Source organism: Roseinatronobacter sp. NSM (assembly GCF_052379845.1).
In the GTDB taxonomy this organism is placed as follows: domain Bacteria; phylum Pseudomonadota; class Alphaproteobacteria; order Rhodobacterales; family Rhodobacteraceae; genus Roseinatronobacter.
This window is the reverse complement of the sequence record NZ_JBQTCF010000012.1, coordinates 1-98,977: the sequence shown is the minus strand read 5'-3', so window position 1 is coordinate 98,977 and position 98,977 is coordinate 1. Positions and strand designations below refer to the sequence as shown.

Here is a 98,977-nt window from a genome sequence, read left to right as displayed (position 1 = left end):
GCGCTTCAAGCTGGCGGATCACGCGTTCATCGCCAATCCATTCGCGCATCTGGGGAAACTGGCCAAGCCAGTTATAGGTTTCGTCGCGCGCGGCGCTGATACGTTTGTGTTCTTCAGCCGTCATGCAGACCGTGATTTCAGGGGCCGCGAAGGTTTTGGAAGGATCAACTTTACTCATGCGTCGAACTCCCTTTTCGGGGTTTCAACAACACGGGCGCGTTGCATCATCTCAGCCAAGGCCAAGAATGCGGCACGCCCCGGTTCATCACAGTGCACTTCCACAGAAGCATGAAGCACGCCCATGGCATTAAACAACGCCTCTATCTCTTCAGGTTGCCCCGGAATAAGTAGAACAGCCTGCCCCATAGGGATATCGACTATAGGAACATCGATTTTCGATTTGCGCTTTTTCATGACTTAACCCCTTTTCCAAGCTTCATATCCAGAATTGCCGCCTTCAGGTGTTCCAGTTCCGGGGTGTCTGGCCCCGCGAACAGTTGCGCCAGCCGCGCCACGTTGCGCAGTCCGCCCTTCAGCTTGGCAATGTCGTGCAGAACATCGATCATGTCCGATCGATCAAAGGGCGTGCCCGTGACAACCGCGGCAACATCGGCGCGGCTGGCGTGCCGGATCACAACAGGCCGCATCATGCGGCTTTGCAGTTGCGGCATGGCTTCAATCGCGCGGGGCAGGTCCAGATCACCGCAGAACACCAGATGGAACTTGCCAAGATCAGCCGTTGCGCGCAGCCATTCGAACGCCGCGCCGGTCTGTCCTGTCTTGAAGTTCTTCTGGTTCAGGTATTGCGCTTCATCGACTATCAGAACCTTACCCGGTCCAATAAGACCGGCAAAGATCAGCCGCGCATCGGCTTGGGTGTTATAGGCTGGCACACGCCCCCAAAGGCTGGCCAGCACCTTGGCGAAGTTCCAGACCGTGCCTTCGCCCCGCGCCGCCGTGATGAACAGCGCATCATGCCCCAGCCGGTCGCAGAAGCGCGCGACCGCCGTGGTTTTTCCCGTGCCGGGACCGCCCGCAATCATGGTGAAGCCGGGGTCATCGGAAGCCGTCACCATGTCCAGTGACCGCGCAATGTCGCGCGCCGTCTCTGTTTCAGCCCAATCCCCAACCGCGCGGGGCGGGTCAGTGATCTTGGCAAGCCTGATATGTTGTGCCATTGTTGTCTGCGTTCACTGCAAGGGGCCTTGGCCCCGGTTGAATGGCATGGGGGACGTTGCACCGTCCCTCATGCCGACTTGCTCCGCCCCGACCGTTTGGCCCAAAGCGCTGCATCCATGTTCTTGTAAAATTCAGCCGGAACTGCCTGAATTTCCTCTGGTTTAGCCTTTGCCTTGTCGCGCAGGGGCATCTTGAACTCAGGGGCAAGAACCCCGTTGCCCTGCGGCGCGGCATTCGGCCTTGCGGCAATATTCGCATCCAGCTTGGCAAGAAGCTGATCTGTCTCATGATTTTCGAGATAGTTGTTTGCAGCCTCGGCCGCTTTCACGGCTTGCCCTGCGGCCTTGCGGTTGCGCGCCGCGTCCCGAATGCCGTCAACACTGCCATACTTGCCACGCGCGACAGGTTCGATCCCTTCGCAGATCAAGCGCCCGTCTTCGTCATAGGCAATCGCCGGGGCGTTGAAATCATGCGGATCACGCCCCAGAAGAATGCGCTTGTCCCTGCCATGGAAGCGCAACAGCGCCTCTTGCGTGCTATGCCCGCCATAGGTCCAGCCATTCACCGTGACGCGGCCCCAGCGGTCAACCGCAACCGGCTTCCAAACCAGACCGGCAAGATAAAGCTGGCGCGCGGTTGGTTGCCGCCGTGCCCGGTGCTGCATCTGGTCTTCAAAGACCTGATCATAAGACCGGCCCCGCGCCCCTTGCGCGCGCCGCCCCGCTTCTGTGTTGTGCCGCCTGATTTCGCGCTGGATCACGGCCATCGCCATCTCGATCGGCACGGGGCTAACAGATGTGTCAGGGCTTGCCCCCGGCTTGTGCCCCGCATGTGCGCCTTTGAATTCGGGCCGGTCATCGATGACCCGCGACAGGCTGGCAAAGGCACGTTCCGCGATCTTGGCTTGCGCGTTCGCAGGTAGCGCAAAGGTCAGATCGATCCCCATGATCTTGCAAATGCCCATGGGCTGGACCTTGCCCACGCCCTTCGCATTGCGGAACTTGTGCGGGTTGCCCCCGGCCACCAGATGACCGGCAAAGGCGCTGCCATTGTCGGTATAAAGCCGGTCGAAAATCCCGTAGGTTTCGCAGGTGCGCTTGATCAGGCGCACAGTGGCAACGGCATTCTCAGACGGGGCAAGTTCGAAATCCAGCACCTTGTTAGTCGCCACGTCCACAAGGGCCAGCATGGTCGGGCGCACCGTCTTGCCGTCTTCTGTGATCACCCAGAAGTCTTGTGTCCGACCGTCCAGCGAAACCCATTCCAGCGCTGAAATGCTGGTCTTGTCGCGCAGGGCTGGCAAGGCCAGCGCCTTGACCGCCGCGCGCTTGCCTTCGCGCGCTTCCAGCCGTTGCGCCTCTGGCAGCTCATTCCAGCGCCGCCAGATAGTCGGGTAGGCAGGCCAGTCCCAACCCTCAATTTCCGCCACTTGCGCCTTGCGCTCTGCCCGTTCCCGCCGCGCGGTCGCGGCTTCCATGAACAGCCGGTGCGCCGCGTCGTCATATTCGCCCTGATCAAGCCCCAGCCCGTCAAGCTGGCGTTGCAGATAGGCAAGGCGAACATCGGCGGGAAGGTCGGAAAGGCGAACGGAAACAGGTTTTCTGCCATCATCTTCGGACGTGTGCGTTGCAATCGATTGTCTTTGCAGCCAACCGGTTGCAGCGGTTCGGTTGTTCGGGATGCTCTTTATTCCAAGAAGGTCTGTCACGCGAACCAAGGTCATTTTTCAACCCCTGCCGCGTCGAGTATCCGTTGCACCAGTGCGCCTGCCTTAGGTCCACTCCAGCTACCCGAAAGAGCCTTGCTTGCGTTCTGGGGCGCTACGCCGTTTTTGAGGTACCATGCGTGCAGCGATGTCCCTTGCAGTATGAAGCGCGCCTTGACTTGGCGATTACGCTCATCTGTATTATCGTCTAACCTAGGCAAGGCAAATCCCTCCTGATGAGGGTATATTATACCCTAATAAGGGTATTTCAGGGGGTATCGCAGTGAAGGCGGTTTTTTCTGATCGGCTACGCCAATTGAAGGATGAACTCGCCGCAACAGCGCAAGAAATGGCTGATCAGTCAGGCATTCCAAAGCGCACCCTTGAGAAATATATGCTCAAGTCGGGTGCTGCATCGCCGGGTATCGAAGTGATTCAGACTATCTGCACAACCTTCGAGGTTTCGGCGGACTGGCTGCTTGGGTTGACAGACAAAACAACGCAGGCCGTTTCAGACATTGAGGCGACAGAGGTAGCCGCTCGCGTTGTGATCGAACACATGATTGCAGAGATCAATCACACTCAGAAATATGTTGAGAAATCTAGCGGGGGGAGCGTCTTCAAAGATGGCCTGTTATATGGCGGCAACCCTCATGAACTCGCCACTGACTATGCCTGTAGGGTCGTAAAGTTGAGGTCAGAAATCCTGCAAGGCAACATCGGGACCGAACTGAAAGTTGGTCAACCGAATGACGTTGGTAAAACGCTAAACCTCAATCCACGAAGTGTAGTGTCCACTGACAAAATCTGATCGTATTTCGTGCGCTATTTTGCGCACGATCTCAAAAACCCACCATTGATTTTATTGAATAATTTTCAGCGCCCCGCGCACTGATCAGGCGCTTTCGCCCGAAAACAGGACAAAAGGTATCAAACCCCGTGAAATGGCCCCTTCGCAACCCATTGAAAAACAACCACAAAAAAATCAGCCGGTATCAAACCTATTGAAAGCCGTCACTGGAATTGCCAATATGAACAGGGGGCGCACGGCCTGATGCCTTGCGCCCCCTTGGCCCGTGTTCATTGGTGTGAACCCTTTACGCTACGCTTCGGGCCAGTCAAAAAACCTTCGCAATCGTCACTGCGCGGGGTGAAATACCGTTACATCGCGCAGCACAACATCCAGCGCCTCGATGTGCCAGCTTTCGGTAACCATGCCCGTGGCCAGATCCAGCGTGTGGAACGCCCCGTTTGCCACCAGCCAGGCTGTGTTTTCCCCGTCGGCTGTGGTGGCAATGTCAAAGGCAATGGGGCCGTCAAATGTTGCCCCCGTCGCGCCGATCACGACATTGTCGCCATCATTGGGGGCGGTTTGGCGCAAAAGCGCGGCCCGCTGCGTGTCGATATTATACATCATCGTGCTGTCGGGCTGCCCGAAGGAATTGGAATAGGCCGTTGCGCCGACCATGGGCATGCCTTCCGTGCCGTCCGTAAAGGTCAGGCTGCCATCCACCATAACCGCCCCGCTGCCCAGATTGACACGGTGGTTGGTCGTGCCTGACATGAAGCGCAGTGCATCAGCGGCGGGGTTGATGTCAACAATGACAACATCGCCTTGTGCATGGTCCAGCGGCGTGTCCATCGTGACCAGCGCTTCCCATGCGCCGGTTTCGGGGGTCACGTTAACCACGTCAAACCCGTCGGTCACCGCAATGATCCGGCCGGTGGCCGGGCGAAAATCAATGCCCAGAATACGCCCGTCATAATCGATATCCTGCATTCCGGTAACTTGCGCGCTGTCCAGATCGATTGACACAAGTGTTCTGTCCCCTGCAAGGCCGATTGCTGTGCCTGCGGTGGCCCCGGTGGCCATAAAGGCCGCCATAAGGGCCGGTGCTGTAAGCTTGCGCATGAAATTCTCCATTTCCGGTTGGGTTGGTTGATGCAGTCGGAACGAGGCCAATCCCGCGAAAGTTTCAGCGCGCCCATCACAGCGCCGTGAAGATAAGTCTTCGAGTGCGGTTATTTGATCTGGATCATACATTCTTAAATAGATATATGATGTGTTGAGTATGTATATTGATGAAATTCGGGGGGGGATTCGATGATGGATCTGCAAAAACTGGCCACGAACCGACGCGGGTTCATGGGGCTTGCGGCGGGTGGTAGTGCAGCTTTCGCCATGGGGGCGGCGGGCAAACCGGCACAGGCGCAACGCACCAATGCGCGTATTCTGATCCTGGGGGCGGGCGCAGGGGGCACGGCGATTGCAAACCGTTTGTCAGAACGGCTGGACGGTGCGCAGATTACCATTCTGGACGGGCGCCCGCAGCATTGGTATCAACCGGGTTTCACACTGATCGCCTCGGGGCTGCGCAAGGCAGATTATGCTGTGTCGTCAACGCAGCAATGGCTGCCGCGTGGCATAACCTATGTGAATGAATATGCCGCCGAACTGGACCCGGACGCAAACCGCGTCACCACAACGGGTGGGCAGCGCATAGAGTATGATTACCTGATCGTTGCCACAGGGCTGGTGCTGGACTGGGACGCGATTGAAGGGTTTGACCTGAGCATGGCAGGCCCGCAAAACGGTATTGCCGCCCATTACGCCAGCCCCGAACATGCAGAACTTAGTTGGCAGGCGCTGGATAAATTCACCGATGAAGGCGGGGTTGGGCTGTTTGGCCGCCCGGCGACTGAAATGAAATGTGCAGGCGCCCCCCTTAAGCTGGTCATGCTGGCCGAGGATATTGCGACCACCAAGGGCAACCGCAGCAAATGTGAGTTCATTTACAACGCGCAGGCCACGAACCTGTTTGGTGTGCCCATTGTCGATCACCGTGTGCGGCAGATTTTCACGGATCGTGATATCGCCTATCGCTGGCAGCATGTTCTGAAGGCGATTGATCCGGGCACCAAGCAAGCAACCTATGCAACGCCCGACGGCGATGTGACGACAGCGTATGATTTCATCAACGTGATCCCCCCGCAACGCGCGCCGCAAGTCGTGCGCGAGTCCGGATTGTCTTGGGGCGACAAATGGACAGATCAGGGCTGGATCGAGGTTGACCCGCACAGTTTGCGCCACAGGCGCTACCCCAATGTGTTCGGTATTGGTGATATCAACGGTGTCCCAAAGGGCAAGACTGCGGCCAGTGTCAAGTGGCATCAGCCGGTTGTGGAAGATCATCTTGTCAGCGAATTGGCGGGCAGGGAGGGGACCAAGTTCTTCGACGGGTATACGTCATGTCCCATGATCACCCGGATCGGGCGCGCGATGTTGATCGAGTTCGATTACAACGACCGTCTTGTTCCGTCCTTTCCCGGCGTGATTGCCCCGCTGGAGGAGTTGTGGATCAGCTGGTTGATGAAGGAAGTTGCGCTGAAAGCCACGTATAATGCCATGCTGCGCGGTCGTGCCTGACCTTGCCCCCGGGGGCTGCCGCCCCCGGCCCCCCGCGAGTATTTTGGGCAAGATGAAACCGCCCGTATGAAAGGATGAAAATATGGAAGACCTCACCCTGATGACGTTATTGGCCGTGTTCGAGGAAATGTTCGGGCGCGGGGTGTTCTGGGCCATGGTCGTGGTCGCTGTGATTGTGACGCTGGGGTATATCTATGTCCTGGTGCGTGATCGCGCGATGTCGATGCGCAAATTCCTGTTGGCGCAAGTGTCCATGCCGTTGGGCGGGGTGGCTGCTGTCGCGTTTGTGTTGATGATGACGAATTCGGGGTTTCGTGACATTGGCGGGCCGGTAGACTGGATTGTGCTGTTGGGTGTTTTTGCAGCGGGGGCCGTGGGGTTCGCGATTCTGGTCTATGTGGTTCAGTCGTTGGTTCGGGGGAAGGAAGCTGACATCTGACGCCTTTGTGTGACGATCAAGACATGGCCTGCGGCATTGTTTGAATGTCTGCGGTGGCCAGCCAGCCCGCGCTCTTCCTCCCAAAGGCGCGGGCTTTGGCTTTTTGGGGCCTTCCAGAGGTTTTCGGCTTGGCACGGGCGCGGCGCGCGCGTATGGTCACGCGATGAACACCTTGACCCGCATGATTTGCTGCTGCATTTGCCGCTGAGTTCACGGCGGGCGGTCTTGTTTTCATTTCCCTGATCGACTGATCCCCGCCCGCGCGCCAGCATGGCCCGAGAGGAGAGGACATGACCAAGATACGGTTGCATAATACGCGCACCCGCAAGCGGGAAGATTTCACCCCGCTGGACGCTGAGAATGTCCGGATGTATGTCTGTGGCCCCACTGTCTATGACCGCGCGCATCTGGGCAATGCGCGCCCGGTGGTGGTGTTTGACGTGTTGTACCGGTTGCTGCGCCATGTTTATGGTGCGGATCATGTGACCTATGTGCGCAATTTCACCGATGTGGATGACAAGATCAACGCGCGCGCCGCACAGATGCAGGCCGAGGGCGACGCCCGCCCGCTGAATGCGATTGTGCAGGCGCTGAGCGATGAAACGATTGGCTGGTATCACGCCGATATGGACGCCTTGGGGGCACTGCGCCCGAACCATGAGCCGCGCGCGACACAGTATATCACGCAGATGATCGCGATGATCGAGGGGTTGATTGCCAAGGGCCATGCCTATGAGGTGTCGGGCCATGTGTTGTTTGATGTGCGGTCTTATCCCGATTACGGGCGGCTGTCGGGGCGGTCTGTCGATGACATGATTGCGGGCGCGCGGGTGGAAGTGGCGCCCTATAAGCGCGACCCGATGGATTTTGTGCTTTGGAAACCCTCCGATGCGGGGCTGCCTGGCTGGGACAGCCCATGGGGCTGGGGGCGTCCGGGGTGGCATATCGAATGCTCGGCCATGAGCCATGACTTGCTGGGGGCCAGTTTTGACATTCATGGGGGCGGGATCGATTTGCAATTCCCCCATCATGAGAATGAGATCGCGCAAAGCTGCTGCGCGCATCCCGATGCGGGGTTTGCGCGCTACTGGCTGCATAACGAGATGGTGCAAGTGGACGGCAAGAAGATGTCCAAGTCTTTGGGCAATTTCTTTACGGTGCGGGATTTGCTGGATCAGGGTTGGCCGGGCGAGGTGATCCGGTTTGTGATGCTGTCGACGCATTATCGCAGTCCGATGGATTGGACTGAACACAAAGCAAACGAGGCGACAGAAATACTTAAGCAGTGGCGTCGAGATACTGACGGCGTCAAGCTAGGTCGAATTCCAGAGGGGATGCTTAATGCTCTGAAAGGTGATCTCAACACGCCAAAGGTTATTGAAGAGTTGCACCGTTTACATCGCTTTGGAGCTTTTGGCGAGTTACTGGCATCAGCCAGATTGGTCGGGCTATTAACCGATGAAACGCGAAACTGGGACTGGGCCAAATTTGAGGAAGACTTTGGCTTCGTTTTTGTAAGTGGAGACGCAAAGTATGCTCATTTAACGCGAAAAGCTATGAGGGTTGCAGAGAAATGGCGCGAAATGCGTTTGGCCCGCGACTTCGAGGGAGCAGATACACTTCGAGCTGTGGCAACCGCAGCCGGTGTTGAATTACGCGCAAATAAAGATGGGGTTGTCGTGTCGATTGAGGGTTGGGTGGATCAGGAGAAGCTGGAGAAACTAGAATGAGCCATCCCCATCGTTTGAACATACCGCAGCGTAGCCCCCGGCCCGAGGGTGGGGGCGATTTCGCCCCCGCCCTGGGGGGCGGGTCGGGGGCGAAGCGGGATGCAGGCATCCCGCTGCAATCTGGTGAGGCGTTGCTTCCCGGTGACGTGATGCTTTCCAGTGAGCAGGAGGGACACCAATGACCCGCGAACGCCTCTATCTGTACGACACCACCTTGCGCGATGGCCAGCAGACGCAGGGGGTGCAATTCTCCACACCGGAGAAGCACCAGATCGCTGCCATGCTTGACCAACTCGGCATTGACTATATCGAGGGCGGCTGGCCGGGGGCGAACCCCACCGACAGCGAATTCTTCAACGCCAAACCGCAAACCAAGGCCGTCTTCACCGCTTTTGGCATGACCAAGCGCGCGGGCCGGTCGGCGGAAAATGATGATGTGCTGGCGGCCGTGCTGAATGCGGGCACGGATGCGGTGTGTCTTGTGGGCAAGTCGCATGATTTCCACGTTACCACGGCGCTGGGCATCAGCCTTGAGGAGAACGTTGAAAATATCCACGCCTCGATCGCGCATTGTGTGGCCATGGGGCGCGAGGCGCATTTTGACGCCGAACATTTCTTCGATGGCTACAAGGCCAATCCTGACTATGCGCTGCGCTGCCTGCATGCGGCCCATGACGCGGGCGCGCGCTGGGTGGTGCTGTGTGACACGAATGGCGGCACGCTGCCCTCCGAGATCAGCGCCATTACCCGCGCGGTCATTGACAGCGGCATTGCGGGCGCGCAGGTCGGCATTCATTGCCATGATGACACAGGGCAGGCCGTGGCCTGTTCGCTGGCGGCAGTGGATGCGGGCGCGCGCCAGATTCAAGGCACACTTAACGGGCTGGGGGAACGCTGCGGGAATGCGTCATTGACCACGCTTATTCCCACCTTGCTGTTGAAACCCGCCTATGCCGACCGGTTTGAAACAGGTGTGACGCCGGACGCGCTGCAGGGGCTGCTGCGGATTTCGCGCAAGCTGGATGATATTCTGAATCGCGTGCCGCAGCGCAGCCTGCCCTATGTGGGGGCGTCTGCCTTCGCGCATAAGGCGGGGTTGCATGCCAGCGCGATTTTGAAAAACCCCACAACCTATGAGCATATCGACCCCGCGCAGGTGGGCAATGCCCGCATTGTGCCCATGTCCAATCAGGCGGGGCAGTCGAACCTGCGGCTGCGGCTGGCCGATATGGGCGTGCAGGTCGACAAGGGGGATGCGCGGCTGGCGGCCATTCTGGACCAGATCAAGGAGCGCGAGGATCAGGGCTATGCCTATGACAGCGCACAGGCCAGTTTCGAATTGCTGGCGCGGCGCGCGCTGGGGCAGGTGCCCGATTTCTTCGAGGTCAAGCGCTACCGCGTCACTGTGGAGCGGCGCAAGAACAAATATAACCAGATTGTCACCTTGTCCGAGGCCGTGGTGGTCGTAAAAATCGGGGATGAAAAGAAGCTGTCCGTGTCGGAATCCATGGACAGTGCTGGCCATGATCGCGGGCCGGTCAATGCCCTGTCCAAGGCATTGGCCAAGGATCTTGGCCCCTATCAGGCCGCGATTGACGACATGAAGCTGGTGGATTTCAAAGTGCGCATCACCCAGGGCGGCACTGAGGCCGTGACCCGTGTGATCATCGACAGCGAAGACGGGCAGGGGCGGCGCTGGTCCACTGTGGGCGTATCCCCCAACATAGTGGATGCCAGCTTTGAGGCGCTGCTTGATGCTGTCATCTGGAAATTCCTGCGCGACGGGGTGGACCCATGCAAGACCTGACACCGGATGATGCCTTTCTGACGCTTTACAGCGATCTGGCACGCGAAGGGCCGGGGGCGGCTGCCGATCTGGGCTGGGCGCTGTCCGTGGCTGCAACCCCGGCGGATGCGCGCATTTGCGATGCGGGCTGCGGGTCGGGGGCGGACACTGTGACGCTGGCCAAGGAACGCGCCCGCGCGCAGATTGACGCAGTGGACCAGATTGCGCAATTCGTGGCGGCGGCGCAAAAACGCACGGCCCCTTTCGGGGATCGCGTGCAGGTGCGTCAGGGCGATATGGCGCAGTTGACCGGCCCCTATGATTTGATCTGGTGCGCGGGCGCGGTCTATTTTCTGGGAATCACCGAAGCGTTGCGCCTGTGGCGGGGTGCGCTGGCGCCGGGGGGCGCTGTGGCGTTTTCCGAACCCTGCCTGTTGTCGCGCCCGTCTGCGGCAGCGCGTGCGTTCTGGGCGGAATATCCGCAGATCACCGATGTTGCCGGCATTCGTGCGCGGGTGGCCGCTGCGGGCTACCGTGTGCTGGGCGAACAGATGCAGATTGGCGCTGCGTGGGAGGCGTATTACACCCCCATGTCCAAACGCATTGCCAGCCTGCGCCCCAATGCGACGGGGGTTCTGGCCAGCGCCTTGGACAAGGCCGAACTGGAAATTGCCCGCTGGAAGGCCGCGCCTTCGGAAATTGCCTATGCGCTGATGGTGGTGGCCCCGGTTGATGGATGATCTGTCCACACTGGTCCAACAAGGCGATCCCGACCGCTATGCCGCGACAATTGCCGCATCTGATGATGCGCGCGCGCGGTTGTGGCCGCTTTATGCGTTCAATCTGGAAGTCGCGCGCGCCCCATGGGTGACGCAGGAACCGCTGATTGCCGAAATGCGGCTGCAATTCTGGACCGATGTTCTGGATGACATTGCCGCGCGCAAGCCCGCGCGCGCCCATCATGTTGCCGCACCACTGGCGCAGGTCTGGCAGGACGCAGAATTGCCGGTTGCGTTGGGGCATGGCATTATCGCGGCGCGGCAATGGGACATCTACCGCGCGCCCTTTGCGGATGACGCGGCGTTTCGCGCATATCTTGATTCGACATCTGGCAATCTGATGTGGCTGGCAGCGCGGGCACTGGGCGCGTCGCCGCAGGCCGAAGCGCCGGTGCGCGACATGGCCTTCGCGTCCGGACTGGCAAACTGGCTGGTGGCAATTCCGCAGCTTCAGGCGGCAGGGCGCATTCCGCTTGTGGACGGGCGCGACAGTGCGGTGGCCGCGCTGGCACGCGATGGGCTGGCGCATCTGGCGCGGGCGCGGGCGAAACGCCATCTGGTGCCTGCGCGCGCGCTGCCTGCGCTGCTGACCGGCTGGCAGGCGGGCGTAATTTTGCGCCGTGCGGCACAAGCGCCGGGGCTGGTGGCACAGGACGGCTTGCGGCCTGCGGAATTCCGGCGGCGCGGCGCTTTGGTGCTGCGCGCCCTGTCGGGCCGCTGGTAGCGGGCGTGAATTTTGGGACGCCAAGCCCGCGATAGGCGCGAATGCGCGCCCGATTGCGCCTTGCCCAGCCTTGCCAAGGCCCCGCCCTGCCAGTAGGGTGCGCGCGAATTCCAACCTGCGGCATGTGCTGCGGGGCGGCCATTATGCCCGCGCGTCGGGTGCCACAGAAGTAAGGAGCTTTCATGTTCGTCACCCCTGCCTATGCGCAAGATGCCGGTGCTGCCGGTGGATTGATTTCGATCATCCCCTTTGTGCTGATCTTCGTGATCATGTATTTCCTGTTGATCCGCCCCCAGCAGAAAAAGATGAAAGAACACAGGTCCATGGTCGATGCACTGCGCCGGGGCGATCAGGTGGTCACCCAAGGCGGGTTGATCGGCAAGGTGACCAAGGTCAAGGAAGATGGCGAGCTGGAAGTTGAAATTGCCGAAGGCGTGAAGGTGCGTGTGGTCAAGCAGACCATTGCAACCGTCATGTCCAAGACCGAACCGGCCAGCAAGGACTGACGCCCGCTTCAAGCTGGTGCCAGGCGCGCTGCCCCTTATGTGCAGGGCCTGCCGACCGCTTTTGACAAGAAGACCATGTCAGGGCATTGAAATGTTCCATCCGAACACAAAGATGCCCTGAACAGCCACAGATACCACGGGGACCACGCGCCGATGTTGCAAATACCGATGTGGAAACGCATCCTGATCTGGTCGACCTGCGCGCTTGCGCTTCTGTTTGCCGCCCCAAACCTGTTTTACGAGCGTGTGGAGCGGCATAACGACGCTGTCGTGGCCCTTGACACGGGGCAGGGCAACGCCGCGCTGGAGGCCGACAGAAACGCATGGCCCGGTTTTCTGCCAAGTTTTCTGGTAAATCTGGGCCTTGATCTGCGCGGCGGGGCACATTTGCTGGCCGAAGTGCGCGTGTCCGATGTCTATGCCGACCGGATTGACGGGATGTGGCCTGCCGTGCGCGACAGGCTGGCATCCGAGCGCATGACCGTGGGCGCGGTGCGGCGCATGCCATCAGAGGATGCGGGCGAATTGCGCGTGCGGATTGGCAACCCTGATACGCTGGATCAGGCCGTTGCCTATGTCCGCGAACTGGCCCAACCCACGGAATCGCTTGCGGGGTTTGGCGCCGCGCGCGATCTGGATGTGCGCCGCGACGGCGAAGAAATTGTCGTGACCTTGTCCGAAGCGGAACGCGCGGCAACAGATGAACGCACCATGCGCCTGTCGCTGGAAATTATCCGCCGCCGCGTGGATGAAGCAGGGACCCGCGAACCCACCATCCAGCGCCAGGGGGCAGACCGCATCCTGATACAGGTTCCCGGTATTGGGTCTGCCGAGGAATTGAAAGCGCTGATCGGCACGACGGCGCGCCTGACCTTCCATTCAGTGGTGCGCGTTACATCCGACCCCGATGAAGTGCCGGGCCCGCGCAGTGTTATTTACCCGTCCATGGACGAACCAGGCGTCTATTATGTGGTGGACCAGACGCCTGTTGTCACGGGCGACCAATTGGTTGATGCCCAGCCCGGCATGGACCAGAACAACCGCCCTGCGGTGAATTTCCGCTTCAACCCCTCCGGGGGCCGGGCGTTTGGTCTGTATACGGCCGAAAATATCGGCAACCCGTTTGCGATTGTGCTTGATAGCGAAGTGGTCTCTGCGCCGGTCATCCAAAGCCATATTGCTGGCGGGTCCGGTATCATTACCGGGCGTTTCACTGTCGAAGACACCAGCCGCCTTGCGGTGCTGCTGCGGTCCGGGGCGTTGCCTGCTGAAATGGATTTTCTGGAAGAACGCACTGTCGGGCCGGAACTGGGGCAGGACAGCATTGATGCAGGCAAGATTGCCGCCATCGTTGCCATGGTCGCAGTGCTGGGGTTCATGATTGCCAGTTACGGGATTTTCGGGGTCATTGCCAATATCGCGCTGGTGCTGAATGTCGCGATGATTTTCGCGCTTTTGTCGCTGATTGGGGCCACGCTGACCTTGCCCGGCATTGCGGGCATTGTGCTGACCATCGGTATGGCGGTGGATGCGACCGTGCTGATTTTTGAGCGTATCCGCGAAGAAATGCGCACCGCCAAAGGGCCTGCGCGCGCCATCGAACTGGGCTATGAGAAAGCGCTGTCCGCCATTCTGGACGCCAATATTACCACGTTCATCACGGCGCTGATCCTGTTTGCAATGGGGTCCGGCCCCGTGCGCGGGTTTGCCGTGACATTGGGCTTGGGGATTTTGACATCCGTGTTTACCGCGCTGCTGGTCACCCGTCTGATGATGGTCATGTATTATGAACGCCGCCGCCCCAAAACCCTGGCCATCTGAAGGAACATATGCCCATGCGACTGAAACTTGTTCCACAAGATACCACGATTGATTTCTTCCGCTATTGGAAGGTTACCTTCGGCGCGTCCCTGATTGCGATGCTGATTTCCGTGATTGCGTTCTTTGCGATGGGCCTGAATTTCGGCATCGATTTTCGCGGCGGCACGTCCATCCGCACCGAAGCGCAGGCCCCCGTTGACATTGCGGCCTATCGGGGCGCAATCGCAGGGCTTGGCTTTGGCGATATTGCGATAACGGAAGTTTTTGACCCCGCTTTTGCCGCGGATCGCAATGTTGCAATGGTCCGCATTCAGGCACAGGAAGGGGTGGAAGCCATCACCCCCGAGCAGATCGGCGCGGTGCGCGACGCGTTGCAAGCCCTTGACCCGACGCTAAGTTTTGCGGCGGTGGATTCCGTTGGCCCGAAAGTGTCGGGCGAGTTGATCCAGTCCGCGGTGATTTCGGTCGTGCTGGCACTGGCGGCAGTGCTGTTCTATATCTGGCTGCGGTTTGAATGGCAGTTTTCGGTGGGGGCTGTGGCCGCACTGGTGCATGATGTGGTGCTGACGATCGGGGTGTTCAGCCTGCTGCAGATCCGGTTCGATCTGGCCATTATTGCGGCACTTCTGACGATTGTGGGCTATTCGTTGAATGATACGGTCGTTGTGTTTGACCGCGTGCGCGAAAACCTGATCAAGTTCAAGAAACGCCCGATCAAAGAGGTTCTGAACCTGTCGATCAATGACACATTGTCACGCACTGTCATGACCTCGGTAACCACATTACTGGCGCTGATTGCGTTGTTCGTGCTGGGCGGGGATGTCATTCGCGGGTTTGTGTTTGCCATGATCTGGGGCGTGATCGTGGGCACTTACTCGTCGGTTTTCGTTGCATCGGCCGTGTTGTTGCGGCTGGGGGTGAAACGCGACTGGTCCAAGAATGCAGGCGATTCCGCAGGCACACAATTCGGGGTCAAGGAGGGCTGACATGCGCCTGTCCGAGATAGATTTCGGGGCATCGCGCCCCATTGACGGATACGGCAAGACGTTCTTCCGTATTGGGGGGCAGGTTTGCACCGCACCTTTGCTGCTGGTGGCAGGGGATGTGCGGTCCTGGGGCGGGTATGGCGATCACGCACCCCTTCTGGAGCTAGCGGGCCGGGTGGATGTGCTTTTCATTGGCACAGGCGGCACCATCGCGCATATTCCCGCGCAACTGCGCGAGACGCTGGAGGCCGCAGGGCTGGGCGTGGAAAGCATGGATAGCCCGGCGGCCTGCCGCACCTATAACGTGTTGCTGTCCGAGCAGCGGCGCGTCGCAGTGGCGTTAATGCCGGTCGGATAGGCCGTATTGAGTATTTTTGGCAAGATGAAGGGCTGATGCAGCGCTTTGTCATAAAGGGGCGCAGATGGGTCTGACTGTCACCAACCTTGCCTGTGCGCGCGGCGGGTTTGCTTTGTTGGAGGGCGTTGGGTTTTCAGTATCGCCCGGGCAGGCGCTTGTATTGCGCGGTCCCAATGGCTGTGGCAAGACGACGTTGTTGCGCACTGTGGCAGGGTTGCAGCCCGCGTTGGCAGGCGCGGTGAGCTGTGCGCCTGAGTCGATTGCCTATGCGGCCCATGCCGACGGGTTGAAGACCACGCTGAGCGTGGCGGAAAACCTGTCCTTCTGGGCAGCGGTCTATGGAACACGGGGCATTGATGCGGCATTGGACCAGATGAACCTGCGGGCGCTGTCGGGGCGCGCGGCGCAAAACTTGTCAGCGGGGCAAAAACGCAGGCTGGGGCTGGCGCGACTTATCGTCACGGGGCGGCCCATCTGGGTGCTGGATGAACCCACTGTGTCGCTGGACGCTGTTTCGGTAGCGCTGTTTGGCGATGTGGTGCGTGCGCATCTGGCGGGGGGCGGGATGGCCTTGATGGCCACGCATATAGATCTGGGCCTGCCTGAGGCGGATATTCTGGACCTGACCCCGTTCAAGGCCAGCCTGTCCCAATCCGGCAGTGGACAGTTCGACGAGGCCTTCTTGTGATTGCGCTGCTGGTCAGGGATCTGCGGCTGGCGTTGCGGGCTGGCGGGGGCTTTGGGCTGGGGCTGGCGTTTTTCCTGATCATGGCGGTTCTGGTGCCCCTTGGGGTGGGGCCGGAGCCGGATATTCTGGCGCGTATTGCGCCGGGCATTCTGTGGGTGGGGGCGTTGCTGGCGTGTTTGCTGTCGCTGGACCGCATTTTTGCGCTGGATTATGAGGATGGATCGCTTGATCTGCTGGCGACTGCGCCGGTGCCGCTGGAAGGGGTGGTGTCCATCAAGGCGCTGGCGCATTGGCTGACAACGGGTTTGCCGCTGGTGCTGGTGTCGCCGGTGCTGGGCCTGTTGTTATATCTGCCGCCGCAAGCCTATGGGTGGCTGGTGCTGTCGCTGGCACTTGGCACACCAGCACTGTCGGTGATTGGTACATTCGGGGCGGCGCTGACGGTGGGCCTGAAACGGGGCGGGCTGTTGTTGTCGTTGCTGGTGTTGCCGCTGTATATTCCGACACTGGTTTTCGGGGCCGAGGTGGTGGCGCGCGGTGCCCAAGGGCTGGACGTGGCGACACCCGTTGCGCTGCTGGCGGGCATTACCGCGGGGGCTGTGGCATTATTGCCCTTTGCATCTGCCCTTGTGATCCGGATAAACCTTCGGTGAGCGACTGCGCGGCAGTCTTGAGGGCGACCCCAACTGAGGATAGGTGAGCGTTATGGCATCGCTTTGGGAATATGCAAACCCGCTGAAATTCATGCGCACCACAGACTGGCTGTTGCCGATTGTGGCGGTGGCAGCTGTGGTGACCACAGCGACAGGGTTGATATGGGGCTTCTTCTTCACACCGGATGATTTCCGGCAGGGGGCCACAGTCAAGATCGTGTTTATTCATGTTCCCGCAGCGATGATGGCCATCAATGCCTGGGTCATGATGCTGGTGGCGTCGCTGGTCTGGCTGATCCGGCGGCACCATGTCAGCGCATTGGCCGCAAGGGCGGCTGCACCCATCGGGCTGGTGATGACGCTGATCGGGTTGTTGACAGGCGCAGTCTGGGGGCAGCCAATGTGGGGGACATGGTGGGCATGGGACCCGCGCCTGACCTCTTTCCTGATCCTGTTTCTGTTTTATCTGGGCTATATTGCGCTGTGGTCAGCGATTGATGATCCCGACACAGGGGCGGACCTGACAGCGGTATTGTGTCTTGTGGGGTCGGTCTTTGCGGTTTTGTCGCGCTATGCGGCGCTGTTCTGGAATCAGGGCCTGCATCAGGGGGCGTCCTTGTCGGTGGCACCGGGCACGCGGATGGACTGGGCCTATAAGGCGCCGCTTTACATCAGCATGGTGGGGTTCGGGCTTATTTTTCTGGCGCTGGTTCTGGCGGGCACGCGCACGGAAATTCGCGCGCGCCGCATGAAGGCGCTTGTTGCACGCGAAAGGATGGTGTGATGCCCGATCTTGGACGCTATGCAGTTGAAGTGTCGCTGGCCTATCTGGCCTCTCTGGGGCTGATCGGGGGGCTGGCGCTGTGGTATTGGTTGCGTGGGCGCGCTGTGCGCCAGCAATTGAATGAGGTTGAAAACCGAAAGGCCGGAAATGGGTAAGTTCAGACCGCTGATGTTTCTGCCGCCGCTGCTGTTTGTGGCGCTGGCTGCGCTGTTCTGGTTTGGCAATATGCGCGATGATCGGGATACGTTGCCATCGGCACGCGAAGGGCAACAAGCGCCGGGCGTGATGCTGACGCAGCTGGGCGAATTGCCGTTGTTTGATGATGATACGCTGCGCGATGGCGATGTGAAGCTGGTGAATTACTGGGCGTCTTGGTGTGCACCGTGCCGCGCAGAACACCCGTTGCTGGAAGAACTGGCGCAAGAAGTGCCGGTTTACGGCATCAATTACCGCGATCAGGCTGATCGCGCGCTGGATTTTCTGGAGGAGTTGGGCAACCCGTTTGCAGCAAGCGGGCAGGATGCAACCGGGCGCATGGCGCTGGACTGGGGCCTTTATGGCGTGCCGGAAACTTATGTCGTGGCCGGTGATGGGACGATCATCTTGCGCTTTGCGGGGCCAATCACGCGCGATGTGGTCGCAAACCGCATACGCCCCGCAATGGAACGGGCCGCCGCGCGATGACCATAACCTATGGTCTGGAACCTGATTTGCGCGCAGAGGACTTCGCACAGGTTTTGCAGGCGTCCGGTCTGGCAGCGCGCCGCCCGTCGGATATGGCGCGTCTGGAAGCCATGTTGCGCGGTGCGCAGATCATTGTTACCGCCCGCGCTGACGGGCGGCTTGTGGGGGTGGCGCGGTCCATTACGGACTGGGCCTATTGCTTGTATTGCTCCGATCTGTGCGTGAATGATGCCTATCAAGGCAGGGGCATTGGCAAGGCGTTGTTAACCCATACAGCGCAGGCCGCACCTGTCGTCAAAACCTGCCTGTTATTGTCCGCGCCTGGTGCGGTAAGCTTTTATGCGGCTGCAGGCTTCCGGCGGCACGAGGGCGCGTTTGTCTTTGCGCAACGCGATTGATTATTCCCGCACGATAAAGGGAATGACCTCTCGGGTTGATCCTACGGTCAGCACCAGTTCCCAACGGCCAGGGCGCGTCATCTGACCGGAGCCTGACCAAGCGCCCGCGCTGTCCGTTCCCGTGTCCAGCATGATTTCTGCGCCCCCTGTCGGGCGCAACAGGGCGTGTGGGTCTTGGGTTTGTGCATGTTCCACTGTCACATCAACACGATATCCGCCATCAATGGCCACGGCTGTGCGGATCTGCGGTGTGATTTCCACGGAATGCAGCAACAGCGTCTGGTTTGCCCCGACAATGGGCAGCGGGTCGCGCACAAAGAAGGTGACCGAAGCCATCAGGATGATGAACCCCAGCACAAATGCCAGAAGGGACAGGGCAATGACGCGGGTGGACATGGTGGGCATCTCTTTTGTCGGGGATGATGATGTTGACTAATGCGCAGGCACGCTGGCGTCAACCGACAGGTCCGTGACAAAAAAGACCCCGGCCATCGCCGGGGTCTTTGGGGATTTGCTGTCGAAACAACGTGGTCAGGCAGATTTTGCCAGATCGCGCAGCACATAATGCAGCACGCCGCCATGTTCGACATATTCCTTTTCAATGCCCGTATCGATGCGGCATTTCAGGGTGATGACCTTTTCCGTGCCATCTTCATAGGTAATGGTGCAGGGCACTTCAGACAATGGTTTAAGATCACCTTCCAGCCCACTGATTGAAATGGTTTCAGTTCCGGTCAATCCAAGGGATTTGCGGTTGTCGCCACCCGTGAATTCAAACGGAATGACCCCCATACCCACAAGGTTGGACCTGTGGATACGTTCAAAGGATTGCGCGATCACGGCCTTGACGCCCAACAGGTTGGTGCCCTTGGCCGCCCAGTCACGGCTGGACCCTGCGCCATATTCCACACCGCCAATCACCACCAGTGGCGTGCCTTGTTCCTGATAGGCCATGGACGCGTCATAGATGGATGTCTGTTGCCCGTCCGGCCCGGTGGTGTAGCCCCCTTCGACGCCTTCCAGCATTTCGTTCTTGATGCGGATATTGGCGAAGGTGCCGCGCATCATGACTTCGTGGTTGCCACGGCGCGACCCGTAGGAGTTGAATTCACGCACGGGCACCTGACGGTCGGTCAGGTATTTGCCCGCCGGGGTTTCGGCCTTGAAACTGCCTGCCGGGCTGATGTGGTCGGTGGTGATCATGTCGCCCAGAACGGCCAGAATGCGCGCATCTTTCAGGTCGGAAATGGTGCCTGCCTCGGCACCCATGCCGCGGAAATAGGGCGGGTTCTGGATATAGGTCGAGGAGGCAGGCCAGTCATAGGTTTCGGAATCCGTGGTTTCCACCGCCTGCCATTTTTCGTCGCCTTTGAACACATCGGCATATTTCGACATGAACGCTTCGCGCGTCACAGTGCGTTCGACCAGTTCGGCAACTTCCTTCTGGGTGGGCCAGATGTCCTTCAGGTAGACATCCTTGCCATCAGGGGTTTGCGCGATCGGGTCTTTGGTGATGTCGATATTCATGTCACCGGCCAGCGCATAGGCCACGACCAAGGGCGGCGAGGCAAGGTAGTTCGCGCGCACATCCGGGCTGATGCGCCCTTCAAAGTTGCGGTTGCCCGACAGAACCGAGGTGGCAATCAGGTCGTTTTCGTTTATGGCTTTGGAGATTTCTTCCTGCAGCGGGCCGGAATTGCCGATACAGGTTGTGCAGCCATAGCCCACAAGGTTGAAGCCGATGGCGTCCAGATCCTCTTGCAGCTCGGCCGCTTCCAGATAGGCCGACACCACCTGCGACCCGGGCGCGAGCGAGGTTTTGACCCATGGCTTGCGGGTCAGACCCAGCGCGCGCGCCTTGCGCGCCACCAGACCGGCGCCGATCATGACATAGGGGTTCGATGTGTTGGTGCATGATGTGATGGACGCAATGACCACTGACCCGTCACGCAGGGTGTAATCCTCGCCGTCCACGGTGGCGGTTTTGCGCGGGTCTGCCGGTGCGATGGGGGCAGGGCCTTCGTCTGCCATTTCGGCAGCTTGCGCATTTGCCGCTGTGCCGCGATATTCGGACACAACATCAAGGAATTTCTGCGCAGCCTGATCCAGTGCCGTGTGGTCCTGCGGGCGCTTGGGGCCGGAAATTGCGGGAACAACTGTGCCCATGTCCAGTTCCAGCGTATCAGTATAGATGGGCGCGTAATCCGCCCCGCGCCAGAACCCGTTTTCTTTGGCATAGGCTTCGACCAGCGCCACGCGGTCTTTGTCGCGGCCGGTCTGTTCCAGATAGCGCAGCGTTTCCTGATCGATGGGGAAGAAGCCGCAGGTTGCGCCATATTCGGGGGCCATGTTGGCAATGGTTGCGCGGTCGGCCAGCGGCAGGTGGTCCAGCCCTTCGCCGTAGAATTCGACAAATTTGCCGACCACACCCTTGGCACGCAGCATCTGCACCACTTTTAGGACCAGATCGGTTGCGGTGGTGCCTTCGACCATGGCGCCCGTCAGTTTGAACCCCACCACTTCGGGGATCAGCATTGATACGGGCTGGCCCAGCATCGCGGCCTCAGCCTCGATCCCGCCAACACCCCAGCCCAGCACGGCCAGACCGTTGACCATGGTGGTGTGGCTGTCCGTGCCCACCAGCGTGTCAGGATAGGCCACAGTTTCGCCGTTCTGATCTTCGTCGGTCCAGACAGTCTGGGCCAGATATTCCAGATTGACCTGATGGCAAATCCCGGTGCCCGGTGGCACAACGCGGAAATTGTTGAACGCTTTTTGTCCCCATTTCAGGAATGTGTAGCGTTCGATATTGCGTTCATATTCGCGGTCCACATTCATCTGGAAGGCGCGCGGATTGCCGAATTCGTCAATCATCACCGAATGGTCGATGACCAGATCGACAGGGTTCAGCGGGTTGATTTTCTGCGCGTCACCGCCCAGTGCCTTGATGCCGTCGCGCATGGCGGCAAGGTCAACTACGGCGGGGACGCCAGTGAAGTCCTGCATCAGGACGCGGGCGGGGCGATAGGCAATTTCACGCGGGTTCTTGCCGCCATTCTTGCCCCAGTCAGAGAAGGCCTTGATGTCATCGAGGGAGACGGTTTTACCATCCTCGAATCGCAGCATGTTTTCCAGAACAACTTTCAGGCTGGCGGGCAGTTTCGAAAACGCGCCCAGACCTGCGGCTTCGGCTGCGGGAATGGAATAATAGGCAATGGATTTTCCGCCCAAACTTAGTGTTTTGCGCGCTTTCGCGCTGTCCTGTCCGACGATAATGGTCATAAGCTGGCCTCCCTTTAGGGGTTGAAGGGTCTTGCTGATATAGCATTTGCCCTAACATGGGCCTTCGTTCAAGTGGGAATGCGTGTTTTTGTATACCATTGTGCACAAAAAATATGGTTGAAATCGAGTGTTACCTTATGGTCATGCCTGCGCGCTCCTCTCAAAACCTTGATTGGCACGGCGTCACGGAACTGGTTAGATCACGCGTAACACGAACACCGGAAGGGAATAAAATGCGGTTGGCGTTGCGACCGAAAGATGTTGCTTTCGCACTGGTCGGTATGGCTTTTGGCCTTGGAACCACAGCGCAGGCGCAGACCAATCCCGTTGTCGTTGAATTATACACATCTCAAGGATGCGCGGCATGCCCGCCCGCTGATATCGTGCTGGAAGAACTTGCTGCGCGCGACGATGTTATCGCGCTTGGGCTGCATGTCGATTACTGGGATTACATCGGCTGGGCCGACAGCTTCGGCAAGGCCGCCTTCAGCGAGCGCCAGCAGACATATGCGCGCAACAATGGCCGTGCATCGGTCTATACCCCACAGATGATCATTGGTGGCCGGGACGAGGTGAAGGGCTCTGCCTCGATGCAGGTGATGGGACTTATACAGGACCAACTTGCGCGTGCGGGCGATGCCGCCCCGGTTTCGGTATCGCTGACACCTGCCGGACAGGGGCATCTGCGCGTCGAGGCGCGTTCGGACGTTCCCCTGAAGCCGCCGGTGGATATTCAGATTGTGCGCTATCTGGACACCGCCGAGGTGGATATCACCAGCGGCGAGAACGAGGGCCGCACAATTACCTATCATAACATCGTCACCACATGGGATGTGGTGGCGCAATGGGACGGGCTTGAACCTTTCGTGCAGGACTTCGCCCTGGACGATGCCACCCCGTTTGTGGTGCTGATTCAAGAACATGCGCAGGGCGCAATTCTTGCGGCGGCCCGCCAGCGCCAAGCCCAGCCCTAAGACGTGTCTGCCTGCAGGGGGGGCGGGGCCAGCCCGTGGCAGGGTGGTCGCAAATATAGTAGCCTAAATGGTGTAAAAGCGGGGCTGCACGCAATATCTGTGACCCCATATTGGGCCGAATCGCTTTTCATCAGGTGGCTTGGGCAATACTGTCGCGCGCAGTTTACAGGTCTGGAGTTTGGCACAGGTGCGCAGTATCGACCGATATCTTCTGGTGCAGTTGTTGACGGTCTTTGCCTTCTTCTCGCTGGTGCTGATTTCGGTCTATTGGGTGAACCGTGCCGCGCGGCTGTTTGATGCCATTGTGGGTGACGGCCAGAGTTTTTGGGTGTTTCTGGAACTTTCGGCATTGACCCTGCCCAATGTCATTCGCGTGGTCCTGCCGCTTTCGGCATTTGCGGCGGCGGTCTATGTGGCGATGCGCATGACACGCGACAATGAACTGGTGGTGTTGCAGGGAACGGGGCTGTCCTTTGCGCGGATGCTGGTGCCGGTGTCGGTTTTCGGGTTGGTGGTTGCGGTCATGCTGGCGTTTTTGATGCATGTTCTGATGCCATTGTCACGCATGCAACTGGCCGAACGGCAGGTCCAGATTGCCGAGAATATAACCGCGCGCCTGCTGCGTTCGGGCGAATTTCTGCAGCCCGCTGACGGGATCGTGGTTTTTTTGCGTGACATCACCCCCGAGGGAAAGCTTGTCGATGTGTTCTTGTCGGATGCGCGCACAGCGGGGACGCGGGTTGAATATAATGCCGCGTCAGCTTTGCTGGTGCCGGGCAAGCTGGGGCCTGCGCTGGTCATGCTGGACGGTGTTGCGCTGATCTATCGGGAGGGGCCGGACCGTCTGGGCACGCTGAGTTTTGATGAACTGACATTTGACGTTGGTGGCCTGATCGGGCCTGCGGGGCGCAGAACGGATGTGCGCGAACTGCCTACCAGAGTGCTGATTGCCCCGGATGCCACTAATCTGCAGGCGCTGGGCATTGCGATGGCGGAAGTCCGCTTTGAACTGGCCAGCCGGTTTGCCCAGCCGCTGCTGGCGGTCATGACATCGCTGATCGGGTTTGTAGCGATCTGTCTGGGGCAGTTTAGCCGTCTGGGGGCGTGGCGGCAGGTTGTGGGGGCTATCATTGTGCTGGCGCTGGTGCAGCTGGCCAGCAATGCTGCGTCGGGGTTTGCGTTGCGTAATGCGGCCCTTGCGTGGCTGGCCTTTGTTCCGGTGCTTTTGGGGACGGGGGTTGTGGCTGCCATGTTGTGGTGGGCCAGTCGCGCGCGGGGCAGGGGATGGACCGCGCGCGCGCCCTTGGGGGCGGTGACATGACGCTTGATCTGTATCTGATCCGGCGTTTGCTGGTGGCCTTCATGATGGTTCTGGGTGTGTTCGTGGGCATGTTGCTGTTGCTGGATATGGTCGAGCAGATGCGCCGGTTCAGCGGCCAGTCCGCAGGCATGGCGCAGATCCTGCGATTGTCGGCCCTCAATACCCCCGAAGCGCTGTATGAAATCGCGCCGCTTGTGCTGATGCTGTCGGCCATCTGGGTGGCGCTGGCATGGTCGCGCAGTTCGGAATTTGTGATTATCCGCGCGGCAGGGCGGTCCATTCCGCGGTTGATTGTTCTGCCTGCGCTGGCATTTTTCCTGTTCAGTGTCGTGTTCGTGGCGGTCATGAACCCGCTGGTTGCAAGCACCACGCGCGAATACAGCCGCGCACAGGCCCAGTTGCGGGGCGACACGGCCAGTGCAGTCATCATCAGCGGGCAGGATGTGTGGCTGCGTCAGGCCGATGCAAGCGGGCAAACCGTCATCTATTCGCCGCGTGCCGAAGATACCGGAACAGTGCTGCATGACGCGACATTTCTTATTTTTGATGCACAGGCCGGGTTGTCCTTGCGCCTGCGTGCGGGCCGGGCAGAATTGCAACCCGGTCTGTGGGCCTTGCATCAGGTGAAGCAATGGCGCCTGTCGGACATGAACCCGGAACAACAGGCCACCGAAATGGCCCATGTCACGGTGCCAACTGACCTGACGCCTGAACAGATCAGGGATAATTTCGCGCAGGTGCGCACTGTGCCGCTGATGCAACTGCCGGGCTTTATTGCCGCGTTGGAACGCGCGGGATTTGCGGCGCTGGAGCACCGGATGCGGTTGAACATGGAACTGGCGCTTCCGGTTCTGATGACGGGTATGATGCTGTTGGCCTTGGGGATGTGTATTCATCATGCCCGCGCGGGGGGCGCAGGAATTCGGGCCTTGATCACGATTCTGGCTGGATTCACCTTGTTCTTTCTGCGTAACTTTGCGCAGGTTTTGGGGGAAACCGGACAGGTGCCTGTCATGCTTGCGGCATGGGGGCCACCTGTCGCAACATTGCTGCTGGCAGTGGGACTGCTGCTGAATCTGGAGGAAGGTTGATGCCTTGGGCCTGTGCGCAACATCGCCAAAATTCGCGGGGTGTCGCGCTGTCGGGCTATGCGGTGGCAGTGGTGCTGGCGCTTGGGTTGGCGCTGGCCGCGCCCATGCCTGCGCGTGCACAGATCGCGCAGACCCAGCCTGAATTTGCAACACTGGTTGCCGACAGGCTGTATCTGGACGGCCCGAACCGGCTGATCGCGCAGGGCAATGTCGAAGCGCTGTCCGGCCAGACCCGCTTGCGGGCGTCGCGTGTCATCTATGACCGCCAGACCTTCGATTTGCAAATCGAAGGTCCGCTGACCCTGACCGAAGGTGACAGGGTGGTGGTGCTGGCCGAGGCTGCGCAAATGAATGACGGGCTGCGCCGTGGATTGGTGCGTTCGGCGCGCGTGGTGCTGGACCAGCAATTGCAGATCGCCGCCCATCAGGTCGAGCGGGTGGATGACCGCTTTACCCAGATGGAGTCTGTCATCGCATCAGCCTGTGAAATCTGCGCCCAGACCCAGACCCCGCTATGGGAAGTGCGCGCCACGCGCGTGGTGCATGACCAGCTTGAACAGCAAATCTATTTCGAGAATGCCCAGTTCCGCCTGTTCGGCCTGCCAGTGGCGTATCTGCCGCGCCTGCGGGTGCCTGATCCGGGGCTGGAACGGGCGACAGGGTGGCTTAGCCCGCAATATACGATTGATACAGGCCATGGTGTCGGGCTGCGCGCGCCTTATTTCATTGCCATCTCGCCCGACAAGGACCTGACGGTGACGCCGTTTCTGGCCACCAAGGAAACGCGCGCGCTGGAACTGCGCTACCGTCAGGCCTTCGCTACGGGCATGCTGGAACTTGGCGGTCTGGTCGCGCGCGATTCGATCAGGCGGGGAACCACCCGCGCGATGGGCTATACGCGCGGCGCATTTTCGGTTGGAAACGGGTTTGAACTGTCCTTCAACCTGATCAAAGTATCTGACAGGCCACTTCTGGAAGATTATGACCGCCCCGAAGCGCAGCTGACATCGGATATCACACTGGAACGTGTGCGCCGTGATGAACGCATCCGGGTGCAGGCGCTGCAATTCCGGTCCTTGCGTCTGGTGGACAATAACCGCGAATTGCCCAACCAGATCGGGCAGGCCATTTATGAACGCCGCTTTGACATGCCCGGGCTTGGGGGTGTTGGGGGGCTTCGGCTGGAAGCGCACGGTCATGCGCGGCGCAGGCCCCTGGCGGGCGACGTGAAATCCGTTGCGCGCTTCAGCGCCGATTTTGACTGGCGGCGCGATGCTGTTCTGCCCGGCGGGGTGCTGGGGGCGCTTGGTTTCAATCTGGGGCTGGACCATTTCGCCATCGCACCGGGGACCACTGGGTTTGCACGGTCGACCACGCGCCTTGTGCCCAATGCCATGGCGGAATTGCGCTGGCCGTTGGTGCGTGCTGATGCGGGCGGCGCGACCCATATTGTAGAACCTGTGGCGCAAGTTATCTGGGGGCGCGACCGTGTAGATACCCTTCCCAATGATATCAGCAGCATGCCCGAACTGGACGAAGGCAACCTGTTCAGCCACAGCCGGTTTGCCGCCCGCGACCAGCGGGAAATGGGGTTGCGGGCCAATCTGGGCCTAAGTTGGACGCGCCATGATCCGCGGGGTTGGTCCAGCACCTTTATTCTGGGGCGCGTCTGGCGCAAGGATGATCTGGCGCAGTTTTCGCCGCAATCCGCGCTTGCGGGGCGGCGGTCTGACTGGTTGCTTGTCAGTTCACTGGATACCGATCAGGGCCTGACGCTAAGCAACCGCGCGTTGTTCAATTCAGACCTGCGCCTGACACGCAACGCGCTGGAACTGGACTGGAGCACGGCGGAATATTCGATTTCCACCACCTATATGCATATTCGCGCCGATCCTGCGGAAAATCGCGCTGCAAAAGCGGCCGAATGGTCGCTGGACGGATCGCGCGCTCTGGATGAAAACTGGACTGCAAGTGTGAACTGGCGCTATGACATCGCGCGCAACCGGGCCGCGCGCCTTGGGGCGGGGCTAAGCTTCGAGAATGAATGCCTGCGCATGCAGATGGACGTTGAACGCCGCTTTGCCTCGGCCACGACGGCATCGGATACGACCAGCTTCGGGCTGAGCATTGATGTTCTGGGTGTGGGCGGGAACCCGTCACGGGCGCGGCGGGGGTGTTCGGGGTGACAGGGGGGGGGAAATGCGGCAGCGGCAGGAAACCTTGCAATTCGCCCCCCGATCATCGCGCGCCATGATCCGCACAGCGCATGGATGACAAAGCCGCGCATGTCATGTATGCCAACACCTGACTGACCATGAAATTTCAAGACCAACCGAACGGACCTGACCTGATGCGTTTTTTCACTTCTTCCATCGTTTCGCGGCTTGGCATTGTAATGATGCTGTGCATCGGCGGGGTGTTCTGGGCTGCAAGCAGCGCGCAGGCACAAGGCATGTTCGCCCCGGCGCGCAAGGTCAATGACCGCATCATCACCAATTACGATGTCACCCAGCGTATGGCGTTTCTGGACCTGCTGAATGCGGGCGCGGTTGATATGCGCCAAGAAGCCCTGACGCGCCTGACCGAAGAAGCGGTGCAACAAGATTACGCGCACCGGCGCGGCATTCGCGTAAATAGCGACGACGTGGCCGAAGGGATGGCGGAATTCGCCGCGCGCGTGGATTTAAGCGCCGAAGAGGTTGTGCAGATCATGCGCGAAAGCGGCATTGATCTGGAAACCTTCCGACAGTTCGTGACTGTTGGTCTGTTGTGGCGCAAAGTGATCGAGCAGGAATTCCCGGCCCTGGTTTCGGTGACCGACAGCGATGTAGCCCGCGCGCGCGATATCAGCGCCATTCGCGGCACCCCTCGCGTGCTGTTGTCCGAGATATTCCTGCCAAGCGACCCCGAATTTGCCGAGGCTGTGGGCCAGATCATGGAAATGATCGAAGCCGCCCGCACGCAAGAAGAATTTTCAGCCCTTGCGCGCGAATTCTCGCTTGCGGGCACGCGTGATCAGGGCGGGCGTCTGGACTGGATGCCGCTGGAAAACCTGCCGGGCAACATTGCCGCGCCAGTGTCCGTGGCCAGTGTGGGCGAAATTATCGGGCCATTGGACCTGAACGGGGCTTTTGCCTTTTTCCAGTTGCGCGCCACTGACAGCACCCGCGAAATTCCCGCCGATCAGATTCAGCTGACCTATAAACGCCTGTTGTTGCCCGGTGGCCGCACCGAGGCGAATATTGACCGCGTGGCGCGTATTCGCGCGAATGTGCGCAGTTGTGCGGAACTGGGCGGCTTTGCCACCGATCTGACGGATGCCGCTTTGAGTGAACACACTGAATTTCAGCGCGATATCGCGCAATCCGACGCGATTGAACTGGCGCGGCTGGACCGCAACGAAGTGTCGGCCAATACAGTCGAGGGTGGCAATCTGGTCGTTGTGATGCTGTGCGCGCGGGAATTGCAATTCGAAGGGCGCCTGACTGATGGCCAGCTGAACGATATTCTGTTTGACCAGCGGCTGGGCCGGATGGCCGATGTGAAATTGCAGGAACTTGTCGCTGATGCGGATGTTCAGGACTACTGACACTGCCCTGCAAGCAGCAATCCCCGAAAACATGGCGGGCAGGCGGCAAATGCGCAGCTTGCCAGCCATGTTTTTCCGCCCAACTTATTATTTGGCGATGGAACCGCCCGCGCGGGGACGGCAGGTGTTATTCACCGTCGTCAGACGATCGCGCGCCGCGTTCACGGTATGGGGTGGTGTTGTAATGCGCGCGGTAGCATTTCGAGAAATGTGACGGCGACGTGAAACCCGACGCCAGCGCAACGTTGATCACACTCATATCCGTTTGCATCAGCAAGTTGCGCGCGCGTTCCAGCCGCAATTCCGTGTAGTAGCGTTTCGGGCTGCGGTTCAGGTAGCGGCGGAACAGACGTTCAAGCTGGCGGGTGGACATGTCCACTTCCTGTGCCAGTTCGGCGGGGCTGATCGGGTCTTCGATATGGCTTTCCATAATCTCGATCACGCGGGCCAGCTTGGGGTGGCGCACGCCAATGCGCGCGGGAATGGACAGGCGCTGTGTGTCGCGGTTTGTGCGTATGGATGAATAGATCAGCTGGTCGGCCACGGAATTTGCGACAGCGCTGCCATGAGCATTTGCAAGAAGGGTCAGCATCATGTCCAGCGCCGCCATCCCCCCGGCAGATGTGACGCGCGTTCCATCAAGGACGAAAACCGATTTTGTCAGGTCAATTTCGGGGAAATCCTCAGCGAAGCTGGTATGGTTTTCCCAGTGAATTGTCGCGCGGCGGTTGTCCAGCAAACCTGCCTTGGCCAGCGCCCAGCCCCCTGTGCATATGCCCCCGATCACATTGCCATAGCGCGCCCGTTTGCGCAGCCATGCCAGAATGGCCGGGGTGGTTGCCCGATTCGCATCGACCCCGCCACAGACGATGACAGTTGCTTCCTTGTGCAGGTCTTCCATGCCGGAATGAACACTGACCTGTGTGCCGTTGGAACAGGTCACGGGGTGCCCGTTTTCGCTGATCAATTGCCAGGTATACAGTGTTTTTCCGGCAACCCTGTTGGCCAGCCGCAACGGTTCAATCGCCGCCGAGAAGGCGATAAGCGTGAACCTGTCCAGCAACAAAAAGGCGAAATGGCGCGGCATGGCCTGTGCCGCAGGGTCTGGTGCAGCGTGTGACTGGGGGACAGGTGGGGGGGGTCTTGTCGTGCTTGCCATCTGATATGCTGCGGGTTTTGTTGTTTGATGGTGGACACAATCAGCTTTCATTGCGTGTGACAAGCCCAATCGTGTTTGCATACCCGGCCCTGCCTTCGTATAGATGCACCTGCGGCGCGACCGCTAACACATCGGATCATGATAAACCGGAGGGTGCCATGACACATGGCTGGACGAAATCAACCTGGCGCAACAAACCCCGGATCCAGATGCCCGATTATCCCGATCAGACCATGCTGGCCACTGTTGAAGCGCAATTGTCGAAATACCCGCCGCTGGTGTTTGCGGGCGAAGTGCGTGCGCTGAAACGCAAGCTGGGGGCCGCCGCCAAAGGCGAGGCGTTCTTGCTGCAAGGGGGCGATTGCGCGGAAAGTTTTGCGGAATTCACGGCCGACAGCATCCGCGACACCTTCAAGGTGTTGCTGCAAATGGCGATTGTGCTGACCTATGGCGCGAAGGTGCCGGTGATCAAGGTTGGCCGCATGGCGGGCCAATTTGCCAAGCCCCGCTCGGCCCCTACGGAAATTGTGGGCGGCGTGGAACTGCCCAGCTATCGCGGCGACATCATCAACGGGTTTGAATTCACCGCCGACGCGCGCATTCCGGACCCGGGCCGTATGTTGCAAGCCTATACCCAAGCTGCAGCCAGCCTGAACCTGCTGCGCGCCTTTTCCAAGGGTGGCTATGCCGATATGCACCGTGTCCATAACTGGACGCTGGGATTCGCCAGCGGTGACAAGGCGGAACGCTACCGCGAAATGACCACCCGCATTTCTGATACGCTGGATTTCCTGACCGCTGCGGGCATCACATCCGAAACCAGCAAGGACCTGGCCGAGGTGGATTTCTTCACCAGCCATGAAGCGCTTTTGCTGGAATATGAAGAAGCGCTGTGCAGGATTGATTCGACATCCGGCATGCCTGTAGCAGGTTCCGGGCATCTGATCTGGATCGGGGACCGCACGCGCCAGCCCGATGGCGCGCATGTGGAATTCTGCACTGGAGTTCAGAACCCGATCGGGTTGAAATGCGGCCCGTCGCTGACCGCTGATGATTTGAAAGCGCTGGTTGCCAAGCTGAACCCCGAAAACGAACCCGGCCGTCTGACGCTGATTGCGCGGTTCGGGGCAGGGACTGTGGGCGACCATCTGCCCCGCCTGATCAAGGCGATTGAGGAAGAGGGGGCGAATGTGCTTTGGACCTGCGACCCGATGCATGGCAACACCATCAAATCATCAACAGGCTACAAAACACGCCCGTTTGATTCGGTGCTGCGCGAAGTGCGCGAATTCTTTTCGGTGCATAACGCCGAAGGCACCATTCCCGGCGGTGTGCATTTTGAAATGACAGGGTCGGACGTCACCGAATGCACAGGTGGGTTGCGCGCAGTCTCTGATGAGGATTTGTCGCAACGCTATCATACTGCCTGCGACCCGCGCCTGAATGCCAGCCAGTCGCTGGAACTGGCGTTTCTGGTGGCCGAGGAACTTGTGGGCCGGCGCGCGAAACTGGCGGCGGCAATATAAGCTGGGGCGGCGCGGCTACAGCCCGTGACGCTGTGCCTGAATAAATTTGGCGCCGAAGCAGATGCTTCGGCGCCATTTCAAATTTATTGGTATGGCCCGCAGGCGAAATTCGTCACTTTGAAATGCTGGCGATGTCGTCAAGCCCGCTTTCCGGCGCGTATCAGTCTGAATACAACGCGCGCACAAAGGGGGCGTAAGTGCCACAGCACGGGGCACATCTTTCAGAAATGACAGTAAGAAACCGAAGCCATGGTCATTGGTGTTCGTGGCAGGGCAGGCAGTTATGCCTTGCCACCGTTGATGACGCGCAGGAACGGGGTCTTTGTAGGGTGTTGCTGCGGCTCTGGCTCGGGCAGGGCCTGGGGGGCGGCCAGATCAAAACGGCGCGGGGTGCGTCCCACCTCGCCCTTCTGTCCGATCACGCCCAGAACGCGGGAAATGCGGCCTTTGCTGTCGCAGAGCGGCATAAGCGCCATCATGCCTTCAAGCTGTGGGCGCCCGAACCCTTCTTCCCCTTGCAGGGATAGTGTCACGCGCGCACCCCGGCTGACCTGTTCGCAGGCCAACATGATCTCCTGACGCGCCGTTCCCGAAAACAGGGTCGTCAGGGGCATGCCGCGCATATCCAGCCCTGTCAATTCCTCGACCCGGTGCCCGACAATGCGCAAGCGTGCCACGCGCGGCGTGACCAGTTCGGCCAGAAAAACATGCGCCAGAACATCCGACAGGGCGCGTGCGTCAACCAGCATGCGATCGGGCGCCAAGCCGGTTTTCGGCAACGAAGCCCAATAGGCACCCACGCGGTTAATCACTGAAAAACAGGTGTCGCGCGCATCTGCTGTGTCCAACAGGGGGGCGCTTGTTGATGTGAACGCGGATTCGGTCATGGTCATACCCTTTCAACTCGGCGGAAGTTCGTGCAGTGGCGCGGCATAAGGACCAGAGCTTCCGGCATTTTGCCGATTTCGGCTTCTGGCTTCATATTCTCTCAAGGTGTCTTAATAAGGCATGAATAGCGCATATTTTTCCTAAATTCTGCCACATTTTGCGCAAATGGTTAATGCGCGCGATTCCGGCGCAGGCGCTGCCGGCCGACATGGCATATGTTATGGGAAAAATCGCGATGTATTCTATGACAGGTTTCGCCAGCAAAACCACTGTGACCGAGTTGGATGGACTTGATCTGGTGCTGGAATGGGACATCCGCGCAGTGAATGCACGGGGGCTGGATATTCGGTTTCGCCTGCCAGAAAACATTGTTTTCATGGAGAAAAAGCTAAGGGAGCAGCTTGCCGCCACGGTGTCGCGCGGCACTGTGAATGTGACGCTGAAGGTGCAGTATCACGGTGGGGCCGCGCTGGGTATGATTGACCATGCAGTGCTTGATTCCGTTCTTGCAGGGCTTACCGCGGTGACCGCCAAGGCGCAGTCCATGGGCATTCAACTTGCCCCCCCATCCGCCCTTGAAGTGCTGAACTGGCGGTCGGTTTTGCCTAGTGGACAAGATTTTGCCGCAATTGATCCGGCGAATCTGGGCCAGATTGTGGCAGCGGATTTTGATCTTCTGTTGGAGGACTTCAACGCCATGCGACTCAGGGAAGGGGGGGAATTGGTGCGGCTTCTGGATGGGGTGCTCGACCGGATTGCCGCGTTGACCCTTGCCGCGCGCGACATATTGCCCGACCGCAGGCACCATGTCAGCGAAGTGATGCGCAAAGCGCTGGACCATCTGGCCGAAACCGCCCGCCCCGATACTGCGCGCGTTGAACAGGAACTGGCCCTGATTGCGATCAAGGCGGACGTCACCGAAGAAATTGACAGGCTTGCGGCACATTGTGCGGCTGCGCGCGCCTTGCTGCGCGGGGGGCCTGCTGTCGGGCGCAAGCTTGATTTTCTGACCCAGGAACTGAACCGCGAAGCCAACACCCTGTGTTCCAAATCCCAGCATCTTGGGCTAAGCAGGATTGGGCTTGATCTGAAAGCGGCAATCGATCAGATGCGCGAGCAAGTTCAAAACCTGGAGTAACCCCATGAAACGACGCGGCCTGCTGATCATCCTGTCCTCTCCGTCCGGGGCGGGAAAATCGACATTGGCCAAGCGCCTTATGGCGTGGGATCCGTCCATCCGTTTTTCAGTGTCCGCCACCACACGCGCGCCCCGTCCGGGCGAAGTGCACGGGCGTGAGTATTATTTCCGGACAAGGGAAGATTTTACCGCCATGATCGCGGCGGGCGAGATGCTGGAACATGCGGAAGTGTTCGGGAATTTCTATGGCTCGCCCAAAGGGCCAGTGGAACAGGCCATGGACGAAGGGCGCGACACCTTGTTCGACATTGACTGGCAAGGTGGCCAGCAGGTGCGCAATTCCACCCTTGGCAAGGATGTGATTTCAATTTTTGTTTTGCCCCCGTCCATTGCCGAACTGGAATCGCGCCTGCGTGGACGCGCGCAAGACAGTGATGATGTCATTGCGGGCCGCATGCAAAAGTCGCGCGATGAAATTAGTCACTGGGCGGAATATGACTATGTTCTGGTCAATGATGATCTGGAACAGACCCACACTGCGCTATGCGGCATCATTGAGGCAGAACGGCAGCGCCGGGAGCGCCAGCCCGGCCTGAATGAATTTGTGCGCAAGCTGAACACCGAGTTCGAAGCGCGCAAAGCCTGAAGCCTTGAACGTTCCATAGCGGCCGAATGCAGCGCGCGTTTACCTTTGGTTAGAGTCTGTGTCCTAGTCTTGTGCTGTAGGATCAGATATAGGCGTTGGGCAATGTTGGTAATTTCTATGCTTATGGCAGTGATCACCGGGGTATTCTCGGCGACAGTTGTTATTTTGCTGGGGTTCGGGCCCGTTTGGGCGTTGCTGGCCTATAGCGTGTCGGGCGCTGTTGGTCTGGTGCTGGCGTCTTGTGTGATTGCGGCAGCCCATACCGCACTGGTGCGCCCCACCACCTGACGCGCGTTGCGCAGGTTTGCGCGTAAAACACGCATAACCTTATGGTATTTGGGCCAGCTGTGGCCTTGTGCGGGCATCTGGTGGCGGCTGCGTTTGACCGTTTTTCCCTGGGCCAAATACCGTTTGCGGCTTGGAACTGGGCCTATCACAGGGCATGATAAAACAACGCAACGGTGTTTCGCTTTTGCTTCGGCGCTGATACACCCTGACCCGGTGCAGGCAGCAGGGGCCAGATGCAATGCAAAATGACATTTCCCATCAAAAAGCGGCCGCGCGCCTTCAGGCAACGGCAAACCGGAATGCGGCATTTCTGACGGCGCAGCGCGGCCCGGATGCGGATTTGGCCGCGCATAGTTTGCTGGACCTTCTGGCGGGGCAGTTCGGCGCCGGCCTGTCCGATGTGGTCTTGGCGGGATATATGCCAATGCGGTCCGAAATAGACCCGCTTCCGGCAATGGTGCAACATCGCGGCCCTGTCTGTGTTCCCGTCATCACCGGGGCGGGCCAGCCGCTTGAGTTTCACCGCTGGACGCCCGACACCCCGATGCGCGAAGGGCCGTTCAAGGCGCTGATCCCCGTCGCGCATGACCCGATAACCCCGCAAGCGCTGATTGTTCCCTTGCTGGCATTCGATCTGCACGGCTACCGTTTAGGCTATGGCGGCGGGTTTTATGACCGAAGTTTGGAAAAACTGCGCAAGCACGGGCCGGTTCTGGCGGTTGGGCTGGCATTTGACGCGCAACTTTGCGACCGGGTGCCTGTGAATGACACGGACCAGCAGCTTGATGCTGTTGTAACCGCGCGCGGCGTGGTCTGGTCGCGGTTGGGGTGACGCCGGGCCGTTGTCGCTGATCTGCTATTGGGCGCCGATTGCGCGCTGGAAATGCTGTTCATCCTCGTCCAGTTGTGCGGCGGGGACAGGGGACATGGGGAATTCCTCCTCGGCCAGCCCTTCGCGTGACAACAACACGGCAACAGGGCGCGCCGCAGGGATATGGGAACACACGATCATGACCGCCACCATGAAGGGCACGGCCAGAAACATGCCCGGTATGCCCCAGACCGCGCCCCAGAATGCCAGCGAAATAATGATTCCGAATGACGACAGGCGTAATGTCTTGCCCATCAACATGGGATCAATGACATTGCCAAGCAGGAACTGCGCCATTCCCACCAGCACGAAAATAAGAACCGCTGTCGACGGCTCGGTGACCTGAATATAGGCCACAAGCGTGACAATCAGCGTGGCGATAATGGACCCGACCGAGGGGATGAAGTTCAAAACGAAGGTCAGCAACCCCATGGCGGCTGCGAATTGCAGGTCAAACACCTTCATGACCATGAACACCACACCCCCTGTCACACTGCTGATCAGCGCCTTGACCAGAAGGTAATGGTTCACCCGCCGGATAATGGACCCGATGATGGCATTGACCCGCCGCGCCTGTGCCTTGTCCGACATCAGGTTTTCAAGCTTGGTGTCGAACCAGACCCGTTCTGCAAACATGAACCCCACAAACAGGATAATCAGCACTGATTGGCTCAGGATCGTGCCCGCCTGGCCCGCAGCCGACCGCAGATAGCCCGAAATCTCAATGCTGCGCATGGTTTGCAGCACAGATTGCTCCACATCCTCGCCCATCCAGGAAAACATCTGGGCAATGGCGGTTTGGGCGTCATCGGTGTAGGACAATGTTGTGGTCAGAACCGTGTTGATCTGCGAAATGACCAACCCCGCCAGCGTCAGCAACCCCGATGCAATCAGGAACACTGCCGCAACCGAGGCCAGCCAGTTCGTAATCCTGAAACTGCCCACGCGCAGCCGGGAGATGGAATTTATGGCATCCGATGTCAGCGAAAACAGGATAATCGCAATCGCCAGCGAAATCAGGATGAATTTTGCCTGCACCAACAGAAACAACACCACCGCAAAGGCGATGATTCCCATCAGCCATGTTTGCAGTCTGAACTTTTCGCCAAATGTCAGGCGATTGACTGTCGAATAACGTGATGTTTCGGGTTGGTCTGACATCTGGTCCTGAAGGGCTGGCGATAATTATGAGGCAGGCAAAGTATGGGCAGGATTGCGCGCTGGCACAACCCCGCGCGCGCGCCCACGTCACATGCAGGATTGGTTATTCGCCAGCGCGCAGGATATAGGCGGCAATCGCGTCCAGTTCGGTCTTGTCCAGATGCTGCAAATTGGCAACCACCGCCGCCATGGACCCGCCCACAACATCAAAAGACGGGGTGAAGCCGCTTTCCAGATAGGCGCTGATGTCAAAATGCGTCCAGTCAAAACCCGGACCCGCAATTGCGGGAATGCGCCCTTGGCCGGACGGGTTGGGCGCGCCCATAAGCCATTGGTCTGACTGCAACGCGCCAAGGCTGTTGCGCGGTGTGTGGCATTCGGCGCAATGGGCCAGCGCTTCCGCCAGATAGCGCCCCCGCGCCTCGGGTTCGGTCAGATCGCCGGTGACTGTCCAGCCGTCATCCAGATACAATGCCTTCCAAAGCCCCACACTGCGCCGGATAGTGAAGGGAAACCTCAGATCATGCGGGCGCGACGGGGTCGCATCGGCGGGCAGGGTGGTCATGAAGGTGTAAAGATCGGCCATATCCTGCGGATCGGCCTTGATATAGGCCGTATACGGAAAGGCAGGGTAATAATGATGCCCCTCGGGGGACACCCCGGCCATAACCGCATTCAGAAACTCATCGCGTGACCAGCTGCCTATGCCATGGGTGGGGTCGGTGCTGATATTGGGGGCGTAAAATATGCCGAAATCGGATTGAAACGCCTGCCCGCCGGCCAGCGCCATGGGGTCCGCATCCGGGTCCGTGCCCATATGGCAGGACGCGCAGCCCGCGGCCCTGAATACGGTTTCACCTGCCTGTGCGTCGCCTGACAACCCCAAAAGGCGTTCATCTGACAGCCGGGTGGGCGCACTGACCCACCATAGCGTCATGCCCGCCACCGCACCTATGGCCGCAGTTGCGCCCAGCAGCTTCAAAACGGGTTTGCGCCCGCGCGCCACGGGATTGGTGTTGGTCATATCAGCACACTTTTCTTGGGGGGCTCGCCGCTGACCCCCCCCCGCACTGGCATGGCCAGACGGGGGCAGGGGGCATGACACGTTTGCGCCGTCAGCCAGCTTCGGCGCGATAAGTCTGATGACAGGCCTGGCATGTCCCGCCAAGCGCCCCGACTGCCGGGCGCAAGGTATCCAGCCCGTCACCCGCAACCGCCTGCACGTTTTCGGCTGCCGTTTGCAGCGCTACAAATTTGCCAACGAAATCATCCAGATTTTCCCAGATCGCGGGCAGGGCGCGGGTGCCCTCCACGCTTTGGGCATCTGTGCCTTCTGGCCAAAGCCGGCTTTGGTCATGACGGGTGACATGAAACAGGTTGTCCGCAGCGGTCTGCGCAAGCGCCGCGTCATAGTCAACGCGGCCCTGTGCCATGCCGCCCAGCACTGCGAAATTATGCACAATCAGGTTGAACTGGCCCTGACGTTGGCCAATCTCGGGGTGATCCTGTGCCATTGCAGGCAGGGCCAGGGTGGTCAAAAACAGGCTTGCGCCAAAAACTATGCGTCGCATCAGAACTATCCCTTGGTTGATATTAAGTGTTTGATCCATCCTAAGCAGCGGATCACGAAGATCAACACACGGGCGCGTGATAGCACCGTCAGGTGAAGCGCACCTTGCCGATATAGGGCAGGTTGCGGTTTCGTTGAGCATAATCGATGCCATAGCCCACCACGAATTCATCGGGAATTTCAAACCCTGTCCAGCGGGCGCGAATGTCGACTTCGCGCCGCGATGGCTTGTCCAGCAGCGCGCAGACTTCCAGCCGCGCAGGGTTGCGCGCCAGCAGCATTTGCAACACATGGCTCAGCGTATAGCCTGTATCCACAATATCCTCGACGACCAGCACATCGCGCCCTTCGATCTTGCCGCTCAGGTCTTTCAGAATGCGCACCTCGCGCGATGACTGCGTGGAACTGCCATAGCTGGAGGCCTCCAGAAAATCGACCTCGACGGGCAGGTCAATCTCGCGCACCAGATCGGCAATAAACACGAATGACCCGCGCAGCAGCCCCACCACGACCAGCTTTTCCGTGCCCGCAAAGTCGCGGGTAATTTCGCCTGCCAGTTCCTCGACCCGCGCGGCGATTTGCTTGGCGCTGATCATCTGATCGATGACATAGGGGTTTTGCGTCATTTCGGCCTCTTGATTTTTCGGGCCGACTTTAGGACATGTGCACAACACAGAAAAGAGTGAACACATGCCCCAGCACCATGAACACCGTGATATGCCCTATACAGCCCAGCAGATTTTCGATCTGGTGGCCGATGTGGCGCGCTATCCGGAATTCCTGCCCTGGACCGCCGCCGCGCGCATCCGCTCGCGCAAACCCATCGACGGAGGCGAGGAGATGGAGGCCGATCTGGTCATTTCCTTCAAGGTGTTTCGGGAACGCTTCGGCAGCCGCGTAAAACTGTTTCCGCAAAAGGGCGAAATCGACACGGCCTATATTGACGGGCCGTTCAAATACATGCTGTCGCGCTGGCAGGTGCAGGACAATCCCGCAGGCGGGTGCGTGGTGGATTTCCATGTCGATTTCGAATTCCGCAATCCGGTGCTGCAAAAACTGATCGGCGTTGTGTTCGATCAGGCCATGCGCCGGATCGTGGGCGCGTTTGAAGCGCGCGCCAAGGCACTTTACGGCTGATCAGGCCGCGTCAGGGCGCGCAACATCAACGCCAGCGCATGCGCAACTGTCGCCTGGCGGACATTGGCGCGCCCCACGGCCCCGAACTCCATCGTTTCGACCCAAACGCTCCGCGCATCTGCCAGCCCGAAACACACACGCCCCTCGGGCTTGTGCTCTGACCCGCCAGGGCCTGCAATGCCCGTCACGGCCACAGCCAGCCCGGAATCTGAACGCGCCAACGCGCCCTGCGCCATTTCCGCCGCTACCTGTTGCGAAACTGCACCAAAAGCGTTCAATGTGGCCACCCGTACCCCCAGCATCTGTTCCTTGGCCGCGTTGGAATAGGTGATGAACCCGCGATCCACGACATCCGATGACCCCGCAATATCGGTCAATGCCGCAATGATCAGGCCGCCTGTGCAGCTTTCGGCGGTGGCAATTCTCACCTTGTGCGCGCGCGCGGCGCGCAAAACCTCCTGTGCGCCGCTCATGCCATAAACACCCCATGCGCCAGCGCAGCCAGCACCACGACCATCAGCGCCGCAAACGCCCCCGCGATCATGTCATCCAGCATCACGCCCAGCGGCGTATGCAGCCGGTCTGCCCATCCCACCGGGCCGGGTTTCAGAATGTCGAACGCCCGGAACGCCAGGACCGCCACCACCCAACCCGGCCACAAGGCGGTAATCGCCACCCCCTGCATCATTGCGCCCAAGGAAACCGGCCACAGCGCCAGCCACATGCCCGCCACTTCGTCAATGACAATTTCGGATGGGTCAGGATCAGTCATGCCGCGGGTTTCCTGAATGGTCACCCACCAGCCCAGCAAGAACACCAGCGCAGTCGCCAGCGCCAGCAACCAGAACCCGCCCACCACATGCAAGCCCCATGCGACAGGCAGCGCCGCCACTGTGCCCCATGTTCCCGGCGCTGGCCGCAACAGCCCCGCCCCGAAAAACGTTGCAATCACCCGTGTCATGCGCATGCAGCCCTCCTTTTCATCTTGCCTCAAATACTCTCAGGGGGTGAATGGGCCGCAGGCCCAGAGGGGGCAGAATGCCCCATCACTGCGCAATCAGGCACACTGTCGCCAGCGCTGCAATGCCTTCCTCGCGGCCTGTGAACCCCAATTTTTCCGATGTGGTTGCCTTCACGCTGATGCGCGCCACGTCAATATCCATGATGCCGGCCAGGGCGTGGCGCATGGTCTGGGCATGTGGACCAATTTTCGGGAATTCACAAATCAGTGTCACATCACAATTTCCAATCGCAAATCCGCGGGCGCGCGCCAGATCGACCGCATGGCGCAGGAAAATGTGACTGGCCGCGCCTTTCCATTGCGGGTCGCTTGGGGGGAAATGCTGGCCTATATCCCCTTCGCCCAAGGCCCCATAGATGGCATCTGTCAGCGCATGCATGCCCACATCTGCGTCGGAATGCCCCTCCAGCGTGCGATCATGATCCACCAGCACCCCGCACAGCCAGCAGCCCTTGCCCGCCCCGAAACGATGCACATCAAACCCGTTGCCAAGCCGAATATCCATGGCGCGTCTTGTCCTTTCCCGCAAAATCGCCTCTGCGCGGTCAAAATCCGCCGCGTAGGTCAGTTTGAAATTCTCCTCGCAGCCCAGTGTCAGGGTCACGTCAAGGCCCGCCGCGCGCGCAATTTCGACGTCATCGGCAGCATCGCCCGATTGCAGGCAATGCGCAGACATGATGGCGTCGAAATGGAACCCTTGCGGAGTTTGCGCGCGGTATAGCGCGGCCCGGCTGACGGCATCTTGCGCATGCCCCGCGCCTGCTCCGGTTCCCGTTCCATCGCCCGCGCGCCACAAGGCATCCACGACCGGCAGCGCGGCGGTTGCGGCCTTGGCCGTGTCCAGCGCGGCAATCACATCGTCGATTATGCGCGCTGTCACAAACGGGCGCGCGCCATCGTGGATCAGCACTTTGTCGGGCGGGTCGGGTGCCAGCGCATCCAGCGCCGCGCGCACCGAGGCCGCCCGCGTTGCCCCGCCCGCGATGATCTGCACATGCGTCAGGTCCAGACTGTCGGCGCGCGCGAAATCATCAGGGTTCAGCACCAGCACCAATTGCCGCAATCCCGCCTTGCGCAGCGCATCCAGCGTGTGGGCCAGCACCGGGCGGCCCGCCAACATGCGCCATTGCTTTGGCAGGCCGCTTCCTGCGCGGGTTCCCCGCCCTGCGGCGACAATGATTGCAGCGATGGTCAGCGTCATCTGGGGCCTTTCAGTTGTTGTCCAGCTATAGGCCGAAGCGGGGGGTGCTGACAATCCGCGCGATGATCTGTTGGTTGTGCTTAAATTATAGGCATATGCTGAAATTCGCGTCACGGGTTTGGGCAGTTCGTTTGCGCTGGCCCGCGCAATGGGTGTATGGCGGGGAAAGAACTTCAGGACAGGGCGCATGACGGCAACCAAGATTTCGCAGCAGATTCCGCTTCGGGGCAGCGCAAGGGATACAGTTATAACCCCGCCGGTGCTGTTGGCCCCTTTGGCGGGGATAACGGATTTGCCGTTTCGCCGCGTGGTGGCGCGGTTTGGTGCGGGGCTTGTCGTGTCTGAAATGGTGGCAAGTCAGGAAATGGTGCAGGCCAAGCAATCCATGCGCGCCCGCGCGCGCAGTGAACTGGGCTTGGGGGAAGCGCGCACTGCCGTGCAGATTGCGGGGCGCGACCCGCACTGGATGGCACAGGCCGCCCGCATGATCGAGGATGGCGGCGCCGAGGTGATCGACATCAATATGGGCTGTCCCGCCAAGAAGGTGGTGGGTGGCATGTCAGGGTCTGCCCTGATGCGCGAACCTGACCACGCCTTGCGCCTGATTGACGCGGTGGTGGGGGCGGTATCGGTTCCGGTGACGTTAAAAACCCGTCTGGGCTGGGATGATGATTGCCTGAATGCCGCGCAGTTGGTGCAACGCGCCGCCGCGTCGGGCGTGCGCATGGTCACAATCCACGGGCGCACGCGCTGCCAGTTCTACAAAGGGCAGGCAAACTGGCGCGCGATTGGCGATGTGGTGCGCGCCACGGATATTCCGGTCATTGCCAATGGCGATATCCTGTGCGCGGACACGGCGCGCAAGGCGCTGTCACAGTCTGGCGCAGCGGGGGTCATGGTCGGGCGTGGTGCGCAGGGGCGGCCCTGGGTGCTGGCGCAGATCGCCGCAGACCTGTTCGGGCAGAAGCAACCCGACATTCCCACCGGGCCTGCGCTGGTCGATCTGGTCGCGGCACATTATGAAGATATGCTGGCCTTCTATGGCACTGCGCTGGGCATGAAGGTCGCGCGCAAACATCTGGGCTGGTATAGCGACCATGTGCAGGGCTGCGCTGCGCTGCGCCGGGCTGTGCAGACATCACCTGACCCGGCCCATGTTTTGCGGCTGTTGCCCGATGCCCTATGCCCGGCGCCGCAATTGGGGCGCGCGGCATGACACCACCAGTCACAGGGGCAATCTGGTCGGCGCTTCCCTTGCCGGCACTGATGATCGGTGTGGTGCGCGGGCAGGAAACGATTGTGGACTGCAACCCGTCGGCGGAACAGTTCCTGGGCCTGTCGCGGCGCGGTGTGCTGGACCGCGCACTGGCGCAGCTTGTCCAGATGGATGCCCCGCTGGACAGTGCATTGGAACGGTGCCGTGTCAACCGCGCGCCCGTATTCGTCAATGATGTGCACCTGACCATTGGCACACGCGCACCGGTTCAATGCGCGTTGCAGCTTGCGCTGATCGGGGACAGGCCGGACCTGGTTCTGGTGCTCATCAACCCGCGCGAAATTGCCGGCAAGCTGGGGCAGGCCGAAGGTATACGCCAATCTGCGCGGTCTGTCATTGGCATGTCGCAAATGCTGGCGCATGAAATCAAGAACCCGCTGGCAGGCATTGCAGGGGCTGCGCAGCTTTTGTCCATGAACTTGCGCCCTGAAGACCGCGAACTGACGGATCTGATTGTCGAGGAGACCCAGCGGATCGTTAAACTTCTCAATCAGGTGGAACAGTTCGGCAACCAGCGCCCGCCGGATTGCGGACCGGTGAATATTCATGATGTTCTGGAACGCGCGCGCCGGTCGGCGGCTGTGGGGTTTGCCGCGCATATGCGCATTACCGACAGTTACGACCCGTCGCTTCCGCATGTTTGGGCGGACCCTGACCAGTTGTTGCAGGTGTTTCTGAACCTGCTGAAAAACGCAGCCCAAGCCCAGCCCAAAGGGGGGCGGATACGGATCAAGACCTATTTTGAACAATCGCTGCGCGTGCGCGGCGAGCAGGGGCAGGACGTGGCGCTTCCGATCCATATCGAAGTGATCGATGACGGGCCGGGCCTGCCTGAAGATATTGCCGATGACATTTTCGACCCCTTTGTGTCCGGGCGCGAGAATGGAACAGGTCTGGGGCTTGCGCTCGTGTCCAAGATCATATCGGCGCATACCGGCTGGATCAGCGTTGACAGCAAACCGGGCCGGACGGTCTTTCGTATTTCCCTGCCGCGCGCACCGCAAGCGCCGCAACAGCCAACCCAAACGGAGTATGCCTGATGGACGGAACAGTCCTTGTCGCTGATGATGACCGCACAATCCGAACTGTGTTGACACAGGCACTGACGCGTGCGGGCTGCAAGGTGCATGCCACCTCCAGCCTGACAACGCTGCTACGCTGGGTGGAAGAAGGGCGCGGTGATCTGGTCATCACTGATGTCATGATGCCAGATGGCAACGGGATAGAAATGATCCCGAAAATCAGTCAGGAACGCCCTGATCTGCCCGTTATCGTGATTTCTGCGCAAAACACCATCATGACGGCCATTCAGGCCAATGAAGTGGACGCGCATGATTATCTGCCCAAGCCTTTTGACCTGCCGGAATTGCTGAAGCGGGCAGGGGCGGCGATGAAAAACCGCAGGCTGATGTCCTCTACGGAAGTGGTCAACCGCCCTGCCTCGGCGCCGCCGCGCGGGGATGTGCTAAGCATGGAAGGCTTGCCCCTTGTGGGACGCACGCCGGTGATGCAGGAACTTTACCGCCTGATTGCGCGGGTCATCAATTCGGCCATGCCGGTTCTGATAACGGGGGAATCGGGCACCGGAAAATCCCTGATCGCGCGCACCTTGCATGACCTGTCAGACCGGCGCGGCCAGCCCTTCATCAGCGCCACATCCGAGGATTTCCGGTCCCCTGACGGGGCGCAAACGCTGCTGTCGCGGGTGCGCGGCGGAACGCTTTTGTTCGATGAACTGGGCAGCTATGACGACGAGGCGCAGTTGCGCGCCGCGCGGGTGCTGGACATGGTGCAAGATGACGGGCCGCGTATCATGGCCACGGCGCAATCCAACCTTGCCAAGGCGCTGGCCGAAGGCAAGCTGCGCGAAGACCTGTATTACCGCCTTGGTGGGGTGACGCTGAACGTGCCTGCCTTGCGTGAACGTATTGACGATCTGGACCCGCTGGCGCAGCATTTTCTGGGGCAGGCCGCCGAAGATGGTGCCATCCAGCGCAAATTGTCGCCTGATGCGCTGGAACTTGTGCGCGCCTATTCCTGGCCGGGCAATGTGCGGCAATTGCAAAATACCTTGCGGCGGCTGACATTGACGGGCGTTGAACCGGTAATTTCCCGCACGGAAATGGAAACCGCCCTGAAAAGCCAGCCAAGCGCGGCCGCGATTGGTGCGAATTTCAGCGGGGAAACCCTGTCCGAAGCGGTGGCGCGGCATTTGCGGCGCTATTTTGACCTGCATGGTCAGGACCTTCCGCCACCGGGCCTGCATGCCCGTATCCTGCGCGAAATCGAAACCCCGCTGATTGAAATCGCGCTGGATGCGACAGGGGGCAATCAGGCGCGTTGTGCCGACCTGCTGGGCATCAACCGCAACACCTTGCGCAAGAAAATTACCGAACTGGAAATCGAAGTGTCGCGCAGGCGCAAGCTGGCCTGACCCTTGTGTGGGGGCTGCGGATATGCCCCGCCAGTTTCTGCCCGTTTCGGTTGTTTGATGTAGAATTACCACAGTCGATGTGTCATTCTGGACGCAATTGCGTAAAGCTGACGATAGAGCTGTGCCTCTATCGGCAAAAGCGGTGGTGGTAGGGTGCCTTGTCAGAATTGGGTGTGACTCGAAAACTTGGGGTTGCGGGGCGGTTTTCGTCCGAATGGGACCAGCGCTTTTCAGCAGTTGCGACTGTTGCACTGATCTTGCTTGGCCCCGCCTTGGTGCTGCTGACGCTTCTGGGGCTTGGCCCGCTTAGCGAAGCGGTCGAATCGCGCGGGCTGTTCCTTATTCTGCTGGCCGATCTGGTGTATATCCTGATCGTGGCGGGGTTGGTGGCTGTGCGCGTGGCGCGGCTGGTGGCGGCGCGGCGGTCAGACTCTGCCGGGTCGAAGCTGCATTTGCGCCTGTCCACGCTGTTTGCCGCCATCGCATTGGTGCCGACAATTACAGTTGCCGTTTTCGCGGCGCTGACAGTGAATGTCGGGCTGGAAGGGTGGTTTTCCGACCGCGTGCAGCGCGTTGTCGGTGCATCCCTTGCCGCGGCGGAAGCGTATCAATTCGAACAGGAACGCGACCTGCGCGTAGATACGCGCGAATTGGCGGAATATCTGGATACCGCGCGGCGCTTGTTCCCGCTGCTGGATGAGGGGGATTTGCGCAATCTTCTGTCCGAAGGGCAGGCGGGCATCCAGCGCGGGTTGCGCGTGGCGTTTGTGGTTGATGGCATGGGCGAGTTGCGCTCGCGCGGTGAGCGGTCCTACCGGTTCAACTTTACCCCGCCGGACCCGGCTGCGATTGCGGCTGCGCGCGACGATATAGTTGTAATAAAAGATTGGCAAAACAATGAGTTCCGCGCCATAGCTGCGTTGAATAACTATGTTGACCGCTATGTGTATGTCGCCCGCGAAGTGGACGGGGAAATCCTGTCGCTGCTGGATGAAACCCGCGAAACAGTGGCGCTGTATCAGCAATTGGAACAGGAACGCGGGCGGCTGTTGTTCCAGTTCGCGGCGCTGTATCTGGGGTTTGCGCTTATTCTTATTCTGGCGGCGGTCTGGCTGGGCCTGTCATTTGCCGAACGCCTTGCGCGGCCTGTGGGCCGTCTGGCGGAAGCCGCGCAGCGCGTGGGCGCGGGCGATTTTGATGTGCAGGTCAAGCTGTCGCGCGGGGATGATGAAATCACCCTGCTGGGGCGGGTGTTCAACCAGATGACGCGGCAACTGAAGGGCCAGCACGAAGCGCTTGTCGAAAATAACCGCCAGATCGAAGCGCGGCGGCGGTTGTTTGATTCCGTGCTTGGGTCGGTGACCGCCGGGGTGATCGGGCTTGATGCGCAAGGGCGGCTGGATTTCATCAACAAGGCCGGTCAGACCCTGATCGAGGTAGATGCCGAGGGCGTGCATGATCTGGCCTTGTTCGATGTTGTGCCGGAATTCACCCCCTTGCTGGAGCGGTTGCAGGGCAGTCAGGTGGCCTTGGGGCGGGTTCAGGAAGAAGTGCGCCTGTCGCGGTCCGGGCGACTTGAAACCCTGCTGGTGCGTGTGGCGGAACGGCGGCGCAGTGACGGGCGGCTGGAAGGATATGTTGTCGCATTCGATGATGTCAGTGATCTGGTCAGCGCGCAGCGCATGGCGGCATGGGGCGATGTGGCGCGCCGTATCGCGCATGAAATCAAGAACCCGCTGACGCCCATTCAGTTGTCGGCAGAACGCATAGACCGCAAATTCGCGCGCAAACTGGTTCCGGAAGATGCCGAAAGCCTGTCACAGCTGACAGCCGTTATTGTGCGTCAAACCAATGACTTGCGGCGCATTGTTGATGAATTTTCGCGGTTTGCCCGCATGCCCGAACCCGACCGGCGCGCCCATGATATTGTTGCGATTATGCGTGATTGTGTGCTGTTGCAGGAAAGTGGCCAGCCCGATGTGCATTTCACCACCGATCTGCGTGACACACCGCTGGTGCTGGAACTTGACGATACGATGATAGCGCAGGCATTGACCAACCTGATCAAGAACGCAGGTGAGGCCACCCAGGCCAAGCGCGCCACACTGGGGCAAGACGCCTATGTGGCGCAAATCCGGGTTGCGCTGGCGGTTCAGGACGCGGCTGTGCAGATTACGATTGCCGATAACGGAATCGGCCTGCCCGAAGACCGCGCGCGCCTGTTTGAACCCTATGTGACCACCCGCGCCGAAGGCACCGGCCTTGGCCTGTCGATTGTGCGCAAAATCATCGAGGAACATGGCGGCACCTTGCGACTGGAGGATGCGCCCGTTTTTGATGGTTGTGACCATCGCGGGGCAATGGCCGTCATCACCTTGCCGCTTTTATGCGCGGCGGAACCGGAAATTAGAAATAATGACACAAAAAGCAGGGAAGTTGGGGCATGAGTGACATCCTGATTGTCGATGATGAACGCGATATCCGCGAATTGATTTCCGACATTCTGAAGGATGAAGGGTATTCAACGCGCCTTGCCGCGAATTCCGATCAGGCCATGGCGGAAGTCAACGCAAACGCGCCAGCGCTTATGATTCTGGACATCTGGCTGAAGGACAGCAAGATGGACGGGATCGATATTTTGATGAAGGTCAAACGATCAAATCCTGATATTCCCATTGTCATCATATCCGGCCATGGCAATGTTGAAGTTGCGGTCGCTGCCATCAAGCAAGGGGCCTATGATTTTATTGAAAAGCCGTTCAATATTGACAAGCTGATGGTTGTGATCAACCGCGCGATGGAAGCGTCGCGCCTGCGGCGGGAAAATCAGGATCTGCGCCGCCGTGACACGCATTCATCAGAACTGATTGGCGAAAGCCATGCGTTCCGCAGCCTGTGCGCGCAGTTGGAAAAGGTGACCAGTTCCAACGCCCGCATCATGTTTACCGGACCTGCGGGCAGCGGCAAGGAAGCGGCGGCGCGTTTTGTCCATGAAAATTCCGACAGGGCGTCGGGGCCGTTTGTGTGCGTGTCCTCTGCCGCGATGGAACCGGAACGCATGGAAGAAGTGTTGTTTGGCCGCGAAAGCGGCGAACGCGGGGTCGAACCGGGGTTGCTGGAACAGGCCCATGGGGGCGTGGTGTTCTTCGATGAAGTGGCCGATATGCCGCTGGGCACGCAATCCAAAATCCTGCGCGTGCTGGTTGACCAGCAATTCACCCGTGTGGGCGGGGCCGACAAGGTGCGCGTGGATATGCGTGTCATGAGTGCGACCACCCGCGACCTGTCTGCCCTGATCCGCGAAGGGCAGTTCCGCCAGGAACTGCTGGACCGGCTTAGCGTGGTTCCCGTGCGCGTGCCGGGGCTGGAAGAACGCCGCGAGGATATACCCCTTCTGGCAAGCTATTTCATTGACTTGCTGCACAAATCCCAGGGATTGCCGCGCCGCGCACTGGAGGATGCGGCGCAGGCCCATTTGCAGACCATGCGCTGGCCCGGCAATATCCGGCAGTTGCGCAATGTCATTGAACGCGCGCTGATCCTTGGGGACGGGGCTGCGCCCATCGGGTTGGGGGATCTGCAAAATGACACCCGCGCCAGCACCGCGCAGCCCGATGACACCGCCAAGGTTATCTTGTCGGGTGCCCTGACCGCGTTGCCCTTGCGCGATGCGCGTGAATTGTTCGAACGCGAATACCTGTTGTCGCAAATTCACCGTTTCGGGGGCAATATCAGCAGAACGGCGAATTTTGTTGGAATGGAGCGTTCGGCCTTGCACCGCAAGCTGAAATCACTGGGGGTCAGCACTGCCAAGAACGCGCAATAAAGCGGGTAGCCGTCGCGGGCGACATTGCCTTGCATGTGCCTTGCAACGCTGCCAGAAGATGGGCCTTGCGGTTAATTTCGTTGACCCGACCGACAAAGGAGCGTGCGCGCCATGAAAGTGATTGTTTGTGGGGCCGGGCAGGTAGGCTGGCAGATTGCCCGCCATCTGTCGCGTGAAAACAACGATGTCACCATCGTGGACAACAACCCCGCGCTTGTCCAGCGCGCCACCGACACGCTGGATGTGCAAGGCGTGCTGGGCTTCGCCAGCCACCCCGAAGTGTTGGACAAGGCAGGCGCAAGCGATGCCGATATGGTCATTGCCGCAACCTATTCCGATGAGGTGAACATGGTCACCTGTCAGGTGGCCCATTCGGTGTTCGGTGTCACCCGCAAAATTGCGCGGCTGCGCCAGCAAACCTATCTGGACCGCCAGTATTCGGGGCTGTTCCGGCGGGAACATATGCCCATTGACGTGATTATCAGCCCTGAACGCGAAGTGTCGTTGGCGGCGCTGAAACGCGTAGCCTATCCTGGTGCGTTTGATGTGCATGAATATTTTGACGGCAAGGCGCTGTTGATGGGGATGACCCTGCACGCGGAGTGTTCGGTGCTGAACACACCCCTGCGCCAGCTATCCGAACTGTTCCCGACCTTGCGCGTCATGGTGGCGGGTGTGCGCCGGGGCAAGCGGTTATTCGCGCCCGAACCCGAAGATCAGTTGTTCGAGGGGGACCAGATTTATGTTCTGACCGATGCGCGCGATGTGGGCCGCTGTTTCGAGGTGTTTGGCAAAACCCAAGCCCGTCAGGAACGTGTGCTGGTGATTGGCGGGGGCAATGTGGGCTTAAGTGTGGCCAGCATGCTGGAAGCGCAGCCCGAACGCGTGCGCGTCAAGATCATTGAACGCGACAGGGGACGGGCGGAAATTGCCGCCGACAAGCTGGAACGCTCGATCGTGTTGCATGGTGACGGGCTGGATGCGGAACTGCTGAACGAGGCGGGCATTTCCAAAACGGATGCCGTTCTGGTGCTGACTGATGATGACAAGACAAACCTGCTTGCTGCGGTGCGCGCGCAGTCGCTGGGCGGCAAAATGTCGATTGCGCTGATCAATGATCCCAGTCTGGTGCCGCTGGCCGATGCGCTGGGGGTTGATGCCTATATCAACCCGCGCGCCCTGACGGTCAGTTCCATCTTGCGCCATGTCCGGCACGGGCGGGTGCGGTCCATCTATATGGTTGGCGACCGCGAGGCAGAGGTCATCGAGGCGCAGGTTCTGGGCACATCGCAACTGGCCGACCGCGCCGTGCGTGACATTCCCTTCCCCGAAGGCGCGCTGGTGATCGGCATTTTGCGCAAGGGGGAATTCCTGAGACCCACCGGCAGCATGATCCTGCGCGAAGCGGATCTTGTGGTGATTTTCGCCTTGTCGGAAGATGTGCCCAAGGTGGATGAATTGTTGCAGGTTGCTGTCGAATTCTTCTGATGGCATTTTGAGGATGTGATATCTAAATCAATGGCTTGACATGGTTTGTTGATGTGGTCTGGAGCGTATCAAGGGGGCAGGAATGACGCATGGTTCGCGTGGAACCCTGATTTTGCTGGTCCTTGTGGCCGTGACGGCGCTTGCGATGATTGTGCCCGCGGCGGTAGGGTTCACCCTGCGCGAACATGAAAGCGCGCGCGCCTTCTTGTATTCCGCAATCTTGCTGGCCAGCTTCACGGCGCTGATCTATGTGGCCAATAAATCGCGCAAACCGCGCGAAAGATGGGTGTCGCACCCGTTTTTCGTGTTGTCTGCAGCATATGTCATCTTGCCGCTGTTGATGGCCATCCCCCTGACCGAAGCCGTGCCCGGTTTGCGTTTTGCCGATGCCTGGTTTGAAATGCTGTCGGGGTTTACCACCACCGGGGCCAGTGTGCTGGACGGGGCGGTGCCGCGAAGTGTGCATCTGTGGCGGGCCATTACTGGCTGGCTGGGGGGGCTGTTCGTTCTGGTCTATGTCATCGCCATTCTGGCCCCCATGAATATGGGCGGCTTCGAGGTGTTGGCCGTGCGCAATGAGCGGCGCATGGCGGGGCCTGCGTTAAGCAGGCACATATCCACGGAATATGACACTGGCGCTGCCCCGGATGCCACGCTGGCGCGGTTGCGGTTGCAAATCGGGTTGATTGCGCCGCTTTATGCGGGGCTGACGCTGTTGGTATGGGTGTTGCTGTCCATGGCGGGAAACCCGCCGTTGGTTGCGTTGATACTGGCCATGTCGGTGCTGTCCACATCGGGCATTGTGCCGGGGGCGGGCTGGGAAGTGGCACCGCTTACCCCCCTAAGCGAGGGGGTCTTGCTGGTATTTCTGGTGCTGGGACTAAGCCGCACATTCTGGCTGGCGGGCACGCGCGAACATGGCGCGCGACTGAACTGGCGGCAAGTGGAAATCGGCTTTGCGGTGGTTTTGCTGGCGGGACTGTGGGTGTTGTTTTTGCTAACCTATGCGCTTACGCCAGACGGGCGCGGCGCGGCGTTTTTCCTGCGGGAATTCTGGAGTGTGGTGTTCAATGGCCTGTCTTTCCTGACGACAACGGGGTTCATCAGCAGCGCCACCGACTTGCAGGACGGCTTCTTTGCGGGGCCTGCGGGGATTGTGCTTTTGGGGCTTGCGCTGATTGGGGGCGGGGTGGCGACAACCGCAGGCGGGCTGAAGCTGATGCGCGTTTTCGCGCTGATGTGGCAGGCGCGCTATGAGTTGGAACATCTGGTTCACCCTGCCGCTGTGGGCGGCGACGGGGCGCATATGCGGGGGCTGCGCACCGAAGGGGCGTTTTCGGCCTGGCTGTTTTTGTTGATTTTCATCCTGAGTGTGGGGGTCGTCATGTCCGCCCTGACCATTTTGGGAACCACAATGGAAGATGCGCTGGCCTATGCAGTGGCGGCGCTGACAACTACAGGCCCGCTTATTCATATATCCGGGTCGGTGCCTTTGTCCTGGGGGGACTTGGGCGATTGGCAGCGCGCGGTTCTGGGCGTGGGGATGGTGCTGGGCAGGCTGGAATTTCTGTTGTTGTTGTCGGTTCTGTGGCCCCGGTCGTGACCCTTGCTGCACCGGGAAGCGCCAAACTGCGGAAGAAGTGAAAGAAAATTGCCCCAAACCCTGATTTGTCGCGCAACGGGTCTGGAAGTTTTCTGCTTTGCGTTTCATACTGTTCCCCATGGGGAGATGAGGCTCTCTGCGTAAAGCAACAAGCCCAGACAAAAAGGCAGACGCATGGCCAGTGACAAACAAAACTTGCAGGATGCATTTCTGAACCATGTTCGCAAGAACAAGGTTCCGGTAACCGTTTTCCTGATCAACGGTGTAAAGCTTCAGGGCGTGATCACGTGGTTTGACAATTTCTGCGTGCTGTTGCGTCGTGATGGCCAAAGCCAGCTTGTCTACAAGCACGCCATTTCCACAATCATGCCCGGCCAGCCAATTTCGCTATATGAAGGTGAAAGCTGATCGCCCGCGCACCTGTTGATGTTTCCGACCTTGGCGGAGAGGGGGGCACGCGCCCGACCCGCGCCTATGTCCTGCACCCTGAAATCAGGTCTGTGGACCGCGGGCGCTTGCCCGAACATGCCCTTGCCGAAGCTGAAGCGCTGGCCCATGCCCTGCCGGGCCTGAATGTTGTGGGCGCACAGGTTGTGCGCTTGCCGCGCGCGCATCCGGGGCTGTTATTCGGCACTGGCAAGGTTGATGAACTGGGCGTCATCATGGCCGATCTGGAGGTTGATCTGGTGCTGATTGACGGGCCGGTAAGTCCCGTGCAACAGCGCAACCTGGAACGCGCCTGGAAGGTCAAGTTGCTGGACCGGACAGGATTGATTCTGGAAATCTTCGCAGACCGCGCGCGCACCCGCGAAGGGGTGTTGCAGGTGGAACTTGCCGCGCTCAGCTATCAGCGCACCCGGCTGGTGCGGGCCTGGACCCACCTTGAACGCCAGCGCGGCGGGCTTGGGTTTGTTGGTGGCCCCGGCGAAACGCAGATCGAAGCAGACCGCCGCGCCATTGACGAACAGATGGTGCGCCTGCGCCGCCAGTTGTCGAAAGTTGCCAAAACCCGCGACCTGCACCGCGCCGCGCGCCGCAAGGTGCCGTTTCCGGTGGTTGCGCTGGTGGGCTATACCAACGCGGGCAAATCCACCTTGTTCAACCGGCTGACGGGGGCGGATGTGCTGGCCAAGGACATGTTGTTCGCCACGCTGGACCCGACCATGCGCGCGGTCACATTGCCGACCGGCAAACAGGTTATCTTGTCCGACACAGTGGGGTTCATCTCGGACTTGCCCACGCAGCTTGTCGCGGCCTTCCGCGCTACATTGGAAGAAGTGCTGGAAGCTGACCTTATTGTGCATGTGCGCGACATCGCGCATTCGGAAACCGAATCGCAGGCGCAGAATGTGCGGTCTATTCTGGCGGAACTGGGCGTGCGACAGGAAACCCCGCTGGTGGAGTTGTGGAACAAGGCCGATTTGCTGGATGCCGACGGCGCCGAGGCTGTCACCCGCCGCGCCGCCCGCACCGACGGGGTTTTCCTTGCCTCATCCGTGACGGGGCAGGGGTTGGACGCCTTTTTTGACGCGGTCACCTTGATCCTTGATGACGTGCGCCACCTTGAAACGCTGAACCTTGGGTTTGAGCAGGGGCGCGCGCGCGCATGGCTGTTTCAACAAGGTGTGGTCGAAAGCGAAGTGCAAACTGAAGATGGAATCGTGCTTCAGGTCTATTGGACTGACCGCCAGAAGCGCAATTTCCGCGATTTGCGATCTGGGCCTGCGGGTTCGTAAAGGTTGCTGAATTTCAATCATTTGCAACCTATTGGTGTGTTTTTGTGGTGAATTAAGGCATTATTAACCAAATGTGGCAGATGTGCCTTAATTGGTTAATTTGTTGTCAAGATTCATCGCGTTTCTGCCATGTTCACACCCAAGCCTGACCACAGTTAACCGTGATACCTGCATCATGACTTGTTGCAAGGTGCCGACATGAGTTTCCATCGCCAGATCATTGCAGACACGACACCACCGGCCAGCCCTGACATGGCAGGTGCAGTGCAGGACCGTCCGCTGGCCATGAACGGGCAGGTTGACACGCGTTTTGACACCACATTTGCCCTGATCCGCCAGATAACAGGCGCAACGCATGTGTGCGCACAGTTCACAGGTGATGCGCCCCAACCCGTGCCTGCCCATCAGCGCTGCATCGAAACCGCGCTGAACCTGCACGGGCAGCGGGTTGGCACATTGCGCGCCTTTGGAACCTGTTTCGCATCAAACGCCCAGTCCCTGCTGCAAAGCTTCGCTGCGCTGGTGGTCGAACACGCCACTTTGTGGGCAGAAGCGCACCGCGATGCGCTGACAGGTGCCATGACGCGCCGCGCCTTTGCCGATGATTTGACACGCGCTGTGTCCGAATACCGGCGCGCTGGCACTGATTACAGCCTGATCATGTTTGATCTGGACAAGTTCAAGGCCATCAATGACCGTTTCGGCCATGCGGCAGGCGATGCAGTCTTGCGCGCCGTGGGGCGGGCCGTGCAGCAGGAATTGCGCCTTGAAGACCGCTTCGGGCGCTTGGGCGGCGAAGAATTCGGCGTGCTGGTTGCCGCTGATGCCGATACCGCACTAGAGATTGCCGAACGCGTGCGCGCGGTCATTGAACAGGCCATCGCACCCGAATTCCCGCAGGTGGCCTTCACGGCAAGCCTGGGTGTCGCGGCCTGCGATATTGACTGCGATACAGTTGATACGCTGATGGCGCAGGCCGATGCGCGGCTTTATGCCGCAAAAGCATCCGGGCGCAACGCAGTTCGTGGCACACGCGCGTTCAAACGCAAGCTGCATATCAACTAAGCCCGGTCGCGCCGTTATATCCTTGAACTGGCGCGGCATGCGTCTTCCTCCGGCAGGGCATTTCAGTTTCCCGGACCGCGCCCCGATATGGCTGAACTGCAGTCCGATAACCGAGACGGGGCAGGAAATTTCGCGCATTTCCAATTTGGGGCTTTGATTGCCTGCCGCTAATCCATAAATGGAGTGGGTGGACACGCGCTGTCATGCTGTTAGCATGACGAGAGGGAGAATATCATGCTCAATAACATTGGCCCGGCGGGCTTTATCATCATCGCGGTTGTCGTTCTTGTCTTGTTCGGACGCGGCAAGGTCAGCGCCTTGATGGGCGAAGTTGGCAAGGGGATCACGTCCTTCAAGAAGGGCCTGAAAGACGGGTCTGAAGAACTGGACGACAAATCAGGCGATACCGCAAGAACCGCCCGCGACGTCACGCCCGACGCCGAACAGGACAAAGACAAGGCCTGAAACGCGCAGGGCTGTGGCGCAATACCGCGCAAGCAGGGATGCGCATTGCCTGACTAGCAGGCGTGCAGGGGGTGTTTTATGCTGGATATAGGCTGGACAGAACTTCTGGTGATTGGCGTTGTGGCGCTGATTGTCGTCGGTCCCAAGGACTTGCCCAAAATGTTCCGCACCCTTGGTCAGTTCACGGCCAAGGCGCGCAACATGGCGCGCGAGTTTCAGCGCGCGATGGATGACGCCGCAGATGAAAGCGGCGTCAAGGATATGGCGCGCGACCTGCGCGGAATGACCGACCCCAAGACTATGGGCTTGGATGAGCTGAACAAGATGAAAAACTGGGACCCGCTGGAGTCTGACGCCCCCGCCAAAGGCACGCCCAAACCCGCAAGCGCGCCAGACACCGCCAATGATATGGACGGAAATAGCCAGATCGCCGCAGACCAGCACCAAGACCGCCGCAACCGCGCCCAGACCACCGCCCCCGATACCGCCGCCCCAGAAGATGACACCGCGTCCAAAGTATAGGGCCGCCGCGCAAGAGCATGACATAACATGACAAAATCCCCCGCCAAGGATGAGATAGAAGACAAGAGCGCGCCCCTGATTGAACATCTGGCGGAATTGCGGTCGCGGCTTATCAAATCCGTGCTTGCCTTCGTGGTGGCCATGACAGCGTGTTTTGCAGTTGCCACACCAATTTTCAACTTCCTGACTGCGCCGCTATGTTCGGCGCTGGCCGATCGTGGGCAGAATTGCGACCTTATTTTCATCAGCCCGCAGGAAGGGTTTTTTGTGGCGGTCAAGGTTGCGGTCCTGGGCGGCTTCATGCTGGCCTTTCCTGTCATTGCAACGCAGATGTGGCGGTTTGTGGCACCGGGGTTGTATCGCTCCGAGAAGGGGGCCTTTCTGCCCTTTCTGGTGGCGTCGCCGTTCATGTTCTTGCTGGGCGCGTCATTCGCGTTTTATGTTGTCACGCCGCTGGCCTATAATTTCTTCCTTGGGTTCCAGCAATTCGGCGCAACGGGCGAGGCACTGGATGGCGGGCAGGCGGCGGCGCCCTTGTCTGTGGTGTTTCAGGGGTCTGCGCAGGAATATCTGAACCTGACAATCAAGTTCATCGTGGCCTTTGGCCTGTGTTTTCAGTTGCCGGTCTTGCTGACATTGATGGGCAAGGCGGGGCTGGTGTCGCAAGCCGGGCTGCGGGCAGGGCGCAAATGGGCGATGGTGGGTATTCTGACGCTGGCCGCGCTGGTCACCCCCCCGGATGTGATTACCCAGATCATCTTGTTTGCGGTGGTCTATGGCCTGTATGAAGTGTCAATCTTTCTGGTGGCGCGGGTGGAACGCAAGCGCAATGAACAATTGCGCCGCGAAGGGTTGCTGGATGAAGATGACGAGATTTTCGCCGACGAGATGGAAGACGAGAAATGACACTGCCGCCTTTCGTGTTGCCATCTGACAAGGCAGATGCGGATTTACCCGACACGGACATTTCTGCAAGCCTGTCGCGTATTGCCGACGCGCTGGAACGGGTGGCCCCCCCGGCCGATGCTGCCCCCGATTTTGACATGGCCGATGCGTTTGTGTGGCATGTCACCCCTGACCGTGTGCAGCCGGTGGCACAGGTCAACCGGGTGGCGCTGGAGTTGCTGGTGGGCATAAACCGCTCGCGCGACACGCTTTTGGCCAACACGCTTCAATTCGCCCGTGGCCTGCCCGCCAATAACGCACTGTTATGGGGCGCGCGCGGGATGGGCAAATCGTCGCTGGTCAAGGCTGTGCATGCCAGTGTAGCGCAGCAAGTCCCGCAATCGGCGCTGAAACTGGTCGAAATCCAGCGCGAGGATTTGCCGTCTATCGGGCGGTTGATGGCGCATTTGCGCAAGGCGCAGGCGCGATTCATCCTGTTTTGTGATGATCTGTCCTTCAGCCATGATGACCAGCATTACAAATCGCTCAAGGCGGTTCTGGATGGCGGGCTGGAAGGACGGCCCGACAATGTGGTGTTATATGCCACATCCAACCGCCGCCACCTGATGCCGCGCGACATGATTGAAAACGAACGCTCCAGCGCGATTTCCCCGTCCGAGGCCGTGGAAGAAAAAGTGTCGCTGTCAGACCGTTTCGGACTGTGGCTTGGGTTTCATCCCTGCGATCAGGACGAATATCTGGCCATGATTCAGGGCTATTGCGCCACCTACGGCCTGCAGATCGACCCCGCGCGCCTGCGCGCCGAGGCGATTGAGTGGCAGGCCACACGCGGCAGCCGGTCGGGCCGTGTGGCCTGGCAGTTCTTCACTGATCTTGCCGGGCGCGAAGGCGTGCGCATCTGAGACGCGCAGCTACATGCGCTGCAGCGCCGCGTCAAAGATCGCATCGATCATCACCTGATTGCCATGGGACATTTCCAGCGGGCAGGCAAACCCTGCGCCCGTCCTTACCGATGTGCCAAAAGCTTCGATCATCAGCGCATATTGGTTGACGGCGTTGAAATGCTGTGTGGTCACACGCCCGTCAGCATCGCACCAGTCCACCCGGCAATCGCCATAACCTGGCCCGTTGAACGGCGCATTCAGCGCGATCCAGCCATCTTGCCCGTGAAACACCATTTGCTGGCGTCGCGCCTGCATCATGCCACAATAAAAGGACAGGGTGAAATCCGCAAAATCCGCCCAGACCCGCGCAAAAATATCAACCCCGTTCTGTGTGCGCAGCTCGGCGCGCAGCCGGTCCGGTTCCATGCCAGTGGTCATGCGCGTCGCAATACAGGGGTAAACCCCCACATCCCGCACCCCGCCGCCGCCCATCATGGCGCTGTGGCGAATATTGCTCAGGTCGCGGTTGGTATAGGTGAAGCAGCCGTCAACATGTTCCAGCTTGCCAATTGCGCCCTGCGCCAGCAAATCCCGCGCCAGCGCCCATTGGGGGTGATGGGCAATCATGAACGCTTCGGCAATCAGTTTGCCAGTGGTGTCACGCGTGGCAATCAACTGGTTTATGTCGTCGGCATGCAGCGCGATGGGTTTTTCACACAGGACATGCTTGCCTGCCCGCGCGGCCTTGTGTGACCATTCGACATGCAGGTGATTGGGCAGCGGAATATAGACCGCATCAATATCAGGGTCGGCCAGCAGCGCATCATAGCTGTCATGCACGCGCAATCCCGGCACCAGTTCCACAAACGGCGCGGCGCGTGCCGCATCGCGCGTGGCCATGGCCACCAGTTCCGCGTCCTTCGCCAGTTGGATGGCAGGCGCGACATCGGTTCGGGCGATCTTGGCCGCCCCCAGTATTCCCCAGCGCATGGTTTGTCCCTTCTTCCAAATGCGTTAGCGCAACCATACAGGCCAAACCCTGCAACGCAAGGGTTTGGCGGGCATTGACGCCCGCGCGCCTGCGGCGTAGGGCAAGAACAGCAACAAGGACGGACAAGATGAACCTGTTTTCCGATATTCGTGCGCTGGTGCTGGACTGTTTGCAGGCCATGGTCGCTGATGGTGCGTTGCCGCAAGGGCTTGATTTCAGCAATGTCGCAGTTGAACCCCCGCGCGACCCCGCACATGGCGATATGGCCACAAATGCTGCGATGGTGCTGGCCAAACCTGCCGGATTGAAACCACGCGAGATTGCCGATGCGCTGGCCGCGGCGCTGACCGCAGATGCCCGTATTGACAGCGCTGATGTTGCCGGACCGGGCTTTTTGAACCTGCGCCTGTCATCTGCCTTATGGCAAGGTGTCGTGGCAACTGCGCTGGCGCGCGGGCAGGGGTTCGGACGGTCCGATATGGGGCAGGGGGCGCGGGTCAATGTTGAATTCGTGTCCGCCAACCCCACTGGACCCATGCATGTGGGCCATACGCGTGGGGCCGTGGTGGGCGACGCGCTGTGCAACCTGCTGGCCTTCGCGGGCTATGATGTGACGCGCGAATACTACATCAACGATGGCGGCGCGCAGGTCGATGTTCTGGCGCGCTCGGCATTTGAACGCTACCGCGAAGCGCACGGCCTGTCGCCCGAAATTGCCGAAGGGCTGTATCCGGGCGAATACCTGATCGAGGTGGGCGAGGCGCTGAAGGAAGAATTCGGCGACACATTCCTTGACCAGCCGGAATCCGTCTGGCTGGAAACTGTGCGCAATTTCGCCACGGACCGCATGATGGGCATGATCCGTGCGGATCTGGCCGCGCTTGGGGTGCGGATGGATGTGTATTCGTCCGAAAAGGCGTTGTATGGCACTGGCCAGATTGAAACTGCCATTGCCAAGCTGAAGGCGCAGGGCCTGATCTATGAAGGCGTGCTGGAACCACCGAAGGGCAAAACCCCCGAAGATTGGGAACCGCGCGAGCAAACGCTGTTCCGGTCCACGCAACACGGTGACGATGTGGACCGCCCGATCATGAAATCGGACGGAAGCTGGACATATTTTGCCCCCGATATTGCCTATCACTCCAACAAGATAGACCGTGGGTTTGATATGCTGATCGACATTTTTGGTGCCGATCATGGCGGCTATGTCAAGCGCATGAAGGCGGCTGTGTCGGCGCTGTCGGGTGGTAAGGTCCCGCTGGAGGTCAAGCTGATCCAGTTGGTAAAGCTGTTCAAGAATGGCGAACCGTTCAAAATGTCCAAACGCGCGGGCACGTTTGTGACGCTGCGCGATGTGGTCGATGAGGTGGGCGCGGATGTCACCCGTTTTGTGATGCTGACGCGCAAGAATGACGCCACGCTGGATTTCGATTTTGACAAGGTGCTGGAACAGTCGCGCGACAATCCGGTGTTTTATGTGCAATATGCCCATGCACGTATATGTTCTGTGTTGCGCAAGGCGGCGGATATGGGCGTTGCCACAGATGACATGGCACTTGCAGGGGCTGCGCTGTCGGCACTGGATGATCCCGCCGAACTGGCGCTGATGCGCAAGCTGGCGGAATGGCCGCGCATTGTCGAACTGGCGGCGCGCACACAAGAACCGCACCGCATTTCGGCCTATCTGTCGGAATTGGCGGCTGAATTCCATGGCTTGTGGAACCGCGGCAACGACACCCCTGCGCTGCGTTTTGTCCAAGAGGGCGATCTTGCCACAACTTCGGCCAAAATTGCACTTGCGCGCGGGACAGGCGTTGTTATTTCCGCCGGTCTTGCTATCTTGGGGGTCACGCCGGTTACAGAGATGCGCTAGAACGCACAGCGCCGGTTTACGGATTGACCAACGGGCAGGGCGCGTCGCGCTGCCCGGGCTATAAAATAAAATAGGTGCGAAACGCGCGCCAAGCAACGGCAATGTCGAGCAGGCCTCTTGCCAGATGACGAAAAGCATGTGTTCGGGCGCATTATTTTGTGTGCCCGCATATGAGAGAGGCAATTTATGGGTGAGAGCAGGTATTTCCCCGCAGATAATGCCCACGGCCATGTGCCGGTGACAGGCAGGCAACCGCGTGTTGATTCGCAGGGGCGGCCCGATTACGCCTATGGCGATGACGCTTTCGCGCATGCGCCATATGACCCTTATGTTGCGCAGCCCCCTTACACGCCCGACCAACCGGCGGTTCATGACCCCGCCTACGCGCCCGTGCCGCCCTATCCACCACAGGCGGGGCACTATGCGCCTGATCCTGATTATCATCATCACGCAGCTGCCTATCGCCAGCCACATCAAGGGTATGCGCCGTATCAGGCCGCGCCGCACCCGCATGCGGCGCGCGCTGCCGGTCAGGCGCAACCCTTTGCTGGGGGGGGCGGGGCGAATGGGGACTTGCGCAATCAGAAAATGCGGCCCAATGCGGTCATGCATGCGCTTGGGGCCGTGACATCGCTTGCGCTTGTGGTGTCGGCGGGCATCTGGACATGGCAGATGATGCAACGCGACGTGTCCGGTGTTCCGGTCGTGCGCGCGCTGGAAGGGCCTGCGCGCGTGGCACCTGAAAACCCCGGCGGACGTCAGGCGGCGTTTCAGGGGCTTGCAATAAACGAACTTGCCGCTGCCGCCGAGGCAACAGGAAGCGACTCTATCGTGCTAGCGCCGCCGCCAACAGGGCTTGGTGAAAATGATCTGAACCCAAGACCGGCAGACCAGATACAGCCCCCGCTTCCCGCCTTTGGCGCAGATACCACCCCCCTGCCGGTGGCCCTGCAGCGCGACATGCCCGAAGTCAGCGGGCCGCCGCTGGGTTTTGTGACCCCGAACCGGCTGGCCGTATCCAGATCGCCCCGCCCGCCTGCCCGCGGGCAGGATGTGCAGGTGGCGCGCGCTGCGCCAGCGGTCCAGAATGCGCCGCCCACAGTGTCCTCCAGTTCCGATGCGGATGCGATTGCCGCCTCAGTGGCCAGTTCGGTGGCGGCGGGCCTGTCTTCGCCGCGCGGGCTGGATGTGGACCCCGCCAGCATCGGTCCGGGAACGCGCCTTGTGCAGCTTGGGGCTTATGATGACGCGCCTGCCGCACGCGCGGCATGGGACCAGCTTGCGCGCCGTTTTTCGCCCTTGCTGGATGACCGGGGCCGCGTGATCGAAGCCGCCCATAGCGGGGGGTCGGTGTTCTACCGCCTGCGCGCCCACGGGTTCGAGGATGAACGCGATGCACGGCGCTTCTGTTCGGCCCTTGTGGCGCAGAACATCGACTGCATCCCGGTTCTTGTGCGATGACGCAAGCCCCGCGCGCGGTTATTTTCGGCTGCGCAGGGACGCGCCTTGATGCGCAGGAACAGCGTTTTCTTGCGCGCGCGCAGCCATGGGGCGCGATCCTGTTTGCGCGCAATATTGAAACGCCCGCCCAGCTTGTCGCGTTGACATCGCAATGGCGCGACGTTCTGGGGCGCGATATTCCCATCTTGATTGATCAGGAAGGCGGGCGCGTTCAACGCATGCGCGCGCCGCATTGGCGTGACTGGCTGCCCGCCCTTGACCAAAGCCTGCACAGCACGGCCCCCGCGCGCGCCATGTATCTGCGCGGGCGTCTGATTGCGGCGGAATTGCACGCCGCTGGCATTGATGTGAATTGCGCGCCCCTTGCTGATATTGCCTGCGCTCAGACACATGCGATTTTGCGCAACCGCTGCTATGGGCTGGATGTGGATATTGTGGTTGCCTGCGCGCGCGCCATGGCCAACGGGCTGTTGGCGGGCGGTGTGTTGCCAGTGCTGAAGCATATTCCCGGCCATGGCCGCGCGGATATGGACAGCCATCTGGCGCTTCCTGTGGTCGACACCCCCCTGCAGGAACTGAACCGCACGGATTTCGCGGCCTTCCGCGCGCTGGCCGATCTGCCCATGGGGATGAGTGCGCATCTGGTGTTTTCCGACATCGACCCCGATTTTCCCGCCACCACATCGCGGCGCATGATTGAGCTGATCCGCAGTGAAATCGGGTTTTCCGGCCTGTTGATGAGTGATGATATTTCCATGCAGGCGCTTGATGGGCCAGTTGCCGCGCGCGCGCAGGCGGCCTTGGGGGCAGGGTGTGATATTGTGCTGCATTGCAACGGCAATCTGGACGAAATGCACGCCCTTGCAGATGCCTGTCCCCCCCTGACCGCTGCCGCGCAGGACCGCGCCAATCATGCACTGGCGTTGCGATCCGCCCCCGATGGCGCCGATCTGGTCGCAGCGCAGGCCGAATACGGAACACTTATGCGCGTGGCGTGACATTGCTTGACACCGCAGCGCACAACCGCCCATCCTGTCTTGACCGGTCCAAACGGAGGTGCCCTTCATGAGCCTTGCCCCATGGGATGAATTGCGCACCGCGCTGCATGTCGCGCGTGCAGGCACCGTTAGCGGCGCGGCCCATGCGCTGGGGGTGCATCACGCCACTGTGATACGCCATATCGATGCGTTGGAAGACCGGCTTGGCGTCAAACTGTTCCAGCGACACGCCAAGGGCTATTCCCCGACCGAAGCCGGGCAGGCCCTGGCCGAAGTCGCAGGCGGGGCCGAACAGAATTTTGACGCGCTGGCCGCGCGGCTGCATGGGCTGCAAGATGGTATTGGCGGGGATCTGGTCATTACCACTGTCCCTGAATTATGCCATCTGCTGATGCCTGCCATTCAGGCGCTGACGCTGGAACATCCGGCGCTAAGCCCCTGCCTGCGAACAGAAGAACGTGTGTTGCAGCTTGAATATGGCGAAGCGCATCTTGCCATTCGCGCAGGTGCACGCCCGCAGGAACCTGACAACGTGGTGCAGGCTTTGGGGGCATTGCCGTTCGGGCTGTATGGCGCGCAATGCTATCTTGACCAGCATGGCACCCCGTCCGGGCTGGACGATCTGGGCGCGCATAAATTCATTGCAGCAGATGCTGCGCATGTGCGTGCGCCGTTCGATATATGGTTGCGGCAGGCAGGCCATAAGGTCGCATTGCGCAGCAACAGTTCCAGCGTGCGCGTGCTGGCCACGCGCGCGGGAATGGGGTTGGGTTTTCTGACACCGGCGCTTGCGCCGGATGACCTGGTTCAGGTGATCCCCCCGCACTCCGACTGGTCTGCTCCCATATGGCTGGTCACGCATGTTGATTTGCACCGCAGCGCCAAGGTTCAGGCAGCAAGCGCAGCAATCAAGCATGAACTGATGAAAAGCCTTGTGAAAGGTTAATGGCGGGCCGCTGTAAGAAGAACGGATAAGCAATGCGGCACAGCGCTGGTTCGAAAAACACTTTGCAATGGCACTCATAAGGATCAGAACTGGAACACGATCGCAACATTCGTTCCGCCTTGTCGAAAGCGCGTTCCGCTCATTCGCATTCACGCTAACCGTATGTTATCGCGTCTCGTTCTTGCAAAACCGGGCGCAGTTTTGCGCGACATGCTTTAGCGTCTGGTGTTCGTGAAACGCAGCGCGGCAAGTGGCATGATCAGCGAGAATGCCATCCTCGGACCGGTCAAGCGCGTCAAGCCTGAGCCGCGAGATATCGGCACAGTCGCTTGACGTCGCCAGCCTGTTTTGCTTCAGCAGGAAAGTGCAGCCGCTGATCAGACAACACTCGCGCTTGGATCGTCGCCGCCGTGAACGGCAGCGATGACCCGTCTTGTTTGGTTGCAAAGCCGTTCCGTAGTTTTGATCCCCCAAAAGAGATGGATATTACCCATATGGGCAGTTGAAAGATGTGCCTGCCCAGTCAAACTATACAAAGGATAAACTGCTTAACAATAAGAAAACATCGAGATTAAAATGAACCTGCAGTACCAGACCACAGTGCGAGAACAATATTCGGGTGACCGAATATCTATACGAATGCTGATTGTGGATGATCATACGTTGCTTACGGAAACGCTTGTTCAGGCTCTTTGTTTGGACAATAATTTTTCTATCGATTCCGCGAAGGATATCTGCTCGGCGGTCGAAGCCATTGAGAGGGCTGCAGGATATGACGTCGTTTTGCTCGATTACGATTTGCCCGGAATGGACGCATTGGAAGGGCTACAGCGCGTTATCAAAGCGAATGGGGGGCGCGTTGCCCTGTTTTCGGGGGTGGCGGGTCGGACGATCGTGCAACTGGCTTTGGAAAAGGGGGCGAACGGTTTCATCCCCAAGACATTGCCGCTGAAAGTGCTTGGTCATGCAATTCGGCTGATCGCTGATGGTGAAATATACTTGCCATCGGAATTCATGATGCGGTCCAATGAGGAAAGTGGCAGCGGATTCGCCTTGAAACCCCGAGAGCAGCGCGTTCTTGCGTTGCTGTGTGAAGGGTTGCAAAATAAGGAGATCGGCCGCGAATTGGGTTTGGATGAGGTCATTGTCAAGCTGGATGTCAAGTCCATCTGTCGAAAACTCGATGTCCGAAACAGAACACAGGCGGTTGTCGCTGCGCTGAAGCACGGAATAATTTAGACCTGTGTACAGGAACTGGCCGCTGTGTAGGGCGTTCTTGTGCAATTCCTTGAACGAATAATATATTTCTTTAATTCATATTTTTAGACCCACACGAGTAGACAGCCACATCCGCTACTCTGCGATGCATTCGCTATCGGGCCCGAACCAGTGGCGCCCTATCGTTCACGAACTGGACCCGTTCATCCTGCGATAACGGGCGGGGGATCGTTTGCTCATGTCGTCAGTGTAACTGTATGGATTAAATAGGTAAATTCTCCTGTGTCAGGGGGGGGACGCTCGTTGATGCCCATTTTTTTGGTGGCTGTTGCGCCAAAGTATAGTGAATTATCTCTAAAGATATTTTCTTCTACCGTTGTCGCAATTCCAATTCTGGAAATACTACATATACTTGAAACTGGATACTGGAACAGACTCGATGCGTTTGTCGACATGCTAGATATGCTCGATCCAAAGGTAAATCTGAAGGAAAAGAAAATTGCCGAATTTTCATGCGCATGTGGGAAAACATAAAGTAGAGAAAGACCCTTATTTTGTGCGACGCCACAGCGATTCAGATAGGGCGTTCTACAATAAAAGCGGGTCTTCGGTTTTCTATTCATCACGCTTAGATGAAACTAAAAAAGTTCACAGCGCTGAGTCAAGATCCATGTCCGGCTGGTGGATTTTACCGGGCGTTTTTCTTGGCATTTTTGCGTGGTTCTACATAATCAGGTTGGTTTTTTTCTAACGGTAAGAAGTTTGATATACCTGCTGAGTGTCACAGCGAATTATTCTTGAATAATGCAGGTCCGCCAATCTTAAGCCAATAGACACAAATATCGGCGCAAGGCGCCCGTGCAGAAAAAGTCAGAGAAAAGAAATGCAAAGCACCAGAGAGATAGGGAAAATAAGTAAAATCCTGGGCTGGGCTTATGGGTTGAATCGGTCAAGCGAACTTACTGATTGCGCAAACACAGATAGAAATGAAGATGATTTATGGGGTGAGTTTATCCGCCGCATGAATGATTCTTCTTTTGATGACGTGAAGGCATTGCTTGTGGGGTTCTCGGAACTTGATCTGCACAGAATGCGCACACATCTGCGGAGCATTGGAGTTAATCTTATAGCGTCTACGCCAAGCCTCCGGTGTTCTGAAGCATCTTCACCTGTTGAAAATATATTCACGCATGTCCTAATTAATTTTGATGCGTTTGAAGATACAGAAGCCGGTGTGGAAACCTTGCTGACGTTGAGAGGCAAGAATACCAATGCTGTTACTATACTTTGTTCAAAGGTCGTATCTTCGGATGATTTTGACAGCAGTAGAATTTTGATCTGTGATGCGACATTGAAGATGCCACTGACTGACAAGAGGCTAAGGAACGGCTTCATCGCGGCCAATGCCAACAATCGAGAGTGGCGTCATTTGTTGACCGAAGGATGATCTTCACCGACTGTCACATCGTGGACGGTTGTAGAACAGTTTTCTGATTTTTTGGGGGTTCTAGCGGCATTATTGCATCCCCCCGCATAAGACGTGGTGTCCCCTGACGCCATTAACGCTATGACATGTGGTTCATCTTGGCGAGGTCCGCAACGCCGGGCAGCCTTCCTGCCAGACTCGACCTTTCTATCTGGTCGGACTGATTGGGACCGCGCTGTGACACCGGCGCGTGTCATAGCCCCGATCGGCGGTCACAGTGGCTATCCCCCTGTTTGCGTATGCAACCCTGCAAGTCCACTGGCGCCCCCCGCCCGTGGCGCTGGTGGGGGGTGCAGCGCTTGTGCGTTCCCGCGCCTTTGCCGCCGTCAGGGGCCGTCAGAATGCGACATTGCCGTGCCGTTTTGACGAGGGGTCCTGCTATGTGTCGTGTCAAGAATGCTTCGGAGGGCGCTATCCAAAGTGAGTTTCGCCATTTCCCTTCTCCGGGGGACGGTTTAATAATTTTGCAAACGCAAATGAAAGCCCACGTCGTGACCCAACCGCCTTCAGGACAGACGCCCCTGTCAGTCGCTAGCCCCGAAGGTTTCGTTGGCCAAGATGTGGATATTTGGGCGCTACTTGGTACGTTGCCTGTCCCGATGGTGGTGCATGAGTTGGGCGGGGGCGCTACGGCGCGCTTCGTCAATCCGAGTTTCACCGCCACCTTTGGTTACGCGCTGGCGGATGTGCCCAGTGTGGCCGCTTGGGCGGAGCAAGCCTATCCTGACCCCGACTACCGCCGAAAGGTTATGGCCCGCTGGTGGGATGAGATCACAACGCGGCAGGCGACAGGCAAGGTTGCGCCACCCGGAGAATACAGAATCATCGATAAGGCAGGCCGGTTGCGTGACGTGCTGATCGGTTTCGCGCTTCAGGGCGATCTGGTGATTGTTACCTTTCAGGACCTGACGGCAACGCGGCTGGCCGAGGCGGCACTGGAGGCGGAGCGCCGCGAGAATGAGCAGACGGCCTTCGCACTGACCGAGAACATGCCCGCCGGTGCCTTTACCATGGTGCTGCGGCCGGGTGCGGAACTGGCCGAGTTCGCCTTCGTCAGCAAGCAGTTCCTACACATGCTGGAACTGACACCCGAGGAGGCAGCAGGCGACCCGGTGACCGGCTTTTCGCGCGTGCATCCCGAGGATCGCCCGCACTGGCTGAGGATCAATGCCGAAGCCTTAGCCAAACGCCAGCCCTTTTCTGTCGAGGCCCGCATCGTAGCAAACGGCGAAACGCGGTGGATTCGCGCCGAATCTGTCCCGCGCGAACTTGATGACGGTTCGGTGATCTGGGAAGGTATCCTCGTCGATATCGACGATCTCAAACGCACCGAACAGAAATTGACAACGGTGCTGGAGGCCGCGCGGGCCTATACTTGGCGGCGCAACCTGATTTCCCGTCGGTCAGCGTTCGACCCCCGCTGGGCCGCGTTCGCCGGTCACCGGCCCGGCGAACGCGACATGCCCAGTGACGAATGGATCCTGACGGTTCATCCCGAGGACGCGGCGCAGGTGCGGGCCGCAGTGGCCAAGCTGGAGGCCGGTGCGGTGGAGCGACAGATCCTGACCTACCGCAGAAGGGTTCGCAGGGGGGAATGGATATGGCTGCAAGTGCATGCTGGCGTCAGTGAGCGCGACACAGAGGGTGCACCCACGGCCCTGTCGGGCGTGAGCTTCGACATCACCGCCGAGATGACTGCACGGGCGCAGGCCCAGGAGGAGCAGGCGCAGCTGCGCGAGGAGCTGCAGCGCGCACAGCAGCGCGACACGGTGGCGCAGGTCGCCGGGGGCGTGGCGCATGACCTCAACAACCTGATCGCGGTGGTGGCGGGCACATCCGAGATGCTGGAGATGCAAGCCGCCGGGCAGCCGGGACTTCAGGACGGTCTGGGACGCATCCGCCGCTCTGTCGACATGGCGCAGGAGTTGATCGCCGGACTGGGCGGGTTGGTTCGCCCGGAGTTGCCGCGCGAGAGGCAGGATCTGGGCAAGCTGCTTCGGAACGCGGTGGATCTGCTGGGCGAGCGGCGGATCGCGCGGCATGACGTGCGCGTCGAACTGTCCGAGGCAGGACCACTGGTATGGGCCAACCCTACCGAGGTCGCCCAGGTGGTCGTGAACCTTGCCATCAATGCTTGCGATGCGGGCGCACCGGAACGACCTTCGATGGTGACGTTGGCCGTCTTGCCGCCCGGAACCTCCCCGCCATCTTGCCCCCCCGATGCCGGCTTCCTCGCGCCCGCCGGGGTGCCCATGTCGCTTTTCACCATCAAAGATACTGGCGCAGGCATCTCGAACGAGGTGCGTCCACGAATGTTCCGGGCCAACTTCAGCACCAAGGGGAAGGCAGGCACTGGGCTGGGGCTTCGGATCGTCTCGACCATCCTGCAAGCCAACCACGCGGCGCTGTGGGTGGACAGCACGCCGGGCCGGGGAACCACCATGACTGTGGCCTGGCCGGCCGCGGCGCCTGCGCGGGCCGAAGCAGGCCAGAAGGTGCGCAACGCCACGGCGCGGCTGGCCAACGGCCCGACGGCAGACCTGTTGCGTGGCCTGCATGTGCTTGTGGTGGACGATCTGGTAGATGTGGCCGAAGTTTTGGCTGACATGCTGGAGGCATCCGGAGCAGTAGCCGTTGCCGTCGCCGACCCCGAAGAGGCGGCCGAAGCACTATCGGAGACGCCCGGACTCTGGTCCGCATTGGTGACCGATCTGCACATGGAGGGTATGGACGGCCGGGCGCTGGCCCGCCATGCTGGCAAACTGTCGCCGCCGGTCCCTGTGGTGCTGGTCACCGCGCGGCCTGACACGCTGGGCGACGCGCCGGCGCCAGAATTTGCAGCGATACTCCCCAAGCCGGTCACAGCCGCACGGCTGGCCCGCGCCGTCCTTGATGCATCGGCAGTGTGATCCTGCGCGAAACGGCGACGATGAGACTGGAAACGGCGGATATGCAACCGGGGGTATTTTGATACACTGGCATGTCGCGCAAAAGTGGGGCCCGGTTTTGGGCAAAAAGACATGCGACACCATAAGGTTAGAGGGGGTCGCGTGAATGCGAATGAACGCAGGCACGTTCTATCCCGGTGCGCTTGATGAGCTGCGCAAGTATGCTGATGTGTTGGGCGGGCAAAAACAAACGGGTTGGAGGCAGCAAATGCAATGGTCTGGGTGGTCTTTGAAAATTGGTCGGTTTGCCGGAATTGACCTGTTTATGCACGCGACATTCCCTTTGCTATTCGTATGGATCGGCGCCGTTTACTGGTTGCAGACAGGAACACCGGGCGGTGTATTGTTCGGATTAAGCTTTATTGCCGTTTTGTTTTTATGCGTGGTGTTGCATGAATACGGGCATGCCCTGACAGCGCGGCGCTATGGGATCGGCACACGGTATATCACGCTTCTGCCCATTGGCGGGCTTGCCACGCTGGAGCGTATGCCAAAAGATCCTCGGCAGGAAATTGTCGTCGCCCTGATGGGGCCTGCGGTGAATATCGTGATCGCGTTTGTGCTATTTCTGATCCTTGGGATTAGCGGTGGCGGCAGTATGGGTGAAGATGTCGAAATGACGGCCCCTGCGCTTATGCCCGCAAATTTCCTGCAAAGCGTGCTGTTTGCCAATATCTTTCTGGCTGTGTTCAACATGATCCCCGCATTTCCCATGGATGGCGGGCGGGTCTTGCGGGCGGCGCTTTGCTTTCGCATGGAACGGCTGCGCGCAACACAGATTGCAGCAGGTATTGGGCAAGCCCTGGCACTTGGCTTTGGACTGCTTGGGCTGTTTGGCAATCCGATCCTGATATTGATTGCGGTATTCATCTGGATTGGTGCTGCCGCAGAGGCAGGCGGCGCAGAGATTGAGACACAGCTGCACCACAAGCCCGTATCGCGGGCCATGATCACGCAGTTTCAGGTTCTGCCGCGTGGTGCGCCACTGTCGCGCGCAGTGGATCTGACGCTTGCTGGCACATTGAAGGATTTTCCGGTGCTTGAGCACGGCCAGTTGGTGGGCGTTGTGACGCAAAAGGCAATCTTGCGTGGGTTGCGTGATCACGGACTTGATGGCCCTATTGACACCATCATGACCAAAGCGGTAACCGCCGCGCCCGATTCTGATCTGGCAGCATTGCTGGAAACGCTTCAACATGGCGAGGATGTGCAACTGATTTGCATTTTGCAAAAGGGCGTGCTGGTCGGCCTGGTCAATCTGGAGAATATTTCTGAATACTTGCGCATTCAGGCTGCGCTGCGCGCGCGCTGAAGTATACCCTGCAATGCCCTGCACCGCTATTGCCCAAGCCGCATTGATTTCTTGGACGCTTGCCCTAGGGTGACACATGTCTTGCGCGCGACCACCACAAAACCTTGGCAGCTCTGCCCTTCTTGCCCTTTGCTGTCTGCCAGCGCCTGCGCAGGCAGGGTTTGAGCGGACTGTTGACACTATATTTGCCGCAGCCACAGGATGGTTTGTAAATATAATTTTTGCAAACCTGCCGGGCACGTCGGTCCCGTGGATCGTAGGCTGGCTGGTTTTAGGCGCATTCATCTTTACGCTTTATTTCGGTTTTATCCAGTTTCGGGCCTTCGGGCTTGCGCTGCGGATTGTGCGGGGCTGCTATTCTGATCCCAAAGATACTGGCGAGGTGAGCCATTTTCAGGCGCTGGCCACGGCACTTTCTGGCACTGTGGGGCTTGGCAATATTGCCGGTGTTGCCGTTGCCGTCTCCATCGGCGGGGCGGGGGCCACATTCTGGATGATCCTTGCTGGCCTTTTGGGCATGGCCACAAAATTCACCGAATGCACATTGGGCGTGAAATACCGCAACGAATACCCCGATGGCACGGTTTCTGGTGGGCCGATGTATTACATCAAAAAAGGCTTTGCCGAACGCGGCCTTCCTTTGGGCGGTTTCATGGCGGGCTTATTTTCGGTGTTTTGTGTCCTTGGGGCACTGGGGGGCGGGAATATGTTTCAGGCCAATCAAGCGGCAATCCAGGTGCACGGCGTCCTTGGCATACCCACATGGATTACGGGAATGGTGTTGGCGGGCACTGTCTTTGCAGTCATTATTGGCGGGATCAGATCCATCGCACATGTGACAGAGAAAATTGTGCCGTTCATGGGGATTGGGTATTTTCTGGTTGGCATGCTGATCCTGCTGATGAATGCAGACCATATCTTGTGGGCATTTGGCGAAATATTCCGTGGCGCGTTTACCGATACAGGCATTATCGGCGGCATTGTCGGCGCGATCCTTCAGGGGTTCCGCCGCGCGGCCTTCTCGAATGAGGCAGGAATCGGGTCTGCTGCTATCGCGCATTCCGCTGTTCGCACAAAAGAACCTGTTTCAGAGGGATTTGTCGCGCTGTTGGAGCCGTGTATAGATACCGTTGTGATCTGCACCATGACGGCGCTGGTTATCATCATTACCCAGCAATTGCTGATAGACGCTGAAACAGGGCACTATATTCTGGACGAGGCTGGCCGCATTGCAACGGCAAGCGGCGCAACAGGGGGTGTTGCAATCACGTCGGCGGCTTTTGAGTCTGCTTTTGGCTGGGCACCCTACGCGCTGTCCTTGGCTGTCTTTCTCTTTGCCTTTTCCACAATGATCACATGGTCATATTATGGGATGAAAGCATGGACATATCTGTTCGGCGAGGGGAAATCGAAAGAGGTGACTTTCAAGCTGATCTTTTGTGCCTTCATCTTGGTCGGAGCCGTATCCAGCCTTGACGCTGTGATCGATTTCTCAGATGCGGCACTGTTTGCGATGGCGGTTGTAAATATTGTCGCGCTCTACATCCTGATGCCGATCGTAAAGCGCGAGTTGAACAGCTATTTGGCGCGAATAAGTTCGGGCGAAATCAAGGCCCAAAAATAAGCGGTTATATCTTCCGCCAGACCGGTATGAGATGTCTTGATCACGATGTTCATCTGTCGCGCTTCGCAGCGCCATCAAGCTGATCCAAGGCGCTCAGTGAATTCCACCCGTTCACCACCTGTGGGGGGGCAGCCAGGCTCAGGACTCATTGAGTCGCGTCTTGCGGTGTGGGTCACGCACCGCAAGCAGACCGATCAATGAGCCCTCTTTTCTGACCACGCCCCAGCCTAATAGATAGTCAAAGCCAGAACAGCACGGGTGCCACGCGCGCGGCGGCAGACAGAAACACTTTTGGGCATCGGGCGCTTGCAAGGCGGGTTCCGTTTTGCGCCGCCAGACCTCTCAAGGCGTTAGTCCTGCCACCACCACACATCAGGTTGAAAGCCGATCCAGTCACCATAGACGGGCAGGCGTTCGGGAAAGTGCAATTCGCGCGCATGCGCGATACGGGCACGGTCGTTGAACCAGAAGGGCACCACATGCCGGCCCGCTGTCAGCACACGGTCCAGCGCGCGGGCGCTGGCGATGAAATCGTCTTGCTCCGAAGATGTCACCAGCCGGTCAATCAGGGCATCTATCGCGGGGCTTTGAACCCCCATCCAGTTGCGCGACCCGTCGGCGGTGGCCGCATCGGACCCCCAATACAGGCGCTGTTCGGCCCCCGGCGACAGCGACAGACCGCGCAGGTAATATGTCATGTCGAAATCAAATGCATTTGTCCGCTCCGTATATTGGGCGGAATCGATTTGCGCGACGGTCACATCCATTCCCAACCGCGACAGGGATTCGGCATAGATTTCGGCAATCGCCAACACTTCGCTGGACCCCTGACGCAACAGGATGGTGAAGCGGAAAGGATCGCCATTGGCATTGCGCAACACGCCCGCGCTGTCTGCGTCCCATCCGGCCTGTGCCAGCAGATTGGTGGCAGCGCGCATATTCGCGCGGTTTGCCACACTGCCATCAGACGATGGCAGGCTGTAGCCGTCCAATGTGCCGGGCAGCAGGTCATCTGCAAAAGGCGCCAGAAATTCCGCCACGCGCCCCTGTGCCGGACCATCCTGCATGCCCAGAACGGAATTGGAAAAATACGATGTGATGCGCGGGTCTTCGGAGCCGTTGATAACCTGGCTGATATATTCGAAATTGAACGCATGAATCATTGCGTCGCGCACGCGCCAGTCAGCAAACAAGGGGTTGCGGCCATTCATCACAAAGCCTGCAATGCCGGACGGGCGGCCATGCGGGATTTCCGACTTCACAACCTCGCCAGCCTGCACGGCAGGGAAATCATAGCGCGTGTTCCACGCTGCGGCATTGGTTTCGCGCATGGTGTTCAGCATGCCAGAGGTGAAGGCTTCGAACAGGGCCGTGCCATCGCCAAAAAATTCCATGCGGATTTCATCAAGATTGGCCTGCCCGCGCATGAAGGGCAGGTCATTTCCCCAATAATCGGGATTGCGCTTCAGGTAGACATAGCGCCCCGCCTCGAAGCGGTCGATAACATAGGGGGCCGTCGTGATGGGAATGACCGACGTGCCTGATTGCGCAAAATCCAGCCCGTCCCATTGCGCTTTTTGCAAGATCGGGCGCATGCCCAAGATCAGCGGCAATTCGCGGTCGGGTTCGGTGAAGGTGAAGCGGATGGACCGTTCGCCCGTGATGTCCGCGCGCGCCACCCGTGCCCAACTGCCATGATAGCGGGGATGGCCCACGCTGCCCAAGGTTTCATAGGACCACAGCACATCTTCCACAGTTACGGGCGTGCCGTCCGAAAACGCGGCCTGCGGGCGCAGGGTGAATTCCACCCAACTGCGCGCGTCATCGGTTTCAACCGATTCGGCCAGAAGCCCGTATATTGTGAAGGGTTCGTCCCAGTTTCGGGCCATCAGGCTTTCATAGGCCAGATATTGCAATTGCCACGGGCTGCGCCCTTTCAGGATATGCGGGTTCAGCGAATCAAAGCCGCCCACCTCGCCCTGAATGATGCGCCCGCCTTTGGGCGCGTCGGGGTTTACATGGGGCAAATGTTCAAAATCTGGTGGTAGGGCAGGGTCACCATACATAGCTATGCCATGGCTGGCCTGTCCGAAAGCGGGCGTATGCACGACACATACCAGTGCAAAAAGCGCGGCAGCAGTTGTGTTGCGGCAGATGGATGACAACATTCTGGCGACTCCGGGGTAAGGATAACAGGGCATGGTTTCCCCATACGCTACAGTTCGATGATAGAGTTTTCAAACTTTTAGCTTGGAACACGCGGTCACAGGGGCTATATATACATCACTGCTCGATAGGTTTCTTGCCTGTATGAAACCTGCCTCAATGACTGACGCCCGCCTTGTGCGGGCGTTTTTTTTGGCCCGCGCATCTTATGGCCAACAGGGCTGCACAGCTTTTGGTTGGGTTTTCGTTTTTTCTGTTTATGCTGCACAGCAGCAAAGTATACGAGAGGAAAGACGCATGCAGCTTGCACGAAAACGCGCCATCGTCACCGGGTCGAATTCGGGAATTGGGCTTGGGGTTGCGCGTGAATTGGCGCGGGCCGGGGCCGAGGTGGTGATCAACTCCTTCTCGGACACTGCCGAGGACCACCAGATTGCGGCAGATATTGCGCGCGACACTGGCGCGCATGTCACCTATATTCAGGCCGACATGTCCAAGCCCGACCAGTGCCGTGCCCTGATTGAACAGGCGGGGGGATGCGATATTCTGGTCAATAACGCTGGTATCCAGCATGTCGCCCGGATTGAGGAATTTCCCGTAGACAAATGGGACGCGATCCTCGCCATCAACCTGTCATCCGCCTTTCATACCACTGCCGCTGCATTGCCGGGGATGTATGCCAAAGGGTGGGGGCGGGTGGTCAATATTGCCTCGGCGCATGGGTTGACGGCCAGCCCCTATAAAGGGGCGTATATTGCCGCAAAACACGGGGTGGTGGGCCTGAGCAAGACCACAGCGCTGGAAGCCGCCGGCAAGGGGGTGACGTGCAACGCCATTTGTCCGGGCTATGTGCTGACGCCGATTGTCGAAAAGCAGATCCCCGACCAGATGAAAACCCATAACATGGACCGCGAAACCGTGATCAAGGAAATCATGCTGGCGCGTCAACCGTCCGGCGAATTCGCCACGGTGGAGCAGATTGGCGCAACGACGGTGTTTTTGTGTTCGGATGCCGCAGCCCAGATCACGGGGACCACAATTTCGGTTGACGGGGGGTGGACTGCGCTGTGATGTCCGGTTTGTGATCAGGCGTTTTATGAGTATTTTTTGGCAAGATGAAGCCAGATTGGGCGGGCTGCCTGTCGGGGATGACCGGCGGGTTTGTGGCCAAGGGCAAGCTGGGGCGTTCAATCCCCCGAAAGGTGAGAGATGGTAAAGCGGATCAATCTGGCCTTGCAGGGCGGGGGGGCGCATGGTGCATTCACATGGGGTGTGCTGGACCGGCTGCTGCAAGATGACGGTCTGGAAATTGCCGCGATTTCGGGGACATCAGCGGGGGCGCTGAATGCGGCTGCGCTGAAAGCGGGCATGGCGGACGGGGGGCGCGCGGGCGCGCGCGCGCTGCTGGACCAGATATGGCATCAGGTGGGCGCGGTGCATGATTTGCGCGTGACGGGCTGGATCGCGCAAGCCTTGCCGCCCATTGGGGTGGTCAATTCCTGGATGGAAAGCCTTATGCCTGTGTCACCCATGGATATGGCGGCACTGGTGACCAGCCCCTACCAATATGGGCCACTGTATCGCAACCCGCTGGAAGCTGTTGTGCAATCCCTGCGGTTTGATCAGGTTTGCAGCCATGACGGGCCGGACTTGTATATTGCCGCGACCAATGTGCGCAGTGGCAAGATACGGGTGTTTTCCGGTGACGAGGTGTCTTGCGATGTGATTCTGGCATCGGCGTGTTTGCCAAGCTTGTTTCAGGCGGTGGAATTCGTGGACCCGCAGACTGGCCAGACCGAGGCGTTCTGGGATGGGGGCTATACCGGCAATCCGGCGTTGTTTCCCTTGTTCGAGCCGCATTTGCCCGATGATATCTTGATTGTGAATATCAACCCCTTGGTGCGTGACAGCCTGCCGCGCACCCCGCAGGAGATTCAGAACCGCATGAATGAGATCAGCTTCAATTCATCGCTGTTGCGGGAATTGCGCGCCATCGGGTTTGTCAAACGCCTGATTGCCGAGGGCCGGATGGAGCGGGGCAAGATGAAGGATGTGCTGTTGCATATGGTGGCTGATGATGCGCTGATGAACACGCTTTCGGTGACCAGTAAAGTGACCCCCACACCGTATTTGTTGCACAGCCTGAAAGAGGCGGGGCGTGCGGCCTGTGACAGGTTCTTGTCGCGCCACAGGCAGGACCTGAATGCGCGCGCAACCGTCGATCTGGAGGCGATGTTCAGCTAGGGCTGGTCGCGCAAAGTGGCTACGGATTTTGCGCAACTTTGGCAAGCGAAATCAATAAGTTGCGGTGTATAGCATGCATGCGGCTTAACGCGACATGCCCCACCGTCTGCGCGTGTTCATTGCCCCGATGCGTGGCCCGTCATCGTCGCGTGTTGCGCAGGGTTGGCGGCAAGTTTTAGGCCCGGGATCGCAGCGCGGTGGAATGGACCATGTGTCTGCCACGGATTACGGGGATTTGCTGAATTGCCCTTGGTTTGCAGGCTGCGCATTGCAACCTTTGGCGGTCAGGTCAGCGGGTCACTGACCGGCTGCGCATCCCCATCGTCGCGCGCGCGGATCTTGCGCGAGTCAGGGTATACCAGCCCGGCCGAAATCACCAGTTTGGCGGCATCTTCGATTGTCATGTCCAGTTCGATCACATCATGGCGTGGCACGAACAGCAAAAAGCCCGAGGTCGGGTTTGGTGTTGTGGGCAGGAAGATTGACACCATGTCCCCGTGGCTGGACAGGCGGTCCCCGATTTCACCGCGCGTTGTCGTCGAGATGAACGCCATCGCCCATATGCCGGGGCGCGGGTATTGGACCAGACAGGCGCGGTCGAAAGTGGGGGCCGTTCGCGCAAGGATGGTGTCCGCGATCTGTTTAACAGCATTGTAGATAGAGCGGATGACAGGCATTGCCTCTACAATGCGTTCGCCCCAGTTCACCAGCGTGCGCCCGATCAGCCCTTTTGTGAAATACCCCATCACGAGGGTGAAAACGACGAAGACAATCACCCCCACACCCGGCACGTCCAGCCCCACCACAGCCTGAGGATGAAAGCCGCGCGGGATAAGCGGCAGCACCAGCCCGTCAATCCATGTCACCACATTCCAAACCAACCAGACGGTCAGAATGCCGGGTGCGATGACAGCAAGGCCAGCGATGAAATTCCCCCGAAGGGCCGCGATCAGTCCGCGTTTGCTGGGGTCCTGGCTCATGCGTTGCTTTCCGGTTATCTGCGGGTCCGGCATAAATGTGTCACACAGCGCAGCGATGCAAGGGCCATCGCACATTTGCCCTGCGCCGCGTGCCGAACACTGCAAAAAGCCTATCTTTGGCTTGCGGAATTTGCTTTAGAATTGTGGCCATGTCCAATGACCTGTTTGCAGATTTTTCAGAACGGCTGTTTGCGCATTATGTCGGCGGCGCGTGGCGCGCGCCATTGGGAAGCTGTGCAACTGCGGTTGTCACGAGAGACGGGCGCGCGATTGGGCAGGTTATTTCCGCCCAGAAGGGCGATGTCACCCGGTTGCGCGCACACTTGCGGGGGGCGGGCGGGCCAGCGCGGGCGCGGTTTGCGGATTTGGTTGCGCAATCGGGCGCGGCGCTGGCGCAGGCCCTTGCGGCGCAAGGCACAGGTGTTGAGGCCGCAGCGATCAGCCAGATGGCAGTTGGTATCAAGGGGGGGCATGGTGCTGTTGGTCACCCGGTTTGTGTGACCGATGCCGTTGGTCAGGCGCCGCGCCAGTTTGGGCGGCAGCTGGGGCGGGCGCTGTGTGGCGGGCTGGTGTATTGCCCGCCCGAAACCGATGTGGTGTTCGCCACAATGCTTGCGCGCATTGCCGCTGATGCAGACCTGCCGCCCGGTGCGTTCAACCTGCTGCATGGGGATTGCGCGCAAAATGAAGCGTTGCTGGCCCATGCGGGGGTTCGCCGCCTGTAGGCCAGCCGCGCTGTTATACAAACATGCGCGGTCCTAGAACCTTGGCGGGGATATCTTCGCGGCGCAGCCCCATTTCGGCCAGCTGCGCGTCTGACTTGCTGTTATAGTAAGTGATGCGTCTGTAGGTTGGTGACAGTTCCGCCAACCGTGCCAGAAACGCCAGAAACCCGCTTCCGATTTCTTTGGTGCCAGTTGCGATATTGGTGCTGAGCAGTGCCATTTGGAAACCCTTTCATAAAGATGTTTCCCCCCTTGTCACTGGAATTAGGTCAACGTTGCTGACTTTGCCAGTGCCAGTTCGACAACCCCGCCTTGCGCTGCATGCAACCCAGCGGGTTCAACCATTTGTTAACCAGTTTTTGCTTCACTCAACTGAGGCGGGCGCGAAAAGTTCTCGCTTTGTGCGGAAAATTGAATTATAGAACATTTAACGAACAAACCTGCGATTGCCGCGCGCGGCGCGCTGTGGAATAAGGGGCGGAACAATGGCTGTAGCGGATTTGCTGACAATGACTGACAAGCGGACGGCAGAAAAACAAAAAGCGCTCGATTCGGCGCTTGCCCAGATTGAACGGCAGTTTGGCAAAGGGTCCATTATGCGGCTGGGCGCCGACAGCCCGGTGGCGGAGATTGAGTCAACCTCCACAGGGTCGCTAGGGTTGGATATTGCCCTTGGTATTGGTGGGTTGCCCAAGGGGCGCATCATTGAAATTTATGGTCCGGAAAGTTCGGGTAAAACCACGCTGACGCTGCATGCCGTCGCCGAGGAGCAGAAGAAAGGCGGCATTTGCGCCTTTGTGGACGCAGAACACGCGCTGGACCCGCAATATGCGCGCAAACTGGGCGTCAATCTGGATGAATTGCTGATTTCGCAGCCCGATACGGGCGAACAGGCGCTTGAAATCGTCGATACGCTGGTGCGTTCTGGCGCGGTGTCGATGGTGGTGGTCGATTCGGTGGCGGCATTGACGCCCAAATCCGAACTTGAAGGGGATATGGGCGATTCGAATGTCGGTGTGCATGCACGCTTGATGAGTCAGGCAATGCGCAAACTGACCGGCTCCATCTCGCGGTCGAACTGCATGGTGATCTTCATCAACCAGATCCGTATGAAAATTGGCGTCATGTTCGGCAGCCCCGAAACCACAACGGGCGGCAACGCGCTGAAATTTTATGCATCCGTGCGCCTTGATATACGCCGCATCGGCGCGATCAAGGACCGTGATGAAGTTGTGGGTAACCAGACGCGTGTGAAGGTGGTCAAAAACAAGGTGGCCCCCCCCTTCAAGCAGGTTGAATTCGACATCATGTATGGCGAAGGGATTTCAAAAACTGGCGAATTGCTGGATTTGGGGGTCAAGGCGGGGGTCGTTGAAAAATCGGGGGCGTGGTATTCTTACGGGGATGAACGCATCGGACAGGGCCGCGAGAATGCAAAAACCTTCCTGAAGGAAAACCCCCAGCGCGCGATGGAGATTGAAGACAAGATTCGTGCGGCCCATGGTTTGGATTTCCCCATGGCAGATGGTGATGCCCCTCTGACCGAGGATTGACCGTGAAACGGGTGCCTGCTGTCAGGCAGGCGCCCGCGTTTGGTGTGCTTGCGCGCGCGATATTGCCATGTGTCGTAGCAGTTAACCCGCACGCCCTGGCCCTTTTGCGCGCCCCTTCGGGCCATGACAGGCGCGCAATCCCGCCTGAGGTGTGGACAGGCCCTGATTGCGCGGATAAACGGGTTCGAAACCTGTCCCGTCCCGCTTTCGCGCCGGAGTGAAAAATGCCCAGCCTTAATGATATCCGCACGACGTTCCTTGATTATTTTGCCCGCAACGGCCACGCCGTGGTGGACAGTTCCCCCCTTGTGCCGCGCAACGACCCGACATTGATGTTCACCAATTCGGGGATGGTGCAGTTCAAGAACGTGTTTACCGGGCTGGAACACCGCGATTACAACCGTGCCACCACATCGCAAAAATGCGTGCGCGCAGGCGGCAAGCATAACGATCTGGACAATGTGGGCTATACCGCGCGCCATCATACATTCTTTGAAATGCTGGGGAATTTCAGCTTCGGGGATTATTTTAAATCCGAAGCCATCCCCTTTGCGTGGGAATTGCTGACACGCGATTTCGACATTCCCAAAGACCGGCTTCTGGTCACGGTTTATCACACCGATGATGAAGCGGCGGATATCTGGAAAAAGGTGGCGGGCCTGCCTGATGACCGCATTATCCGCATTCCCACGGACGATAATTTCTGGCGCATGGGGCCGACTGGGCCTTGTGGGCCGTGCACCGAAATTTTCTTTGACCATGGACCCGGCATCTGGGGCGGCCCCCCGGGCAGCCCTGACGAAGATGGCGACCGCTTCATCGAAATCTGGAACCTTGTTTTCATGCAAAATGAACAGCATGAAGACGGGCGCCTGACCGACCTGCCGCGCCAGTCCATCGATACCGGCATGGGGCTGGAACGTATCGGCGCGCTGTTGCAGGGCAGGCATGACAATTATGACACTGACCTGATGCGCGCCCTGATTGAGGCGTCCTGCCACGCGACCAGTTCCGACCCTGACGGACCGGGCAAGACGCACCACCGCGTCATTGCCGACCATTTGCGCGCAGTGTCCTTCCTGATTGCTGACGGGGTTATGCCCGCCAATGACGGGCGCGGCTATGTGCTGCGCCGGATCATGCGCCGCGCCATGCGTCATGCGCATATGTTGGGCGCGCAAGACCCTGTGATGCACCGCCTTGTGCCCGCGCTGGTCAGTGCGATGGGCAGCCATTACACCGAATTGCGCGACGCGCAGGCGCTGATCACCGAAACCCTGCGCGCCGAAGAAACCCGTTTTCGCCAGACCCTGGACCGCGGCCTGAAGCTGCTGGATGCCGAGTTGGAGGGGTTGCCCGAAGGGGCCACCCTGTCCGGCGACGCGGCGTTCAAGCTGTATGACACATTCGGCTTCCCGCTGGACCTGACGCAGGATGCGTTGCGCGAACGTGGCCGCGCGGTCGATGTTGCGGGTTTTGATGCGGCCATGGCCGAACAAAAGGCGCGCGCGCGCGCCAGTTGGGCAGGGTCGGGTGAAGCGGCGGACGCGACCATCTGGTTTGATCTGGCGGACCGTTTGGGCAGCACGGAATTTCTGGGCTATGACATGGAAACCGCCGAAGGGCAGGTTGTGGCCCTTGTCGTTGACGGGGCCGAGGTGAAATCTGCCGCGGGCGAGGTGCAGATCATCACGAACCAGTCTCCGTTCTACGCTGAATCCGGCGGTCAGGTGGGCGATACGGGCTTCATCCGTTCAGGCACTGGCGTAGCCGAGGTGACGGACACGCGCCGAACTGCCGGTCTGATTATCCATTTTGCCAAAATCACGGAAGGCGAGATTCTGGCGGGCCAACCTGTCAAGCTGGAGGTGTCCCATACCCGCCGCAGCGCCATTCGCGCCAACCATTCCGCAACGCATTTGCTGCACGAAGCATTGCGCCGCGCGCTGGGGGACCATGTGGCGCAAAAGGGGTCGCTGAACGCGGCAGACAGGCTGCGCTTCGATTTCAGCCATGGTGCTGCCATCGGCGCAGACCAGCTTGCGCTGATCGAGGCCGAGGTGAACGCCTTTATACGCCAGAATACCCCCGTCGATACCCGCATCATGACGCCCGATGACGCGCGCGCCCTGGGGGCGCAGGCGTTGTTTGGCGAAAAATACGGCGATGAAGTGCGCGTCGTGTCGATGGGCACTTTGGCCGGGTCGGGCAAGGGGCATGATGGCAACACTTATTCGCTGGAACTTTGCGGCGGCACGCATGTAACGCGCACCGGCGATATTGGGGCGTTTGTGCTGCTGAATGAGGGGGCGTCCTCTGCCGGGGTTCGTCGGGTAGAAGGGGTTACCGGACAGGCCGCGCTTGCCTATTTGCGCGCGCAAGATGCCCGATTGTCCGATATTGCAAGCCTGCTGAAAACCCCCGCGCAGGATGTGGGGGCGCGTGTGCGCGCCTTGATGGAGGAACGCCGCGCATTGCAAAATGAAATCGCGCAGTTGAAACGCCAGGTGGCGATGGGCGGCAGCGGTGATGGCGGCGATGACCTGCAAGTGGTGGCAGGCATCAAGGTGATTGCCAAGATCATGGACGGGGTGACCGGCAAGGACCTTCCGCCGCTGATTGACGCGATGAAGGAAAAGCTGGGATCTGGTGTTGTGATCCTGATTGCAGATACAGGCGCAAAGCCTGCAGTGGCGGCAGGTGTGACGCCAGACCTGACGGAACGGTTTTCTGCGGTCAATCTGGTGCGCGCAGTCGTCGCCGGGCTTGGTGGCAAGGGCGGGGGCGGCCGCGCTGACATGGCGCAAGGCGGCGGGGTCGATATGTCAACTGCGGATGCGGCCCTTGCGGCGGCCCTGTCCCTCATTGAAAAGGAAACAGCATGAGCGCGCTTTGGATTGCACATGTAGACGTCACCGACGCCGAAGCGTATGGCGAATATGCCAAACGTGCCACAGGGGCCATTGCCGCGCATGGCGGCGTATTTATTGCCCGTGGCGGGCGGTATGTCCAACTGGAAGGGCGGGATCGCGCGCGCAATGTCGTGGCGCGCTTCCCTTCGGTAGAAGATGCAGTGGCCTGCTACAACTCTGCCGCCTATCAAGAAGCGCTTTCCTTCGCCAAAGGGGCCGCTGAACGTGAACTGGTGATTGTCGAAGAAGTCAGCCCTGACTAGGGCCTGTGGACATTCATTTCGAATTGATGATGGCGGCGCAGAGGGAGATCATGGCTGCGTAGGATGTGTCGGTTTTGTCCGACCTCATTGCTATGCGTTTGAATTCCTTCAGCTTCTGAAAGTAGTTCTCGATCAGGTGCCGCCATTTATACATCTCTTCGTCGACAGCCAGAGGCGTGCGGCGGTTTGGTCGTTGTGAAATCACGACCTTCGCGCCGCGTTCGTTCATCTCCCGGAGGGGATGGGTCTGGCGTCGAACGTTCTCCACCCTCTAAGGCATTGTTTTAATTGATATAACTGATGGTTTGAATCGCCATTTGGTTCAGTCGAGACTGGCAGCGAAACACGCGCAAAGGCGCCAAAATATCCCACGTTCAGATTTTTCGCGGCCACAATCAGGCCCCAGCGTTATTGGCCTTCCTGAGCGGGGTGCCAAAATGTAAGCGAGGCCCATCACGCTGAAATGACAGCAATTTTTTTAAGCGCCGTGGTGGAGCCTGGCAAGATGAAATCTAGGTTCTCACTCCTTATCGTTTTCCTGACCCAGCTTTTCATGCCCAGGCACAACGCGCAGCTGAGGCTGCTCAAGGCCCAAATCCAGATCCTGCGGGCCCGCATCCCGACGCAGAGGATAATCCTCTCTCCCGAAGAGAAAGCCGAGCTGCTGCGCATCGGAGCGGAGTGTGGACATGATATCGACGCGCTCATGGAGGTCGCAAAGCCTGCGACATACAAGCGCTGGCTTGCCCAGATGCGTGGTGGGCGCCCCTTCAAGGCAGTGGGAAGGCCGCGCCTGACACAGGAGTTGCGCGACGTTGTCATTCGCATCGGGTCAGAAAACCTTCTCTGGGGCTACAAACGGATCGCGGGGGAACTGAAAAAGCTGGGGCTCTACGCAGGCGCAAACTCGGTAAAGCGCATCCTGAATGAGGCAGGCATCCACCCGAGCCCAGAGAAGCGCAAGAAGAAGCCAGCCCTCCCGTGGAGCACCTTCGTCCGGGCACATATGGAAAGCATGGTTGCCTGCGACTTCTTCACCAAGACCGTGCTCACTGCCCGTGGACCGCTGACAGCTTATGTGCTGATTTTCATCCATCTCGGCAGTCGCCGCGTGTATTGCAGTGCTCCGACCTATGCCCCGGACTCGGAATGGGTGACGCAGCAGGCACGCAACACGCTTATGTGGTGCTCGAAGCAGGGGATCGAGCCGAGCTTCCTGATCCGAGACGCCGACACCAAATTCAGCGTCAGCTTCGATACCGTTTGGGCATCGGAAGGTGCCAGGGTCATCCAGATCCCGCACAGAGCACCAGACGCCAACGCCTTCGCCGAATCCTTCATCGGCACCATCAAACGCGAATGTCTGGATTTTTTCGTCTGCTTCAGCCGGTCGCAGCTCGACTATATCCTGCGGACCTGGGTGCGCCATTACAACACCGAGCGCCCGCATCGTGGGCGGGACATAGGGAACAACGTGCTGCAGGTCGATTTCCGGCCCGCCCGTGACGGCCCGATCCGCCGCAACCGCCAACTTGGAGGCATTGTCACATCCTACACCCGCGATGCGGCGTGAGTGCCCACTAGCCCCATAATCTCAAGGGCATAGTTAGCTTGGTCTATCTTGAGCGGAACTGGCACGACGCACGACGCACGACGCCTTTTCGACTGCAACTCAATGAAAGCTCGCTTGAAATGTCGTCGCAGTCAGTGAAACATGGGCATCAAGGGGCGGGTGCAGTTCGAACGCCTTCGGCTCGCGTGAGAAATTCCACAGCCGGAACAGACGCCACTCTGATCGGCGCTCCTTGGCCACGGCCAGCTCGTTGCGGGTGATGTAGAAAGGGGTGCGCTCCCAGCCGTTCGTCGTCTTGACCTCGATAAGCCGAGGCAGACCGTCCGGGGCGAAACTCGCGATGTCGTAACCCGCGCCGTCGCCATCCTCCTCCGACACCCAGCGCACCTCGCGCGCCAGATCGTCACGCCCCGCAGCCCGCAGCGTGGACCGTTCATGCGCCAGCACGCGTTCCTCACCGGCACGGCCGAGGGCTCTGTTGCGCTCGTCTCGCCCAGCGACGTCGAACTTGTGGGCGATGTGCAGCATCTGCTCCAGCTCCTGAGGTGGCGGCTGGTTCGAAAATGTTGGCGGCGGCCCGGTCCAGATCTGCCCCGCTTCGCTGAGGCCACTTGTTGGACGCAGACCGGGCTGACGGCCTAGCCAGGCCGGGTTCAGCGCCAGCCAGCGGGCCACGGCATCGACCAGCGTCATCTGGAAATTGAAGGAGGGCTTGTATCCGGGGATCCAGTCCTCGCCGAGACCCTTCAGAACCGCGCTGATGTTCTGGTGCTTGAACTCGATGGAGCCCTCGGATCGATTGTTCAGCCGCGGAAGCAGCGCGCGGCGGTGCTCGGCCTTGTTGTAGGGACGCTCAAAGATGTCGTCGGCCAGCATCGCGAAGTAATCAGCGACGATCAGATCGTTTTCTTTATCTGTCCATGCACCGTTCGTCATGGCACCAGGCTATGTGCCTCGACGCTGTTTGTCACCTACGGTTTGGCGCAGCCTTGCGGTGCTTTACGCTGGAAACCGTCGCCTTGGGGTGGTCCCTTCTCTCAACATAGAAGAAGAGTGTCATCCATCATGCTTGTAAACAGGTTGTTTCTCAGCCTTGTTACGATTTCTTTGCTGTTGGCCACATCGACGCTTGCGGTGTCGATCAGTGTATCGTGTCCGGTGATCCTGAACTGCGTCTGAACGCCCTCGTTTCTGCCGAGTCCTACATGGTGGGGGTAGAGAAGTGTCAGCCTCGGGGGCTTATAGAGATGAGCATAAGCCATCATTTGATAAATGTCGCCCTGTGACACACCCTGTTTCGGGTCATTGATACGCGCAGATATGCGTTTCCATTTCGTGTCGATGACATGCACCACTTGTCCGCCGCGCCTGATCAGGATGTCCGGCTTGGTTTGGAACATGTCGCGGTTGTCGTCAATCGATGTAAGGCAGAACAGTCGTCCCCCCTGCAGCGACACGCGGAACTCCGTTCCGGCAAGGGCCCGCACGACAAGGCGGCCAACATATTCCTCGAAAAGCGCATTCATCTCGAATAGGAGCGCCGTTCCTTGCCCTGCGCCGCTGCTCGTTGTCTGATATCGGCTGCGCAAGAACAGTTGTGCCATGCCGAACAGATCCTGCCAGGCACGGTTCGTCCGGTCGATTATGACGTCTTCCCACTTCAATGCGGGCACGGGAATGTCGGTGATGTCGCCATAGACAAAGGCCAGTTCGCGAAGGCGTTTCTGGTTGGCGGCGCTTCTACTCATTCTGAACAGATGCGCCACGGCGGCTTTCATGATGCGGTTCAGCGCGATATCTTGCGACAGGTCATCGAAACGGCAGGCCAGCCGCCCGGGGTTGGCGGCATGTCGGGTGAATTGGCGCGGCACATCCAGCGTGCCGCGTAGGGCTGGAAGATCATCCTCATGACCCAGATAGCGACGTGGCAAGCCACGGCGAACTGCTTCGGTCAGCTTGTCACAGAATATCCGGATAAGGATTTCCAGAAGCGTTTCGCGCTGCCAGTCAAGTTCTGTCAGCTGCCCCATATCGATTTTCAGATTTAGCGCGACCGCGAGCATATGCACCAAGCGTTTGCGGATGGCAGCGTTCTGTTGCTCTGCCACTTCCGCTGGGAGGACGTCGATTTTCGGCAGAATTTCGAGACTGCACCCCTGCGCAGCGATCACGCCTACAACACCGCGCGCACGCAATTCGGTGCGCCGATCCTCCAGCACACCGCCTCCACCTTGCCCAGCGAAGGACGATGCCTTCGCCACATCAGCGAGGCGCTTTGCCAGATGCTCCGGGATTTCGCCCTGGCCGTCGCCCAGGGGCAGTCTCGCCCATTCCTGTAGTGTGTAGGCTGTCATCAGACCTCGAACTCCGAGAAATCGAACTGGTCCTTCACCCGCCAACGTAGCCTTTCACCGGAAAAATCGTCCTCTGCCATGCTGTCAGGACGCTTGAGAGGCTCGGACACGATAAACCGCGCTTCACCTTTCCCGGTTTCGCCCAACACGATAGCGACCTTCGACCAATCCTCATAAAAATACTCGGCCAGCAGCGGAATGACCTTGTAGCGCATCACCTCCGCAACATCGCTGCGGGTCTTGCACCCCGTGAAATAAGCGTGCCCGATCTGGTGCTCGCGGTCAAAAAGATACTCGATCCGATCATTTATCGTGGTCAGAAGCGCCCGCAGATTGATCCCGTCAATATTGGTCGAAAGGACAGATGGATCGGGCATCAGTTCACGGAAGGTAAAACGGCGGCGCAGGGCAGTGTCGAGAAGTGCGATTGAACGGTCGGCGGTGTTCATCGTGCCGATGATGTGAAGGTTCGCGGGCACGCCAAAAGGCTTTTTGGAATAGGGCAGGACAAGGCGTATCTCGTTCTCCATGCCCAGCCGCTTGTCGGGTTCCAGCAGCGTGATGAGTTCACCGAAAACCTTCGAGATGTTCGCACGGTTGATTTCGTCGATGATCAGAACATGGTCGCGCGCCGACCGGCTAGCGCGCGGTGCCGTATCCCCGAAAATGATGGCTTCCAGTGCATCCCAGTCGATGATTGTCTGGTTTAATTTGTAAACCGAATGGCGCCTGAAGCCGTTCGGGTAAAAACGGCTTCTTTCCGTTCCATTGTCATCGCGCCACAACCACTCTACCTGACGACGGTGCGGGTGATACTCTGCCCCAGAATCATAGTAATACTCTCCACTCACGCGTCCAACAGCCTGAATCCGGTCCCGGCCATCGGACACGACCACATAATCCCCAACCTGCATATCGGCCCTGAAGGAGTAGGTGATTACGATGTTGCCGTCGTGGCCCGTGGCCTCTGCGTCCTTTTTTGAGCGCCACTCGGAATAAATTTCGTTGAAGTCGTCAAAGCGCTCAGCAGCCCAGTCAATATCCCCGCCCCAGCCGACATGGATTAACCCATGATCAAGGCCATGGCGAATACGATCATCTTCAACCTGACGCCGCCCCAATGCGACCTTGAATATGCGCGCTGAACGATCAAGCCGCGCGGACGAACCGTTGTCAGCCTGATCCAGTCTCGCGCGCTCACTTATGCGCTTGAAAACACCGTCATGGGGCTTCAGGCGAAAGCCGGTGCTTGTCGCTAAATCCTCTGGTCCTTCTTCCGCATCGTCGCCAGTGCTTGGCCGCAGGCCTTCGACAAACTCCTCGTAGGACATGGACTGGTGAAATGTCGCAAATTCTATCCGACCTTCGCTGACAAGGCGTCGATACTCTGCCATGAGGGCATCACGCTGGTCTTTTCCGTCAAGGTCAGCTGCAACCTGCTCGCCAAGACAAAGTCGGACCGCCTCCCATGCTGTCCGATAGGTCTTGCCGGTGCCGGGTGGCCCATAGAGGATCAGGTTGGTTGCTGTTCGCGGTGTGGCCGTTGTCTCATTTGTCATGCTATCTGCCTCTGCTTGCCCTGCAAGCCTGTATGTGAAAGTGGTCGAACTGCTGGGGTTCGGCTCGGTATGGGTCGGAGGCGGCACTTCCGCCAGTTGCTGGAATTTCTCACCCCCGAGGGCCTGACAGATATTCGGGAACGCATCTTGCAGCCCCATGGCCGTAGCCAGATCGCCCGCCCGGATAGCGACCTGCGCCTTGCCCTGTTCGCGTGCCGCCTCAATAAAGTAATTCAGCGCGCAGAGGCGTATGCGATCAGCGTCGCGGATCAGGTGGTCGTATTTCTCTGGTGGCGCGACAGGTGCATCATCCTCGCCCACGATAATGAAACCAGCGTTGTGCAATCGTGCGGCAGCGTCTGACTTTTGTCCCCAGCCACCGTTCAGTTCGGTCTTGTTAAGGATGAACCCGACAATCGGCTTAGTGGGGTAAACGCGATTGTCACGGTTTCGGCTGGAGCGCACCCAATAGTCGCGGGGGTTCCCGAAATGATCGAAAACCCCAGCGTGGTCGCCATCTTGTTGATTCCTTACGAAGGCGTCTATAGCCGCCTCTACTGCGGCCCTCGAGATCGACGCGGTCGCATCGCTGGCGTTGCCTTTGGCGGGTATGCTCAATGCATTGGCAAGTTCAGGGTCAAGCTCATAGCTCTTGAGCTTCTCGGCACCGTATCGAAGGTAGTTAACTGTCCCTCCGGTCAGGGCCTTGCACCGTGCCGGTAGCTGCTCAATCAGCATGGCGCGAGCTAGTTCTAGCCAGTCCTCGGTATGAACTGCATCGTCTGCCCGGTTGCTTGCTCCTTTCGGTTTGATCTTGAATACCGAACGCCCAGACGCACGGTCGCCGTGTCGGACAGGCTGATATGCAGCGCCGGTCGTATCAAAAAATACAAGGCGCCGGGTTGTGGTGAGTAAGCTCAAGGGGCGATCTCCAATGCACAAATAGTATTCACCAGCCGCATCTGCTCGACCGTTTCACATTTCGCCTCGCGTAAACGCGGCGCGCCAAAAACCAGCGCCAGCCCCTTGGCGCGCGACACGGCCACGTTGATGCGGTTGAGCGAGAACAGGAATTCCATGCCGCGCGGGCTTTCCTCGGCCGAGGACGCGGTCATCGAGACGATGCAGACCGGGGCTTCCTGTCCCTGAAACTTGTCGACCGTTCCGACCCTGATCTCGTCCGGCAGGGCAGCGCGCAGGGCGTTGACCTGCAAGTTGTAGGGCGCGACGACGATGATGTCGTCCCGGCGCAGGCGACGCGTCTGGCCGTCCTTGTCCGTCCAGCGGCCTTTCAGCAGATCGTCGCAGGCCAGACGTATCGCTTCGACCTCCTCAGGGGCCATCTGCGCATTGCCCTCATGTGTGACGGGCACCCAGAACGCCCCGGCCTCCGGAAAGGATGTGCCCGTGACCCGCTGCCTTGCCGTGTCGGCATGGCTTGTCAGTCGCCCCTCATAGACTTGTTCCGAGATGAAGCGGTTCACGTCCGGGTGCATCCGTCGCGTGACGCCTAGAAAGATGCCCCGGTCCGGCGGGATGGTCGCATGATCACCCAGCATCCATTCCAGACACGACAGATCTGCAGGCGCAGGATGCGCGCCCTGAATGACCTGCGGCAATTGCTGCGGATCGCCCACCAGCACGATATTGCGCGCGGCCCGGCCCATGGCGACCATATTCGCGAGCCCCACCTGACCGGCCTCATCCACGAACAGCCAGTCATAGGACTGCACATTTTCGTCGCGCGCGAAGAAGAAGGCAGTGCCGCCGACGACATGCCCGGTTGCGGCGGCGGTGGCATTGTCGTTGGTGCGGGTCACGGCGCAGCCCTCGGGATAGCCGTCCTGATCGCCCGAAACCTTGTGAACCAGTTCAAGATCAATCGGCAGGTCCTGATCCTCCAACGCCGTCAGACAGCCCATCAGAACATTCCGGATCGCCTCATGGCTGTTCGAGGCCACGCCCACACGATGCCCCTTGCGCACCAGCGCAAGGATGGCCCGCGCGGTGACATAGGTCTTGCCGGTGCCGGGCGGTCCTTGCACGGGCAGGACAGTTTCATCCATGCGCAGGACGGCATTGATCATGCCCGCGACGATGTCATCACCTTGCAGGATGTCCTGTTGCGGCCCGGTCAGACGCGGTGCTGTGCGCGACAACAGGTCATCGACCGCGCGTAATGCTGGCCCGTCGCACTGGTCGCGGATCACATCCGCGATGGCCGCGCGCAGCACCTTTGTTTCAAGGGGCTTGCTTGGGTGCAGGTTCAGGCGCGGTTGCAGGATATCGGCGCGCGCATTGCCGACCTTTAGCGTCACCTCGCCCGCGTCCATGTCCAACTCTTCAACTGTGATCGTATCGAACCCCTCGGGCGTTGGCACGCTTGCCGAACTGCCACTGCGCAGTTTTGTCTGCTGGGGTGGAAAGCTGTAGCGCTGCGCGGTGGAGCGTTTGATGGGAAACGGCTTGCCCTTCGCGACCAGCCCGCCCAAGGCGTCCAGATCGTCGATCAGATCCTCGTCATCCTTGCCTAGACTGTCGAAAATCGCCCACCAGGCGGGCTTGGCCTCGCGCGTATGGAACTGGGCAAGGTTGAACAGCATGTCTTGCCGCGCCGCAGGCAGGCGGGAGCCTGCAAGTGCCTGCCGCAGGGCCGTGGTCGCCTCGTCCTCCTCGACCTCCTGATCGCGTGCATCCTGCTCAAAGATCGGCCAAGGCCCATCGGGGCGAATGCCGACCAGCCAGTCGCGCAAGCGCTCGGTCGAGATGCAGTCGATCCGGTTGTAATCCTCGATATCATTCAGAATGCGCTGCTCACGGGTTTCGCGCCATTCTTCATAGGCCACGACGGACCCGCCACCGCTTTTCACATCGCCGTCGCGGGTAATATTGTAGAATGCCTCCATCGACTTGATCGAATAGTTCCGCTCCGAGGCAACCACCCCGCCGCGCACCACGGCGTAAAGGTCCACAAAGCGCCGCTCGCGCAACAGCCGGTCAAGGAAGGCCTCGCCGATCCCGTATTTCGAGGTCAGACGGCGCAGGGCGGTGATCTCATAGGGGGCGTAGTGATAGATGCGCGCCTTGGGGAAGGCACCGAGCCTGTCGCGAAAGAACGCCAGCAGGGCGGCCAGCGATTGCGCTTCCTCGGCATGGTCATGCGCCCAGAATGAGCGGAACTTGTCGTCGAACCAGACCCCATGCAGGTACTCCAAGCCACCCTCATAATGCGGATCGCCCTCGATGTCGTAGAACAGATCGCCCGGCTGTGGCTGCGGCAGCAGATCGAATCCCTTGCCGGGGACATGGGTGCGCAGCTCATAAGCGGGCGGGCCGGACTTGCGCGCGTGCTGCAGCCGCGCCTGCGTGCGCAGCTTGTCGAGCGTCGGCGCCGCCATGCTGCGCACGGTGCCGTCCCACGCCGCAAGCTGTGCCATGGTGGTGATCCCGGCCACCTCCAGCTTCTTGACCTGCCCGCGCGCAATGCCCGCAATGTTGAACAGGCTGTCCTGACTGTCCCAGACACTCTCGCAATGATCGGCCCAGCGGCAGAGCGCGCAATCGGCGCAAGGCACCGGGCGTGTGGCGGGCGGATCGGCAACGAAGCTCTCCAACCGGGCGCGCGCCATGCGGGCATAGGCGGCGTAGTCGGCCAGTCGCAGCGTGGCGCGGGTACCGTCGCCCAACTCGACATGGGCAAATTCCGGCGCCATACCCTGCACTTCGGTCAATAAATCGGAATAAAGCACCAGTTGCAGCACATGCTTGGGGTGCGGGCGACGTTTCAGCTTCGTGTCGGCCACTTCATAACTGAACGGGCCTAGCGTCGAAGGGCGTTCCACCCGCTCCAGAAAATCCGACCAGCCGCCCCAGTTATTCGACAGGAACGCGCCCTGAAAGACGACCTGAGCCCCGTGCGCCAGTGTCTTGCGCGTCAATGCGGCATCCGCCGCCAGGTCGCTGCGCGCAATCTCAACCACAGACCGGCCAGAGGTTTTCAGGCGTTCAAGATGCGCGATTTCATGTGCATCACCCTGTTTTTGCAGCAACGCGGCATCTTCGCTATCGGCGCGTGGCTCTGGCCCCACACCACGCAGACGCATCAGGTCCAGCGTGGTTGCGTGAGCACAGCCCATGAACCGCATCAAATCGGTCGCTGAAAAAAGAATAGTGCCATTCAGGTTACGCATGGAGGCCTTTTCGAACAACAGCGCAACCCAGAATGGAAACGCTTTGCAATATCATCAAGTTGCTCAGTAATTATCGTGGGTGTCAATTACTGACAGACAGGGCTGGCCGTCGCCGCGACCCGCCCTGTCCAAAGCTCACGCCGGGTCAGCAGGCCTGCAATTCGCTCTCTCGAATGATGCGCAGGCTTTTGGGTGCGATCAGGGAAGGCGGCTTGCCTTTCGCGGCCATGCGCAGAGAGAAACCACGCGCGATCAAGGCAGCGGCGTCATCCAGCGACTGCACATAGGTCGCGTGCTCGGCATGGTGTTTGTGTTTGCCATGGGCCGGGTCGGCAAGCTGGTAGCCTTTGGCTGTGATCACGGGTTCTTCTGTGACGCCGCTGCGCGAGGTAATTCGCTCGATTCTGATGACACTTCCGCTCATTGTCAGTCCTCTTGATAAGGTGGTGCGCCTGCCGGGCCAAGGAAATGGTCCTGAAAATTATTCGGGAATCGGCTCGACAGGACGCATTTCACTTTCTAACCTGACAGGGTGACAAAAACTGGCGGGCTGGCGGGGTGCGCATGTCTTTTTCCAAGGCTCAGGATCTGATCCGCCTCGCGCAGATGGCCGCCGCTCGTCGTAGTGGCATCAGTCTTGAGGAAATCTGCGACGAGTTCGGCGTGTCCCACCGGACTGCACAGCGCATGACCGATGCACTGGAAGATACGTTCGGGAATGTCGAGGCGGTTGATGGCGATGACCGCAAGCGGCGCTGGCGGCTTCTTGATCCCGGCCTTGCCCGGTTGCAGCTGCGGCATGAGACGGCCGTTGAAGCACTAGAGATCGCAGCCCGCACGGCCAACGCCGAAGGGCGTCTGCGTCATGCCCACGCGCTGAATGATCTGCGCGACGGCCTGCTGATGAAAAGCCCGGCACGGGCACGCGTCGAGGCGGATGCAGAGGCCGTTTTGGCCGCGATGGGCCAGGTCACGCGCCCCGGTCCCAAGGTCAGCGTCGCGCCGGACATTCTCGATGCGATCATCGAGGCGCTGCGCGGGCCCTTTCGGCTGCGGTTGCGTTACAATCACGATGCCCGGATGCGCATTCTGGAGCCGCATGGGGTGCTTCTGGGGCATCGGACCTATCTTGCCGCCCGCGATCCGGCAAAGGCCGACGAGGTGCGCAACTTCCGCATCGATCTGATCCATGAAGCCGAAACACTGAACGAGAGCTTTTCCCTGCAGGAGGGGTTCACGATCGGGGACTACGCCGCACAGGCTTTTGGTGTCTGGCAAGACCCCGCGCAATATGGCGAGGTGATCTGGCGCTTCACCCCGGATGCCGCAGAGCGCGCGGCCGGCTTCCGGTTTCACCCCGAGCAAGTGTTGGAGCCGCAAGAGGATGGCAGCCTGATCGTGCGGTTCCACGCGGCGGGCTGGTTGGAAATGGCCTGGCATCTGTATCAATGGGGCGACAAGGTCGAGGTGATTGCTCCGCAGGCATTGCGTGACATGGTGGCGCAACACCGCCGTTCGGATTTCGCGGCTATGCCATAACCAGATAATGAAAGGTTTTTTCAATGACCGCGCCCATGACATTTCATGCCCTGAAAAACAAACAGCGCGCGATCCGCGCGGACTTTCCTGAAACGATGGGGTTGCGGGTGCATCGGTCCATCAGCTGGATCGGCCGGGCAGAGGCTTGCGGCGAGGATAACGACGCGCGGTTCATCTTCCTGTGGATCGCCTTCAATGCCGCCTATGCCGATGAGCGGGACTTCCAGATCATTTCACTTGGCGAACGCGCGGCTTTTGCCGATTATTTCGGCAAGCTGGTCACACGCGATGCAGACCAGCGCATCTACAAGGCGCTCTGGCAGCGCTTTTCCGGCCCGGTTCGGGCGCTCATGGAAAACCATTTCGTCTTCAACCCGTTCTGGCAGCATACCAACGGGATCGAAGGGTTCGCGGATTGGGAGGAAAAGTTCCGTCACTCCTCGCGCAGTTTCGCTCAGGCCTTTCAGAGCGGCGACGGCGTCAAGGTGCTCAGCTTCGTTTTCGACCGGCTCTATGTGCTGCGCAACCAGCTTGTGCATGGCGGGGCGACCTGGAACAGCAGCGTGAACCGTGCGCAGGTGCGCGATGGGGCGGCTATTCTGGGGTTCCTGCTGCCCGTCTTTGTCGATCTGATGATGGAGCATCCGCAGGAAGATTGGGGGCGCCCTTTCTATCCGGTGGTTGCGTGAGCAGAGGGTAAACAGACATGGCATTCCGTTTCTGGCGTCGCGTTCGTCTGGCCCCCGGTGTCACGCTGAACCTGTCGAAAGCGAATGCATCTCTGTCCTTTGGACCGCGCGGCGCGAAATACACGATCAGCCCGCGCGGCAATAGGGCGACAGCGGGCCTGCCGGGGACTGGGCTGTTCTACACGGTCCATGACCGCAAGCGCGCCGGGCGCGGTGGGGCTGCCCCTGCGCCATCCGTGCCGCAGCGCGACCGGCTGAAGCTGGGGTTCTTCCAGCGGCTGATGACACCGGCCGAGGAAAAGCGCTTCATCGACGGCATTCGAGCGCTCAATGACGGGGATCAGGACGCCGCCCTGGCGGCGCTGGAAGAGGCCGGCGATCTGCCCGATGCGGCCTGGATGGCCGGGATGATCCGGCTGCGCCGCGAAGAATTCGACCGCGCCAGGGCGCATTTTGAGCACGCGCTTGCCCGTCTCGGTGATCTGGGCGCGCTGTTTGTCAAATATGAGATCGCGGCACAGGCCAGCCTGCCGATCACGAGCGACATCTTCGCCCATGTCTTCCCGCGCGAGCGCGGGACACGGCTGGCGCTGGTGGAAATCGCGCAGCTTGAGGGCCGCCATGCAGATGCGATGGGGCATATCGAGCGGCTGATGGAGATCGATGCGACTGATCCGGTGGTGCTGTTGTCCTTTGCTGAACTGGCGCTCGACAGCCCGGATGACCGCGCGCTGATGGACCGCGTGGTGCGCGCCACTGTGCATGTCGAAAACGAAACCCCGGTCGATACGGCAATCCTGCTCTATCGTGGCCGCGCACTTGCTGCACTCGGCATGCCGGATGCGGCAATCGATGTGTTCACTCTGGCCAACCGCCGCCGCAAGGACCGGCCCGAGGGCTTGTTGCATCAGATCCGCTATGACCGGGCGGTGCTCTATGATGAAACTGGCCAGCGCGCACGCGCAAGAAGCGAATTCGAGCGCATCTATGCCGTCGACTCGGAGTTTGAAGATCTCAGGGCGCGACTGGAGCTCGGCGCAACCCGTTGAGGGCAGTTTCAGGAAAGCTGCAGGGCGGGCACCGCGCTTTCGAGAGTGAAATGATCATTCAATCGAAGTTGGAGACCTGTCACGCATTTCGTGCGCTGGGCGGATCGTCATGGTGTGTGCGGGTTTCCAGAAGATACGCCAGAGCCACAGACCGACACCGACAATAAGCATGGGAATAACCAGCGTCTTCACGATCAGTGCAATGAGGTACTGAAATGCTGCACTTACAAGTTCCGATGACTTTTCGAGATATTCAGGAACGCTGCTGAACGCCTGGACGGAGTTGTTTCCGACATTGCGCGCGCCGATTGCAACGTTGGTGACCCCATCACTTAAAGACCCCCATGCTTCACCGACAGCGCCCCAGGACTGGTCCATCAGGCTCAGAACCCTCCAGCGGCTGAGTTCCTCATCTGCAGATTCATTTGGTGCCTCGCCCTGGGCAGCTATTTCCGGATCGGCCTGAGTTTGCTCTGGTGATCCTTCTGGCAGGGACAATGCGCCCAAGGTGGGTTCTTGCAACGCCTCGTCAGCAACATGCACCTTCGTCTCAAAAGCTTCAAATGTCGTGACGGCATCTTCCCAGCTGCGCGCGGTGATCTGGTTCCCGATCAGATAACCCGCAGAATAAGTCAGCGGAATGACCAGTGCGAACAGAATGCCAATACCTGCACATGCGTTGCCCAATCGTTTAATATGTGGGGCGAAAGCCGTGGAATGTCGCGCTGTGAAGTCAGCGGAAATCCTGAGCGCAAACCCCAGAGCTGCCAGCGCAGCGGCCAATGATGCAACAGGACTGATAGCAATGCTCAAGACACCGGCTAATATAATCAATGGAAACAATAGGTCTGCGAAGCGGTCGAGCGTGTCCAGCAAGGAGCGCAAGATATGGCCAGGCTTGAACCCAGCCGATGTCCCGATGATGCCAACCTGAACGCTCGTATCGGCGGCAACAGACAAGACCCTGTTAATCACTCGATATGATGTGTAAACAGCGACCGCCGAGACGAAGGTCTCTGAATTGTATTTGGCAGCGCGAGAAGCGAATGGATTCGCTAAGAACAAAGCCACTGCGAGAAACAGAAACGCGGGAATGTCCCAGTCGATGTTGAACTTCGCGGAGTGAAGGGTGGCGTTGCTCTCCCTGAGCCGTAGGCTCGGGGTGTTCAATCCAACGGAGAGCAACACCATGAAGAGAACTATCACGTCCCCGCTGGCGCTGGCCAGCACGGCCGACCTGACGGCAGCGGTTGAGGAAGCGCACGACGAGGTCGGAGCGAGCTTCGAGCGCTTCTGCCTGATCGCCGGCCTGGCGAGTCTGACGCAGATGCTGGAGGAAGATGCGACGGCGCTGGCCGGAACCCTGCATGCGCGTGCAGCCGACAAGCCGGGATATCGCTGGGGCCGCACCAAAGGTCCAGTGGGCTTTCACGGCGGCAAGGTGGAGATGGAGCGCCCACGGGTGCGCTCGAAGGCCACCGGCAAGGAGTTGCCGCTGCCCAGCTGGAAGGAGGCTGCCGAGGTCGGTTGGCTGGAGCAATGGGCGACGAACCTGATGCTGATGAACGTGGCCACGCGCAAGGTGGGGCGTGCGGTGCGCCTGCCCGAGGCCGGGGTGCCTGCAGAGGCGGGCTCGGGCCTGTCGAAGTCGGCGGTCTCGCGGCGGTTCAAGGCCCTGACCCAGGCGCGTCTGGAGGAGTGGATGGCCTCGGACCTGTCGGCGCTGGATCTCTTGGTGATCCAGATCGACGGGCTGCACATGGACGACAACCTTCTGATGCTCGGCGCGGTCGGGGTCGATGCCGATGGCCGCAAGCACCCGCTGGGCGTGGTCGAGGGCGCGACGGAGAACGCGGCGACCGTGCAGGCGCTGCTCGACAATCTGATCGACCGCGGCCTCGATCCGGCGGTGTGTCGGCTGTTCATCGTGGACGGCGCCAAGGCGCTGACGAAGGCCATCCGCCGCACCTTCGGGGCGGATATCCCGATCCAGCGCTGTCAGATCCACAAGGCGCGCAACATCACCGAGCGGCTCGATCCCAAGCTTCACGCCGCCGTCCGTCGCGCCCTGCGCCAGGCATGGGAACTGGACGATGCCGACAAGGCCGAACGTCTTCTGCGCAATCTGGCACGCCGGATGGAATTGGAGGCCCCCGGGGTCTCGAAGAGCATCCTCGAGGGCCTGGACGAAATCCTCACCGTGATCCGTCTCGGACTGCCACTCGAACTGCGTCGCTCGTTGGCGAGCACCAACATCATCGAGTCGATGAACGCCGTGATCCGGCAGGTCTGCCGGAACGTGAAGCGGTGGCGTGACGCGAAGATGGCCCTGCGCTGGACCGCCGCCGGCATGCTCGAGGCCGCCAAAGGCTTCCGGCGTCTGAAGGCCCACAAGCAGCTGCCGGTCCTCAAGACCGCGCTTCTGCAGCACCGGGAGCCGGGCACCACCGGCGTTGACCAAACCGCAGAGGCCGCCTAACCATGACCCCGGCAGCGCTGCCCAGACCCGATTTCAACATTCATCGGGACATCCCCAACAGAAACAATGCGTTAAGCCTCAATGCACGCTGCATGAATTATCCCTTCGAGGCGCGTCCGGGTCCTAATTC

At 59.5% G+C, this 98,977-nt stretch carries 88 protein-coding genes and 1 pseudogene; 62 read left to right on the top strand and 27 right to left on the bottom strand.

The genetic code is table 11. The features are described 5' to 3' along the window. The 4 genes from ACTZWY_RS08745 to ACTZWY_RS08730 form a co-directional block, all read right to left on the bottom strand. A partial coding sequence (locus ACTZWY_RS08745; protein ID WP_444790315.1) for a Mu-like prophage major head subunit gpT family protein occupies window positions 1–124 on the bottom strand: 124 nt, incomplete at its 3' end. A gap of 50 nt (window positions 125–174) precedes the next feature. Then, window positions 175–414, bottom strand: a complete 240-nt coding sequence (locus tag ACTZWY_RS08740) for a hypothetical protein (protein WP_444790310.1) — start codon at window positions 412–414, stop codon at window positions 175–177. Next, entirely contained in the window at window positions 411–1,178 is a 768-nt protein-coding gene (locus ACTZWY_RS08735) for an AAA family ATPase (RefSeq protein WP_444790309.1), read from the bottom strand. The genes ACTZWY_RS08740 and ACTZWY_RS08735 overlap by 4 nt, the downstream gene beginning before the upstream one ends. Window positions 1,179–1,246: 68 nt before the next feature. Next, window positions 1,247–2,902: a transposase domain-containing protein gene (locus tag ACTZWY_RS08730; RefSeq protein WP_444790308.1), complete on the bottom strand. Its 1,656-nt coding sequence runs from the start codon at window positions 2,900–2,902 to the stop codon at window positions 1,247–1,249. A gap of 265 nt (window positions 2,903–3,167) precedes the next feature. Between ACTZWY_RS08730 and ACTZWY_RS08725 the strand changes: the two genes are divergently transcribed. Then, the gene (locus tag ACTZWY_RS08725) at window positions 3,168–3,695 is read left to right on the top strand and encodes a hypothetical protein (protein ID WP_444790307.1); all 528 of its coding nucleotides are present in this window, start codon (window positions 3,168–3,170) and stop codon (window positions 3,693–3,695) included. Window positions 3,696–4,022: 327 nt separating this feature from the next. On the opposite strand, the gene ACTZWY_RS08720 is transcribed toward ACTZWY_RS08725, so the two are convergent. After that, window positions 4,023–4,796, bottom strand: coding sequence for a DUF4394 domain-containing protein (locus tag ACTZWY_RS08720; protein ID WP_444790306.1), 774 nt, complete (start codon window positions 4,794–4,796; stop codon window positions 4,023–4,025). 192 nt (window positions 4,797–4,988) lie between these two features. On the opposite strand from ACTZWY_RS08720, the gene ACTZWY_RS08715 reads away from it, so the two are divergent. From ACTZWY_RS08715 to ACTZWY_RS08640, 16 genes are all read left to right on the top strand, one after another. After that, window positions 4,989–6,311, top strand: a complete 1,323-nt coding sequence (locus ACTZWY_RS08715) for an NAD(P)/FAD-dependent oxidoreductase (RefSeq protein ID WP_444790305.1) — start codon at window positions 4,989–4,991, stop codon at window positions 6,309–6,311. Window positions 6,312–6,393: 82 nt separating this feature from the next. Beyond that, complete coding sequence (locus ACTZWY_RS08710) at window positions 6,394–6,750, top strand: DUF5368 domain-containing protein (protein ID WP_444790304.1); 357 nt, start codon at window positions 6,394–6,396, stop codon at window positions 6,748–6,750. 290 nt (window positions 6,751–7,040) lie between these two features. Beyond that, window positions 7,041–8,480 (top strand): cysteine--tRNA ligase, encoded by a 1,440-nt coding sequence (gene cysS / locus ACTZWY_RS08705; protein ID WP_444790303.1) that lies wholly within the window; start codon window positions 7,041–7,043, stop codon window positions 8,478–8,480. Window positions 8,481–8,658: 178 nt separating this feature from the next. Next, window positions 8,659–10,287: a citramalate synthase gene (cimA, locus tag ACTZWY_RS08700; protein ID WP_444790302.1), complete on the top strand. Its 1,629-nt coding sequence runs from the start codon at window positions 8,659–8,661 to the stop codon at window positions 10,285–10,287. Further along, window positions 10,275–11,006 carry a class I SAM-dependent methyltransferase gene (locus ACTZWY_RS08695; RefSeq protein ID WP_444790301.1) on the top strand — a complete coding sequence of 244 codons (732 nt, stop codon included), beginning with the start codon at window positions 10,275–10,277 and terminating at the stop codon, window positions 11,004–11,006. Before cimA ends, ACTZWY_RS08695 begins: the two co-directional genes overlap by 13 nt. Next, a complete protein-coding gene (locus tag ACTZWY_RS08690; RefSeq protein ID WP_444790300.1) occupies window positions 10,999–11,769 on the top strand; it encodes a squalene/phytoene synthase family protein in 771 nt (256 codons plus the stop codon). Before ACTZWY_RS08695 ends, ACTZWY_RS08690 begins: the two co-directional genes overlap by 8 nt. Window positions 11,770–11,951: 182 nt before the next feature. Then, window positions 11,952–12,275, top strand: coding sequence for a preprotein translocase subunit YajC (gene yajC, locus ACTZWY_RS08685; RefSeq protein WP_444790299.1), 324 nt, complete (start codon window positions 11,952–11,954; stop codon window positions 12,273–12,275). Between the two features lie 153 nt (window positions 12,276–12,428). Next, window positions 12,429–14,096, top strand: a complete 1,668-nt coding sequence (gene secD, locus ACTZWY_RS08680) for a protein translocase subunit SecD (RefSeq protein ID WP_444790298.1) — start codon at window positions 12,429–12,431, stop codon at window positions 14,094–14,096. Window positions 14,097–14,110: 14 nt separating this feature from the next. Then, the gene (secF, locus tag ACTZWY_RS08675) at window positions 14,111–15,082 is read left to right on the top strand and encodes a protein translocase subunit SecF (RefSeq protein WP_444790297.1); all 972 of its coding nucleotides are present in this window, start codon (window positions 14,111–14,113) and stop codon (window positions 15,080–15,082) included. Window position 15,083: 1 nt separating this feature from the next. Then, the gene (locus tag ACTZWY_RS08670) at window positions 15,084–15,440 is read left to right on the top strand and encodes an Mth938-like domain-containing protein (protein WP_444790296.1); all 357 of its coding nucleotides are present in this window, start codon (window positions 15,084–15,086) and stop codon (window positions 15,438–15,440) included. Window positions 15,441–15,504: 64 nt separating this feature from the next. After that, window positions 15,505–16,128: a heme ABC exporter ATP-binding protein CcmA gene (gene ccmA, locus ACTZWY_RS08665; RefSeq protein WP_444790295.1), complete on the top strand. Its 624-nt coding sequence runs from the start codon at window positions 15,505–15,507 to the stop codon at window positions 16,126–16,128. Continuing rightward, complete coding sequence (gene ccmB, locus ACTZWY_RS08660; RefSeq protein ID WP_444790294.1) at window positions 16,125–16,781, top strand: heme exporter protein CcmB; 657 nt, start codon at window positions 16,125–16,127, stop codon at window positions 16,779–16,781. Before ccmA ends, ccmB begins: the two co-directional genes overlap by 4 nt. A gap of 52 nt (window positions 16,782–16,833) precedes the next feature. Further along, entirely contained in the window at window positions 16,834–17,565 is a 732-nt protein-coding gene (locus ACTZWY_RS08655; RefSeq protein ID WP_444790293.1) for a heme ABC transporter permease, read from the top strand. After that, window positions 17,565–17,720: a heme exporter protein CcmD gene (gene ccmD / locus ACTZWY_RS08650; RefSeq protein WP_444790292.1), complete on the top strand. Its 156-nt coding sequence runs from the start codon at window positions 17,565–17,567 to the stop codon at window positions 17,718–17,720. The genes ACTZWY_RS08655 and ccmD overlap by 1 nt, the downstream gene beginning before the upstream one ends. Next, window positions 17,713–18,249, top strand: coding sequence for a DsbE family thiol:disulfide interchange protein (locus ACTZWY_RS08645; protein WP_444790291.1), 537 nt, complete (start codon window positions 17,713–17,715; stop codon window positions 18,247–18,249). The genes ccmD and ACTZWY_RS08645 overlap by 8 nt, the downstream gene beginning before the upstream one ends. After that, the gene (locus tag ACTZWY_RS08640) at window positions 18,246–18,647 is read left to right on the top strand and encodes a GNAT family N-acetyltransferase (protein ID WP_444790290.1); all 402 of its coding nucleotides are present in this window, start codon (window positions 18,246–18,248) and stop codon (window positions 18,645–18,647) included. Before ACTZWY_RS08645 ends, ACTZWY_RS08640 begins: the two co-directional genes overlap by 4 nt. On the opposite strand, the gene ACTZWY_RS08635 is transcribed toward ACTZWY_RS08640, so the two are convergent. Next, complete coding sequence (locus tag ACTZWY_RS08635) at window positions 18,648–19,043, bottom strand: hypothetical protein (protein WP_444790289.1); 396 nt, start codon at window positions 19,041–19,043, stop codon at window positions 18,648–18,650. 135 nt (window positions 19,044–19,178) lie between these two features. Beyond that, on the bottom strand, window positions 19,179–21,929 hold the full coding sequence (acnA, locus tag ACTZWY_RS08630; RefSeq protein WP_444790288.1) for an aconitate hydratase AcnA: 2,751 nt from the start codon (window positions 21,927–21,929) through the stop codon (window positions 19,179–19,181). 233 nt (window positions 21,930–22,162) lie between these two features. Between acnA and ACTZWY_RS08625 the strand changes: the two genes are divergently transcribed. From ACTZWY_RS08625 to ACTZWY_RS08605, 5 genes are all read left to right on the top strand, one after another. Then, complete coding sequence (locus tag ACTZWY_RS08625) at window positions 22,163–22,903, top strand: DUF1223 domain-containing protein (protein ID WP_444790287.1); 741 nt, start codon at window positions 22,163–22,165, stop codon at window positions 22,901–22,903. Window positions 22,904–23,090: 187 nt separating this feature from the next. Then, entirely contained in the window at window positions 23,091–24,224 is a 1,134-nt protein-coding gene (locus ACTZWY_RS08620; protein WP_444790286.1) for an LptF/LptG family permease, read from the top strand. Beyond that, window positions 24,221–25,315, top strand: coding sequence for an LPS export ABC transporter permease LptG (gene lptG, locus ACTZWY_RS08615; protein ID WP_444790285.1), 1,095 nt, complete (start codon window positions 24,221–24,223; stop codon window positions 25,313–25,315). The genes ACTZWY_RS08620 and lptG overlap by 4 nt, the downstream gene beginning before the upstream one ends. Beyond that, complete coding sequence (locus tag ACTZWY_RS08610; protein WP_444790284.1) at window positions 25,315–27,501, top strand: LPS-assembly protein LptD; 2,187 nt, start codon at window positions 25,315–25,317, stop codon at window positions 27,499–27,501. Before lptG ends, ACTZWY_RS08610 begins: the two co-directional genes overlap by 1 nt. A gap of 164 nt (window positions 27,502–27,665) precedes the next feature. Further along, window positions 27,666–28,904 carry a peptidylprolyl isomerase gene (locus tag ACTZWY_RS08605; protein WP_444790283.1) on the top strand — a complete coding sequence of 413 codons (1,239 nt, stop codon included), beginning with the start codon at window positions 27,666–27,668 and terminating at the stop codon, window positions 28,902–28,904. Window positions 28,905–29,031: 127 nt separating this feature from the next. Here ACTZWY_RS08605 and ACTZWY_RS08600 read toward each other — a convergent pair whose 3' ends face one another. After that, window positions 29,032–30,063, bottom strand: a complete 1,032-nt coding sequence (locus ACTZWY_RS08600; protein WP_444790282.1) for a GlxA family transcriptional regulator — start codon at window positions 30,061–30,063, stop codon at window positions 29,032–29,034. Window positions 30,064–30,221: 158 nt separating this feature from the next. Here ACTZWY_RS08600 and ACTZWY_RS08595 point away from each other — a divergent pair, with 158 nt between their 5' ends. Further along, window positions 30,222–31,589: a class II 3-deoxy-7-phosphoheptulonate synthase gene (locus ACTZWY_RS08595; protein ID WP_444790281.1), complete on the top strand. Its 1,368-nt coding sequence runs from the start codon at window positions 30,222–30,224 to the stop codon at window positions 31,587–31,589. Between the two features lie 281 nt (window positions 31,590–31,870). Here ACTZWY_RS08595 and ACTZWY_RS08590 read toward each other — a convergent pair whose 3' ends face one another. Then, a complete protein-coding gene (locus tag ACTZWY_RS08590) occupies window positions 31,871–32,476 on the bottom strand; it encodes a PAS domain-containing protein (protein WP_444790280.1) in 606 nt (201 codons plus the stop codon). 236 nt (window positions 32,477–32,712) lie between these two features. Here ACTZWY_RS08590 and ACTZWY_RS08585 point away from each other — a divergent pair, with 236 nt between their 5' ends. The 4 genes from ACTZWY_RS08585 to ACTZWY_RS08570 all read left to right on the top strand — a co-directional run bounded on the left by ACTZWY_RS08585 (window position 32,713) and on the right by ACTZWY_RS08570 (window position 35,381). Beyond that, window positions 32,713–33,615, top strand: a complete 903-nt coding sequence (locus ACTZWY_RS08585) for a YicC/YloC family endoribonuclease (RefSeq protein ID WP_444790279.1) — start codon at window positions 32,713–32,715, stop codon at window positions 33,613–33,615. Window positions 33,616–33,619: 4 nt separating this feature from the next. Beyond that, a complete protein-coding gene (gene gmk, locus ACTZWY_RS08580; RefSeq protein WP_444790278.1) occupies window positions 33,620–34,261 on the top strand; it encodes a guanylate kinase in 642 nt (213 codons plus the stop codon). A 102-nt stretch (window positions 34,262–34,363) separates the two neighbouring features. After that, window positions 34,364–34,549, top strand: a complete 186-nt coding sequence (locus ACTZWY_RS08575) for a hypothetical protein (RefSeq protein ID WP_444790277.1) — start codon at window positions 34,364–34,366, stop codon at window positions 34,547–34,549. Window positions 34,550–34,787: 238 nt separating this feature from the next. Further along, entirely contained in the window at window positions 34,788–35,381 is a 594-nt protein-coding gene (locus ACTZWY_RS08570; protein ID WP_444790276.1) for a 5-formyltetrahydrofolate cyclo-ligase, read from the top strand. Between the two features lie 24 nt (window positions 35,382–35,405). Here the strand turns inward: ACTZWY_RS08570 and ACTZWY_RS08565 are convergent, their stop codons facing one another. The 4 genes from ACTZWY_RS08565 to hpt form a co-directional block, all read right to left on the bottom strand. After that, window positions 35,406–36,497, bottom strand: coding sequence for an AI-2E family transporter (locus tag ACTZWY_RS08565; protein WP_444790314.1), 1,092 nt, complete (start codon window positions 36,495–36,497; stop codon window positions 35,406–35,408). A 187-nt stretch (window positions 36,498–36,684) separates the two neighbouring features. Further along, window positions 36,685–37,605 carry a c-type cytochrome gene (locus ACTZWY_RS08560; protein WP_444790275.1) on the bottom strand — a complete coding sequence of 307 codons (921 nt, stop codon included), beginning with the start codon at window positions 37,603–37,605 and terminating at the stop codon, window positions 36,685–36,687. Window positions 37,606–37,696: 91 nt separating this feature from the next. Continuing rightward, window positions 37,697–38,152, bottom strand: a complete 456-nt coding sequence (locus ACTZWY_RS08555; protein WP_444790274.1) for a c-type cytochrome — start codon at window positions 38,150–38,152, stop codon at window positions 37,697–37,699. An 88-nt stretch (window positions 38,153–38,240) separates the two neighbouring features. Further along, window positions 38,241–38,777, bottom strand: a complete 537-nt coding sequence (gene hpt / locus ACTZWY_RS08550) for a hypoxanthine phosphoribosyltransferase (protein ID WP_444790273.1) — start codon at window positions 38,775–38,777, stop codon at window positions 38,241–38,243. A 64-nt stretch (window positions 38,778–38,841) separates the two neighbouring features. On the opposite strand from hpt, the gene ACTZWY_RS08545 reads away from it, so the two are divergent. Next, on the top strand, window positions 38,842–39,288 hold the full coding sequence (locus ACTZWY_RS08545) for a type II toxin-antitoxin system RatA family toxin (RefSeq protein WP_444790272.1): 447 nt from the start codon (window positions 38,842–38,844) through the stop codon (window positions 39,286–39,288). On the opposite strand, the gene ACTZWY_RS08540 is transcribed toward ACTZWY_RS08545, so the two are convergent. The 3 genes from ACTZWY_RS08540 to ACTZWY_RS08530 form a co-directional block, all read right to left on the bottom strand. Further along, window positions 39,279–39,761: a CinA family protein gene (locus ACTZWY_RS08540; protein ID WP_444790271.1), complete on the bottom strand. Its 483-nt coding sequence runs from the start codon at window positions 39,759–39,761 to the stop codon at window positions 39,279–39,281. The genes ACTZWY_RS08545 and ACTZWY_RS08540 overlap by 10 nt on opposite strands. Next, window positions 39,758–40,255, bottom strand: a complete 498-nt coding sequence (locus tag ACTZWY_RS08535) for a phosphatidylglycerophosphatase A family protein (protein WP_444790270.1) — start codon at window positions 40,253–40,255, stop codon at window positions 39,758–39,760. Before ACTZWY_RS08535 ends, ACTZWY_RS08540 begins: the two co-directional genes overlap by 4 nt. Window positions 40,256–40,334: 79 nt before the next feature. Further along, window positions 40,335–41,504, bottom strand: coding sequence for a bifunctional 2-C-methyl-D-erythritol 4-phosphate cytidylyltransferase/2-C-methyl-D-erythritol 2,4-cyclodiphosphate synthase (locus ACTZWY_RS08530; protein ID WP_444790313.1), 1,170 nt, complete (start codon window positions 41,502–41,504; stop codon window positions 40,335–40,337). 193 nt (window positions 41,505–41,697) lie between these two features. Here ACTZWY_RS08530 and dusB point away from each other — a divergent pair, with 193 nt between their 5' ends. From dusB to ACTZWY_RS08460, 14 genes are all read left to right on the top strand, one after another. After that, window positions 41,698–42,726, top strand: coding sequence for a tRNA dihydrouridine synthase DusB (gene dusB / locus ACTZWY_RS08525; RefSeq protein ID WP_444790269.1), 1,029 nt, complete (start codon window positions 41,698–41,700; stop codon window positions 42,724–42,726). Then, window positions 42,723–43,826, top strand: coding sequence for a two-component system sensor histidine kinase NtrB (locus ACTZWY_RS08520; RefSeq protein ID WP_444790268.1), 1,104 nt, complete (start codon window positions 42,723–42,725; stop codon window positions 43,824–43,826). The genes dusB and ACTZWY_RS08520 overlap by 4 nt, the downstream gene beginning before the upstream one ends. Further along, the gene (locus ACTZWY_RS08515; RefSeq protein WP_444790267.1) at window positions 43,826–45,220 is read left to right on the top strand and encodes a response regulator; all 1,395 of its coding nucleotides are present in this window, start codon (window positions 43,826–43,828) and stop codon (window positions 45,218–45,220) included. Before ACTZWY_RS08520 ends, ACTZWY_RS08515 begins: the two co-directional genes overlap by 1 nt. A 173-nt stretch (window positions 45,221–45,393) precedes the next feature. Beyond that, a complete protein-coding gene (locus tag ACTZWY_RS08510) occupies window positions 45,394–47,667 on the top strand; it encodes an ATP-binding protein (protein ID WP_444790266.1) in 2,274 nt (757 codons plus the stop codon). Further along, window positions 47,664–49,046 carry a nitrogen assimilation response regulator NtrX gene (gene ntrX / locus ACTZWY_RS08505; RefSeq protein WP_444790265.1) on the top strand — a complete coding sequence of 461 codons (1,383 nt, stop codon included), beginning with the start codon at window positions 47,664–47,666 and terminating at the stop codon, window positions 49,044–49,046. Before ACTZWY_RS08510 ends, ntrX begins: the two co-directional genes overlap by 4 nt. A gap of 111 nt (window positions 49,047–49,157) precedes the next feature. Then, a complete protein-coding gene (gene trkA, locus ACTZWY_RS08500; RefSeq protein WP_444790264.1) occupies window positions 49,158–50,534 on the top strand; it encodes a Trk system potassium transporter TrkA in 1,377 nt (458 codons plus the stop codon). A gap of 82 nt (window positions 50,535–50,616) precedes the next feature. Further along, the gene (locus ACTZWY_RS08495; RefSeq protein ID WP_444790263.1) at window positions 50,617–52,137 is read left to right on the top strand and encodes a potassium transporter TrkG; all 1,521 of its coding nucleotides are present in this window, start codon (window positions 50,617–50,619) and stop codon (window positions 52,135–52,137) included. Between the two features lie 174 nt (window positions 52,138–52,311). Then, complete coding sequence (gene hfq, locus ACTZWY_RS08490) at window positions 52,312–52,545, top strand: RNA chaperone Hfq (RefSeq protein ID WP_444790262.1); 234 nt, start codon at window positions 52,312–52,314, stop codon at window positions 52,543–52,545. Beyond that, the gene (gene hflX, locus ACTZWY_RS08485) at window positions 52,545–53,873 is read left to right on the top strand and encodes a GTPase HflX (protein ID WP_444790312.1); all 1,329 of its coding nucleotides are present in this window, start codon (window positions 52,545–52,547) and stop codon (window positions 53,871–53,873) included. The genes hfq and hflX overlap by 1 nt, the downstream gene beginning before the upstream one ends. 198 nt (window positions 53,874–54,071) lie before the next feature. Continuing rightward, entirely contained in the window at window positions 54,072–54,938 is an 867-nt protein-coding gene (locus ACTZWY_RS08480) for a GGDEF domain-containing protein (protein ID WP_444790261.1), read from the top strand. A 234-nt stretch (window positions 54,939–55,172) separates the two neighbouring features. Next, window positions 55,173–55,403, top strand: a complete 231-nt coding sequence (locus ACTZWY_RS08475) for a twin-arginine translocase TatA/TatE family subunit (RefSeq protein WP_444790260.1) — start codon at window positions 55,173–55,175, stop codon at window positions 55,401–55,403. A gap of 78 nt (window positions 55,404–55,481) precedes the next feature. Beyond that, window positions 55,482–55,925 (top strand): Sec-independent protein translocase protein TatB, encoded by a 444-nt coding sequence (gene tatB / locus ACTZWY_RS08470; protein WP_444790259.1) that lies wholly within the window; start codon window positions 55,482–55,484, stop codon window positions 55,923–55,925. 27 nt (window positions 55,926–55,952) lie between these two features. Beyond that, entirely contained in the window at window positions 55,953–56,831 is an 879-nt protein-coding gene (tatC, locus tag ACTZWY_RS08465; RefSeq protein WP_444790258.1) for a twin-arginine translocase subunit TatC, read from the top strand. A 59-nt stretch (window positions 56,832–56,890) separates the two neighbouring features. Further along, entirely contained in the window at window positions 56,891–57,733 is an 843-nt protein-coding gene (locus ACTZWY_RS08460) for an ATP-binding protein (protein WP_444790311.1), read from the top strand. A gap of 9 nt (window positions 57,734–57,742) precedes the next feature. Here ACTZWY_RS08460 and ACTZWY_RS08455 read toward each other — a convergent pair whose 3' ends face one another. Next, window positions 57,743–58,705, bottom strand: a complete 963-nt coding sequence (locus ACTZWY_RS08455) for a Gfo/Idh/MocA family protein (protein WP_444790257.1) — start codon at window positions 58,703–58,705, stop codon at window positions 57,743–57,745. Between the two features lie 128 nt (window positions 58,706–58,833). Between ACTZWY_RS08455 and argS the strand changes: the two genes are divergently transcribed. The 9 genes from argS to ACTZWY_RS08410 all read left to right on the top strand — a co-directional run bounded on the left by argS (window position 58,834) and on the right by ACTZWY_RS08410 (window position 72,572). Next, on the top strand, window positions 58,834–60,579 hold the full coding sequence (gene argS / locus ACTZWY_RS08450) for an arginine--tRNA ligase (protein WP_444790256.1): 1,746 nt from the start codon (window positions 58,834–58,836) through the stop codon (window positions 60,577–60,579). A gap of 186 nt (window positions 60,580–60,765) precedes the next feature. After that, the gene (locus tag ACTZWY_RS08445) at window positions 60,766–62,040 is read left to right on the top strand and encodes an SPOR domain-containing protein (protein WP_444790255.1); all 1,275 of its coding nucleotides are present in this window, start codon (window positions 60,766–60,768) and stop codon (window positions 62,038–62,040) included. After that, window positions 62,037–63,038 (top strand): beta-N-acetylhexosaminidase, encoded by a 1,002-nt coding sequence (gene nagZ, locus ACTZWY_RS08440; RefSeq protein WP_444790254.1) that lies wholly within the window; start codon window positions 62,037–62,039, stop codon window positions 63,036–63,038. Before ACTZWY_RS08445 ends, nagZ begins: the two co-directional genes overlap by 4 nt. A gap of 67 nt (window positions 63,039–63,105) precedes the next feature. Continuing rightward, on the top strand, window positions 63,106–63,984 hold the full coding sequence (locus ACTZWY_RS08435; protein WP_444790253.1) for a LysR family transcriptional regulator: 879 nt from the start codon (window positions 63,106–63,108) through the stop codon (window positions 63,982–63,984). Between the two features lie 639 nt (window positions 63,985–64,623). Continuing rightward, window positions 64,624–65,223 (top strand): response regulator, encoded by a 600-nt coding sequence (locus ACTZWY_RS08430; protein ID WP_444790252.1) that lies wholly within the window; start codon window positions 64,624–64,626, stop codon window positions 65,221–65,223. 862 nt (window positions 65,224–66,085) lie between these two features. Beyond that, complete coding sequence (locus ACTZWY_RS08425; protein ID WP_444790251.1) at window positions 66,086–66,649, top strand: hypothetical protein; 564 nt, start codon at window positions 66,086–66,088, stop codon at window positions 66,647–66,649. Window positions 66,650–67,287: 638 nt separating this feature from the next. Then, window positions 67,288–69,597 carry a PAS domain-containing protein gene (locus ACTZWY_RS08420; protein WP_444790250.1) on the top strand — a complete coding sequence of 770 codons (2,310 nt, stop codon included), beginning with the start codon at window positions 67,288–67,290 and terminating at the stop codon, window positions 69,595–69,597. Between the two features lie 145 nt (window positions 69,598–69,742). Then, a complete protein-coding gene (locus ACTZWY_RS08415; protein ID WP_444790249.1) occupies window positions 69,743–70,948 on the top strand; it encodes a site-2 protease family protein in 1,206 nt (401 codons plus the stop codon). Window positions 70,949–71,024: 76 nt separating this feature from the next. Beyond that, a complete protein-coding gene (locus ACTZWY_RS08410; protein WP_444790248.1) occupies window positions 71,025–72,572 on the top strand; it encodes an alanine/glycine:cation symporter family protein in 1,548 nt (515 codons plus the stop codon). 350 nt (window positions 72,573–72,922) lie between these two features. On the opposite strand, the gene ACTZWY_RS08405 is transcribed toward ACTZWY_RS08410, so the two are convergent. Next, window positions 72,923–74,740 carry an extracellular solute-binding protein gene (locus ACTZWY_RS08405; protein ID WP_444790247.1) on the bottom strand — a complete coding sequence of 606 codons (1,818 nt, stop codon included), beginning with the start codon at window positions 74,738–74,740 and terminating at the stop codon, window positions 72,923–72,925. A 295-nt stretch (window positions 74,741–75,035) separates the two neighbouring features. On the opposite strand from ACTZWY_RS08405, the gene ACTZWY_RS08400 reads away from it, so the two are divergent. Beyond that, a complete protein-coding gene (locus ACTZWY_RS08400; RefSeq protein WP_444790246.1) occupies window positions 75,036–75,809 on the top strand; it encodes a 3-hydroxybutyrate dehydrogenase in 774 nt (257 codons plus the stop codon). Window positions 75,810–75,947: 138 nt separating this feature from the next. Further along, window positions 75,948–76,982 (top strand): patatin-like phospholipase family protein, encoded by a 1,035-nt coding sequence (locus ACTZWY_RS08395; protein ID WP_444790245.1) that lies wholly within the window; start codon window positions 75,948–75,950, stop codon window positions 76,980–76,982. Between the two features lie 284 nt (window positions 76,983–77,266). Here the strand turns inward: ACTZWY_RS08395 and ACTZWY_RS08390 are convergent, their stop codons facing one another. Beyond that, the gene (locus ACTZWY_RS08390; RefSeq protein ID WP_444790244.1) at window positions 77,267–77,962 is read right to left on the bottom strand and encodes a DUF502 domain-containing protein; all 696 of its coding nucleotides are present in this window, start codon (window positions 77,960–77,962) and stop codon (window positions 77,267–77,269) included. A gap of 149 nt (window positions 77,963–78,111) precedes the next feature. Here ACTZWY_RS08390 and ACTZWY_RS08385 point away from each other — a divergent pair, with 149 nt between their 5' ends. Then, window positions 78,112–78,687: a hypothetical protein gene (locus tag ACTZWY_RS08385; protein WP_444790243.1), complete on the top strand. Its 576-nt coding sequence runs from the start codon at window positions 78,112–78,114 to the stop codon at window positions 78,685–78,687. A 13-nt stretch (window positions 78,688–78,700) separates the two neighbouring features. Here ACTZWY_RS08385 and ACTZWY_RS08380 read toward each other — a convergent pair whose 3' ends face one another. Further along, entirely contained in the window at window positions 78,701–78,907 is a 207-nt protein-coding gene (locus tag ACTZWY_RS08380; protein ID WP_444790242.1) for a hypothetical protein, read from the bottom strand. Between the two features lie 265 nt (window positions 78,908–79,172). Between ACTZWY_RS08380 and recA the strand changes: the two genes are divergently transcribed. The 3 genes from recA to ACTZWY_RS08365 all read left to right on the top strand — a co-directional run bounded on the left by recA (window position 79,173) and on the right by ACTZWY_RS08365 (window position 83,415). After that, complete coding sequence (recA, locus tag ACTZWY_RS08375; RefSeq protein ID WP_444790241.1) at window positions 79,173–80,240, top strand: recombinase RecA; 1,068 nt, start codon at window positions 79,173–79,175, stop codon at window positions 80,238–80,240. 224 nt (window positions 80,241–80,464) lie between these two features. After that, window positions 80,465–83,125, top strand: a complete 2,661-nt coding sequence (gene alaS / locus ACTZWY_RS08370) for an alanine--tRNA ligase (protein WP_444790240.1) — start codon at window positions 80,465–80,467, stop codon at window positions 83,123–83,125. Further along, the gene (locus tag ACTZWY_RS08365) at window positions 83,122–83,415 is read left to right on the top strand and encodes a DUF1330 domain-containing protein (protein ID WP_444790239.1); all 294 of its coding nucleotides are present in this window, start codon (window positions 83,122–83,124) and stop codon (window positions 83,413–83,415) included. Before alaS ends, ACTZWY_RS08365 begins: the two co-directional genes overlap by 4 nt. Before the next feature lie 13 nt (window positions 83,416–83,428). Here ACTZWY_RS08365 and ACTZWY_RS08360 read toward each other — a convergent pair. Then, window positions 83,429–83,638 (bottom strand): annotated as a pseudogene (locus ACTZWY_RS08360) (IS5/IS1182 family transposase); the annotation flags it as partial. Between the two features lie 240 nt (window positions 83,639–83,878). On the opposite strand from ACTZWY_RS08360, the gene ACTZWY_RS08355 reads away from it, so the two are divergent. Further along, window positions 83,879–84,988, top strand: a complete 1,110-nt coding sequence (locus ACTZWY_RS08355) for an integrase core domain-containing protein (protein WP_444790238.1) — start codon at window positions 83,879–83,881, stop codon at window positions 84,986–84,988. A 99-nt stretch (window positions 84,989–85,087) separates the two neighbouring features. Here ACTZWY_RS08355 and ACTZWY_RS08350 read toward each other — a convergent pair whose 3' ends face one another. From ACTZWY_RS08350 to ACTZWY_RS08330, 5 genes are all read right to left on the bottom strand, one after another. Beyond that, complete coding sequence (locus tag ACTZWY_RS08350; protein WP_444790237.1) at window positions 85,088–85,924, bottom strand: DUF3883 domain-containing protein; 837 nt, start codon at window positions 85,922–85,924, stop codon at window positions 85,088–85,090. A 101-nt stretch (window positions 85,925–86,025) separates the two neighbouring features. Then, the gene (locus tag ACTZWY_RS08345) at window positions 86,026–87,342 is read right to left on the bottom strand and encodes an McrC family protein (protein WP_444790236.1); all 1,317 of its coding nucleotides are present in this window, start codon (window positions 87,340–87,342) and stop codon (window positions 86,026–86,028) included. Next, a complete protein-coding gene (locus ACTZWY_RS08340) occupies window positions 87,342–89,822 on the bottom strand; it encodes an AAA family ATPase (protein WP_444790235.1) in 2,481 nt (826 codons plus the stop codon). The genes ACTZWY_RS08345 and ACTZWY_RS08340 overlap by 1 nt, the downstream gene beginning before the upstream one ends. Then, window positions 89,819–93,091, bottom strand: a complete 3,273-nt coding sequence (locus ACTZWY_RS08335; protein WP_444790234.1) for a TM0106 family RecB-like putative nuclease — start codon at window positions 93,089–93,091, stop codon at window positions 89,819–89,821. Before ACTZWY_RS08335 ends, ACTZWY_RS08340 begins: the two co-directional genes overlap by 4 nt. Window positions 93,092–93,236: 145 nt before the next feature. Next, complete coding sequence (locus tag ACTZWY_RS08330) at window positions 93,237–93,515, bottom strand: hypothetical protein (RefSeq protein WP_444790233.1); 279 nt, start codon at window positions 93,513–93,515, stop codon at window positions 93,237–93,239. 140 nt (window positions 93,516–93,655) lie between these two features. Here ACTZWY_RS08330 and ACTZWY_RS08325 point away from each other — a divergent pair, with 140 nt between their 5' ends. The 3 genes from ACTZWY_RS08325 to ACTZWY_RS08315 are packed head-to-tail and all read left to right on the top strand — an operon-like array spanning window position 93,656 to window position 96,368. Continuing rightward, on the top strand, window positions 93,656–94,630 hold the full coding sequence (locus ACTZWY_RS08325; protein ID WP_444790232.1) for a helix-turn-helix transcriptional regulator: 975 nt from the start codon (window positions 93,656–93,658) through the stop codon (window positions 94,628–94,630). Window positions 94,631–94,665: 35 nt separating this feature from the next. Continuing rightward, on the top strand, window positions 94,666–95,319 hold the full coding sequence (locus tag ACTZWY_RS08320; protein ID WP_444790231.1) for a hypothetical protein: 654 nt from the start codon (window positions 94,666–94,668) through the stop codon (window positions 95,317–95,319). A gap of 17 nt (window positions 95,320–95,336) precedes the next feature. After that, window positions 95,337–96,368, top strand: coding sequence for a DUF4236 domain-containing protein (locus tag ACTZWY_RS08315; protein WP_444790230.1), 1,032 nt, complete (start codon window positions 95,337–95,339; stop codon window positions 96,366–96,368). A 54-nt stretch (window positions 96,369–96,422) separates the two neighbouring features. Here ACTZWY_RS08315 and ACTZWY_RS08310 read toward each other — a convergent pair whose 3' ends face one another. Further along, the gene (locus ACTZWY_RS08310; protein ID WP_444790229.1) at window positions 96,423–97,559 is read right to left on the bottom strand and encodes a hypothetical protein; all 1,137 of its coding nucleotides are present in this window, start codon (window positions 97,557–97,559) and stop codon (window positions 96,423–96,425) included. On the opposite strand from ACTZWY_RS08310, the gene ACTZWY_RS08305 reads away from it, so the two are divergent. Next, a complete protein-coding gene (locus ACTZWY_RS08305) occupies window positions 97,558–98,847 on the top strand; it encodes an IS256 family transposase (protein ID WP_444790228.1) in 1,290 nt (429 codons plus the stop codon). The genes ACTZWY_RS08310 and ACTZWY_RS08305 overlap by 2 nt on opposite strands. The last annotated feature ends 130 nt before the right edge of the window (window positions 98,848–98,977 follow it).

What these genes read in the sequence shown, in the direction of transcription:
- dusB (WP_444790269.1), top strand. Translation starts at nt 41,698, where the DNA reads ATGACGGCAACCAAGATTTCGCAGCAGATTCCGCTTCGGGGCAGCGCA.
- argS (WP_444790256.1), top strand. Translation starts at nt 58,834, where the DNA reads ATGAACCTGTTTTCCGATATTCGTGCGCTGGTGCTGGACTGTTTGCAG.
- ACTZWY_RS08385 (WP_444790243.1), top strand. Translation starts at nt 78,112, where the DNA reads ATGTCCAATGACCTGTTTGCAGATTTTTCAGAACGGCTGTTTGCGCAT.
- ntrX (WP_444790265.1), top strand. Translation starts at nt 47,664, where the DNA reads ATGAGTGACATCCTGATTGTCGATGATGAACGCGATATCCGCGAATTG.
- ACTZWY_RS08695 (WP_444790301.1), top strand. Translation starts at nt 10,275, where the DNA reads ATGCAAGACCTGACACCGGATGATGCCTTTCTGACGCTTTACAGCGAT.
- yajC (WP_444790299.1), top strand. Translation starts at nt 11,952, where the DNA reads ATGTTCGTCACCCCTGCCTATGCGCAAGATGCCGGTGCTGCCGGTGGA.
- acnA (WP_444790288.1), bottom strand. Translation starts at nt 21,929, where the DNA reads ATGACCATTATCGTCGGACAGGACAGCGCGAAAGCGCGCAAAACACTA.
- gmk (WP_444790278.1), top strand. Translation starts at nt 33,620, where the DNA reads ATGAAACGACGCGGCCTGCTGATCATCCTGTCCTCTCCGTCCGGGGCG.
- ACTZWY_RS08640 (WP_444790290.1), top strand. Translation starts at nt 18,246, where the DNA reads ATGACCATAACCTATGGTCTGGAACCTGATTTGCGCGCAGAGGACTTC.
- secF (WP_444790297.1), top strand. Translation starts at nt 14,111, where the DNA reads ATGCGACTGAAACTTGTTCCACAAGATACCACGATTGATTTCTTCCGC.
- cysS (WP_444790303.1), top strand. Translation starts at nt 7,041, where the DNA reads ATGACCAAGATACGGTTGCATAATACGCGCACCCGCAAGCGGGAAGAT.
- ACTZWY_RS08410 (WP_444790248.1), top strand. Translation starts at nt 71,025, where the DNA reads ATGTCTTGCGCGCGACCACCACAAAACCTTGGCAGCTCTGCCCTTCTT.
- ACTZWY_RS08740 (WP_444790310.1), bottom strand. Translation starts at nt 414, where the DNA reads ATGAAAAAGCGCAAATCGAAAATCGATGTTCCTATAGTCGATATCCCT.
- ACTZWY_RS08635 (WP_444790289.1), bottom strand. Translation starts at nt 19,043, where the DNA reads ATGTCCACCCGCGTCATTGCCCTGTCCCTTCTGGCATTTGTGCTGGGG.
- ACTZWY_RS08575 (WP_444790277.1), top strand. Translation starts at nt 34,364, where the DNA reads ATGTTGGTAATTTCTATGCTTATGGCAGTGATCACCGGGGTATTCTCG.
- ACTZWY_RS08350 (WP_444790237.1), bottom strand. Translation starts at nt 85,924, where the DNA reads ATGACGAACGGTGCATGGACAGATAAAGAAAACGATCTGATCGTCGCT.
- ACTZWY_RS08595 (WP_444790281.1), top strand. Translation starts at nt 30,222, where the DNA reads ATGACACATGGCTGGACGAAATCAACCTGGCGCAACAAACCCCGGATC.
- ACTZWY_RS08455 (WP_444790257.1), bottom strand. Translation starts at nt 58,705, where the DNA reads ATGCGCTGGGGAATACTGGGGGCGGCCAAGATCGCCCGAACCGATGTC.
- ACTZWY_RS08545 (WP_444790272.1), top strand. Translation starts at nt 38,842, where the DNA reads ATGCCCCAGCACCATGAACACCGTGATATGCCCTATACAGCCCAGCAG.
- ACTZWY_RS08430 (WP_444790252.1), top strand. Translation starts at nt 64,624, where the DNA reads ATGCTGATTGTGGATGATCATACGTTGCTTACGGAAACGCTTGTTCAG.
- ACTZWY_RS08390 (WP_444790244.1), bottom strand. Translation starts at nt 77,962, where the DNA reads ATGAGCCAGGACCCCAGCAAACGCGGACTGATCGCGGCCCTTCGGGGG.
- ACTZWY_RS08395 (WP_444790245.1), top strand. Translation starts at nt 75,948, where the DNA reads ATGGTAAAGCGGATCAATCTGGCCTTGCAGGGCGGGGGGGCGCATGGT.
- ACTZWY_RS08555 (WP_444790274.1), bottom strand. Translation starts at nt 38,152, where the DNA reads ATGCGACGCATAGTTTTTGGCGCAAGCCTGTTTTTGACCACCCTGGCC.
- ACTZWY_RS08515 (WP_444790267.1), top strand. Translation starts at nt 43,826, where the DNA reads ATGGACGGAACAGTCCTTGTCGCTGATGATGACCGCACAATCCGAACT.
- ACTZWY_RS08645 (WP_444790291.1), top strand. Translation starts at nt 17,713, where the DNA reads ATGGGTAAGTTCAGACCGCTGATGTTTCTGCCGCCGCTGCTGTTTGTG.
- ACTZWY_RS08335 (WP_444790234.1), bottom strand. Translation starts at nt 93,091, where the DNA reads ATGCGTAACCTGAATGGCACTATTCTTTTTTCAGCGACCGATTTGATG.
- ACTZWY_RS08715 (WP_444790305.1), top strand. Translation starts at nt 4,989, where the DNA reads ATGATGGATCTGCAAAAACTGGCCACGAACCGACGCGGGTTCATGGGG.
- trkA (WP_444790264.1), top strand. Translation starts at nt 49,158, where the DNA reads ATGAAAGTGATTGTTTGTGGGGCCGGGCAGGTAGGCTGGCAGATTGCC.
- ACTZWY_RS08365 (WP_444790239.1), top strand. Translation starts at nt 83,122, where the DNA reads ATGAGCGCGCTTTGGATTGCACATGTAGACGTCACCGACGCCGAAGCG.
- ACTZWY_RS08310 (WP_444790229.1), bottom strand. Translation starts at nt 97,559, where the DNA reads ATGGTGTTGCTCTCCGTTGGATTGAACACCCCGAGCCTACGGCTCAGG.
- ACTZWY_RS08605 (WP_444790283.1), top strand. Translation starts at nt 27,666, where the DNA reads ATGCGTTTTTTCACTTCTTCCATCGTTTCGCGGCTTGGCATTGTAATG.
- cimA (WP_444790302.1), top strand. Translation starts at nt 8,659, where the DNA reads ATGACCCGCGAACGCCTCTATCTGTACGACACCACCTTGCGCGATGGC.
- lptG (WP_444790285.1), top strand. Translation starts at nt 24,221, where the DNA reads ATGACGCTTGATCTGTATCTGATCCGGCGTTTGCTGGTGGCCTTCATG.
- ACTZWY_RS08625 (WP_444790287.1), top strand. Translation starts at nt 22,163, where the DNA reads ATGCGGTTGGCGTTGCGACCGAAAGATGTTGCTTTCGCACTGGTCGGT.
- tatB (WP_444790259.1), top strand. Translation starts at nt 55,482, where the DNA reads ATGCTGGATATAGGCTGGACAGAACTTCTGGTGATTGGCGTTGTGGCG.
- ACTZWY_RS08380 (WP_444790242.1), bottom strand. Translation starts at nt 78,907, where the DNA reads ATGGCACTGCTCAGCACCAATATCGCAACTGGCACCAAAGAAATCGGA.
- ACTZWY_RS08565 (WP_444790314.1), bottom strand. Translation starts at nt 36,497, where the DNA reads ATGGGAATCATCGCCTTTGCGGTGGTGTTGTTTCTGTTGGTGCAGGCA.
- ACTZWY_RS08720 (WP_444790306.1), bottom strand. Translation starts at nt 4,796, where the DNA reads ATGCGCAAGCTTACAGCACCGGCCCTTATGGCGGCCTTTATGGCCACC.
- ACTZWY_RS08600 (WP_444790282.1), bottom strand. Translation starts at nt 30,063, where the DNA reads ATGGCAAGCACGACAAGACCCCCCCCACCTGTCCCCCAGTCACACGCT.
- ACTZWY_RS08315 (WP_444790230.1), top strand. Translation starts at nt 95,337, where the DNA reads ATGGCATTCCGTTTCTGGCGTCGCGTTCGTCTGGCCCCCGGTGTCACG.
- ACTZWY_RS08560 (WP_444790275.1), bottom strand. Translation starts at nt 37,605, where the DNA reads ATGACCAACACCAATCCCGTGGCGCGCGGGCGCAAACCCGTTTTGAAG.
- hpt (WP_444790273.1), bottom strand. Translation starts at nt 38,777, where the DNA reads ATGACGCAAAACCCCTATGTCATCGATCAGATGATCAGCGCCAAGCAA.
- ccmD (WP_444790292.1), top strand. Translation starts at nt 17,565, where the DNA reads ATGCCCGATCTTGGACGCTATGCAGTTGAAGTGTCGCTGGCCTATCTG.
- ACTZWY_RS08690 (WP_444790300.1), top strand. Translation starts at nt 10,999, where the DNA reads ATGGATGATCTGTCCACACTGGTCCAACAAGGCGATCCCGACCGCTAT.
- ACTZWY_RS08735 (WP_444790309.1), bottom strand. Translation starts at nt 1,178, where the DNA reads ATGGCACAACATATCAGGCTTGCCAAGATCACTGACCCGCCCCGCGCG.
- ccmA (WP_444790295.1), top strand. Translation starts at nt 15,505, where the DNA reads ATGGGTCTGACTGTCACCAACCTTGCCTGTGCGCGCGGCGGGTTTGCT.
- ACTZWY_RS08480 (WP_444790261.1), top strand. Translation starts at nt 54,072, where the DNA reads ATGAGTTTCCATCGCCAGATCATTGCAGACACGACACCACCGGCCAGC.
- ACTZWY_RS08435 (WP_444790253.1), top strand. Translation starts at nt 63,106, where the DNA reads ATGAGCCTTGCCCCATGGGATGAATTGCGCACCGCGCTGCATGTCGCG.
- ACTZWY_RS08320 (WP_444790231.1), top strand. Translation starts at nt 94,666, where the DNA reads ATGACATTTCATGCCCTGAAAAACAAACAGCGCGCGATCCGCGCGGAC.
- ACTZWY_RS08415 (WP_444790249.1), top strand. Translation starts at nt 69,743, where the DNA reads ATGCGAATGAACGCAGGCACGTTCTATCCCGGTGCGCTTGATGAGCTG.
- ACTZWY_RS08345 (WP_444790236.1), bottom strand. Translation starts at nt 87,342, where the DNA reads ATGACAGCCTACACACTACAGGAATGGGCGAGACTGCCCCTGGGCGAC.
- ACTZWY_RS08540 (WP_444790271.1), bottom strand. Translation starts at nt 39,761, where the DNA reads ATGAGCGGCGCACAGGAGGTTTTGCGCGCCGCGCGCGCGCACAAGGTG.
- ACTZWY_RS08400 (WP_444790246.1), top strand. Translation starts at nt 75,036, where the DNA reads ATGCAGCTTGCACGAAAACGCGCCATCGTCACCGGGTCGAATTCGGGA.
- recA (WP_444790241.1), top strand. Translation starts at nt 79,173, where the DNA reads ATGGCTGTAGCGGATTTGCTGACAATGACTGACAAGCGGACGGCAGAA.
- ACTZWY_RS08535 (WP_444790270.1), bottom strand. Translation starts at nt 40,255, where the DNA reads ATGCGCATGACACGGGTGATTGCAACGTTTTTCGGGGCGGGGCTGTTG.
- ACTZWY_RS08710 (WP_444790304.1), top strand. Translation starts at nt 6,394, where the DNA reads ATGGAAGACCTCACCCTGATGACGTTATTGGCCGTGTTCGAGGAAATG.
- hfq (WP_444790262.1), top strand. Translation starts at nt 52,312, where the DNA reads ATGGCCAGTGACAAACAAAACTTGCAGGATGCATTTCTGAACCATGTT.
- ACTZWY_RS08445 (WP_444790255.1), top strand. Translation starts at nt 60,766, where the DNA reads ATGGGTGAGAGCAGGTATTTCCCCGCAGATAATGCCCACGGCCATGTG.
- ACTZWY_RS08420 (WP_444790250.1), top strand. Translation starts at nt 67,288, where the DNA reads ATGGTGGTGCATGAGTTGGGCGGGGGCGCTACGGCGCGCTTCGTCAAT.
- ACTZWY_RS08520 (WP_444790268.1), top strand. Translation starts at nt 42,723, where the DNA reads ATGACACCACCAGTCACAGGGGCAATCTGGTCGGCGCTTCCCTTGCCG.
- ACTZWY_RS08355 (WP_444790238.1), top strand. Translation starts at nt 83,879, where the DNA reads ATGACAGCAATTTTTTTAAGCGCCGTGGTGGAGCCTGGCAAGATGAAA.
- ACTZWY_RS08590 (WP_444790280.1), bottom strand. Translation starts at nt 32,476, where the DNA reads ATGACCGAATCCGCGTTCACATCAACAAGCGCCCCCCTGTTGGACACA.
- ACTZWY_RS08610 (WP_444790284.1), top strand. Translation starts at nt 25,315, where the DNA reads ATGCCTTGGGCCTGTGCGCAACATCGCCAAAATTCGCGGGGTGTCGCG.
- tatC (WP_444790258.1), top strand. Translation starts at nt 55,953, where the DNA reads ATGACAAAATCCCCCGCCAAGGATGAGATAGAAGACAAGAGCGCGCCC.
- ACTZWY_RS08425 (WP_444790251.1), top strand. Translation starts at nt 66,086, where the DNA reads ATGCAAAGCACCAGAGAGATAGGGAAAATAAGTAAAATCCTGGGCTGG.
- ACTZWY_RS08405 (WP_444790247.1), bottom strand. Translation starts at nt 74,740, where the DNA reads ATGTTGTCATCCATCTGCCGCAACACAACTGCTGCCGCGCTTTTTGCA.
- ACTZWY_RS08670 (WP_444790296.1), top strand. Translation starts at nt 15,084, where the DNA reads ATGCGCCTGTCCGAGATAGATTTCGGGGCATCGCGCCCCATTGACGGA.
- ACTZWY_RS08475 (WP_444790260.1), top strand. Translation starts at nt 55,173, where the DNA reads ATGCTCAATAACATTGGCCCGGCGGGCTTTATCATCATCGCGGTTGTC.
- ACTZWY_RS08730 (WP_444790308.1), bottom strand. Translation starts at nt 2,902, where the DNA reads ATGACCTTGGTTCGCGTGACAGACCTTCTTGGAATAAAGAGCATCCCG.
- ACTZWY_RS08330 (WP_444790233.1), bottom strand. Translation starts at nt 93,515, where the DNA reads ATGAGCGGAAGTGTCATCAGAATCGAGCGAATTACCTCGCGCAGCGGC.
- ACTZWY_RS08325 (WP_444790232.1), top strand. Translation starts at nt 93,656, where the DNA reads ATGTCTTTTTCCAAGGCTCAGGATCTGATCCGCCTCGCGCAGATGGCC.
- ACTZWY_RS08585 (WP_444790279.1), top strand. Translation starts at nt 32,713, where the DNA reads ATGTATTCTATGACAGGTTTCGCCAGCAAAACCACTGTGACCGAGTTG.
- nagZ (WP_444790254.1), top strand. Translation starts at nt 62,037, where the DNA reads ATGACGCAAGCCCCGCGCGCGGTTATTTTCGGCTGCGCAGGGACGCGC.
- ACTZWY_RS08570 (WP_444790276.1), top strand. Translation starts at nt 34,788, where the DNA reads ATGCAAAATGACATTTCCCATCAAAAAGCGGCCGCGCGCCTTCAGGCA.
- secD (WP_444790298.1), top strand. Translation starts at nt 12,429, where the DNA reads ATGTTGCAAATACCGATGTGGAAACGCATCCTGATCTGGTCGACCTGC.
- ACTZWY_RS08655 (WP_444790293.1), top strand. Translation starts at nt 16,834, where the DNA reads ATGGCATCGCTTTGGGAATATGCAAACCCGCTGAAATTCATGCGCACC.
- ACTZWY_RS08495 (WP_444790263.1), top strand. Translation starts at nt 50,617, where the DNA reads ATGACGCATGGTTCGCGTGGAACCCTGATTTTGCTGGTCCTTGTGGCC.
- ACTZWY_RS08305 (WP_444790228.1), top strand. Translation starts at nt 97,558, where the DNA reads ATGAAGAGAACTATCACGTCCCCGCTGGCGCTGGCCAGCACGGCCGAC.
- alaS (WP_444790240.1), top strand. Translation starts at nt 80,465, where the DNA reads ATGCCCAGCCTTAATGATATCCGCACGACGTTCCTTGATTATTTTGCC.